The sequence below is a fragment of the Citrobacter sp. Cf118 genome (assembly GCF_030334095.1).
Lineage (GTDB): Bacteria > Pseudomonadota > Gammaproteobacteria > Enterobacterales > Enterobacteriaceae > Citrobacter > Citrobacter freundii.
This window is the reverse complement of the sequence record NZ_JAOWES010000087.1, coordinates 749512-862792: the sequence shown is the minus strand read 5'-3', so window position 1 is coordinate 862792 and position 113281 is coordinate 749512. Positions and strand designations below refer to the sequence as shown.

At 50.5% G+C, this 113281-nt stretch carries 118 protein-coding genes, 2 tRNA genes and 1 riboswitch (2 of these 121 running past the window's edge); of the genes, 64 read left to right on the top strand and 56 right to left on the bottom strand.

The window, feature by feature from the left end:
- The 3 genes in view from ssuD to ssuE are tightly spaced (each overlapping or abutting the next) and all read right to left on the bottom strand, a layout consistent with a single transcriptional unit that may run on beyond the window.
- Positions 1–961, bottom strand: the 5' portion of a protein-coding gene (ssuD, locus tag OGX67_RS19505; RefSeq protein ID WP_257651868.1) for an FMNH2-dependent alkanesulfonate monooxygenase. 185 nt of this gene lie to the left of the window's left edge; 961 of the gene's 1146 nt are visible here — the first part of the coding sequence; it begins with the start codon at positions 959–961; the stop codon falls past the left edge of the window.
- On the bottom strand, positions 958–1932 hold the full coding sequence (locus OGX67_RS19500; protein WP_257651869.1) for a sulfonate ABC transporter substrate-binding protein: 975 nt from the start codon (positions 1930–1932) through the stop codon (positions 958–960). Before OGX67_RS19500 ends, ssuD begins: the two co-directional genes overlap by 4 nt.
- Entirely contained in the window at positions 1925–2500 is a 576-nt protein-coding gene (gene ssuE, locus OGX67_RS19495) for an NADPH-dependent FMN reductase (protein ID WP_257651870.1), read from the bottom strand. Before ssuE ends, OGX67_RS19500 begins: the two co-directional genes overlap by 8 nt.
- Positions 2501–2743: 243 nt before the next feature.
- Here ssuE and pyrD point away from each other — a divergent pair, with 243 nt between their 5' ends.
- Both pyrD and zapC read left to right on the top strand, forming a co-directional pair.
- Entirely contained in the window at positions 2744–3754 is a 1011-nt protein-coding gene (pyrD, locus tag OGX67_RS19490) for a quinone-dependent dihydroorotate dehydrogenase (protein WP_003035851.1), read from the top strand.
- Between the two features lie 165 nt (positions 3755–3919).
- The gene (zapC, locus tag OGX67_RS19485; protein WP_003035852.1) at positions 3920–4462 is read left to right on the top strand and encodes a cell division protein ZapC; all 543 of its coding nucleotides are present in this window, start codon (positions 3920–3922) and stop codon (positions 4460–4462) included.
- Here zapC and OGX67_RS19480 read toward each other — a convergent pair.
- The gene (locus tag OGX67_RS19480; RefSeq protein WP_086503916.1) at positions 4459–5565 is read right to left on the bottom strand and encodes a YcbX family protein; all 1107 of its coding nucleotides are present in this window, start codon (positions 5563–5565) and stop codon (positions 4459–4461) included. The genes zapC and OGX67_RS19480 overlap by 4 nt on opposite strands.
- 98 nt (positions 5566–5663) lie before the next feature.
- Here OGX67_RS19480 and rlmKL point away from each other — a divergent pair, with 98 nt between their 5' ends.
- The 6 genes from rlmKL (at position 5664) to rmf (ending at position 13588) form a co-directional block, all read left to right on the top strand.
- The gene (gene rlmKL / locus OGX67_RS19475; protein ID WP_286527021.1) at positions 5664–7772 is read left to right on the top strand and encodes a bifunctional 23S rRNA (guanine(2069)-N(7))-methyltransferase RlmK/23S rRNA (guanine(2445)-N(2))-methyltransferase RlmL; all 2109 of its coding nucleotides are present in this window, start codon (positions 5664–5666) and stop codon (positions 7770–7772) included.
- A 12-nt stretch (positions 7773–7784) separates the two neighbouring features.
- Positions 7785–9692, top strand: coding sequence for an ABC transporter ATP-binding protein (locus OGX67_RS19470; RefSeq protein ID WP_003846957.1), 1908 nt, complete (start codon positions 7785–7787; stop codon positions 9690–9692).
- Between the two features lie 14 nt (positions 9693–9706).
- Positions 9707–10960, top strand: coding sequence for a membrane integrity-associated transporter subunit PqiA (pqiA, locus tag OGX67_RS19465; protein ID WP_003035862.1), 1254 nt, complete (start codon positions 9707–9709; stop codon positions 10958–10960).
- Between the two features lie 4 nt (positions 10961–10964).
- A complete protein-coding gene (gene pqiB / locus OGX67_RS19460; protein WP_003836843.1) occupies positions 10965–12605 on the top strand; it encodes an intermembrane transport protein PqiB in 1641 nt (546 codons plus the stop codon).
- The gene (gene pqiC / locus OGX67_RS19455; RefSeq protein WP_003035868.1) at positions 12602–13165 is read left to right on the top strand and encodes a membrane integrity-associated transporter subunit PqiC; all 564 of its coding nucleotides are present in this window, start codon (positions 12602–12604) and stop codon (positions 13163–13165) included. Before pqiB ends, pqiC begins: the two co-directional genes overlap by 4 nt.
- Before the next feature lie 255 nt (positions 13166–13420).
- The gene (gene rmf / locus OGX67_RS19450) at positions 13421–13588 is read left to right on the top strand and encodes a ribosome modulation factor (RefSeq protein WP_003035871.1); all 168 of its coding nucleotides are present in this window, start codon (positions 13421–13423) and stop codon (positions 13586–13588) included.
- 107 nt (positions 13589–13695) lie between these two features.
- Here rmf and fabA read toward each other — a convergent pair whose 3' ends face one another.
- The gene (fabA, locus tag OGX67_RS19445; protein WP_003035875.1) at positions 13696–14214 is read right to left on the bottom strand and encodes a bifunctional 3-hydroxydecanoyl-ACP dehydratase/trans-2-decenoyl-ACP isomerase; all 519 of its coding nucleotides are present in this window, start codon (positions 14212–14214) and stop codon (positions 13696–13698) included.
- 68 nt (positions 14215–14282) lie between these two features.
- Entirely contained in the window at positions 14283–16043 is a 1761-nt protein-coding gene (locus OGX67_RS19440) for an AAA family ATPase (protein WP_257651872.1), read from the bottom strand.
- Positions 16044–16228: 185 nt separating this feature from the next.
- Here OGX67_RS19440 and matP point away from each other — a divergent pair, with 185 nt between their 5' ends.
- The gene (gene matP / locus OGX67_RS19435) at positions 16229–16681 is read left to right on the top strand and encodes a macrodomain Ter protein MatP (RefSeq protein WP_003035881.1); all 453 of its coding nucleotides are present in this window, start codon (positions 16229–16231) and stop codon (positions 16679–16681) included.
- Between the two features lie 89 nt (positions 16682–16770).
- On the opposite strand, the gene ompA is transcribed toward matP, so the two are convergent.
- Both ompA and sulA read right to left on the bottom strand, forming a co-directional pair.
- Complete coding sequence (gene ompA / locus OGX67_RS19430) at positions 16771–17829, bottom strand: porin OmpA (RefSeq protein WP_003836839.1); 1059 nt, start codon at positions 17827–17829, stop codon at positions 16771–16773.
- 357 nt (positions 17830–18186) lie between these two features.
- Positions 18187–18696, bottom strand: a complete 510-nt coding sequence (sulA, locus tag OGX67_RS19425; protein ID WP_032936288.1) for an SOS-induced cell division inhibitor SulA — start codon at positions 18694–18696, stop codon at positions 18187–18189.
- A 217-nt stretch (positions 18697–18913) separates the two neighbouring features.
- On the opposite strand from sulA, the gene OGX67_RS19420 reads away from it, so the two are divergent.
- A complete protein-coding gene (locus OGX67_RS19420; RefSeq protein ID WP_003035889.1) occupies positions 18914–19528 on the top strand; it encodes a TfoX/Sxy family DNA transformation protein in 615 nt (204 codons plus the stop codon).
- On the opposite strand, the gene yccS is transcribed toward OGX67_RS19420, so the two are convergent.
- A complete protein-coding gene (gene yccS / locus OGX67_RS19415) occupies positions 19506–21659 on the bottom strand; it encodes a YccS family putative transporter (protein ID WP_286527018.1) in 2154 nt (717 codons plus the stop codon). The genes OGX67_RS19420 and yccS overlap by 23 nt on opposite strands.
- An 18-nt stretch (positions 21660–21677) precedes the next feature.
- Positions 21678–22124 carry a YccF domain-containing protein gene (locus tag OGX67_RS19410; protein ID WP_086503917.1) on the bottom strand — a complete coding sequence of 149 codons (447 nt, stop codon included), beginning with the start codon at positions 22122–22124 and terminating at the stop codon, positions 21678–21680.
- 125 nt (positions 22125–22249) lie between these two features.
- Here OGX67_RS19410 and helD point away from each other — a divergent pair, with 125 nt between their 5' ends.
- Positions 22250–24301, top strand: a complete 2052-nt coding sequence (helD, locus tag OGX67_RS19405; protein ID WP_286527016.1) for a DNA helicase IV — start codon at positions 22250–22252, stop codon at positions 24299–24301.
- Between the two features lie 32 nt (positions 24302–24333).
- Here the strand turns inward: helD and mgsA are convergent, their stop codons facing one another.
- Both mgsA and csgI read right to left on the bottom strand, forming a co-directional pair.
- Positions 24334–24792, bottom strand: a complete 459-nt coding sequence (gene mgsA / locus OGX67_RS19400) for a methylglyoxal synthase (RefSeq protein WP_003035897.1) — start codon at positions 24790–24792, stop codon at positions 24334–24336.
- A gap of 93 nt (positions 24793–24885) precedes the next feature.
- Entirely contained in the window at positions 24886–25548 is a 663-nt protein-coding gene (csgI, locus tag OGX67_RS19395; protein ID WP_003035900.1) for a curli synthesis inhibitor, read from the bottom strand.
- Between the two features lie 172 nt (positions 25549–25720).
- Between csgI and OGX67_RS19390 the strand changes: the two genes are divergently transcribed.
- Positions 25721–26134, top strand: coding sequence for a CoA-binding protein (locus OGX67_RS19390; RefSeq protein WP_003035903.1), 414 nt, complete (start codon positions 25721–25723; stop codon positions 26132–26134).
- Between the two features lie 61 nt (positions 26135–26195).
- Here OGX67_RS19390 and hspQ read toward each other — a convergent pair whose 3' ends face one another.
- Both hspQ and rlmI read right to left on the bottom strand, forming a co-directional pair.
- Positions 26196–26513 carry a heat shock protein HspQ gene (gene hspQ / locus OGX67_RS19385; protein WP_003035905.1) on the bottom strand — a complete coding sequence of 106 codons (318 nt, stop codon included), beginning with the start codon at positions 26511–26513 and terminating at the stop codon, positions 26196–26198.
- Between the two features lie 57 nt (positions 26514–26570).
- Positions 26571–27761: a 23S rRNA (cytosine(1962)-C(5))-methyltransferase RlmI gene (gene rlmI, locus OGX67_RS19380; protein ID WP_032936284.1), complete on the bottom strand. Its 1191-nt coding sequence runs from the start codon at positions 27759–27761 to the stop codon at positions 26571–26573.
- Positions 27762–27855: 94 nt separating this feature from the next.
- Between rlmI and yccX the strand changes: the two genes are divergently transcribed.
- A complete protein-coding gene (gene yccX, locus OGX67_RS19375) occupies positions 27856–28137 on the top strand; it encodes an acylphosphatase (RefSeq protein WP_003836833.1) in 282 nt (93 codons plus the stop codon).
- Here yccX and tusE read toward each other — a convergent pair.
- Positions 28134–28463: a sulfurtransferase TusE gene (gene tusE, locus OGX67_RS19370; protein ID WP_003035914.1), complete on the bottom strand. Its 330-nt coding sequence runs from the start codon at positions 28461–28463 to the stop codon at positions 28134–28136. The two genes, yccX and tusE, sit on opposite strands and share 4 nt — an antisense overlap.
- 88 nt (positions 28464–28551) lie before the next feature.
- Positions 28552–29211 (bottom strand): FtsH protease modulator YccA, encoded by a 660-nt coding sequence (yccA, locus tag OGX67_RS19365; RefSeq protein WP_003035917.1) that lies wholly within the window; start codon positions 29209–29211, stop codon positions 28552–28554.
- 270 nt (positions 29212–29481) lie between these two features.
- Here yccA and OGX67_RS19360 point away from each other — a divergent pair, with 270 nt between their 5' ends.
- Together OGX67_RS19360 and OGX67_RS19355 are read left to right on the top strand one after the other, a co-directional pair.
- Complete coding sequence (locus OGX67_RS19360; protein WP_032936281.1) at positions 29482–31110, top strand: ABC transporter substrate-binding protein; 1629 nt, start codon at positions 29482–29484, stop codon at positions 31108–31110.
- Between the two features lie 142 nt (positions 31111–31252).
- A tRNA-Ser gene (locus OGX67_RS19355) sits at positions 31253–31340 on the top strand.
- A 154-nt stretch (positions 31341–31494) separates the two neighbouring features.
- Here OGX67_RS19355 and OGX67_RS19350 read toward each other — a convergent pair.
- From OGX67_RS19350 to OGX67_RS19315, 8 genes are all read right to left on the bottom strand, one after another.
- Entirely contained in the window at positions 31495–32298 is an 804-nt protein-coding gene (locus OGX67_RS19350; protein ID WP_044700752.1) for a cytochrome c1, read from the bottom strand.
- A gap of 2 nt (positions 32299–32300) precedes the next feature.
- Positions 32301–33461 (bottom strand): cytochrome b, encoded by a 1161-nt coding sequence (locus OGX67_RS19345; RefSeq protein ID WP_061548787.1) that lies wholly within the window; start codon positions 33459–33461, stop codon positions 32301–32303.
- Position 33462: 1 nt separating this feature from the next.
- Complete coding sequence (gene petA, locus OGX67_RS19340; protein WP_050593499.1) at positions 33463–34014, bottom strand: ubiquinol-cytochrome c reductase iron-sulfur subunit; 552 nt, start codon at positions 34012–34014, stop codon at positions 33463–33465.
- Between the two features lie 27 nt (positions 34015–34041).
- Positions 34042–34482: a pseudoazurin gene (locus OGX67_RS19335; RefSeq protein WP_003035925.1), complete on the bottom strand. Its 441-nt coding sequence runs from the start codon at positions 34480–34482 to the stop codon at positions 34042–34044.
- 10 nt (positions 34483–34492) lie between these two features.
- On the bottom strand, positions 34493–35308 hold the full coding sequence (locus OGX67_RS19330; RefSeq protein ID WP_032948950.1) for an ABC transporter ATP-binding protein: 816 nt from the start codon (positions 35306–35308) through the stop codon (positions 34493–34495).
- Entirely contained in the window at positions 35305–36372 is a 1068-nt protein-coding gene (locus OGX67_RS19325; RefSeq protein ID WP_032948951.1) for a FecCD family ABC transporter permease, read from the bottom strand. Before OGX67_RS19325 ends, OGX67_RS19330 begins: the two co-directional genes overlap by 4 nt.
- A 66-nt stretch (positions 36373–36438) precedes the next feature.
- Complete coding sequence (locus tag OGX67_RS19320) at positions 36439–37491, bottom strand: ABC transporter substrate-binding protein (RefSeq protein WP_003035934.1); 1053 nt, start codon at positions 37489–37491, stop codon at positions 36439–36441.
- Between the two features lie 221 nt (positions 37492–37712).
- A riboswitch (cobalamin riboswitch) is annotated at positions 37713–37936 on the bottom strand.
- A gap of 242 nt (positions 37937–38178) precedes the next feature.
- Positions 38179–38688 carry a GNAT family N-acetyltransferase gene (locus tag OGX67_RS19315; RefSeq protein WP_008320248.1) on the bottom strand — a complete coding sequence of 170 codons (510 nt, stop codon included), beginning with the start codon at positions 38686–38688 and terminating at the stop codon, positions 38179–38181.
- A gap of 317 nt (positions 38689–39005) precedes the next feature.
- On the opposite strand from OGX67_RS19315, the gene deoD reads away from it, so the two are divergent.
- The 3 genes from deoD to OGX67_RS19300 all read left to right on the top strand — a co-directional run bounded on the left by deoD (position 39006) and on the right by OGX67_RS19300 (position 41835).
- The gene (gene deoD / locus OGX67_RS19310) at positions 39006–39713 is read left to right on the top strand and encodes a purine-nucleoside phosphorylase (protein WP_003035940.1); all 708 of its coding nucleotides are present in this window, start codon (positions 39006–39008) and stop codon (positions 39711–39713) included.
- A 38-nt stretch (positions 39714–39751) separates the two neighbouring features.
- On the top strand, positions 39752–40915 hold the full coding sequence (gene tsgA / locus OGX67_RS19305; protein WP_257651875.1) for an MFS transporter TsgA: 1164 nt from the start codon (positions 39752–39754) through the stop codon (positions 40913–40915).
- A gap of 86 nt (positions 40916–41001) precedes the next feature.
- Positions 41002–41835: an outer membrane protein OmpK gene (locus tag OGX67_RS19300; protein ID WP_257651876.1), complete on the top strand. Its 834-nt coding sequence runs from the start codon at positions 41002–41004 to the stop codon at positions 41833–41835.
- Positions 41836–41879: 44 nt separating this feature from the next.
- Here the strand turns inward: OGX67_RS19300 and OGX67_RS19295 are convergent, their stop codons facing one another.
- The 4 genes from OGX67_RS19295 to dsbA form a co-directional block, all read right to left on the bottom strand.
- Positions 41880–42566, bottom strand: a complete 687-nt coding sequence (locus tag OGX67_RS19295; protein ID WP_060854602.1) for a Crp/Fnr family transcriptional regulator — start codon at positions 42564–42566, stop codon at positions 41880–41882.
- 122 nt (positions 42567–42688) lie between these two features.
- A complete protein-coding gene (cbpM, locus tag OGX67_RS19290) occupies positions 42689–42982 on the bottom strand; it encodes a chaperone modulator CbpM (protein ID WP_003035954.1) in 294 nt (97 codons plus the stop codon).
- On the bottom strand, positions 42982–43902 hold the full coding sequence (gene cbpA, locus OGX67_RS19285) for a curved DNA-binding protein (protein ID WP_003035957.1): 921 nt from the start codon (positions 43900–43902) through the stop codon (positions 42982–42984). Before cbpA ends, cbpM begins: the two co-directional genes overlap by 1 nt.
- A 193-nt stretch (positions 43903–44095) precedes the next feature.
- Positions 44096–44719 (bottom strand): thiol:disulfide interchange protein DsbA, encoded by a 624-nt coding sequence (dsbA, locus tag OGX67_RS19280; RefSeq protein WP_003035960.1) that lies wholly within the window; start codon positions 44717–44719, stop codon positions 44096–44098.
- Between the two features lie 397 nt (positions 44720–45116).
- Here dsbA and OGX67_RS19275 point away from each other — a divergent pair, with 397 nt between their 5' ends.
- The 8 genes from OGX67_RS19275 to agp all read left to right on the top strand — a co-directional run bounded on the left by OGX67_RS19275 (position 45117) and on the right by agp (position 51995).
- A complete protein-coding gene (locus tag OGX67_RS19275; RefSeq protein ID WP_003035964.1) occupies positions 45117–45521 on the top strand; it encodes a VOC family protein in 405 nt (134 codons plus the stop codon).
- 70 nt (positions 45522–45591) lie between these two features.
- A complete protein-coding gene (locus tag OGX67_RS19270; RefSeq protein ID WP_003836824.1) occupies positions 45592–45954 on the top strand; it encodes a hypothetical protein in 363 nt (120 codons plus the stop codon).
- Positions 45955–46002: 48 nt separating this feature from the next.
- Positions 46003–47883 (top strand): protein-disulfide reductase DsbD family protein, encoded by a 1881-nt coding sequence (locus OGX67_RS19265; RefSeq protein WP_257651877.1) that lies wholly within the window; start codon positions 46003–46005, stop codon positions 47881–47883.
- Positions 47880–48503, top strand: a complete 624-nt coding sequence (locus tag OGX67_RS19260) for a DsbA family protein (RefSeq protein ID WP_003035975.1) — start codon at positions 47880–47882, stop codon at positions 48501–48503. The genes OGX67_RS19265 and OGX67_RS19260 overlap by 4 nt, the downstream gene beginning before the upstream one ends.
- Positions 48493–48999 (top strand): protein disulfide oxidoreductase, encoded by a 507-nt coding sequence (locus OGX67_RS19255; RefSeq protein WP_257651878.1) that lies wholly within the window; start codon positions 48493–48495, stop codon positions 48997–48999. Before OGX67_RS19260 ends, OGX67_RS19255 begins: the two co-directional genes overlap by 11 nt.
- A gap of 134 nt (positions 49000–49133) precedes the next feature.
- Positions 49134–49889, top strand: coding sequence for a sulfite exporter TauE/SafE family protein (locus OGX67_RS19250; protein ID WP_257651879.1), 756 nt, complete (start codon positions 49134–49136; stop codon positions 49887–49889).
- A 69-nt stretch (positions 49890–49958) separates the two neighbouring features.
- Positions 49959–50666: an ArsR/SmtB family transcription factor gene (locus tag OGX67_RS19245; protein WP_257651880.1), complete on the top strand. Its 708-nt coding sequence runs from the start codon at positions 49959–49961 to the stop codon at positions 50664–50666.
- 87 nt (positions 50667–50753) lie between these two features.
- Complete coding sequence (gene agp, locus OGX67_RS19240) at positions 50754–51995, top strand: bifunctional glucose-1-phosphatase/inositol phosphatase (protein ID WP_003836813.1); 1242 nt, start codon at positions 50754–50756, stop codon at positions 51993–51995.
- Between the two features lie 37 nt (positions 51996–52032).
- Here agp and OGX67_RS19235 read toward each other — a convergent pair whose 3' ends face one another.
- Both OGX67_RS19235 and wrbA read right to left on the bottom strand, forming a co-directional pair.
- Entirely contained in the window at positions 52033–52260 is a 228-nt protein-coding gene (locus OGX67_RS19235) for a YccJ family protein (protein ID WP_003036015.1), read from the bottom strand.
- 20 nt (positions 52261–52280) lie between these two features.
- Positions 52281–52877: an NAD(P)H:quinone oxidoreductase gene (gene wrbA, locus OGX67_RS19230; protein ID WP_257651881.1), complete on the bottom strand. Its 597-nt coding sequence runs from the start codon at positions 52875–52877 to the stop codon at positions 52281–52283.
- A gap of 386 nt (positions 52878–53263) precedes the next feature.
- Between wrbA and OGX67_RS19225 the strand changes: the two genes are divergently transcribed.
- The 3 genes from OGX67_RS19225 to rutR all read left to right on the top strand — a co-directional run bounded on the left by OGX67_RS19225 (position 53264) and on the right by rutR (position 55210).
- Entirely contained in the window at positions 53264–53437 is a 174-nt protein-coding gene (locus OGX67_RS19225; RefSeq protein ID WP_003036022.1) for a con-10 family general stress protein, read from the top strand.
- 161 nt (positions 53438–53598) lie between these two features.
- Positions 53599–54513: a DMT family transporter gene (locus tag OGX67_RS19220; protein ID WP_286527008.1), complete on the top strand. Its 915-nt coding sequence runs from the start codon at positions 53599–53601 to the stop codon at positions 54511–54513.
- A 58-nt stretch (positions 54514–54571) separates the two neighbouring features.
- A complete protein-coding gene (gene rutR / locus OGX67_RS19215; protein ID WP_003036026.1) occupies positions 54572–55210 on the top strand; it encodes an HTH-type transcriptional regulator RutR in 639 nt (212 codons plus the stop codon).
- On the opposite strand, the gene OGX67_RS19210 is transcribed toward rutR, so the two are convergent.
- Positions 55207–55602: a lysozyme inhibitor LprI family protein gene (locus OGX67_RS19210; RefSeq protein ID WP_003836811.1), complete on the bottom strand. Its 396-nt coding sequence runs from the start codon at positions 55600–55602 to the stop codon at positions 55207–55209. The genes rutR and OGX67_RS19210 overlap by 4 nt on opposite strands.
- Before the next feature lie 59 nt (positions 55603–55661).
- Positions 55662–59624, bottom strand: a complete 3963-nt coding sequence (putA, locus tag OGX67_RS19205; protein ID WP_286527007.1) for a trifunctional transcriptional regulator/proline dehydrogenase/L-glutamate gamma-semialdehyde dehydrogenase — start codon at positions 59622–59624, stop codon at positions 55662–55664.
- A 422-nt stretch (positions 59625–60046) separates the two neighbouring features.
- On the opposite strand from putA, the gene putP reads away from it, so the two are divergent.
- From putP to phoH, 6 genes are all read left to right on the top strand, one after another.
- A complete protein-coding gene (putP, locus tag OGX67_RS19200; protein WP_032942939.1) occupies positions 60047–61555 on the top strand; it encodes a sodium/proline symporter PutP in 1509 nt (502 codons plus the stop codon).
- Between the two features lie 212 nt (positions 61556–61767).
- Positions 61768–62601 carry an iron uptake transporter permease EfeU gene (gene efeU, locus OGX67_RS19195; protein ID WP_003036041.1) on the top strand — a complete coding sequence of 278 codons (834 nt, stop codon included), beginning with the start codon at positions 61768–61770 and terminating at the stop codon, positions 62599–62601.
- A gap of 58 nt (positions 62602–62659) precedes the next feature.
- Positions 62660–63787: an iron uptake system protein EfeO gene (efeO, locus tag OGX67_RS19190; RefSeq protein ID WP_286527004.1), complete on the top strand. Its 1128-nt coding sequence runs from the start codon at positions 62660–62662 to the stop codon at positions 63785–63787.
- A gap of 5 nt (positions 63788–63792) precedes the next feature.
- Positions 63793–65076, top strand: a complete 1284-nt coding sequence (efeB, locus tag OGX67_RS19185; RefSeq protein WP_071697327.1) for an iron uptake transporter deferrochelatase/peroxidase subunit — start codon at positions 63793–63795, stop codon at positions 65074–65076.
- Between the two features lie 247 nt (positions 65077–65323).
- On the top strand, positions 65324–65620 hold the full coding sequence (locus OGX67_RS19180) for a hypothetical protein (RefSeq protein ID WP_008320287.1): 297 nt from the start codon (positions 65324–65326) through the stop codon (positions 65618–65620).
- A complete protein-coding gene (gene phoH, locus OGX67_RS19175; protein ID WP_003036052.1) occupies positions 65599–66387 on the top strand; it encodes a phosphate starvation-inducible protein PhoH in 789 nt (262 codons plus the stop codon). Before OGX67_RS19180 ends, phoH begins: the two co-directional genes overlap by 22 nt.
- A 383-nt stretch (positions 66388–66770) precedes the next feature.
- Here phoH and OGX67_RS19170 read toward each other — a convergent pair whose 3' ends face one another.
- The 4 genes from OGX67_RS19170 to OGX67_RS19155 all read right to left on the bottom strand — a co-directional run bounded on the left by OGX67_RS19170 (position 66771) and on the right by OGX67_RS19155 (position 70993).
- Positions 66771–67685 (bottom strand): VirK/YbjX family protein, encoded by a 915-nt coding sequence (locus OGX67_RS19170; protein WP_008320289.1) that lies wholly within the window; start codon positions 67683–67685, stop codon positions 66771–66773.
- Between the two features lie 946 nt (positions 67686–68631).
- Complete coding sequence (gene rarD / locus OGX67_RS19165; RefSeq protein ID WP_171862320.1) at positions 68632–69546, bottom strand: EamA family transporter RarD; 915 nt, start codon at positions 69544–69546, stop codon at positions 68632–68634.
- Positions 69547–70113: 567 nt separating this feature from the next.
- Complete coding sequence (locus OGX67_RS26880) at positions 70114–70431, bottom strand: hypothetical protein (RefSeq protein WP_233597856.1); 318 nt, start codon at positions 70429–70431, stop codon at positions 70114–70116.
- A gap of 474 nt (positions 70432–70905) precedes the next feature.
- A tRNA-Ser gene (locus OGX67_RS19155) sits at positions 70906–70993 on the bottom strand.
- A 236-nt stretch (positions 70994–71229) separates the two neighbouring features.
- Between OGX67_RS19155 and ghrA the strand changes: the two genes are divergently transcribed.
- The 4 genes from ghrA (at position 71230) to OGX67_RS19135 (ending at position 74154) form a co-directional block, all read left to right on the top strand.
- On the top strand, positions 71230–72168 hold the full coding sequence (ghrA, locus tag OGX67_RS19150; RefSeq protein WP_032948969.1) for a glyoxylate/hydroxypyruvate reductase GhrA: 939 nt from the start codon (positions 71230–71232) through the stop codon (positions 72166–72168).
- Positions 72169–72254: 86 nt separating this feature from the next.
- Positions 72255–72992: a phosphatase gene (locus OGX67_RS19145; protein WP_003836800.1), complete on the top strand. Its 738-nt coding sequence runs from the start codon at positions 72255–72257 to the stop codon at positions 72990–72992.
- A 23-nt stretch (positions 72993–73015) separates the two neighbouring features.
- On the top strand, positions 73016–73570 hold the full coding sequence (locus OGX67_RS19140; protein WP_003836798.1) for a TorD/DmsD family molecular chaperone: 555 nt from the start codon (positions 73016–73018) through the stop codon (positions 73568–73570).
- A gap of 101 nt (positions 73571–73671) precedes the next feature.
- Positions 73672–74154: a DUF1097 domain-containing protein gene (locus OGX67_RS19135; protein ID WP_008320293.1), complete on the top strand. Its 483-nt coding sequence runs from the start codon at positions 73672–73674 to the stop codon at positions 74152–74154.
- A 46-nt stretch (positions 74155–74200) separates the two neighbouring features.
- Here the strand turns inward: OGX67_RS19135 and csgG are convergent, their stop codons facing one another.
- From csgG to csgD, 4 genes are read right to left on the bottom strand one after another with little or no spacing between them, the layout of a single operon-like run.
- Positions 74201–75034 (bottom strand): curli production assembly/transport protein CsgG, encoded by an 834-nt coding sequence (gene csgG, locus OGX67_RS19130; protein ID WP_003036082.1) that lies wholly within the window; start codon positions 75032–75034, stop codon positions 74201–74203.
- 25 nt (positions 75035–75059) lie between these two features.
- Positions 75060–75473: a curli production assembly/transport protein CsgF gene (gene csgF, locus OGX67_RS19125; protein ID WP_003036084.1), complete on the bottom strand. Its 414-nt coding sequence runs from the start codon at positions 75471–75473 to the stop codon at positions 75060–75062.
- Positions 75474–75498: 25 nt separating this feature from the next.
- A complete protein-coding gene (csgE, locus tag OGX67_RS19120; protein ID WP_003036087.1) occupies positions 75499–75891 on the bottom strand; it encodes a curli production assembly/transport protein CsgE in 393 nt (130 codons plus the stop codon).
- A 4-nt stretch (positions 75892–75895) separates the two neighbouring features.
- Positions 75896–76546: a biofilm master transcriptional regulator CsgD gene (gene csgD / locus OGX67_RS19115; RefSeq protein ID WP_057064869.1), complete on the bottom strand. Its 651-nt coding sequence runs from the start codon at positions 76544–76546 to the stop codon at positions 75896–75898.
- Between the two features lie 761 nt (positions 76547–77307).
- On the opposite strand from csgD, the gene csgB reads away from it, so the two are divergent.
- The 6 genes from csgB (at position 77308) to OGX67_RS19085 (ending at position 81188) form a co-directional block, all read left to right on the top strand.
- Positions 77308–77766 (top strand): curli minor subunit CsgB, encoded by a 459-nt coding sequence (gene csgB / locus OGX67_RS19110; protein WP_003036094.1) that lies wholly within the window; start codon positions 77308–77310, stop codon positions 77764–77766.
- A gap of 40 nt (positions 77767–77806) precedes the next feature.
- A complete protein-coding gene (gene csgA, locus OGX67_RS19105; RefSeq protein WP_003846828.1) occupies positions 77807–78256 on the top strand; it encodes a curli major subunit CsgA in 450 nt (149 codons plus the stop codon).
- 60 nt (positions 78257–78316) lie between these two features.
- Positions 78317–78649 carry a curli assembly chaperone CsgC gene (gene csgC / locus OGX67_RS19100; protein ID WP_032948973.1) on the top strand — a complete coding sequence of 111 codons (333 nt, stop codon included), beginning with the start codon at positions 78317–78319 and terminating at the stop codon, positions 78647–78649.
- A 152-nt stretch (positions 78650–78801) separates the two neighbouring features.
- Positions 78802–79122 (top strand): YmdA family protein, encoded by a 321-nt coding sequence (locus OGX67_RS19095; RefSeq protein ID WP_257651997.1) that lies wholly within the window; start codon positions 78802–78804, stop codon positions 79120–79122.
- 100 nt (positions 79123–79222) lie between these two features.
- A complete protein-coding gene (gene ymdB, locus OGX67_RS19090; protein ID WP_204583754.1) occupies positions 79223–79765 on the top strand; it encodes an O-acetyl-ADP-ribose deacetylase in 543 nt (180 codons plus the stop codon).
- Positions 79701–81188 (top strand): phospholipase D family protein, encoded by a 1488-nt coding sequence (locus OGX67_RS19085; protein ID WP_268043815.1) that lies wholly within the window; start codon positions 79701–79703, stop codon positions 81186–81188. Before ymdB ends, OGX67_RS19085 begins: the two co-directional genes overlap by 65 nt.
- A gap of 23 nt (positions 81189–81211) precedes the next feature.
- Here OGX67_RS19085 and mdoC read toward each other — a convergent pair whose 3' ends face one another.
- A complete protein-coding gene (gene mdoC / locus OGX67_RS19080; protein ID WP_204583752.1) occupies positions 81212–82372 on the bottom strand; it encodes a glucans biosynthesis protein MdoC in 1161 nt (386 codons plus the stop codon).
- 271 nt (positions 82373–82643) lie between these two features.
- Between mdoC and mdoG the strand changes: the two genes are divergently transcribed.
- The 3 genes from mdoG to OGX67_RS19065 all read left to right on the top strand — a co-directional run bounded on the left by mdoG (position 82644) and on the right by OGX67_RS19065 (position 87004).
- A complete protein-coding gene (gene mdoG, locus OGX67_RS19075) occupies positions 82644–84179 on the top strand; it encodes a glucans biosynthesis protein MdoG (protein ID WP_003836790.1) in 1536 nt (511 codons plus the stop codon).
- Positions 84172–86700 carry a glucans biosynthesis glucosyltransferase MdoH gene (gene mdoH, locus OGX67_RS19070; RefSeq protein WP_003036122.1) on the top strand — a complete coding sequence of 843 codons (2529 nt, stop codon included), beginning with the start codon at positions 84172–84174 and terminating at the stop codon, positions 86698–86700. Before mdoG ends, mdoH begins: the two co-directional genes overlap by 8 nt.
- A gap of 76 nt (positions 86701–86776) precedes the next feature.
- Positions 86777–87004 (top strand): YceK/YidQ family lipoprotein, encoded by a 228-nt coding sequence (locus tag OGX67_RS19065; RefSeq protein ID WP_003832117.1) that lies wholly within the window; start codon positions 86777–86779, stop codon positions 87002–87004.
- On the opposite strand, the gene OGX67_RS19060 is transcribed toward OGX67_RS19065, so the two are convergent.
- Complete coding sequence (locus OGX67_RS19060; protein WP_032936472.1) at positions 87005–87382, bottom strand: MysB family protein; 378 nt, start codon at positions 87380–87382, stop codon at positions 87005–87007. It abuts the gene before it with no gap.
- Between the two features lie 692 nt (positions 87383–88074).
- Between OGX67_RS19060 and OGX67_RS19055 the strand changes: the two genes are divergently transcribed.
- A complete protein-coding gene (locus OGX67_RS19055; RefSeq protein ID WP_175542012.1) occupies positions 88075–89406 on the top strand; it encodes a sensor domain-containing diguanylate cyclase in 1332 nt (443 codons plus the stop codon).
- Between the two features lie 63 nt (positions 89407–89469).
- Here OGX67_RS19055 and mdtG read toward each other — a convergent pair whose 3' ends face one another.
- Both mdtG and OGX67_RS19045 read right to left on the bottom strand, forming a co-directional pair.
- Entirely contained in the window at positions 89470–90690 is a 1221-nt protein-coding gene (mdtG, locus tag OGX67_RS19050; RefSeq protein WP_257651999.1) for a multidrug efflux MFS transporter MdtG, read from the bottom strand.
- A 155-nt stretch (positions 90691–90845) separates the two neighbouring features.
- Positions 90846–91766, bottom strand: coding sequence for a Kdo(2)-lipid IV(A) acyltransferase (locus OGX67_RS19045; RefSeq protein WP_003036136.1), 921 nt, complete (start codon positions 91764–91766; stop codon positions 90846–90848).
- A 220-nt stretch (positions 91767–91986) separates the two neighbouring features.
- On the opposite strand from OGX67_RS19045, the gene trhO reads away from it, so the two are divergent.
- Positions 91987–93039 carry an oxygen-dependent tRNA uridine(34) hydroxylase TrhO gene (trhO, locus tag OGX67_RS19040; protein WP_204583748.1) on the top strand — a complete coding sequence of 351 codons (1053 nt, stop codon included), beginning with the start codon at positions 91987–91989 and terminating at the stop codon, positions 93037–93039.
- A gap of 45 nt (positions 93040–93084) precedes the next feature.
- Here trhO and OGX67_RS19035 read toward each other — a convergent pair whose 3' ends face one another.
- The 9 genes from OGX67_RS19035 to mdtH form a co-directional block, all read right to left on the bottom strand.
- A complete protein-coding gene (locus OGX67_RS19035) occupies positions 93085–93660 on the bottom strand; it encodes a YceI family protein (protein WP_003832130.1) in 576 nt (191 codons plus the stop codon).
- Position 93661: 1 nt separating this feature from the next.
- Positions 93662–94228 (bottom strand): cytochrome b, encoded by a 567-nt coding sequence (locus tag OGX67_RS19030; RefSeq protein WP_061547850.1) that lies wholly within the window; start codon positions 94226–94228, stop codon positions 93662–93664.
- Positions 94229–94489: 261 nt separating this feature from the next.
- The gene (locus OGX67_RS19025) at positions 94490–94603 is read right to left on the bottom strand and encodes a YceO family protein (protein ID WP_003036148.1); all 114 of its coding nucleotides are present in this window, start codon (positions 94601–94603) and stop codon (positions 94490–94492) included.
- 55 nt (positions 94604–94658) lie between these two features.
- Positions 94659–95774: an N-methyl-L-tryptophan oxidase gene (solA, locus tag OGX67_RS19020; protein WP_003836779.1), complete on the bottom strand. Its 1116-nt coding sequence runs from the start codon at positions 95772–95774 to the stop codon at positions 94659–94661.
- 114 nt (positions 95775–95888) lie between these two features.
- A complete protein-coding gene (gene bssS / locus OGX67_RS19015) occupies positions 95889–96143 on the bottom strand; it encodes a biofilm formation regulator BssS (protein ID WP_003036154.1) in 255 nt (84 codons plus the stop codon).
- A 340-nt stretch (positions 96144–96483) separates the two neighbouring features.
- A complete protein-coding gene (gene dinI, locus OGX67_RS19010) occupies positions 96484–96729 on the bottom strand; it encodes a DNA damage-inducible protein I (RefSeq protein ID WP_003036157.1) in 246 nt (81 codons plus the stop codon).
- Positions 96730–96794: 65 nt separating this feature from the next.
- Positions 96795–97841, bottom strand: a complete 1047-nt coding sequence (pyrC, locus tag OGX67_RS19005; RefSeq protein ID WP_199998406.1) for a dihydroorotase — start codon at positions 97839–97841, stop codon at positions 96795–96797.
- Between the two features lie 105 nt (positions 97842–97946).
- Positions 97947–98507, bottom strand: a complete 561-nt coding sequence (locus tag OGX67_RS19000) for a lipoprotein (RefSeq protein ID WP_003036163.1) — start codon at positions 98505–98507, stop codon at positions 97947–97949.
- Positions 98508–98621: 114 nt separating this feature from the next.
- Positions 98622–99830 carry a multidrug efflux MFS transporter MdtH gene (gene mdtH, locus OGX67_RS18995; protein WP_003036166.1) on the bottom strand — a complete coding sequence of 403 codons (1209 nt, stop codon included), beginning with the start codon at positions 99828–99830 and terminating at the stop codon, positions 98622–98624.
- 259 nt (positions 99831–100089) lie between these two features.
- Here mdtH and rimJ point away from each other — a divergent pair, with 259 nt between their 5' ends.
- The 4 genes from rimJ to murJ all read left to right on the top strand — a co-directional run bounded on the left by rimJ (position 100090) and on the right by murJ (position 104039).
- Positions 100090–100674 (top strand): ribosomal protein S5-alanine N-acetyltransferase, encoded by a 585-nt coding sequence (rimJ, locus tag OGX67_RS18990; RefSeq protein WP_257652000.1) that lies wholly within the window; start codon positions 100090–100092, stop codon positions 100672–100674.
- Positions 100675–100708: 34 nt separating this feature from the next.
- Entirely contained in the window at positions 100709–101356 is a 648-nt protein-coding gene (locus tag OGX67_RS18985; RefSeq protein ID WP_032936214.1) for a YceH family protein, read from the top strand.
- Between the two features lies 1 nt (position 101357).
- Positions 101358–102281 carry a Gfo/Idh/MocA family protein gene (locus OGX67_RS18980; protein WP_204583746.1) on the top strand — a complete coding sequence of 308 codons (924 nt, stop codon included), beginning with the start codon at positions 101358–101360 and terminating at the stop codon, positions 102279–102281.
- A 222-nt stretch (positions 102282–102503) separates the two neighbouring features.
- Entirely contained in the window at positions 102504–104039 is a 1536-nt protein-coding gene (gene murJ, locus OGX67_RS18975; protein ID WP_268043832.1) for a murein biosynthesis integral membrane protein MurJ, read from the top strand.
- A gap of 85 nt (positions 104040–104124) precedes the next feature.
- Here the strand turns inward: murJ and flgN are convergent, their stop codons facing one another.
- The 3 genes from flgN to flgA all read right to left on the bottom strand — a co-directional run bounded on the left by flgN (position 104125) and on the right by flgA (position 105597).
- Positions 104125–104547 (bottom strand): flagella biosynthesis chaperone FlgN, encoded by a 423-nt coding sequence (gene flgN / locus OGX67_RS18970; protein ID WP_003036178.1) that lies wholly within the window; start codon positions 104545–104547, stop codon positions 104125–104127.
- Positions 104548–104550: 3 nt separating this feature from the next.
- A complete protein-coding gene (flgM, locus tag OGX67_RS18965; RefSeq protein ID WP_003036183.1) occupies positions 104551–104844 on the bottom strand; it encodes a flagellar biosynthesis anti-sigma factor FlgM in 294 nt (97 codons plus the stop codon).
- A gap of 93 nt (positions 104845–104937) precedes the next feature.
- Positions 104938–105597, bottom strand: coding sequence for a flagellar basal body P-ring formation chaperone FlgA (flgA, locus tag OGX67_RS18960; RefSeq protein WP_003036186.1), 660 nt, complete (start codon positions 105595–105597; stop codon positions 104938–104940).
- Between the two features lie 157 nt (positions 105598–105754).
- On the opposite strand from flgA, the gene flgB reads away from it, so the two are divergent.
- The 10 genes from flgB to flgK form a co-directional block, all read left to right on the top strand.
- Positions 105755–106171, top strand: a complete 417-nt coding sequence (flgB, locus tag OGX67_RS18955) for a flagellar basal body rod protein FlgB (RefSeq protein ID WP_003846806.1) — start codon at positions 105755–105757, stop codon at positions 106169–106171.
- A 3-nt stretch (positions 106172–106174) separates the two neighbouring features.
- Positions 106175–106579, top strand: coding sequence for a flagellar basal body rod protein FlgC (gene flgC / locus OGX67_RS18950; protein ID WP_003036191.1), 405 nt, complete (start codon positions 106175–106177; stop codon positions 106577–106579).
- An 11-nt stretch (positions 106580–106590) separates the two neighbouring features.
- Positions 106591–107289, top strand: coding sequence for a flagellar hook assembly protein FlgD (flgD, locus tag OGX67_RS18945; RefSeq protein ID WP_003836761.1), 699 nt, complete (start codon positions 106591–106593; stop codon positions 107287–107289).
- Positions 107290–107315: 26 nt separating this feature from the next.
- Positions 107316–108569, top strand: a complete 1254-nt coding sequence (gene flgE, locus OGX67_RS18940) for a flagellar hook protein FlgE (RefSeq protein ID WP_071697337.1) — start codon at positions 107316–107318, stop codon at positions 108567–108569.
- Positions 108570–108589: 20 nt separating this feature from the next.
- Positions 108590–109345: a flagellar basal body rod protein FlgF gene (locus OGX67_RS18935; RefSeq protein WP_003036200.1), complete on the top strand. Its 756-nt coding sequence runs from the start codon at positions 108590–108592 to the stop codon at positions 109343–109345.
- Positions 109346–109358: 13 nt separating this feature from the next.
- Entirely contained in the window at positions 109359–110141 is a 783-nt protein-coding gene (gene flgG, locus OGX67_RS18930; RefSeq protein ID WP_003036202.1) for a flagellar basal-body rod protein FlgG, read from the top strand.
- A gap of 57 nt (positions 110142–110198) precedes the next feature.
- Positions 110199–110897, top strand: coding sequence for a flagellar basal body L-ring protein FlgH (flgH, locus tag OGX67_RS18925; protein ID WP_003836756.1), 699 nt, complete (start codon positions 110199–110201; stop codon positions 110895–110897).
- Positions 110898–110930: 33 nt separating this feature from the next.
- Positions 110931–112007 carry a flagellar basal body P-ring protein FlgI gene (locus tag OGX67_RS18920; protein WP_057063917.1) on the top strand — a complete coding sequence of 359 codons (1077 nt, stop codon included), beginning with the start codon at positions 110931–110933 and terminating at the stop codon, positions 112005–112007.
- Positions 112007–112957 carry a flagellar assembly peptidoglycan hydrolase FlgJ gene (gene flgJ / locus OGX67_RS18915; RefSeq protein WP_003036212.1) on the top strand — a complete coding sequence of 317 codons (951 nt, stop codon included), beginning with the start codon at positions 112007–112009 and terminating at the stop codon, positions 112955–112957. The genes OGX67_RS18920 and flgJ overlap by 1 nt, the downstream gene beginning before the upstream one ends.
- Before the next feature lie 64 nt (positions 112958–113021).
- Positions 113022–113281, top strand: partial view of a flagellar hook-associated protein FlgK gene (flgK, locus tag OGX67_RS18910; protein WP_257652002.1) — the start only. It continues 1411 nt past the right edge of the window; only the first 260 of its 1671 coding nucleotides appear in the window; it begins with the start codon at positions 113022–113024; its stop codon lies beyond the right edge, outside the window.

Sequence of the window (113281 nt, the reverse complement as noted above, 5' to 3'; positions counted from 1 at the left end):
CGGCATACTCGTTAATACGTGCTGCGACCGTAGGACCATCTCCAACCAGTGCGGTCCCTGCGCCACCGCGTACCAGTCCTACCCCTGCCCACAGATTCGGGCTAATTTCCAGTTTGTCGCGTTTACCGTTGTGCAGTGCAGCCATTCGCTGCTGACCAACCGAATCCGTTTTTGAGAAGGCGGCCTGGGCTTTGGCGATGATGTCGTCATCCAGATGGGCTATCAGACGATCCGCTGCCTGCCATGCCTCGTGCGTTGTCTCTCGTACGATCACATGCAGACGAATACCGAAGCGAATCTTACGCCCGAGCGCCGCTGCTTTGGCCCGCACCTGTTCAATCTTCGCTTTCACCTGTTCGGGCGGCTCGCCCCAGGTCAGGTAGAGATCAACCTGTTCTGCAGCAAGATCTTGTGCGACATCAGACGAGCCGCCGAAATAAAGCGGTGGTCGGGGTTGTTGCACGGGAGGGAAAAACAGCTTCGCGCCGCGGACGTGAATATGTTTGCCGTTGAAATCCACCGTTTCACCTTGCAGCAAGCGCCGCCAGACCTGAGTAAATTCAGCAGAGGCTTCATAGCGCTCGGTGTGATCGAGGAACACGCCGTCGCCTGCCAGCTCCTGTGGATCGCTGCCAGTCACCAGGTTAAATAACGCCCGGCCATTTGAGAGTCTGTCGAGCGTTGCAGCCTGACGTGCGGCAACCGTTGGCGAGGTAACGCTTGGACGCAGCGCGACCAGAAACTTTAATCGCTGGGTGACCGGGATCATCGAGGCAGCGACCAGCCAGGCATCTTCGCAAGAGCGACCAGTTGGGATCAGAACGCCGGTAAACCCAAGACGATCGGCCGTTTGCGCGATTTGTTGCAGATAACTGTGATCGACAGGGCGCGAACCTTCTTCCGTTCCAAGATAATGACCGTCACCATGGGTGGGTAAAAACCAAAACATGTTCAGACTCATAATTTTTCTCCTGCCTGCTGAGTGGGTTGCCAGATACGCTGGCGAATATCGATTTTTTTCGGCACCAGACGGTTGTCATAAAACAGATCGGCGGTTTGTTGTTGCAGGGCTGCAACAGAGGCGTTGACTGGCACAATGGTGGTTGGCGGACGGTGATCCAGATAAGACGCAATCACCGGTTCTGGCAGTCCCATGGTTTTGGCCAGCAGGGTAATACTTTGCTGGCGCTGGCTGAGGGTTAACGCATCGGCCTGGCTAAAGGTATCCAGTACGCCAAGAACAAATGCGCCATTTTTCTCGGCATAGGGACGGGCGGCGAGATAAAACGAACCGGTTTGCTTGAGGTCTGAGCCGTCTTTTAGCACGCGTACATCACCTTGCAGTAACGCGGCGGAATAATAGGGGTCCCAGATAGCCCATGCATCAACGTTTCCTTGCTGAAAGGCTGCTCGCGCGTCGGCGGGAGTCAGATAGGTCGGTTGAATATCGGTAAATTTCAGTCCAGCCTGTTGCAGCGCCCGGAGTAGTAAATTGTGGGCGCTGGACCCTTTCTGGAAGGCGACTTTATGTCCTTTAAGCTGCGCGACGCTCTGGATCGGGCTATTTTTCGGCACCAGAATCACTTCGGCTTTCGGCTTGGGCGGCTCGACGCCCACGTAAACCAGATCGGCCCCGGCGGCCTGGGCAAAAATTGGCGGAATATCACCGGTGCTGCCGAGATCGATACTGCCGATGTTGAGCGCTTCCAGCATTTGCGGCCCAGCCGGGAATTCAATCCACGAGATTTTAGTCTGCGGATAGCGTTTCTCGAGTAGCTGATGGCTTTTGGCCAGTACCATACTGACGCTTCCTTTCTGGTAACCAATACGCAAGGCATCGGGGGCCGATTCTGCGGCATGCCCCAGAGTTGACAGCGACAACAACCCACTCAGTGCCAGCCATGACGTGTGACGCTTGAGAAGATTAAGCATGGGCGGCACCTCGCAGGGTGTTCAGTTGAGGAAGTTGGACATCGCGACGATGCAACGCCAGCCAGAAGGTATCAAGCGCACTGTCCAGACGCTGCTGAAGATTGGGCGTAAACTGAGGTTTATGTTGATAATCAATTACCTGTGAATCATCGGCAAACACACCGTGCAGGATCTCCTGGGCCTTTAATGCGCTCAGTACCGGTTTCAGCGCGTAATCGACGGCAAGCAAATGCGCCACGCTGCCGCCGGTAGCCAACGGCAAAACTACTTTTCCTTCCAGCGCTCGCTCGGGGAGCAGATCGAGCAGGGTTTTCAGGGCGCCAGAGTAAGCGGCTTTATAGACCGGCGTGGCGACAATCAGCCCGTCTGCATCCTGCAATTGTTCGCTAAATGTGTTCAGCGCCGGACTGTCGAAACGGGCATAGATCAGGTCTTCTGGGGCAAAGTTATGCAGGTTCCAGTGAAAGACTTCGACATCATGACCGTTTAGTTTTTCTCGGGCATATTCCAGTAACGCGCTGGAGCGAGAGGGAAAGCGTGGGCTTCCCGCCAGAGTAATGACGCGCATAATTTTAATCTCCACTTATAACTAATTGTTTGCTTTTAGTTAACATTGATAACAATTTATGCAGTCTGGCAGAGAGATTTTGTTTATCGAAATGATTTATACGGGATAGAAAAGTTGGAAATTGAATAAAAAGGCAGGGGCCAGGAAAACGATTGCTATTTATTGCCGCAGGTCAATTCCCTTTTTGCTCGCGATCGCACATAATACGCCCCCGGTTTGCACACCGGGAATCCAGGAGAGTTCATGTACTACCCCTTCGTTCGTAAAGCCCTTTTTCAGCTCGATCCAGAGCGCGCTCATGAATTGACATTCCAGCAATTACGTCGCATTACCGGCACACCGCTTGAAGCGCTTGTGCGCCAGAAAGTACCGGCAAAACCGGTTACCTGTATGGGGTTGACGTTTAAAAATCCGCTCGGGCTTGCTGCCGGACTGGATAAAGACGGGGAGTGCATTGATGCGCTCGGCGCGATGGGATTTGGTTCCATTGAGATTGGTACCGTGACGCCACGCCCTCAGCCGGGTAACGATAAACCGCGTCTGTTCCGTCTGGTCGATGCAGAAGGTTTGATCAACCGTATGGGGTTTAATAACCACGGGGTTGATAACCTGGTTGAGAACGTTAAAAAATCGCATTTTGACGGTATTCTGGGGATTAATATTGGTAAGAATAAAGATACCCCAGTAGAGAACGGCAAAGATGACTATCTGATTTGTATGGAAAAAGTCTATGCTTATGCGGGTTATATCGCGATTAATATCTCTTCACCGAATACGCCGGGATTACGTACGCTGCAATACGGCGAGGCGCTAGACGATCTCCTGACGGCAATTAAAAATAAGCAAAATGATCTGCAAACGATCCACCATAAATATGTTCCAGTGGCGGTTAAGATCGCGCCGGATCTTTCTGTGGAAGAACTGATCCAGGTTGCTGACAGTTTAGTTCGTCATAATATTGATGGCGTAATTGCGACTAACACTACGCTCGATCGTTCTCTCGTTCAAGGAATGAAAAATTGCGATCAAATGGGTGGCCTGAGCGGTCGACCGTTACAATTAAAAAGTACAGAAATTATTCGTCAGTTGTCTCAGGAATTAAAAGGCCAGCTGCCGATTATTGGTGTTGGTGGTATCGACTCGGTGATTGCTGCACGTGAGAAAATAGCTGCTGGTGCCACCCTCGTACAGATTTATTCGGGCTTTATTTTTAAAGGTCCGCCGTTGATAAAAGAAATCGTCAGCAATATCTGAATGCTACCTTAATCACAAACCAGGGCTTTATTTCTAGCCCTGGTTGTTTTATATTCCTTTACTGTTGCTTATTTAAACATTCTGAGCTTTTATTATTAGGGCAATAAACGAAGCGGCAAAAGGATACTGTCGTAACGGTGATGATTAAGGAAAGGAGAGAAACTGATGCGAATTAAACCCGACGATAACTGGCGCTGGTATTATGATGAAGAGCACGATCGTATGATGCTCGATTTAGCCAATGGCATGTTATTCCGTTCGCGTTTTGCTCGTAAAATGCTCACTCCTGATGCATTTTCTCCGTCAGGTTTTTGTGTTGATGACGCCGCGCTATATTTTTCCTTTGAAGAAAAATGTCGCTACCTGGATTTAGCCAAAGAACAAAAAGCGGAACTGGTGCTCAATGCGCTGGTGGCGATTCGTTATCTCAAACCGCAGATGCCGAAAAGCTGGCACTTTGTTGCACACGGTATTAACTGGTCACCGGTCGTGGGTGACGCTGCCTGTGTTGATTTAAGCGATACCGATGAACAGGTAAACCTGTTAGTGGTTGAGCCGGGTGAAAACGCCGCGCTTTGTCTGCTTGCGCAACCTGGTGTGGTTATCGCCGGGCGTACGATGCAGCTTGGCGATGCGATTAAAATAATGAATGACAGACTGAAACCGCAGGCCGTTGTTGACAGTTTCAGCCTTGAGCAGGCGGTTTAGCTCTCCAGCCTGATTGCCGTTTTGGGAACACAACTGCAGCACAGAATCGTTCCGTCGTCCCCTATCGCTGATTTCTTCAACGGGCTAACTTCGCCATCTACCAGTCGAATTCGACAGCATCCGCAAATGCCTGCCCGGCATGAATAGGGAACCCGGATACCCTGGTTTTCCAACTGCTCAAGCAATACCTGCTGATTATTTCCGCGAAAGGTTTGTCCCTGCCAGTCAATAAGCACCGTGGCATCAGGTTGTTGTTCGTGGGCAGTGTCGTCTGATTCCGCCGCGCCGTACGCTCTGGCGAGGCCGGTTGCCAAAATTTCTACCTCATCGCCGACGCGAATAACGCCACTGTTGCGTGCGATAAGATTCTGGCCGAAATCGACATCGCCATTATCTACCGCAGTACGGAAGGTTTGCAGTGTTGCGAGCGGTTCGCCGGATGGATGTTTCTGGCCTTTTTCCGGGCTAACGGTAGTGAAAATACAGCGGCTACAGGGTTTTGCAACATCAAAAATGACGTCGCCAATACGAATCACTTTCCAGGTATCTTCTTCCCAGGCGCCAGCTCCCGAAACCACCAGATTGGGGCGGAACTGTTCCATTTTGACGCTTGCCGGACAGCGCTGTTGCACATCGCGCAGGGATGCTTCGTTGGCCAGCAGATAGGGATAACCATCAGCGAAGGATAAAGGAACATCAACATGTCGTTTTACACGGCGCGTCAGCTGCGGACCGACCCAGCGTAGCTGCACGTCACGGGAGAAAAAACTGCTAAGCCACTGGTTAATAGCCACTGGCGCAATGCGCGCGGTAAAATGATTTCCCCATACTTCAGTTGGCGCATCCTGGGTGGCGAAGTCGGCAAACCGTACGAGCGCACTGCTGCCGTCTGGAGCCGTAAGATGCAGCCCATCGTGGAATGGGGAAGGCGTAAAACGGACCATTTGTGGGAACTGGCGGGCGGTTATGAACGTTCCATCAGGTTCAGTGATCATAAATATGCGATCAAAGGCGAGACCGCTAATATCTGCCAGGGCATGCGTAAGCCCAATGCCGCGCATTGATTTAACCGGATGAATAAAAAGTCGGGTTAACGTGACCACTGTACAGCCCCTCGAATGAAAATAAGCCTTCAACTTTATGACATACAGCCCATATTAGCTATAATGCGCAGCAATTTTCTCGGAGTAAAAGTGACATTATGAATTCTCTGTTTGCCAGTACGGCCCGCGGGCTGGAAGAGCTGTTAAAAACTGAACTGGAAAACCTCGGCGCGCTGGAGTGTCAGGTCGTTCAGGGTGGGGTCCATTTTAAGGGCGACACGCGGCTTGTTTACCAGAGCCTGATGTGGAGTCGCCTGGCCTCGCGCATTATCCTGCCGATGGGAGAGTGCAAGGTCTACAGCGATCTTGATCTGTACCTCGGCGTTCAGGCAATCGACTGGACAGAGATATTTAACCCTGGTGCTACGTTTGCCGTTCATTTTAGCGGCCTGAACGAAACCATTCGTAACAGCCAGTACGGCGCGCTAAAGGTCAAGGATGCGATTGTCGATGCATTTACCCGTAAAAATATGCCGCGTCCGAATGTGGATCGTGAATCTCCGGATCTGCGCATCAACGTCTGGTTGAACAAAGATACCGCCAGCATTGCGCTCGATCTGAGCGGTGATGGTTTGCACCAGCGTGGCTATCGCGATCGCGCGGGTCAGGCACCGATTAAAGAAACGCTGGCCGCCGCTATTGTTATGCGTTCTGGCTGGCAACCGGGAACCCCGTTACTCGATCCGATGTGTGGTTCCGGCACACTGCTGATTGAAGCGGCGATGTGGGCAACCGATCGTGCGCCGGGCCTGCACCGCGGGTACTGGGGCTTCAGCGGTTGGGCGCAGCACGACGAAGCCGTCTGGCAAGAAGTTAAAGCCGAAGCGCAGGTGCGTGCGCGTAAGGGACTGGCTGACTATACCTCGCATTTTTATGGATCCGACAGCGATGCGCGAGTGATTGAAAAAGCGCGCAGTAACGCTCGCCGCGCCGGTATCGCCGATCTGATGACGTTTGACGTTAAAGATGTCGCCAAACTGAGCAATCCGTTGCCGAAAGGACCGTATGGGACAGTTATCAGTAACCCGCCTTACGGCGAACGTCTGGATAGCGAACCGGCGCTGATTGCCCTGCACAGCCTGCTGGGCCGTACGATGAAAAACCAGTTTGGCGGCTGGAATTTGTCGCTGTTCAGCGCCTCTCCGGATCTGCTCAGCAGCCTGCAATTACGTGCAGACAAACAATTCAAGGCGAAAAACGGCCCGCTGGATTGTGTACAGAAAAACTATCACGTTGCAGAGACCACCGCGGACAGCAAGCCAGCCACGGTAGCGGAAGATTATGCTAACCGCCTGCGCAAGAACATCAAGAAACTGGAAAAATGGGCGCGTCAGGAAGGCATTGAATGTTATCGCCTGTATGACGCTGATCTGCCGGAATACAACGTTGCTGTGGATCGTTACGGTGAGTGGGTCGTGGTTCAGGAATATGCTCCACCGAAGACCGTTGATGCGCAAAAAGCGCGCCAACGCCTGTTTGACATTATTGCCGCAACGCTGTCAGTACTGGAAATCGCGCCCAATAAACTGGTGCTGAAAACCCGTGAACGCCAGAAAGGCAAGAATCAGTATCAGAAGATGAATGAGAAGGGTGAATTCATTGAGGTAAGCGAGTACAACGCGCGCCTGTGGGTGAACCTGACTGACTACCTTGATACGGGTTTATTCCTCGATCACCGTATTGCGCGCCATATGCTGGGGCAGATGAGTAAAGGTAAGGACTTCCTTAACCTGTTCTCCTACACCGGCAGCGCCAGCGTACATGCAGGATTGGGCGGTGCGCGTAGCACCACGACGGTTGATATGTCGCGTACCTATCTGGAATGGGCGGAACGCAACCTGCGTCTGAACGGCCTGAGCGGTCGCGCTCACCGTTTGATTCAGGCCGATTGCCTGGGCTGGTTGCGTGATGCCAATGAACAGTTTGATCTGATTTTCATCGATCCACCGACGTTCTCTAACTCAAAACGTATGGAAGACTCGTTTGATGTGCAGCGCGATCATCTGGCGCTGATGAAAGATCTGAAACGTCTGCTGCGTAAAGACGGCACGATCATGTTCTCCAACAACAAACGTGGGTTCCGTATGGATCTCGACGGTTTGGCTGAACTGGGATTGAAAGCACAAGAAATCACCCAAAAAACGCTTTCCCAGGACTTTGCCCGTAACCGTCAGATCCACAATTGCTGGCTGATTACCGCAGCCTGAAAGGAAAATTAAATGTCATTAATCAGTATGCATGGTGCATGGCTGTCGTTCAGCGATGCGCCGCTTCTTGATAATGCTGAACTGCATATCGAAGATAACGAGCGGGTCTGTCTGGTTGGCCGTAATGGCGCGGGTAAATCGACGCTGATGAAGATCCTGAACCGTGAACAGGGTCTTGACGATGGGCGTATTATTTATGAGCAGGATCTGGTTGTGGCGCGTCTGCAGCAGGATCCGCCGCGCAACGTGCAGGGTAGCGTCTACGATTTTGTCGCCGAAGGGATTGCAGAACAGGCGGTTTACCTCAAGCGTTATCACGATATCTCGCATCTGGTGATCGCCGATCCGAGTGATAAAAATCTCCAGGAACTGGCGAAGGTTCAGGAACAGCTGGATCACCACAATCTGTGGCAGCTGGAAAACCGTATTAATGAAGTACTGGAACAGCTTGGCCTGGAAGCAGACATGGAGCTGGCATCGCTTTCCGGCGGCTGGCTACGTAAGGCGGCGCTGGGCCGCGCGTTAGTGAGCAACCCGCGCGTGCTGCTGCTGGATGAACCGACGAACCACCTGGATATTGAAACCATCGACTGGCTGGAAGGGTTCCTGAAAACCTTCAATGGGACAATTATTTTCATTTCCCATGACCGTTCATTTATCCGCAATATGGCGACGCGTATTGTCGATCTTGACCGCGGCAAGCTGGTGACCTATCCGGGGAGTTACGATCAGTATCTGCTGGATAAAGAAGAAGCGTTGCGCGTAGAAGAGTTACAAAACGCGGAATTTGACCGCAAGTTGGCGCAGGAAGAAGTCTGGATCCGTCAGGGTATCAAAGCGCGTCGTACGCGTAACGAAGGTCGCGTGCGCGCACTGAAAGCCATGCGTCGCGAGCGTGGCGAACGTCGCGAAGTGATGGGCACAGCGAAGATGCAGGTCGAAGAGGCTAGCCGTTCAGGCAAGATTGTTTTCGAAATGGAGAATGTGGATTACCAGGTTGACGGAAAGCAGCTGGTGAAAGATTTCTCCGCGCAGGTGCAGCGTAGCGACAAGATCGCGCTAATCGGACCTAACGGCTGCGGCAAAACAACGCTGCTGAAGTTGATGTTAGGTCAGCTTCAGGCTGACAGCGGACGCATTCACGTCGGTACCAAACTGGAAGTGGCCTATTTCGATCAGCACCGCGCCGAACTGGATCCCGATAAAACCGTGATGGACAACCTGGCTGAAGGTAAGCAAGAGGTGATGGTTAACGGTAAACCTCGCCATGTGTTGGGTTACCTGCAGGACTTCCTGTTCCATCCGAAACGTGCGATGACGCCAGTACGTGCGCTCTCTGGCGGGGAACGTAATCGCCTGTTATTGGCGCGTTTGTTCCTGAAACCCAGCAATCTGTTGATTCTCGATGAACCAACGAACGATCTTGACGTCGAAACGCTGGAACTGCTCGAAGAGTTGATTGATAGCTACCAGGGCACCGTGCTGCTGGTGAGCCACGACCGTCAGTTTGTCGATAATACCGTGACCGAATGCTGGATCTTCGAAGGCGGCGGTAAAATTGGTCGTTATGTCGGCGGTTATCATGATGCGCGCAGTCAACAATCGCAGTATGTGGCGTTTAAGCAGCCAGTTGCGAAAAAAACAGAGGAGCCAGCCGCTCCTAAAGCAGAAATTGTCAAACGCGGCACCAGCAAACTAAGCTATAAACTGCAGCGCGAACTGGAGCAGCTCCCCGTGTTGCTTGAAGAACTGGAAGCTAAGCTGGAAGCCTTACAGGCTCAGGTTGCTGACGCCGCGTTTTTCAGTCAGCCTCACGAGCAAACGCAACAGGTGTTAGCTAATTTGAACGAAGCGGAACAAGAACTTGAGCAAGCCTTTGAGCGCTGGGAGTATCTTGAGTCTTTGAAGAATGGCGCATAATTAAAGGAGCACCTATGTGCGAACATCACCATGCCGCGAAGCATATTTTGTGCTCGCAGTGTGACATGCTGGTGGCGTTACCTCGCCTTGAGCATGGTCAGAAAGCGGCATGTCCACGATGTGGCACTACGTTAACCGTTGAGTGGGACGCGCCCCGGCAGCGTCCCACTGCCTATGTTTTAGCCGCACTATTTATGCTGCTGCTGTCAAACCTCTTTCCCTTTGTGAATATGAACGTCGCAGGGGTGAGTAGTGAAGTGACGTTGCTGCAAATTCCCAGCGTGCTCTTTTCTGAAGATTACGCCAGTCTCGGCACCTTCTTTATCTTATTCGTTCAGCTAGTTCCGGCCTTTTGCCTGCTGACGATCCTGCTACTGGTAAACCGGGTTCAGATGCCCGAGCGGCTTAAAGCATGGCTGGCGCGCATTTTGTTTCAGTTAAAAAGCTGGGGAATGGCAGAAATCTTCCTCGCCGGCGTGCTGGTGAGTTTTGTTAAGCTGATGGCCTACGGCGATATCGGCGTGGGCAGCAGCTTTATTCCGTGGTGCTTCTTTTGCGTTTTACAGTTGCGTGCATTTCAGTGCGTTGACCGTCGCTGGCTATGGGATGATATTGCGCCAATGCCTGTCATAAAGCAGGCCTTAAAACCTGGCGTGCCTGGTATTCGACAGGGACTGCGTTCCTGCTCTTGCTGCACTGCAATACTTCCCGCTGATGAACGGGTGTGCCCACGCTGTCAGACGAAAGGCTATGTGCGGCGTAAAAACAGTCTGCAATGGACGTTGGCATTACTGTTTACGTCGATCATGCTTTATCTTCCTGCCAATATTCTGCCGATTATGATTACCGATTTGCTCGGGTCAAAGCTGCCGTCAACGATACTTGAGGGGGTGGTTTTAATCTGGAGCGAAGGCTCGTATCCGGTGGCTGCGGTTATCTTTATCGCCAGTATTATGGTGCCGACGTTGAAAATGATCGCCATTGCCTGGCTATGCTGGGACGCCAAAGGGCACGGCAAACGCGACAGTGAACGTATGCACCTGATTTATGAAGTTGTGGAATTTGTCGGTCGCTGGTCAATGATCGACGTCTTTGTGATTGCGGTACTCTCTGCGCTGGTGCGCATGGGAGGGTTAATGAACATTTATCCTGCAATGGGTGCTTTGATGTTTGCTTTAGTCGTCATTATGACAATGTTTTCTGCGATGACATTTGATCCGCGTCTGTCGTGGGATCGTGAACCAGAACCAGGCCATGAGGAGTCCTGACAGCATGGAATCTAAAAGTGGGGAAGCCAAAGTGCAAAAGGTAAAAAACTGGTCGCCCGTGTGGATATTTCCTATCGTCACTGCACTCATTGGCGCGTGGGTTCTGTTTTATCACTACAGTCATCAGGGGCCACAGGTCACGCTTATTACCACCAATGCCGAAGGTATTGAAGGGGGCAAAACGACGATTAAGAGCCGCAGTGTAGACGTCGGCATCGTTGAGAGCGCAACCCTGACGGATGATCTGACCCATGTGGAGATTAAAGCGCGTCTTAACTCCGGAATGGAAAAGCTGCTGCATAAAGATTCTGTCTTTTGGGTGGTGAAGCCGCAGGTTGGACGTGAAGGTATCAGTGGGCTCGGCACGCTATTGTCCGGGGCTTATATTGAACTGCAGCCTGGCAATAAAGGCAGTAAGCTGGAAAATTACCAACTGCTGGATTCACCGCCACTGGCCCCGCCAGATGCAAAAGGGATCCGTGTGATTCTGGACAGCAAAAAAGCCGGTCAGTTGAGTCCGGGCGATCCGGTGCTTTTTCGCGGCTATCGTGTAGGTTCGGTTGAAACCAGCACATTTGATGCGCAAAAGCGTACGATCAGCTATCAGCTTTTCATTAATGCGCCTAACGATCGTCTGGTGACCAGTAATGTGCGTTTCTGGAAAGACAGCGGGATCGCCGTAGATCTTACCTCAGCAGGTATGCGCGTAGAAATGGGTTCGCTCTCCACGCTGTTTGGCGGTGGTGTAAGTTTTGATGTGCCAGAAGGTTTAGAGCAGGGCGAGCCGGTCGCACAACAGTCAGCGTTTAATCTTTATGACGATCAAAAAAGTATTCAGGATTCACTGTATACCGATCATATCGATTATCTGATGTTCTTTAAAGATTCGATTCGTGGCCTGCAGCCTGGTGCGCCGCTGGAATTCCGTGGCATCCGCTTGGGTACGGTGAGTAAAGTACCTTTCTTCTCACCGAATATGCGCCAGGTGTTCAACAATGATTACCGCATTCCGGTGCTGGTACGCATCGAACCAGAACGTCTGAAGGCGCAGCTGGGCGAAGATACTGATGTTGGTGCTCATCTGGCGGAATTGCTTAAACGCGGATTACGGGCATCGCTCAAAACCGGGAACCTGGTGACCGGCGCGCTGTATGTCGATCTCGACTTCTACCCGAAAGAGCCGCCGATTACTGGTGTGCGTGAATTTAATGGTTATCAAATTATTCCGACCGTGAGCGGTGGTCTGGCGCAGATCCAACAGCGTCTGATGGAAGCGTTGGATAAGATTAATAATCTGCCGCTGAACCCGATGATTGAGCAGGCAACCAATACGCTGTCGGAAAGCCAGCGCACGATGAAGCATCTGCAAACCACGCTGGATAACATGAACAAGATCACGTCCAGCCAGTCGATGCAGGATCTTCCGGCGGATATGCAGAACACGCTGCGTGAACTAAATCGTAGCATGCAGGGCTTCCAGCCTGGTTCCGCGGCCTACAACAAGATGGTGGCAGATATGCAGCGTCTTGATCAGGTGCTACGTGAACTGCAACCGGTACTGAAAACGCTGAACGATAAGAGTAATGCGCTGGTATTTGAAGCGAAGGACAAAAAAGATCCAGAGCCGAAGAGGGCGAAACAATGAAAAAGTGGCTAGTGGTGATGATGGCGGTCTGGCTGACGTCATGCAGCTCCAGCGGAGAGAATAAAAGCTATTACCAGCTCCCTATCGCACAAGGCGGTGTGCAGAGCTCCGCCAATCAGGGAAACCGTCTGCTGTGGGTTGAACAGATTGCGGTACCTGATTATCTGGCCGGTAATGGGGTGGTTTACCAGACCAGCGATGTGCAATATGTTATAGCCAATAATAATCTCTGGGCCAGCCCATTAGATCAGCAATTGCGCAATACGCTGGTTGCTAACCTCAGCATGCAGTTGCCTGGCTGGGTTGTTGCTTCGCAGCCGCTGGGAAGCACCCAGGACACGCTGAACGTCACCGTAACCGGCTTCCACGGTCGTTACGATGGTAAGGTTATCGTGAGTGGTGAATGGTTGCTGAATCATCAGGGACAACTGATCAAACGTCCATTCCACATCGAAGCTGTACAGACTAAAGACGGCTACGATGAGATGGTGAAGGTTCTTGCCAACGCCTGGAGTCAGGAAGCGACAGCTATTGCTCAAGAGCTGAAACGCATCCCATAAGCTTAAATAATTGTAAATTATGCCGCCCCTGGCTCACCGCCCGGGGCGGTTTTTTTATTTTTTTAGCCGTGGAGATAGCTGTTCTGACTGACTATTTTTGTACAAATGATTTAGAGGCTAGCTCACAAATATGACACTGGCGTGAATTTTGCGCATTGACGAGCCTAATGTTTAGGGGTATTCGTTTAGTGTGATTGCACACTTAGTAATCACTGTTTTCTTTTCCACCAGACCAAAAAATGAGGGAAACGAGGCATGAAGAGACAAAAACGAGATCGCCTGGAACGGGCACATCAACGTGGATATCAGGCCGGCATTGCCGGACGCTCAAAAGAAATGTGTCCCTATCAGACGCTGAATCAGAGGTCATACTGGCTGGGAGGCTGGCGAGAAGCCATGGGGGATAGGGTTTTAATGGCCTGATTCTGTCTCTTTAGATAAAAGAAACCTCCGCAGAGCGGAGGTTTCGCCTTTTTGCACACCAGATAAAACGGAGAAACGTTAATGTCTGGCTGCTACGCCGTCCTGGATTAGAACGCGGAAGTGTCCTGGAACAGACCCACTTTCAGATCGTTTGCGGTGTAGATCAGACGACCATCAACCAGCACTTCACCATCAGCCAGGCCCATGATCAGGCGACGGTTAACGATACGTTTGAAGTGAATGCGGTAAGTGACTTTCTTCGCAGTCGGCAGAACCTGGCCGGTGAATTTAACTTCACCTACGCCCAGCGCACGGCCTTTACCTTCGCCGCCCAGCCAGCCGAGATAGAATCCAACCAGCTGCCACATGGCGTCGAGACCCAGGCAGCCCGGCATCACCGGATCGCCGATAAAGTGACAACCGAAGAACCACAGGTCTGGGTTGATATCCAGTTCAGCTTCAACATAACCTTTGTCAAAGTTGCCACCGGTTTCGGTCATCTTGATGACACGGTCCATCATCAGCATGCTTGGTGCTGGCAGTTGTGGCCCTTTTGCGCCAAACAGTTCACCGCGACCAGAGGCAAGAAGGTCTTCTTTCGTATAGGATTCGCGTTTATCTACCATGTTCTCTGTAAGCCTTATTTTATTGAAGCACGCAGGATAGCTAACACGTGTACGCTGAACAAGTCCGATCAGTTCGGAATAATCCAGTTCAGCCAACGTAGCGGCCATGGAAAACGGTGACGACCTTCCTGTTGCGTAGCCGTGGCAATACGCTCCTGAATGGTTTGCATCAGCGTTGTCTGGCCTTCGCCATCCCACACCAGATTTAACAACAGTGGCAGCGCATCAGTTACGTCGTCCACCGCCCAGATAGTGAATTTTTCTTCTTCTATGGCCTGTAGCAGCGCGGGATGCAGGCTGAGGTGTCTGACGTTAGCCGAAGGAATGATAACGCCCTGCGTGCCCGTCAGCTCACGCTGCTGGCAGATGGCGAAGAAACCTTCAATTTTCTCATTCAGACCACCGACAGGTTGCGCCCGACCAAACTGATCGACAGAACCGGTAATGGCGATACTTTGATTAACAGGCACGTCGGCGAGGGCGCTGATCAATGCGCACAGTTCTGCCATAGACGCGCTGTCACCGTCCACTTCGCTGTAAGATTGCTCAAAGGTCAGCGAGGCAGAGAAGGGGATTTGCTGCTCAAGCTGGAGTTCCGACATCAGGAACGCCTGCATAATCATCATACCCTTGGCATGAATATTTCCGCCGAGCTCGGCTTTGCGCTCAATGTCCGTAAACTCGCCGTCGCCAATATGAACGACGCAACTGATACGAGAAGGTTCGCCAAATGCGCGTGGGTGGCCTGGAAACTCAATCACCGACAAGGCGTTGATCTGGCCAATACGCTCGCCTTCTGTCTCGATAAGGATCTGCTCTTGCAGAATTTCATCCTGCATGCGTTCAGCCAGGAATCCCTCACGCCATTCGCGCTGAGCCAGCATCAGGCTGAACTGCTCAGCGTTGCAGGTTTCGCTCTCGCATAACGGGGCCACCTCTTTGAACTGTCTGGTGATCCACAGCGGGTTAAGCGGCAATGTATCCTGTTCACCGGTATAGCGAACGGCTTCACGGATCAAAACCTGCCAGGCATCAGGAGCGGGGTAAGGCAAATTATTGCGCATTGCAGTATGCGTGACCCACTGACACCACTGCGTCATGGTTTCGGCATCCACGATCTGCAGATTATCTTCAAACTCGCTGTAAATGGCCTGTTCAGCCAACTCTGGTTCCATGTCCTGGAAATCCGCCAGCGATTCACGCTCTCCCACCAAAATCACTTTCAGTTTAAGCGGCATAGGCGGAACAGAGACAGGCAGCGGGCGAGACTCATCAAAAGCCACCCAATCAAAACGCTCGTGGCTGACAATGGCTTTCAGACGCATCCACAACAGCGGTTGGGCCAACAGCGTGCGTAACGAGATAACCAGCACACCCCCATTGGCCTGATGTACCAGACCTGGCTGCAGCGTAATTTCGCCATTGAACTGACGTAGACAGCCAAACAGTTGTTCAGCTTCGGCCCAGTCAGCGCTGACCACCTGCGTCAACGTCGCAAAATTGTCTTCCGCTTTTCCAGCTGTACGATAACGAATAGTGTGACCGGAGATGTCGTAATGACCGCCAGTCAGGCTTCCTGCATCCGTGTGCAAGGGACGTGCAGCTTTTGCAATAAGGTTGAGATACTCAAGCTCCTCCGGTGCTTTCACCAACATGAACGAGGATGTTGTCCAGTGCTGAAGAAGCTGCTCTAGCGCGAATTGTAAACGTGGCTGAGTATCACTAAGTAAGGTGTCGGTGTCGTCAGTGACGTGCGGCTGTGCAAATACTTCCTGATAACTGTCGGTATCAGGAACCAGATCACGCCATGCAAGTTTCGTAATGGTCAAAGTTGATGTTTTTTAGTCTGTTGTAAAAAACGAGATTATACCGTAACCCTCACCACTAAACACCTGGAAAGCGGCGCGAAACGGTTGTGATGACGCGCGGCAGTTCACAGGCTGGATATTCTTTTCTTCAGATGCCGAAAAAGCTGATATTCTGATAAGAGTTACACGGTAACATTGAGATCGCAATGAAATATCAACAACTTGAAAATCTTGAAAGCGGATGGAAATGGAAGTACCTGGTGAAGAAGCATCGCGAGGGGGAGTTGATTACCCGCTATGTGGAAGCCAGCGCTGCCAAAGAAGCCGTTGATTTGTTGCTAACCCTCGAAAATGAACCGGTTCGGGTCAACGCCTGGATTGAAGAATACATGAACCCTGCACTGCTCAATCGTATGAAGCAAACGATCCGGGCGAGGCGTAAGCGGCACTTTAATGCAGAACATCAACATACGCGTAAGAAATCTATCGATCTGGAGTTTATGGTCTGGCAGCGTCTGGCAGGTCTTGCGCAGCGGCGCGGAAAAACACTTTCTGAAACTATAGTGCAGCTGATTGAAGACGCAGAGCATAAAGAGAAGTACGCGAACAAAATGTCGACATTGAAGCAGGATTTACAGGCGTTGCTGGGAAAAGACTAGCGGTTGGCTGGTGTAACAAGAGGCTTGTTTTGAGTGGAAACAGATGAAAAAAAACCCCGCATAGCGGGGTTTTTTTATAAGACGATAACTTAAGCCTGAGGCTGAGTTACAACGTCTTTGATGCCTTTAACTTCGATCTCAACACGACGATCCGGAGCCAGGCAGTCGATCAGTGCAGCGCGAGCTTTCACGTTGTCACAGGTGTTGCCAGTAACTGGGTTGGATTCACCCATGCCACGTGCAGAGATTTTGTCAGAAGGAATACCTTTAGAGATCAGGTAATCAACAACGGACTGAGCACGTTTCTCGGACAGACCCTGGTTGTAAGCGTCAGAACCGATGCGGTCAGTGAAGCCCAGAACCACTACGGAACCGTCTTTCGGATCCAGGTTGCTCAGCTGGCTGTACATCTGGTCCAGAGCCTGCTGGCCTTCTGGTTTCAGAGTTGCTTTGTTGAAGTTGAACAGAACGTCAGACTTCAGAGTGAAGTGCTTGGTCTGTACTTCTGGAGCCGGAGCCGGAGCAACAACTACTGGAGCTGCTTCTTCCTGCTGGCCGAAACGGTAAGAAACACCAACGCTCAACAGGCCGTTATCCGGACGACCACCAACGGTGTTCGCGTCACCGATGTTGTTGGTCCACTGGTATTCCAGACGGGTAGCGATTTCAGGAGTAATTGCATACTCTACGCCACCAGCGAATACTGGGGATACACCAGTGTCGTGGTCTTTGAAGCCTTCGTTGTTTTTAGCGTCTGCACGCCAAACCATACCACCCAGACGGGTATAAACGTCCAGATCGTCAGTGATTGGGTAACCCAGTTTAGCGGTCAGCTGAACGCCCTGAGCTTTGAAAGCGCCGTTTTGATGAGTCTGGTCGGTGTAGCCTTTGTACGGCATACGGCCTAACCAGTCGTAACCCATTTCAAAACCAACGTACGGGTTAACCTGATAACCACCGAACGCACCGGCACCCAGTTGGCTTTCGTGGGTCGGACCGGCGTTGTTGATCTGGTTGTTGCCAATATCATGGTACTGAGACCAGCCCATTTTAGCACCAGCGTACCAGGTGTTATCTTTCGGAGCGGCCTGCGCCACGGTAGCGAAACCAGCCAGTGCCACTGCAATTGCGATAGCTGTCTTTTTCATTTTTTGCGCCTCGTTATCATCCAAAATTCGCCATGAATATCTCCGAAGAGAGATAACACGGTTAAATCCTTCACCCGGGGACCAGTTCAATAGTTACTCTACCGATATCTGCGGCTTACGCCGAGCACCCCTGGCGATGTAAAGTCTACAACGTAGTTGAAAACTTACAAGTGTGAAGTCCGTCAGGCATATGAAAAAAAAAAGCTTGTATACATAATATTTAACATTTATTGATGACTAAATGCACTGAGGATTTCCTGAAAACCGCTTGAGACAGGCGTTCGGACGAAAAACGCGTTAAAGCTCAAAGGCAAATTAAAGCATGAAAAAAAATTCCAGGATAAATCCTAATTTTACTCAATGATACAAATTCGAGTGAATTTTTAGCCCGGAATGCTGTCTCCCCGCAAGTGACTGTGCGCAAACAGGACGCATGATAAAACCCATCGCATTTCCTTCATCAGCCGCTTTTACCAGCTCGGCATGTTCATCTTCCGTTAATTCTTCTGCCAGCCAGCCGATAACGACACTGTAATTACCTGTGCGCAGCGCACGGATCATCGATTCCAGCGTATTGCAGGGGGAGAGTTGGCTAATCTGCATTACTTTTGTCAATGGAAGTCCGGCTGACTGCACCCACTCCCGGCTTAATTTTTGCTGAGGCGTCAGCCACAGCTGCCAGCGTGATTGCTGCCCTAACTGTTGCAGCAGAGGAAGCAGCAGTAGTTGCGTCATCATGGGCTGGTCCTCGCGATAGACTACTTCACTGATAAGCCCAGCGGTTGCGTTCTCTGATGAAACGCGCGCAATGCTGCTTGATGCGGAAGAGAACGACGAAGAACGATTTGCATAGCCTGAAGTGTACATAATCAATCCAGCCCTGTGAGTTACTGTATGAATATACAGTAACCCTGCTATCAACAAAGATCAACCTTATTTTCGGAAACAGGTTCGCAATTTTTAGTCATCGTCACGGGAAAAATAAAATTCATCTTGCCCCATACGCATAAGTTGCCTATTTTCGTCATTAACGGATCCGCTATTGAAAATCATTTGCTTACGTTATGATTTAAAAAGGATTTTTATGAAAGAGCTTTCTTATGCACGGATCTATAAATCGCAGGAATATCTGGCTTCTCTGGGGACAATTCACTATCGCTCACTGTTTGGTGGCTACAGTCTGACGGTTGGCGATACGGTCTTTGCCATGGTCGCCAATGGTGAGTTGTATCTTCGCGCCTGTGAACAGAGCGCCCAGTATTGTGTACAAAATTCTCCTGTCTGGCTGACATTTATTAAGCGGGGACGTCCTCTTGTACTTAATTATTACCAGGTGAACGATGCCCTGTGGCAAAACCAGCAGCAACTGGTGTCGTTATCGCGATATTCGTTGGATGCAGCGGTTAAGGAAAAACAGAGTCGCTTTACCCAGCATCGTCTGCGGGAATTGCCAAATATGACGTTTCATCTGGAGACTCTGCTGAATGAAGTTGGCATTAAAGATGAGGGGACTATGCGGTCGTTGGGAGCACAAATGTGCTGGCTGAAACTTCGGCAAAATAACCCGGCTCTGACGGTAAAAGTACTCTATGCCCTTGAAGGCGCGGTAGGGGGGATACATGAAGCCGCGCTCCCGGCGACGCGTCGCCAGGAGCTGGTGGAGTGGGTAAGTTCTCTTACGCCGGAACCGGGGTATTAGAAGGTAGTACGGCAATTTGCTGCTGTAATCGCCGGATTTCCGGGAGCAGAGCGATCAATAACCCAACTTGCTGAACGACCAGAGGCTCTTTACTGTCCGGGCGTGGTTCCAGGTGCTGAATTCGCTGCTTCAGCCCTTCTAACGCCTGGTATACGCGTTGCTCGTCAGCGGGTTGATGGTGAAGGGCATCATCAACATAGCAAACAGCGTCATCCAGCAATGCCAGAACGTCTGGATTGGTCAACTGTTCGCGATGTGCGCCAAGCGCAGAAATATAGCTGGTAAACGTATGGTTGAGACACAGTAAACGGAACGCCGTTTCGCGGGTTTGGGCCGTCACATCCGGCTCGCTCGACATGTTTGACACCACGGAGGCGAGTTCAGCATCACGGTTATGCGCGTCACGGCGAGCGATACGGTAGGCCAGACGATTATCACGACCCTGATGATATTGTTCGAGAATTGCATCAAGGTAGCGGCAGTTAGCGTCAGTCGCCCGCTCAATTACCCGTGGTAGATTACGAAAACGCCAGTCTGGCCAGATGAAACTGACAGCCGCCCAGGCGATAGCACAGCCAATTAGCGTATCGATGACACGCGGCAGCGCAACCTCAAAGCCTTCGCCGAGCAGGTTAAAGCACAGTAATACCAGCAGCGTGATAAACATGGTGGCATGCGCATACTGGACGTTGCGAAAGGCAAAAAACAGTACACCAGTGATCACTAAAAGTATTAGCTGCCCTTCTAAAGAGGGCACAAACCACAGGATCGGTAAACCGATGGCAATCCCAACCAACGTGCCGATAATCCTGAGCGCCAGGCGATGTCGGGTGGCATTGTAGTTTGGTTGACAGACAAACAGGCTGGTCAGCAAGATCCAGTATCCGTGATTCATGCCGGTTACCTGGATAATGGCATAACCAACACAGAGCACTAACGACATGCGGACGGCATGGCGAAACAGTGCGGACTCTGGGGTGAAATTACGGCTCAGGCGTAACCAGATATCGCTGAATCCATGGGGACTGTCATCAGCAAGCTGATTTTCAGACTCATTGCGCGAGAGTACCTGAGCCTGTTCAGACTCAATGGTGGTCAGTTGCGCATCGATAGCCCGCAGGTTCGATAGTAAGAATCCCAGCGTATTGAGCAGATCTGCAGGCTCACCACTGGCACGCATGCGCTCAAGTGCGGCATCTATATGGGTGAAGACGCGTTCAAAGTGCGGATCGTGCTGGTAAGGCGTGCGTAATAAAATACAACGAGACAATTGTGAACAGGCTTGTCCTTGCATCGACATCAACCGCTGGAAGCGGAACATCACATCGCTATGACGGAAATGATCGCGTAGCGTTTGATACTGAATATGTGAGGAGCTTGCGCGTTCATGAATATCCTGCGCCACAAAATAGTAATGTAGCGTGCGACGTGTTCCCCGTTGTCCACGGTCACCGCGCAGGCGAGTCAGCAGCGATACTTTGGTCTGGTTTAGCGTTGCCATCAGTTGCCCATTAGCGAGGGCTAAATCATACAACGGCGCCTGGCTTTCATCTTCTATGTCGGGATCAAAAAGACGCGACTTCAGTTCCAGGTAGTGCGCTAATTGTTCGTAGCTGCGGGCCAGATTGTCCTGTAAGGGGCGGATGGGGAACAGAAGATGTCCGGTGAGCGTCAGCAGGTTATACCAGATAGCGCCAGCGAGCAGCAGGATTGGTTGTTGATACCACTGATCGTAAAGCGAGGTGCCCAGCATCGTGTAAATGGCGATGAGCAACGCGCCAAAAGCGATGGTTGCATAGCGCTGGCCTAATCCCCCCAGCAGAATAAAACCGCTGGTGGAAAGCGTTAACCCAATAGCAAACAGCCAGGGCCATGGGAAGAGCAGTTCAACGGAGGCTGAGGCAATAAAAAAGCACACCAGCGTGATGATTAAATTGCGCAGTCGGCCCGCGAGACGATCGTCGAGATCGGTAAGTGCGGCAGCGACCATACCTAGCGTGAGGGGGATGGTCAGCTTGACGTCACCCAGCCACCAGGGCAGCGCCGTTGTACCGCATAGCGCAATAAAAATCCGTACGTAGTACAACCAGGTGCTGTTCCAGGTATAGCGTTTGAGCAGAGGACTTAACATAAAGGCCATTGGTCCTGATTATTCAAAGCGACGACGTGCATTGGCTTCACGCGCTGCACGGGCAACTTCTACTGAAACTACCCGGCGACCCACCGGCCAGAGCGCAATGGCAGCGATTTTAAAGTTCGCAATGCCAACCGGAATACCAATAATCGTTATGCACTGAGCAATACCAGAGACAATGTGCATCAGACACAACCACCAGCCGAAGAAAATCAGCCAGAAAATATTGAGCACGGTGCCGCCGGTATTCAACAGGACGCTTTTACCGGCCGGATTCAGTTCATCGACATGTATCGCTTCGTTGCCATAGGGAAACAGCGAAAGTCGGGTTATCTCCCAGCATGAACGGGTTAAGGGTAAAGTAAAAATAAGCACGACACTGACCAGCGTTGCCAGTAACCAGGCCAGGGTGGTGGCGAACCCCCCAAGCACAAAATTTAAAATATTCAGAACAGTACGCATAAACCCTCGGTTAACTCTGGTTTTCTGTGAATTCGGCAATTGTAACGTTTTTTTGGGCTGGAGCACGTTTTCTCTGGCGGTTACACTGATAAGCAAACCTCTTCGTGTGGATCCGCTTGAGTCTTATGGAACTGAAAGCTACTTCTCTTGGAAAACGTCTGGCACAACACCCTTACGATCGGGCCGTTATTCTCAATGCCGGGATTAAAGTTTCCGGCGATCGTCACGAGTATCTTATTCCCTTCAATCAGTTATTGGCTATTCATTGCAAACGTGGTCTGGTGTGGGGCGAGCTGGAGTTTGTACTCCCGGATGAGAAGGTGGTCCGTCTTCACGGTACAGAGTGGGCGGAAACCCAGCGCTTCCATCATCATTTGAATGCACTCTGGCAACAGTGGAGCCAGGAAATGAGTGACGTTGCTGCGGGGGTTTTACAGCAGCAGTTGGATGCGATAGCGGCGCGTACTAGTGAAAGTAAATGGCTGACGCGCGAACAAACATCAGGGCTGCAGCAGCAGATTCGCCGTGCCTTTGCTGCTTTACCGCTCCCGGTTAATCGGCTGGAAGAATTTGAAAATTGCCGGGAGGCGTTACGTCAATGCCAGGCGTGGTTGAAGGACATTGAAGCCTGCCGCTTACAGCACAATCAGGCGTACACCGAGGCAATGCTGGAAGAGTATGCTGAGTTTTTCCAGCATATTGAATCTTCGCCGTTGAATCCGGCTCAGGCGCGCGCGGTAGTGAACGGTGAGCAATCCTTATTGGTTCTTGCGGGGGCCGGAAGCGGCAAAACATCCGTATTGGTCGCCCGTGCGGGCTGGCTGCTTGCTCGAGGAGAGGCGGCGGCTGAACAGATCCTGTTGCTGGCGTTTGGACGCAAAGCAGCCCAGGAGATGGATGACCGCATTCGTGAGCGTCTGCATACGGACGAGGTCACTGCGCGGACGTTCCATTCACTGGCGTTGTACATTATTTCGCAAGGTAGCAAAAAAGTTCCAACAGTGAGCAAGCTGGAAAATGATGCCGCCGCTCGCAACAAACTATTTATAACGACCTGGCGTCAGCAGTGCAGTGAGAAAAAGGCTCAGGCTAAAGGCTGGCGACAATGGTTAGAAGAAATGCAGTGGTCTGTACCCGAAGGTAACTTCTGGGATGACGAAAAATTACAGCGCCGTCTGGCCTCCCGGTTGGATCGCTGGGTTAGTTTGATGCGGATGCATGGTGGAGCACAGGCGGAGATGATTGCTAATGCTCCGGAGGAGATCCGCGATCTGTTCAGTAAACGCATAAAGCTAATGGCGCCGCTGCTCAAGGCCTGGAAGAGTGCCCTGAAGGATGAGAATGCCGTCGATTTCTCCGGGTTGATCCATCAGGCTATTGTCATTCTGGAGAAGGGGCGGTTTATCAGTCCGTGGAAACATATTCTGGTCGATGAATTTCAGGATATTTCCCCTCAGCGCGCCGCCCTGTTAGCCGCCTTGCGAAAGCAAAACTCGCAGACCACACTGTTTGCCGTGGGAGATGACTGGCAGGCCATTTACCGGTTCAGCGGAGCACAGCTTTCTCTGACGACCGCATTCCAGCAAAATTTTGGTGAGGGCGATAGCTGTAATCTGGATACGACTTACCGTTTTAATAGCCGGATTGGCGAAGTCGCAAACCAGTTTATCCAGCAAAACCCACATCAGCTCACGAAACCGCTGAACAGTCTGACGATCGGTGATAAAAAAGCTGTCATGTTGCTCGATGAAAGTCAGTTAGATCTGTTGCTGGATAAGTTGTCGGGTTTTGTGAAAGCTGAAGAGAGAATTCTGGTGCTGGCGCGGTACCATCATCTGAAGCCAGCCAGCCTGGACAAAGCGGCCACCCGCTGGCCCAAGCTGCAGTTGGATTTTATGACTATTCATGCTAGCAAAGGGCAGCAGGCGGATTACGTTATTGTTATGGGGCTTCATGACGGGAATGACGGTTTTCCGGCTCCGGCTCGCGAGTCGATTATGGAAGAGGCGTTACTCCCGGCAGTTGAAGATTTTCCTGATGCTGAAGAGCGGCGGTTGCTGTATGTGGCGCTAACGCGTGCACGACATCGGGTATGGCTACTGTTTAGCAAAGACGCGCCATCATGTTTTGTTGATGAGCTTAAGCAATTAGACGTTCCGGTGACCCGGAAACCTTGAAAAGCAGGCGGCAGTTGCCGCCTGCTTAGCGTTTATTTGAGGCGTTCTGCAAGATAACGGGCGTAATCCGGGATCAAGATATCCGTTGCGTCGTTGAAGTTTGGCGACTGGATAATAAAATCAGCCGTTGACACGTTGGTGGCGACCGGAATGTTCCAGACTGTGGCCAGGCGTAGCAGGGCTTTGACATCAGGATCGTGGGGAACGGCGTTGAGCGGATCCCAGAAGAAAATCAGCACATCAATTTTCCCTTCTGAAATTAGCGCACCCACCTGCTGGTCACCCCCCATCGGGCCGCTCAGCATGGCGTTGACGTCCATTCCTGTCGCGCGTTGAATTAGATTTCCTGTTGTTCCTGTAGCATACAGAACGTGTTTTTCCAGTAATGGCTGGTGGCGTTCAACCCAGCTCATCAACATCTTTTTGCAGTGATCGTGTGCGACCAACGCAATATGTTTCTGCGCTGGTAATGTGCGAGTCGTTAATTCCATAGTACAGCTCCCAAGTTAACCTTGTTACAGAGTACTGGAAGCACTTGACGCTGCAAGAGAAAGACAAAAAAAATGCGTATACGAACATAAATGTCACGATGGGGGCTGTTTCTCAGCCCATTGTAAGAAGTTACTTCGCGTTTGTGCGTCAGCCTGTTGAAACCAATATTTTAAGCGTTGCTCAGTCAGCGTTTGCGACTGAGGCGGCACGCGGTCCAGTTCAGATACCCCGGAAAGCAGCGAACTGTCATCGGCCATCATCGTGGCAAATTGCGGTAAAGACGCATGCTTAGCCGCTTTGTTATAGCGCTCTGTTTCTATTTCATAATCTACGATTTTTGCGGTGGATGTGATTGACAGAATATCCAGCTTAACCGGTATAGGCATGGAATCCCCATCCAGCAGTTCTACGCGTGGGGCATCATCAAAATGCGTTGCATCTCGCTCGTTGCTCAGACGTGGCAGGTGAAAATTAACCTGACTGACGAGTTGGGTATCAAAGCTGATGACCAGCGGGGGCGAAATATACAGACGTTCTTCGTGGCTGGACAGGCGAATGGTTTTTTCTACGCGAAACACAAGCTGGTGCCGACCATTTTCCAGCTCAATACTTTCGGCACCACGCAGTAATGAGCTGGAGACTTTTTTTCCGTCCAGCACCAGAAGGTCAATATCATTAGACAGACGTAGAGAGGTAGCAAAAACGGTTACCGGCAAACACAGGGCAATTAAGGCTGTCACAATGCCGGCTTTCATAGGTTTCTCCTGTCCAGAAAAAATCTGTATAAGATGTATCTAAATTTTTCGATAATCATGTTTACTAACATATAGACATATTTTTGAGTTTAGCTCTCATGCGCCAGTATGGGATGAATGGTCGCAAAGTCCGGTTTGTCGTACACTTTGCTAAACAGCCTGGAGGAAAACGATGAAAGAGACCGATATTGCTGGCATTTTGACAACGACCCGCACGATTGCACTGGTGGGAGCAAGCGATAAACCCGATCGCCCAAGCTATCGGGTTATGAAATATTTACTCGATCAGGGCTATCACGTTATTCCTGTTTCACCGAAAGTTGCCGGAAAAACACTGCTGGGGCAGCAGGGCTATGCGACGCTGGCAGATGTACCAGAGAAAGTGGATATGGTAGATGTCTTCCGTAATTCCGAAGCGGCGTGGGGTGTTGCTCAGGAGGCAATTGCCATCGGCGCGAAGACCCTATGGATGCAGCTCGGCGTGATTAACGAGCAGGCAGCCGTACTGGCTCGTGATGCAGGGTTGACGGTGGTAATGGATCGTTGCCCGGCGATTGAGATCCCGCGGCTGGGACTGGCGAAGTAAGGTTGATCTGTAGCCGAACAAAACGCACAGACCCGATTAGCTAATCGGGTCTGTGTTTGCATCAATTGCGCAGGCGCGGGGCCTGAAGCTGTTTTCGAATTGTTCGCGCCAGTTCATCCATCGACGGTTGCTCCGGATGTTCTTCCTGTAGCTCGCTACTCAGTTGTGCTTCGGCCAGATACGTATGTACTGGCAGACCATTATCGTCTTCCATCACCACGTGATACCAGGGAGCGGCGCGAAGTTCGTCGTTAACCGCCAACTCATCGGCTGACGGTTGATCAAGCGAATATTCCGGGTCGATATCCACGACCACTCCGAGGTAACCTAACAGGGAATGGCGGACCTGCTGGCCGATACCGAATTTGCTGGCAATCATAGTCACCTCCCGGGAAATAGATACCCTCTATGTAAGGGTAATATTCCACTTTTCAAGTTACATGATGCGACAGGCAAACCCTTTCAGATACAGCCCTTCCGGGTAGGTAGCGATCACCGGGTGATCGGCGGCCTGACGGAACTGCTCTATAAATTGTACATCACGACCAGCATCTATTGCGGCATCAGCGATGATTTTCTGAAATAAATCGGTGGTCATAAGCCCAGAGCAGGAGAAAGTCAGCAGTACGCCGCCCGGATTGAGCAACTGAATAGCCAGCATATTGATGTCCTTATAGCCGCGGCAGGCGCCCATCAACTGGCTTTTGTTTTCGACAAATTTCGGCGGATCCATCACGATGACGTCGAATTTCTCACCACGATCGCGATAAGCTCGCAGAAGTTTGAACACATCATCACGCACGAACTCAGCTTTGCTCAGATCCAGCTTGTTCAGTTCCACGTTCTGGCGGGCAATATCGAGCGCTTCCTGAGAGGTGTCAACGCTGACGACCTGACGGCATCCACCCATTAATGCTGAAACCGCAAATCCACCGGTATAAGAGAAACAGTTCAGCACACGCTGATTTTCCACATAACGACGCGTGGCCAGGCGGCTATCGCGTTGATCGAGGTAGTAGCCGGTTTTGTGACCATGCTGAATATCAACCAGCAGCTTCATGCCGTGCTCTTCAATTGGCAGCAGTGCTGGCGGAAGCTCGCCCGTTACTGGCCCTTGAGTCAGCTCCATACCTTCTTTTTTACGCACCGCAACATCGCTACGGTCATAAATGGCGCAGTCCGGGAAAACAATTTGCAGAGCGCTAATCAGCGCGGCGCGTTGGTATTCAGCCCCCGCACTGAGCAACTGCAACACCAGGAAGTTGCCGAAGCGGTCAATGGTGACACCCGGCAGACCATCGGATTCGCCGGCGATCAGACGGTAGCTGTCCAGACCGTCTTTTTTCGCCAGCCAGTCACGCCATGTCTGCGCCTGCTGCAGACGACGGGTGAAGAAATCAATATCGATGGACTCAGACTTGTCAAATGTCCAGACGCGTGCACGGATCTGCGACGCGGGTGAGTACGCGCCGCGTGCTAACCATTTACCCTGATGGTCAACAATATCGATGGTTTCACCGAGGTTGGCTTTACCTTCCATACGTGCGACAGCACCGGAAAATACCCACGGATGGCGGCGCAGTAATGATTTTTCGCGCCCTTTGGCTAACACTAAACGTACACTCATAATTTACTATTCTGTCAATTCAAAGAAATGGGCGCCATTGTCCTGAGTTTTACGCATATTTGCAACGCGCGCTGTGATGATAAGGAGAACCGCAATGTCGAAAGTCTGCATAATCGCCTGGGTCTATGGCCGGGTTCAGGGAGTAGGATTTCGCTACACCACCCAGCATGAAGCACAACGGCTGGGATTGACCGGATACGCGAAGAATATGGATGACGGCAGCGTAGAGGTTGTCGCCTGCGGTGAAGGTGACCGGGTGGAACAACTGATGAAGTGGTTGAAAGCCGGGGGGCCGCGAAGCGCCAGGGTAGACAGAGTTCTCAGCGAACCCCATCGTCCTGGCGACGAGCTAAAGGGATTTAGTATCCGTTATTAAATACATTTCACCGGTTTCGGCAGGCCGGCAATTTTAGTCGCCTGCTTGGCGGGTCCTTTCGGGAACAGGCGGTAGAGATAACGGCTGTTGCCTTTTTCTTCGCCAAACTTGTTGGCCATCGCTTTTACCAGCATGCGAATAGCGGGGGAGGTATTAAATTCCAGATAAAAATCGCGGACAAAACGCACCACTTCCCAGTGTTCTGCGGAGAGCGTAATGCCTTCGTTTTCGGCGATTTTCTCCGCCAGCGGCTCGCTCCACAGCGTGGTATCTTTCAGATAGCCTTCGCTATCGGTACTGATTTCTTTACCTTCAAAGATCAACATAATTCGTCACTACGTTAGTCAAACTGGCGGCAGTTTACCAAAAAAGAAAGCCCCGCATAAGCGGGGCTGGATAGTGCGAGTTGACAACTTAGTCGCGGCTGGCGAAGCCCAGAATGCTCAGCAGGCTGACGAAGATGTTGTACAGCGAAACATACAGGCTGACCGTTGCACGGATGTAGTTGGTTTCACCGCCACGGATGATATTGCTGGTTTCAAACAGGATAGCGCCTGAAGAAATCAGAATAAACACCGCACTGATGGCCAGATGCAGAGCTGGCAGTTGCAGGAAGATATTCGCAACCATACCAATCAGCACCACCACGATACCTGCCATCAGCATACCGCCGAGGAAGGACATGTCTTTACGGGTGGTCAGCACATAGGCAGAACAGCTGAAGAAGACCAGAGCAGTGCCGCCCAGCGCCATACCGATAACATCACCCATGCCTGCAGACAGGTAGGTGTTCAGAATCGGTCCCAGAATGTAGCCCAGGAAGCCGGTGAATGCGAAAGCAGACAGAATTCCGACCGGCTTATCCGCAGTTTTATATGTCAGGAACATCAGACCATACATACCCACCAGCGTCAGGATTAGACCCGGGGATGGCAGCATCAGCACGGTGCTTGCCGTTGCGGTGATGGCAGAAAACGCCAGCGTCAGGCTGAGCAGAAAATAGGTATTGCGCAGCACTTTATGCGTGCTGAGTAGCGATGTACGGTCGCGCGAAGAACTAATAATACGATCCATGAGTCACTCTCTTATGACAGATGTAATTAATGATGGAGGATAATGAAATCAAGGGGAATGACACAGCGGTTTTACCCATCTTTACGCATTTTAACCCGCCAGACTTAAGCATATTATTTCAGCAAAAGTGCCTAAATTAGATGTTACCACTTATTGTTTGAAAATGTCAGATCGACATCTTATAGGTCACTGAAAAATATTGCGTTATTCCTGAATCTCTCTGACAGTGAAAGCGGTGTCTACATAAAACAGAACAATAAGGTGCAGGGAATGACTCAACACAAATCGAAGGTATTTACGTTTACGCTGTTGGCCGCCTGTATGATATCAATAAACGGCGCGGCATGGGCAGCTCATGTTCCCGCAGGAACAGCATTGGCTGAAAAGCAGGAACTGGTGAGAAATAACGGCAGTGAGCCGGCATCGCTGGATCCGCATAAAGTCGAAAGCAACGTTGAGTTTAATTTAATCAGCGATATGTTCGACGGTCTGGTTGCTGTCAAGCAGGATGGGTCTATCGAGCCCCGCCTTGCGGCATCCTGGGAGAATAAAGACAATACTATCTGGACCTTTCATTTACGTCCGGGCATTACCTGGTCTGATGGCTCTGCGATTACCGCACAGGATGTTGTCTGGAGTTGGCAGCGTCTGGTCTCGCCGCAAACGGCTTCACCTTATGCTTCGTATCTGGGCAATATGCATGTTGCGAACGCGGTTGATATTGCCCAAGGGAATAAAGATCCCGCTACACTAGGGGTCAAAGCCCTGGATGATACCACGCTGGAAATTACCCTGACGCAACCGACGGCGGCGTTTCTGGCGATGCTGGCGCATCCATCGCTGGTGCCGCTGGATAAAGTTCTGATTGGGCGTTTTGGCGACAAGTGGACCCGACCAGAACATTTTGTCAGCAGTGGGCCGTACAAACTATCGCAATGGGTGGTCAATGAGCGCATTGTTGCCGAGCGTAACCCACATTACTGGGACGATCGGCATACGGTTATTAATAAAGTTACTTATTTGCCCATCAGCTCAGAGTCGGCTGACGTAAACCGCTATAAGGCCGGTGAAATCGACATTGTTTATAGCGTACCGGTCAATCAGTTCGCCCAACTGAAAAAAACGATGGGCGATGAACTGCATGTCTCTCCCCAGCTTTCAACGTATTACTATCAGTTCAATACAACCCGCGCGCCGTTTAATGATCCGCGCGTGCGCCGGGCACTGAATATGGCGCTGGATAAAGACATCATTGCGCAAAAGGTGATGGGGCAGGGGCAGCGAGCAGCGTGGGTTATCAGCCAGCCGGAAATAGGTGGGGTGAAACTGCATGCTCCGGAGTATGCGTCATGGCCGCTCGAAAAACGTATTGCTGAAGCCAAAAAACTGCTTGCTGAAGCCGGTTTTGGTCCTGAGCATCCGCTTAGCTTGAATTTGCTCTACAACACCTTCGAAACGCACCAGCGTATTGCGATTGCCGCATCGTCGATGTGGAAGAAAAACCTTGGCGTCGAGGCGAAGCTGCAAAACCAGGAATGGAAAACCATGCTGGACACTATGCACACCGGTAATTTTGACGTCGTGCGCTATGCGTGGATAGCCGACTATGATGATGCTTCAAGTTTCCTCAATATTTTCCGTACCGGTGATAGCGAGAATACTACCAAGTACAGCAATCCCGCCTTTGATGAAGCGATGCGTAATGCGGCGAAAGCAAATTCACTGGAAGAACGAGGCAAATACTATCAGCAGGCTGAAGATCTTTTAGGTGATGATGTCCCTGCGATTCCGGTTTACCACTATGTCCGCACGCATCTGGTGAAGCCGTGGGTGGGGGGATTTGCGCCGGATAACCGGGGCAATTACTACACCAAAGATATGTACATCAAAAAACATTAAGCGTTGTAGCCGGTATTTGTGCTGATTAAATGGTCAGTCTGTTGTTATTTCAATCGATTAACAACATTTTGGCTGTTTTTCAGGCAAACGAACACATTGGTGCTTTACAGGTCCGTTCGGGATGTTTATAGTGCGCCTCATTGGAAGCGTGGCCGAGCGGTTGAAGGCACCGGTCTTGAAAACCGGCGACCCGAAAGGGTTCTAGAGTTCGAATCTCTACGCTTCCGCCAAACATAAACCCCAAGCTATCAAATAGCTTGGGGTTTTTTCGTTTTGCTCGGTTTATATTTTGTCTTCCTTTACTCGTCTTAGTCGCGCAAGGGTAACAGTGCTGCTGACCGGTTGAATGCTGGTGAAATGAGTAATCACCCCGCCCCGCAAAAACTACATGAGCGAACGTCTCTTCATTCGTCGTAATATCCATAGCAGCCCCAGCATAATAGCCAGATAGCCCATAACGTAATTCCCTTGCTGTTTTCGTTCAGAGAGCGCCGGATCGGCTGCCCATGCCAGAAAGGCGGTAACATCTCTGGCGTATTGCTCCTCAGTTTCAGCTTTCTGCGACGCCGGACTCCATTGGATCTCTCCGCTATTCAGCGGTTTCGGCATGTTAATCACGCCGCCCGGAAAATAGCGGTTAGCCTTCAGTTCGGGATCGTCAGGCAGATAGCCGGTGAGTAGCGCGTAGACGTAATCAGCTCCCTGGTCCGTGTAGGGCAGAAAAGCATCTAACAGGAATTGCGGAAATCCACGATCGTATGAGCGGGCGCGGACGATATAGCTCAGGTCAACAGGTTCTGCGCCATTATTAAGGTATCGAGCTTCCCGCTCGTTTAAATATGGCGATATAAAGCTGTCATTTAGCGTCCCGTCCCGCTCACCCATCTGGCCGTCATCCTGAATCTCAGGAAACTGATAGCCGTTAGCGATACTTCTTGCTTCTTCTTCCGTGAGTTCCGGGCCGCCGGGTCTGGTCAAGGTTCGAAAGGTAAGGTGCTTCATGCCGTGACAAGCGCGACACTTCTCTTCATAAACCTGCAGACCACGCCGAAGCTGCTCTTTATCATACTGGCCATTGATGCCGCTGAAACTCCATTCCTGTCGTTCAGGCGTGGCTTCTTGCGCATAGGTGGAGCCCAGTCCCAACAGAGAAAAACACAGAACACTGAATTTCAATAGTCGTTTCATTATCAGTCCTGTTTTTCCAGAAAACGACGGCAAGGTAATACGATTAAAAACCAGGCAAACCAAATCAGCGTCGAAAGCTGGGACGCGGCACGTATCCAACCTTCTTCGTTACGAAAACCGTCAAGAAGGTCGGGGCCAACCAGCGCTTTCGATCCTAACCAGCCTAAAAAGCAGGCATTGATGACCCACAGCCAGAATCCGCATTTGACCAGTTTGCTGTAATGGCGAAAACGAGCCCGGGAGGTATCAAGCCAGGGAAGAAAATAGAAAATCAGTATCGAACCGCACATCGCGGCTAGTCCCACGAATTCATTCGGGAAGCAGCGCAAGATGGAGAAGAAGGGAAGGAAATACCATTCTGGCGCAACAATCGCTGGTGTAATCGTTGGGTCTGCGGGAATAAAGTTATCGGCGCTGCTCAGATAGTGCGGAGCAAAGAATAAAAACCAGGCGAAGAGCATCATAAAAAGGGTGATTTTGATGGCATCGAGATCGGTAATTTTGTAATCGAACAACAGGCTCCTGGACTCTTTCTCGCTGAACCTCTTTTTCATCGCCTGGGCAAACGCTGACTGTACGGTACGTATATGAAAAACCGTTGCCACGACAATCATAAAAGGAAGAATAAAGTGGATAACAAAAAAGCGGCCAAGCATCGGTGTTCCCGGCGTATGGCTACCGACTAAATATGCGTATAACGTATCACCCACTAGCGGAATGGCCTGGGCAAAGCGAGTAATGACCGTTGCCGCCCAGTAGCTTTTTTGCCCCCAGATAAGACTATAACCAAGAAATGCGGTTATCATCAGGAGGATATACAGCGTGACGCTAATCAACCACATTGTTGTCCAGGGCTTGCGGTACACGTTGTAGTACATACCGCGAAAAATATGCAGATAACAGGCAAAGAAAAAGAGCGATGCGCCAATAGCATGCATATTGCGTATCAGTTCTCCGTGGCGAACCGCACGCATAATATGAATAATGGAGTCAAATGCCAGCCCGGCTGTCGGCACGTAAAACATCGCCAGTACGATACCTGTCAGGATCTGCACGCCGAGCATAACCAGCAGGATTGCGCCGATAGCGAACAGCCAGAGTCCGGCAATCGAACGAGGAAAAGGAATTCGCCAGCGAAGCGAATAGACGCGCTCACTCATCATGTCAGGCTTCCTTAGTGCCGATACGCACGATCTGACCATCAGAATGAAAAGCGTAATCCGGGATTGCCAGGTTGGCCGTTGCGGGGCCGCGCGTCACGCGCCCGGAGGTATCAAATTCCGAGCCGTGGCACGGACAAATCCAGCCCAGCCCTCCCGGCTGGGCGTTGGGGACACATCCGGCATGTGGACAGTACCCTTGAACCACCAGCCATTGGGGATGAACCGCAGAGACCCTCTCGCTGTCAGACTGTGGGTCAATAAGCGTATGCAAGTCGGTATTTCTGGCGGCGACAATCTCTTCCTGCGTGCGGTGGTGAATAAGAATCAGCTTTCCCTGCCATATGCGCCTGATGGTTTGTCCAGCAGCAACACCCGCAAGAGAAACATCAATCGGTTCATTTTCCCCTAGCGTTTTCTCATCCGGGCTTAAGGCCGAAACCAGCGGCCACACGGCAGCCGCGACGCCCGCCGCGCCGACGAATTTCGTCAGTTTACACAGGCATTCCCGACGCTGTTCCTGGATTTCGCCATCTGCAAGTTTTTTATCTGCCACCTTGTATTTCTCCCAGAGTAATGCGGATTATTGTTTGTCGATACGCGCGTAAATTTCCTGAAAGCGCTTATCAGCAATACCCGGCGCTTTGAATGCCCGATAGCTATCCGGTAACGTGGTATCGCCAACCTTAATCATCATCACCATGCCCTGAGCGTAATGCGGTGAGCATTTGATGCCGTAAAATCCAGGGTTGTCATAAGTCACCTCGATCTCTTCATCTATTTTTCCCATGAAACCGGGATAGTCAGCTGGAGACAATTCAGCAATTGAAGCCGCGTTGTGGCTCTTATGCTTACGGATAAACTTCACCGTATCACCGGGTTGGATCTCCAGATAATCCGGCTCGTAGACCATCGGCCCCGCAGACCCACGATTCTTCATCAACACTTCGTGAGTTTGCGCGAAGGCTGAAGAGGCGAGGGCGAGTAAACACAAAACTTTCAGACTCTGTTTGAGGTATTTCATCGATTCTTCCTTAAAATTCATCAGGTCTTTGATAACGAATAAAACAGTTTTCACTACCCGCTTCATGTTCGACAATGGCGTCGATACCAAACCAGGCATGGAGATTTTCGCGGGTAAAAACGGTGCAAGGTTTACCCTGCATCGCCATATGTCCGGAGGTCATTACGATGATGCGATCGCAGAACATCGCGGCATGATTAAGGTCGTGCAGAGCAGCAATCACCGTGAGTTTTTCACGTTTAACCAGACTCAGCAGGCCAATCTGATGTTGAATGTCGAGATGGTTGGTGGGTTCATCCATCAGCAACAATTGCGGCTGCTGCGCCAGCGCCCGTGCGATATGCAGGCGCTGTTTTTCTCCCCCGGAAAAGGTATGCCAGCAGCGGTGCTGGAATTCACTGAGATCGACCTTCTCCAGCATCGTTTGTACGATATCGTCATCTTTGGCAGACCAGGGGGTGAGCAGGCTAAGCCAGGGGGTCCGTCCCAGAGAAACGGCTTGTAAAGCGGTAAGCCGCTCGCTGGTTTCAGCCTGTTGTTCGACCAGCGCCACCTGTTGCGCAAGATGACGCCGCGAATAGTGCTGGAGCGCTTTTTGCCGCAGAGTGATGTGCCCGGAAGTCGGCTTCAGCAAACCGGCCAGCAGTGAAATCAGTGACGTTTTGCCCGAGCCGTTGGGACCGATGATACCGACAAACTCGCCGGGAGTTACGCGAAGAGAAATATCATCAACAATCGTCTTACCCTTTACCTTCCAACGCAGATTGCAGGCTTCAATAACGGCTTGCGCAGAGGTAACAAGTGGCTGTACGAGGTTTACCGTCATTTGTTCTGGTTTCCTCTTATCAGAATGATTGAAAACGCAGGCGCGCCGACCAAAGCCGTGATCACCCCAATTGGCAGTACCTGACCGGGTAGTAACGTGCGGGAAATAACATCGGCGACAATGAGGAAAATGGCGCCGGTAAGCGCACTAACCGGCAGCAGTCGATGATGCTGGTTGCCGACCAGCAAACGAGCGGCATGAGGGATAACCAGACCGACAAAGCCGATCGCACCAACAATGGAGACCATAATCGCTGTCATACCGGTGACAGCAGCAATCAGTACTGCGCGGGTACGTTTGACCGGAATACCCAACGATGCCGCGGATTCAGCGCCAAAGGAGAACGCATCAAGGTGGCGGACATAACAGAAGCACAGCGCAATACCGACCAGAGCGGTAGGAATAGCTAAGACAACATCGGGCCAGCGTACACCGCTCAAATTGCCTAACAACCAGAACATAATACCGCGCGCTTGCTCGGCGTTTGCTGAGCGGGTGATGATAAGCGACGTAATCGCATTGAACAGTTGCGAACTGGCGATCCCGGCAAGAATGATTTGGGTTGTAATCCCGCCACCTTGTTTACCGCCAGCGGCCATCGCCAATAGTGCAACGAACAGAAATGCCGTCAGCGCACCAATGAACGCCCCTAAAGACATACTGATGATGCCAGCCCCCAGTCCCGTGAGCGCAATCAGCACCGCACCGGTAGATGCTCCGGCAGAAATCCCCAGTAGATAAGGTTCGGCGAGCGCATTGCGTAGCAACGACTGTAACACTACGCCGGAAACAGCCAGGCAGGCGCCGCAGCTGGCTGAGACCAGTGCTCGGGTCAAGCGGTAGTTCCAGACGATCCCGGCATCCAGTGCATCGACAGGATAGTGGGTATCGAAAAGATGATTTGCCAATGTGCTGAGTACGTGCTGCCAGGGGATAAACGTTTCGCCGATGGAAATCCCCGCCAGCAGTACGCAACACATCAGCGCACTGACCCAAACGGCATGACCACCGACTCTCACCGCAAGCTGACCAACAGCGCGACGCATCCTGCGAGAATCACTCATGATTATCTGCGTTCCTGAGTAACGGAGATGCGCTATACCGTGCCGTGATATAGCGCAAAATGTAGATTAATGAGCAGCCTGCGGATGCGCTAAGCCATATTCAACCAGAGCGTCAGCCAGTTTTTCCACTCCATCAATAGTTCTGATCCCGGCATTCATTGTCTGTACGTCAATGGCCGGCAGATGGTTTTCTTTGACGGCAGGAATCAGTTTGGTGACAGGATCGGACTGGAGGTATTCCATCTTGATCTTCCAGTCATCTGCCGGGAAGCGTCGGCGGCTCATCTCACCGAGCACAATGACAGAAGGGTTAGCTTTAGCGATGGTTTCCCAGCCCACCGTTGGCCACTCTTCAGCAGAATCAATGACATTTTTCACACCCAACGTTTGGGCTATCCATGCTGCTGGGCCAAACTTCCCGGCAACGTAAGGATCGAGCTGTAAATCGGCGCTTGAGAACCAGAACACGGCGGAAACATTCTTATCCATGCCGGTAATTTTATTTTTTGCTGCTGATTCACGTGCTTTAAGGCTGGCAATCAGCGCTTCGCCTTTATCCTGAACATCAAAAATTTTTGCCAGATCGGCGACTTCCTGATACACCATGGCAATATCAAACATGCCCTTACGAACACCATCACCCCCATCTTCGTTATCCTTAGCACAGTCAGCTGGTGCAGTGTAAACGGGCACCTTCAGTTCACTAAACTGTTCGTATGAGGCAACTGTGCCAGCAGGGCCGATTTGCCACTCAAATTGGCTGGCAACCAGATCTGGTTTTTTAGCCACAATTCCTTCAAAGCTGGGAATATTTTGCGCAATAACGGCAACTTTTTCATTTGCTGCTTTGTAAGCATCCAGTACTGGGCCAAACCACAACGAAGTACCCACGACACGATCGGCCAGTCCCAATGAATAGAGAATCTCGGTACTGTTCTGACCCACCGTTGCCACACGCGTTGGTGCCTGATTAAAGGTAATATCGCGGCCACAGTTTTTAATCGTCAGAGGATATTCGGTTTTTGCCGCGTTAGAAAAACCGGAAGTCAACAGTACAGTGGTTCCAACAATAGCCAGAAGCGTTTTTTTAGAAGAGAAAAATGTAGAATTAGCGTGCATTATCATCGTCCCGTTGATGCCAGAATCTTAAAGTCTGGTCATGGCTCATTTCATTCCATATATCGGGAGGAGACATGAAGATAGATGACATTGAATCGTGAATTTTAAGAATGAAGATATGCAACAAATGCAAATAAGCCTTACTTAGCCAAAATCTTATTCATAAATACACTACTGCTTGCGTCAAATAATTCATCCCATGGACCATCCCGTCCACTTAATGGTATACATCGTTGACAGCAGGTCTCCTGACTCACGGTAATCAGAATATCGGCCTTCCCATAAAGACGAGCTTTACAGTGACCTGTGGCTTATTAACCACACAAGGATATTCTGCATCCGCCTACAGTTGCGGGGGCAGTTATGGAATTGAATTGAATAATTCTCACCATATTCCTATTCATATACAAAAATGTAATGAAATGCTGTCAAAAGCGACTCTAACGGCAATTGTTAACGAGGTCAACCGTATGAATAAATAGGGAAAACCTCACACCTCTGGTAAAATTGTTATGTTTTACAGTTGGTTATGCTTAAATCCTTTATCTCGGATGTATACATGAAAATAACAATAAAAAGCTAAATGAGAATTGATTGATATTGATCAAGCTATAAACGCGGTTTTATTTTTTCAATTTAATCATATTGATCGTTATCAATAACGCAGTTAATTAGCGTTGGGTTAATTTAATAATGTGATCTCTGCATATGTACCAATTGCCATTCATCCTGCATATCCATAACGACGCTAAAATCTTTACGCAACCAAAAATGATACCCTCCAGGCAAGAAATGATGAGTATGAAGATATAAGGTTTTATATTTTTGCTGCTGGCAGAACATTTGAGCTAAAGCAAACAACCGGCTTCCGATTCCCTGTCTGCGGTAGCGCGCATCCACGTAGCAACGACAAATTTCTGCCGTTTCAGGCAAATTATAGTGCCCACGTAGCTCAGTGATACGATCATCATATTGACATACCGCAAGTGTAGCGATGAGCTCTTGTTTTTCACTCCATGCGCAAAGTAATAGATTTCTTTCTTGCAAAATATACTGCTGCCTGAGATCGAAGATATCTTCTTCAGCAGCAGGCATGACTCTCCCGGCATTGAAGAACAAATTAAGATGCTTAATAAGGAACGACTGAACAGCAGGTATATCGGCGTGAGTCATCTCACTAAACCTTAATCGGGTCATGGCAGGCATCCAAGCTTAGAGTGGAATACGATAATAACAATAAGACCACTTTCAAAACAATATTGACGCTGCTATGGCTACTCGCGCCAACGCGGTAGTCACCAGCGATTTGGGGGCTAATCTGTTCTTTTATTGTTCTGGGTCTTGCTTTTCCTAACTGTTGCCGGGGCATAGTTTTCCTCTGCATCCTAAGCCTGCAACTCTAACTCTCAGAAATGAGAGGCCGATCCTTTGAGCAGGACTTTTGTCCTCAATCCTCTGCAAACGTCTGGTTACAATCCCTGCATATCTCCAATACCCATAATTCAGGAATTGTTATGACTGCACATATTAATGCTAAAGCGGGTGATTTTGCGCCAACTGTGATTATGCCGGGCGATCCGCTGCGCGCAAAATTTATTGCCGAAAATTATCTTATGGATTACCGCGAAGTTACCAACGTGCGTAATATGCTGGGCTATACCGGTCTTTATTTTGGTCAACCTGTTTCGGTGATGGGACACGGTATGGGTATTCCGTCTATGACGCTATACGCCCATGAGCTGGTACATGATTTTAATGTGAAGAGAATTATTCGCGTCGGTAGCCTGGGGGCAACACAACCGCATGTCAAAATGCGCGACATTATTCTGGCTCTCGCTGCCGGAACGGACTCTGTCACAAATTTAAAACGTAGCGCGGGCTACACGATGGCGACATCCGCTCACTTCCCATTACTACAACAGGCGTGGATGCTGGCGCAGAAGGCCGGAATCGACATTAAGGTCGGTAATGTTTTCAGTGGCGATCTTTATTACGATCCTGACGAAAACCTCATTCCTGCACTGGAAAAGTTTGGTGTACTGGGTGTGGATATGGAGGTGGCCGGCTTATACGCCTTAGCACACCAATTTAATATTGAAGCACTGGCTATTTTAACGGTGTCCGATCATTGCCTGACTGGCGAAGAAACCACGGCAGAGGAACGACAATTAACTTTTAAAAATATGATTGAGCTGGCGCTAAATACAGCCGTTACGGCTTAGCATTGGCTTTTAATTGAACCAATCAGGGATGTCATTATATGAAGAATAAAATAGCACTTACACTGATTAGTTTTCTGGCAAATTTTATTATGGCGGGGTTTGCCAGTCAGTTTGGAATGCTGATTGAACCGATTGCGGTACGTTACAGTGCTGATGTGAATACCGTTGCCTCGATATTTTCGCTGCTTAACGGTGGGGCATTAGCCGGGACCATCGCCGCCTTTTTCCTGATAGAAAAAATTGGCGTCAAGCGAATGACGTTTATTATCTATTCGATAGTGTTCCTTTGTTCGCTGGCAATGCACTTAAGCCCCGGCTTATGGCCGGTGATGGTTGCCATGACTTTGGTGGGCTTTTGCGGTGGGATTGGCCTGTGTGTGGCAGGAACGATTGTCGTTTCGGTATGGCAGGATCGCATTCAAAGTACAATGTTGGTGGTACAAGACGCCACCTTTAACGTCGCAGGCGTGGTTTTCCCGCTGATCACCACCTACGCCCTGACGCACAATATGTCATGGAGTTACAGCTATCTAAGTGTTGGCATGGTAGCCTTACTTACGTTAGGTGTGGTGGCGCTCACTCGTTTTACTGCCTGTGAAACCGCGTCTGCGGAAGATCGGACAGACGCGGTGAAGTCTGAGTGGAACCCAGGGATTATTAGCGGAGGTATTGGTCTGTTCTTAGGTATGCTGGCGCTGTATACCTTCCTGACCTGGGCACCATTATTTGTGAAGAACAAATTTGGCATTCCATTTGAAGAAGCCGGTAATATTATTACGCAATACTGGGGAGCGGCGTTGGTTGGGGCGCTAGTATCAACTGTCATTGTTTCTCGAGTGAGGATACATTATTTCCTGTTGAGTATTATTTTTCTCGCTTGCGTTATTACGACCATTATTGTAACGAAAGACAACATCTCGGGGCTTGATTATCTGGCTTATAGTTACGGATTCGTCTGTGCGGCGCTGTATAACTCCTTTATTGCCTACGGAGTTTCATTTGTGAAGCACGCAAGTAGTCAGAATGTTTCATATATTTTAATTAGCGGTAGCGCCGGGGCTATGTTTAGTCCAGCGATCAGTGCGCTAATGGAAAAAACAATGGGCTTGCAGAAAATTATGTACGCAATACCAGTATTATATTTAATAATCTTTATCATGTTGATGGGTACATTAAAACTTAAACGTAACAAAGCACAGTAATAACACTTACCTCTCTAATTAGATAGTCAGTCGCCACACCATTTATTTGGTGGGGCGACACTCAACCTTGCTCAAAGGAATTGAAAATGATGAAGAATAAATCAATGATTAAAAAAACAGTTCTGGGCGCAATCGTTGCAATGAGCTGTACGCAAGCGCTTGCTGCTGATTATACCGATGGCAACGTCCGTAAAAATGATTTTAACTGGATGCAGATGAACTTAATGCAAAGTGTGGATGCGAAAGTGCCTTATGGTATTCGTAATGACACTTATCTGGAACTGGAGTTTGGGGCGCGTTCCGGAATTATCGATCTGTATGGTTATATCGATTTCTTTGATATTTTTGACCGCAAGCAGGATGACCGCCATGGTGGCGATAACTTTTTCGCCAAGATATCCCCACGGTTTTCCCTGGATGCTATTTTTAATAAAGATTTATCCGTTGGGCCATTTAACGAATTCTATATCGCAACGGTAAATAACATTGGCGACCGGGAATTATTTGAACATTATGTCGGTCTGGGCACAGATGTTAAGGTTCCGTGGTTTGGTCTGGTGGGAATGAACATCTATGCGCATTATGTGCGTGAAAACTACGGTGCGGATAACGAAGGCAAGTGGGATGGCTACATGTTCTCGACCAACTGGTCGACGCCGTTCTATACCTTTGCCAACGGCAGCTACCTGAACTATCAGGGTTACTTTGACTATCAGTTCGCCGCTAACAAGATTGCTAATCAACCGTTATACAGCAATAACGCGATTGAATGGTATAACGGTATCTACTGGCATTCAGAGCATTATGCGGTGGGTTATGGCCTGAAGTATTTCCGCAATATGGCATTGATGGAAAATCATGGCGGAGCAGGGCGCACCACCGGACTCGGTCACTACTTCAACCTTACCTATAAATTCTGATTGCGCTGAACTGACACACCAACCTTCTCTACGGGGATGGTGTGTCAGTCAATGATGTCATTGCCGAGGAATTTACGCAGCCCATCCAGATCCTTAATTTCCAGTCCTTGCTTCGTGCGTGTTACCAGTCCGGCATCCGTCAGGGCTTTAACCGCCCGCCGATAGACCCGATCGGTGGTGCCGAACCGTTCTGCTTCCTGGTATTTTTTATGGAAACCATCCATCGGCTGTTTGTTCTGATGCTGGCGATACAGATCATACGCCACGTTATGAACGATAGGGTAGAGCATCCGGTGCAGGAAGATTTCCAGCATATCCTGATAATCAATCGCCATCGCACTGGCAAAAAATATCGCCAGTCTCGGGTGCTGGTTTAGCGCTTCTTCCAGACGCTCACAGCTGCACACCGCCACGGTCAACGGCTCTTCGGCCACGATATCAAGCTGGCAGCGATACCCGGTAAAAAACTCCATTTCACCAAATAGTTGCTCATCACATTCCATTGCGCCCAACTGAAAACGGCGACCATTTTCCGCGCTGTAACGCAGGGAAATTCTGCCTGATTGCACCATGATAAGTCGATCGACTACCTGTCCCTGGCGATAGAGATACTCATCTTCGTGGATCATCTGCGTTTCAGAGAGCAGTTCCTGGAATATCTTCTCAATTAAGGCATCATCTTGCTGCCAGATATTGTGAAAACGACCTTTTGTGAGGGGCTTAAGCTGCATGGCTCAACGTCTTATTGTTTGAGATAATTCTTATCGCTGACTGTATGCCATCTACTGCTTAATGTCATTAAGAGCAGGTTTCGGGACAATAAAAGGGCCAGCACCATGCTGGCCCTGACGCACTAAGGATGGCTGATAAAACGGGACAGCCGCTGGCGCAGCAGGCGGTTTTCCTGACGCAGCTGCGCGTTCTCTTCCAGCAACGTCAATGCAACGGCAATCCCTGGCCAGTCAAGTTCCAGCTCCTGACGCAGGCGCACCGCGCGACGCATTACGGTCAGCGCATGATCGTCAAACGTCTCGTCTTCGTAGGGTTCTATCACCCCTAAGCCGACAACCTCATGCAGTTCTTCTTCTGACACACCGGTGTACAGACAAAATTCGGTAATGGTAAAAGTGACGGTAACGTTAGCCATTATGCTTTCCCCCACTCTTTGCGCGGATCAAAGGTCTTTTGTGCATCTGCCAGTTGTTGCCACAGGGCAGCACTGGTGTCGTCAGGTTTCGGTGGCATGACGATCTTGATCACCGCATACAAATCGCCGGTATGTTTTTTACTTACCAGCCCCTTGCCTTTAATGCGTAGCCGCTGACCGGCCTGGCTGCCTGCAGGAATGGTCAGCAGGATGCTCTCTTTCAGCGTCGGAACGGTTACTTTCGCACCCAGCGCAGCTTCCCACGGCGCCAGAGGAACGACAACTTCCAGATCCTGATTAACGATATCGAACAGCGGATGCGGCGCAATATGAATCACCAGCCACAAATCACCGTTCGGCCCACCGTTTTCGCCGGGCGTGCCCTGACCTTTCAGACGGATACGCTGACCGTTACCGACGCCAGCCGGAATTTTCACGTTCAGTGTTTTAGGAATTTCTCGTTCTACCATGCCAAACGCATTGTAGACTGGCAGGTTGTAACTGATAGTGCGGCTATGCTCAGTAAGCGTTTCTTCGAGGAAGACGGCAACTTCTATTTCGATGTCGTGCCCGCGGCTGGCAGGGCGCTGGCGCGACTGGTGCGCACGCTGACCAAAAATGGAGGAGAAGATATCGTCGAAATCTTCGGCGCTGTAGCTTTGCCCCTCTCCTTGCTGGAATTGACGGCTGAACTGAGGGTCGTTGCGATGCTGCCACAGTTGGTCGTACTCGGCTCGTCGCTGTTCATCACTCAGGACTTCCCAGGCTTCAGCAACCTCTTTAAAACGGGCCTCAGCGTCAGTCTCTTTGCTGACATCAGGATGGTATTTACGGGCGAGTCGACGATAGGCGGTCTTGATTGTCTTGAGATCGTCTGTCGGTTTCACGCCCATAATGGCGTAATAATCCTTTAATTCCATAGCGTTCTCTCGTGTAAATCAACACTTGAAGAAGGTGTACCCCGACAACAGGTAACACCGCTAAGTTTAGGGTAATCCTGATAACGGCGAATGCCAACCGGGAAGAAAGGATATTGGTCTAAATGATGTGATTGCGCACCACCAACAGCGCTTTTGACTGTTGTGTGGTGCGAAAAGTGAGATTAGCGAAACGTCAGGATTTGGTGATCAGATAGCGAACCGTATCCGCGTAGCTCTTCACAAAAGAGTTTAGGTCGTCAGATTTCAGTCCTTTTGGATTGATCATATATTTACCGTTGATGAAAATGGCGGGCACACCGGTTAAATCTACCGCTTTAGCCATTTCTTGTTGTTTCGCGGTCAGGGATTTCACGGCAAAACTGTTCCAGGCGGCATCATAATCACTGGCGCTGACGCCCGCGCTGATAAATACGTTACGAATATCATCCGCTGTTTTAACGGTTTGTTTTTTCTGAACGGCATCAAAAAGCAACGGTTTAACTTTATCTTGTACGTTTAACAGCATGGCGACGGACCAGGCGTGCGTCATGTCTTGCCCCAGCGGACCTAAAAAGTCGACGTGGTATTCGGTGAGTTTGACATCAGCAGGCAGTACTTTTTTCACGTTATCCGTGATTTCAAAAACTTCATCGTACTGATAACAGGAAGGACAGTAAAATGAGAAAAACTTCAGCGCAGCTGGGGCGGAAGCGACGGGTTTTTCCAGGGTGATATACTCTTTACCGTCGGTAAATGATGCTGCCTGAGCGCTAACTGTAAAAAGTAACCCAATCAGGGGTAATAAATATTTTTTCATTTCCATATACTCTAAATAACATTTGATAAACAAATTATCTGCTAATGAATACGTTATTCATTGCGTATGGATATAATAAGGAAATCCCCTGAAAATGCGCTGACCCTTACTTTCATTTACGCATCAGTACGTAGCGTGCATTATTTGTGTGCTGACATTGAAATATTCTCTGGCATTCTTCGTTAATAGTGAATGATAACTTCCGTGATATTTTCGGGGGTGTTTTTAGCAATGTTATAGTGTAATAAACAAAGACGGAAATATGATTGATTATCATTTCGCTTTTAAAGCGTGAATGGCAAGGTATTGCGCTAAGTATTTGCAAATACCCCTGTAGATTGTCTTTTTCTTGTCGCGCGTGAATGAATAGGGTAAGTGTCAGAGATGAGCAATCCAAATGGATATCACTATGATCGACCACCTGGATCACCTGGTACTAACCACCAATCATGAAGAGGCTTGCGTTCGTTTTTATGTCGAGCTTTTAGGCATGAGGTTGGAAACTTTCGCACAAGGTCGGAAAGCCTTCGTCTTTGGCAATCAGAAAATCAATCTCCATATTCGGGGAAAAGAGTTTGAACCTAAAGCCTACGCGCCAACGCCGGGGGCGCTGGATTTGTGTTTTATCACCACGCGTACACTGGAAGAGGTGACAGAGACGTTTCAAACCCACGGAGTCGAGATTATTGAAGGGCCCGTTGCACGAACCGGTGCGACAGGACCGATTCGCTCGGTTTATGTCAGGGATCCCGATCTCAATCTGATTGAAATCGCGGTATATCCAGCAGATGCCAGGACATAACTTTACAGCGCAAAGGTTGCCAAAAACCGGCGAGTGGTTAAGATAACTCGCATCAATGAGTGAGGGTATAATGGCGAAACGTCAACGGATGGGATGGTGGTTCCTCTGTCTGGCATGTGTTGTGGTGATGGTTTGCACCGCACAACGCATGGCGGGTCTGCACGCGTTGCAGATGGATACCGCCGTTACAAGCGTTGTCGCCAGCGCACAAGTGCAGGCCGATGAGGCCTCACCCGTTACCCCTTGTGAACTGAGCGCGAAGTCATTACTGGCTGCGCCACCCGTACTGTTTGAAGGTGCTATTCTGGTGCTGTGCCTGCTGCTGTCGTTGCTGGCGCCAGTGCGGGCGTTTCGTCTACCTTTTTTCCCACCGCGAGCCATCTCGCCGCCCACTCTCCGGGTGCATCTCCGATTTTGCGTCTTCCGTGAATGACAGAACAGCCGTTGCTGACTGTTAGATAATTATTCACGGAGAAAAACTATGATGACTGTTTTCAGGCAGACACTGCTCTGTCTGTTATTGCTATGGCTGCCCGTATCCTGGGCGGCTGAACCCGGCTGGCTGCGTTCACCCGATAACGATCACGCCAGCGTGCGGTTACGCGCTGATACGTCCGCTGGCGGTGAAACCCGTCTGTTGTTGGATGTCAAACTGGAGGACGGCTGGAAAACCTACTGGCGTTCTCCGGGCGAGGGGGGCGTTGCGCCTGCTATCGCCTGGAAAGAGGAAATGCCTGCGGTCGACTGGTTCTGGCCAACCCCAGCTCGTTTTGAGGTCGCTAATATCACTACCCAAGGGTATCACGATAAGGTGACGTTCCCGATGGTGGTGCGCGGTAGAGCGTCCGCCACGCTCAGCGGCGTTTTGACGCTATCCACCTGTAGCAACGTTTGCCTGTTGACGGATTTTCCTTTTTCCGTAACGCCCACAGCCCAGGACCCGACTTTTGCACATGACTATGCTCAGGCGATGGGACAGATCCCACTTGCCAGCGGCCTGACCGATGCTCTGAGCGCCAGCGCGCGGGCGGGAGAGTTAGTCGTCGAGGCTCACCGTGCGGGAGGCTGGACTGCACCAGGGCTGTATCTGGATGCTGTTGATGATGCGGATTTTGGCATGCCGCAAATCCATGTTGAGGGGGAGACATTACGCGCCACGGTACCTGTACATGACGGTTGGGGAGAAGGCGCGCCGGATCTGCGTGGTAAGTCAGTCACCCTGGTGCTGGCAGATAACGGTGTTGCCCAGGAAAGTCGTCTTGCGATTGGCGAAGCCCCGGTTGTTGAGAACGCCTCACTCCCACTGTGGCAAGTGGTGCTAATGGCGCTGCTGGGCGGTTTGATCCTCAATCTGATGCCCTGTGTGTTACCGGTTCTGGGCATGAAGCTGGGCTCGATTTTGCTGGTCGAGGAAAAAAGTCGTCGCCAGGTCCGTCGTCAGTTCCTCGCATCGGTAGCCGGAATACTTGTCTCATTTATGGCTCTGGCTCTATTGATGACGGTGTTGCGTTTAACCAATCAGGCGCTTGGCTGGGGGATCCAGTTTCAGAATCCATGGTTCATTGGCGTGATGGTATTGGTGATGCTGACGTTCAGCGCCAGCCTGTTCGGGTGGTTTGAATTCCGACTCCCTTCTGCGATGACTACCACGCTGGCGACTCACGGCGGCAACGGTCTGTCGGGACATTTCTGGCAAGGTGCATTTGCGACGCTGCTTGCTACGCCGTGTAGTGCCCCGTTCCTTGGAACGGCGGTGGCGGTGGCATTGACCGCTTCGCTGCCGACATTGTGGGGATTGTTTATCGCACTTGGTCTGGGAATGAGCTCACCGTGGCTGCTGGTGGCTCTGCGTCCCGGTCTGGCGCTGCGTTTGCCGCGGCCAGGACGCTGGATGAATATTTTGCGGCGTCTGCTCGGCGTGATGATGCTGGGTTCCGCTATCTGGCTTGCGACGTTGCTGCTCCCGCATTTCGGGTTCGTAGGGCAAAGCACCGGCAAAGAGAGCGTGAACTGGCAACCGCTAAGCGAGCAAGCTATTGAGGATGCGCTGGCGCAACATAAGCGCGTGTTCATTGACGTCACGGCAGACTGGTGCATCACCTGTAAGGTAAACAAGTTCAACGTCTTGCATAAAGATGACGTACAGGCCGCATTGCAACAGCCGGATGTGGTGGCGCTGCGCGGCGACTGGACACTCCCTTCTGAAGCCATTACCGAATTTCTAAAAAAACGCGGCCAGGTTGCTGTGCCGTATAACCAAATTTATGGCCCCGGTCTGTCGGAAGGCCAGGCATTACCCACGTTGTTAACCCGTGATGCGGTACTGCAAACGTTGAATGATGCCAAAGGAGTTACCCCATGAAGATGATGATTGTTCTACTGTTAACCCTGTTTTCTGCCGTCAGTATCGCGAAAGAGCCTGCGCCGTTTACCCCGGAACAGGAAAAGCAAATTGAAGCATTAATTCAGGAAGCCCTGTTTAACGATCCCAACAGCCCGCGGATTGGCGCGAAGCAGGCGAAACTGACCCTGATAAACTTCACCGATTACAACTGCCCATACTGCAAGCAGTTGGATCCAATGCTGGAAAAAATTGTGCAGAAATATCCTGACGTGGCGGTAGTGATCAAACCGTTGCCGTTTAAAGGTGAAAGCTCGGAACTGGCGGCGCGGACCGTGTTGACCACCTGGCATCAGCATCCGCAGCAGTTTCTGGCGCTACATGAAAAACTGATGCAGAAGAAGGGCTACCATACCGATGTCAGTATCAAACAGGCGCAGGAAAAAGCGGGGGCCAGTCCGGTGACGCTGGACGCCCAAAGTGCTGAAACGCTGAGCACTAACCTGCAACTGGCGCGACTGGTGGGTGTACAGGGAACCCCCGCAACGATCATTGGCGATGAACTTATTCCCGGTGCGGTGCCGTGGGAAACCCTTGAGGAAGTGGTAAAAGAAAAACTGGCGGCGGCCAATGCTCAGTAAACTGCGCCGCTGGTTGCGCGAAGGGCTGATCTTACTGGCACTGTTGGCGGGGGCGATGCTGCTGATGGATGCCTGGCGCGCGCCGCAGCTCCCTGCCTCTTTTGACAGCACGCCTTTACAAACGCTGGATGGTGAAACCGTCACGCTGGCGGCGCTCAGCAAAGACCAGCCAGTGTTGCTTTATTTCTGGGCGAGCTGGTGCGGCGTATGCCGCTTCACGACGCCGGAAGTCGACAGGCTGCGTTCGGAAGGGGAAAATGTGATGACCATTGCGTTACGCTCCGGAAATGAAGCTGAGGTATCTCGCTGGCTGTTGCGTAAAGGCGTGGAATTTCCGGTCATCAATGATGCGAACGGGGTTATTTCCCGCAGTTGGGCAATCAGCGTCACGCCCACGCTGGTGGTGATGTCAGAAGGTCGGGTGGTGTCAACCACCAGCGGCTGGACCAGCTACTGGGGCATGAAGCTTCGGCTGTGGTGGGCGAAAATATTCTGATATTTGTGCCGGGGGAACCCGGCATTTTTTTATGGTGTCCCCTCCTCTGGAAGGCATATTTCGTTGCCTGACGAAGCAAGCACAGTGATTAACGTCCAGAATCAGTCATCTTCTCTTTTCCAGGAAAGTGCAACATGACGAGTTCTTTAGCGTTTGGACCCGCTCTGGTGGTGATGATTGCCGCCACATTTGTCCTCGCCGGGATGGTGAAAGGCGTTACGGGTATGGGGTTACCCACCGTGGCAATGGGGATCCTCGGATCGCTTATTTCACCGGTTGCGGCGGCGGCCATGCTGCTGTTGCCTTCGCTGATCAGTAATCTGTTTCAGTTTGGCGGTGGTGGAAATACACGCCAATTACTCAAACGACTGTGGCCAATGCTGCTGACAGTGGTAGTGGCGACTCTGCTTGCCAGCGCCTGGATTACCGGGGGCGACACCACCCGAACTCAGTTTGCGCTCGGCGTGGCGCTGGTGGCCTACGCTATCTGGACGCTGGCGGGAAAGAAAATCACGGCGGCCCCGCAGCGTGAAAAACCGTACTCCCTCGTTATTGGATTTGTGACTGGCTTATTGACCGGCGGAACCGGGGTGTTTGTGATGCCCGCCGTACCCTGGATCCAGTCCCTGGGCTTTGAGAAAGATGAACTGGTACAGGCGCTCGGGATCTCTTTTACCTTTTCGACCCTGGCATTGGCGCTGGGTCTGTGGTGGCATAACGCGCTGCCCGTACAATCCCTAAGCTTGTCGGCTTTGGCCATTGTTCCTGCACTTATTGGCCAGTGGATAGGAACCCGTGTGCGAAGGGTTATTTCTCCGCTCGTGTTTAAACGCTGTTTTCTGTTTTGTCTGGTCGGGTTGGGTACAGAGATGATGCTGCGTGCTATGTGACCGGTTCGGTGACTTTGCGCGACTTTCATGGCATCGTTAATTCAGAGATTCAGGGGCAATGAGGTCGTTATGGCATCCGTGATGTTACATGAAGAAGAGGGCGATCTGGAGTCGAGAATGGCGCTTACTGCGGCGGCAATGGCCGATAAGTCGCGCTCGCGTATGCTGTGCGCCCTGATGGATGGCCGTGCCTGGACCGCGACCGAGCTCAGCGCTGTGGCGGATGTGTCTGCGTCGACCGCCAGCGCGCATCTGGCGCGTCTGTGCGAACAACGCTTTGTTGTGGCGCTTGCGCAGGGCAGACATCGTTATTTTCGCCTTGCAGGTTCCGATATCGCTGAACTGCTGGAACGCCTGATGGGCGTTGCGTGGGCGACATCAACGCCCCGGAGAATCACAACGCCGCCAGGTTTGCGGCATGCCCGCACCTGCTACGACCATCTCGCCGGAGAGGTCGCGGTGAGGTTGTTTGATACGTTGGTTTCCCGTCAGTGGTTAACGCCGGATGGTGAAACGCTGACTCCTCCTGGCCAGGAAAAGCTGGCCCAGATGGGGATTGTCCTGGCGGCGGGTTCATCCCGGCGGAAGTTAACCTGCGGTTGTCTGGACTGGAGCGAGCGACGTTATCATCCTGGTGGTGTGCTTGGCGCAACGCTGCTGCGCTGGTTCAGTGAACAGCGATGGATAAAAACCGAACAGGGCAGCCGCCACGTCATCTTCACACCTCTTGGCATTCGTAAACTCGAAACCGAGTTTGGTGTTAAAACGACACGCTAGATGGTCTGTTTTGCGAAAGCGTTCCCGGAAATATGTCATATTTCTGTCACACTCTGTTGTGATTGATAACAACAAGAGGTCGTAGGGATGAATAAATCGTTAATCGCCGCAGCCGTGGCAGGGGCTGTATTATTGTCAACCGCCGCGCAGGCGCAGACCGCGCCGGAAGGGTATCAGCTTCAACAAGTATTGATGATGAGTCGGCATAACTTACGTGCACCTTTAGCCAATAATGGCAGCGTTCTTGAACAGTCCACCCCCAAGCAATGGCCAGAGTGGGATGTCCCCGGCGGACAACTCACCACCAAAGGCGGTGTGCTGGAAATCTATATGGGTCACTACATGCGAGAGTGGCTGGCAGAGCAGGGGATGGTGAAATCGGGCGAATGTCCGGCACCGGATACGGTTTATACCTATGCTAACAGCCTGCAGCGCACTGTTGCTACGGCGCAGTTCTTTGTCACCGGCGCTTTCCCTGGTTGCGATGTTCCGGTCCATCATCAGGAAAAAATGGGCACCATGGATCCCACCTTTAATCCGGTGATCACCGATGATTCCGCCACCTTCAGCCAGCAGGCCGTTCAGGCCATGGAGAAAGAGCGTAGTAAAATGCAGCTCAACGATAGCTATCAGTTGCTTGAGCAAATGACCGACTACAAAGACTCTCCATCCTGTAAAGAAAAACAGCAGTGTTCCCTGACCGATGCCAAAGATACGTTCAGCGCGAAATACCAACAGGAGCCAGGCGTATCGGGGCCGCTGAAGGTGGGGAATTCGCTGGTCGATGCCTTCACGCTGCAGTATTACGAAGGCTTCCCGATGGACAAGGTTGCCTGGGGCGAGATTAAATCGGATCAGCAGTGGAAGGTTCTGTCGAAGCTGAAAAATGGCTATCAGGACAGCCTGTTCACCTCCCCGGAAGTGGCGCAGAACGTCGCCAAACCTCTGGTGAAATATATTGATAATGCGCTGGTTACTGAACGCGCGAAAGCACCGAAAATAACTGTGCTGGTGGGACATGACTCAAACATCGCTTCGCTGCTCACCGCGCTGGATTTCAAACCATACCAGCTTCACGATCAGAACGAGCGTACACCGATTGGCGGGAAGATTGTCTTCCAGCGCTGGCATGACAGCAACGCAAATCGTGATCTGATGAAAATCGAGTATGTGTATCAGAGCTCGCTGCAGTTGCGTAATGCAGACGTTCTGACGCTGAAATCCCCAGCGCAGCGCGTAACGCTTGAGCTGAAAGGATGTCCGATAGATGCGGATGGTTTTTGCCCGATAGATAAGTTCGACAGCGTGCTGAATGAGGCGGCTAAATAAAAGAAAACTCCCCCGTGTTCGCGGGGGAGTCTGAGCGCTAGACGTTTTTACGTTCGATAGTCTGTTCACCCCAAAAGAGCGAATCTTTGTCTGTTTTTTCAAAGGCTTTGATGAGTACCTCATCGCTACCTTCTTCCCAAATTTTTTCCGCCAGTTTCTCGTCATAATGTGCGACTTCAAAAATGGCTTCGGCTATTTCCGGCGATGTATTGCGCAGACTTGCCCATTCGCCGACGCGATGGGCTTTCGCTTCTTGAGTTGGCATTCGAATCCTCCTGTTGAAGATTAGCCGTTGAGTTTTACTGCCAGACCTGCGACATATTCACCCTGATAGCGGGCGATAGATAATTCTTCCTGACTTGGCTGGCGGGAGCCGTCGCCTCCGGCAATGGTGGTTGCACCGTAAGGGGTACCGCCGCGAACTTGAGAGACATCAAACAGCTCTTGCGCCGCGTAACCGATAGGCACAATCACCATCCCATGGTGGGCAAGCGTAGTCCAGGTTGAGGTAATGGTTTGTTCCTGACCGCCGCCGGTTCCCGTTGAGCTGAATACACTGGCGAGTTTGCCGTACAGACCACCAGAGGCCCACAGCCCGCCAGTCTGGTCGAGGAAGGTACGCATCTGACCGGACATATTGCCAAAGCGCGTGGGGGTACCAAAAATGATGGCGTCGTAATCAGCCAGTTCTTGCGGGGTTGCGACTGGTGCGTTTTGTGTTTTGCCGCCAGCCTTAAGGAAAATCTCAGGCTGGATGGTCTCTGGTACGCGCTTAATAATCACTTCCGCGCCATCTACCTTATTTGCGCCTTCTGCGACTGCATGGGCCATAGTTTCAATGTGTCCGTACATGGAATAATAAAGCACCAGAACTTTTGCCATTTTACACTACTCCTCGAGTTAACCGTGTCCGTAGCGACTCGCTACCTACCTTTAAAGATATGACGTACTGTCAGGAGTGCAAATTTCACAATCACTTCTTTGATTTATAACAATTTTTATAACAACCTGCTTTGTAGCAAAATGATACATATTTAACTGGGTTGAATTCGGTAGTCATAAGAAAGACTTATTGATTTCTTAGGGTGATTATTTCTTTGGCACTCCTGATCCTGTTGCAGGATATTACAGTTAGCGTCTGCCCAGTCCACGCTTCACTATGCTTAATCCCACGCAGTTATTTTCAGGGCCTCGCCCGTAACGCTGCGTGAGGTATCACTCCTCAGTACCTATGCAATATGATGTCTAATCAATGACGGAGGTCAGTAATGGCAAACCATCGGGGCGGTTCCGGCAACTTTGCGGAAGACCGCGAAAGAGCATCAGAAGCAGGTCGAAAAGGTGGCCAGCACAGCGGGGGCAACTTTAAGAATGACCCGCAACGCGCTTCAGAGGCAGGCAAAAAAGGGGGCAAAAATAGCCACGGCAACAACAAATCGTAATTGTCGGGCTATCTGTCAGATATGTCGTGACGCCTGAGCGTCAGAGACAGACGTTACGTAGCCACCGCCGCCGGATCCTTCCGGCGGTTTTTTTTGTCTGCAAGGTTGAACTGTAACAAAACGCAACGCAGACTAATGACATTCAGTTAATCGGGTGTCTCATGTCATTACTCTCTCGTTATTCCTTTTCTGTTAAACCTCAGGAAGCGATCCTCATTGTGATCACCATGTTCTGGGGTGGCACGTTTCTGGCGGTGCAATATGCCGTTACCCTGAGCGGGCCTTTTTTCTTTGTCGGTGTGCGTTTTGCCACTGCCGCGCTGGCGGTCGCGATTTTGTCGTTATACACACTGCATAAGCTGACATGGCTGGAAGTCAAAGCAGGGGTGGCAATCGGTATCGCCATTGCGCTGGGCTATAGCCTGCAAACCTGGGGGCTACAGTTTATTCCCAGCAGTAAATCGGCGTTTATTACCGCGATGTACGTTCCGTTGGTACCGCTTTTACAATGGCTGTGTCTGGGGCGCATGCCTGGACTGATGCCGTGCGTCGGTATTGTACTGGCCTTTATCGGATTGATTTTTCTTGCCGGACCGGGAGGCAATTTACTGGCTTTAGGCGAAGGCGAGTGGATCACGCTCGCCGGTGCGGTGGCGATTGCGGCAGAAATTATCCTGATTAGCGCGTGGGCGGGAAAAGTGGATGTACGGCGGGTAACGGTAGTGCAACTGGCAACGGCTTCGATAGTGGCGTTTATTGCGATGGGACCAGCCGGAGAGACCGTGCCGCCAATGTCTACCGGATTGCTGGTGGTGGCGCTGGGGCTGGGGATTTTCAGCGCGATTATTCAGGTCACCATGAACTGGGCGCAGCGTAGTGTTTCGCCGACGCGCGCGACGGTTATTTATACCGGTGAGCCGGTGTGGGCGGGGATCTTTGGCCGTCTGGCGGGTGAACGCTTACCGCTACTTGCATTGCTTGGCGCGGCATTCATTATTGTTGGCGTGCTGGTCAGCGAGCTGAAGTTCAAAAAGAAAAAAGCGCAGCCGCAAGAGGCGCCTCCGGAATCGCTTTAATTTAACCATTCACCGCGTGATTTGGTATGCTGATGCCCTCACAAGAAGGAGAGGGCGCATGGTCCAACGCGCAGAGAAAAAAACAGGTAAGCGTTCGCAGGCCGTCAGTGCAAAACGCCAGGCCATATTAACCGCGGCATTAAATATCTTCTCCCAATATGGGATCCACGGCACGCGCCTGGAGCAGGTGGCAGAGCAGGCGGGCGTGTCAAAAACCAATTTACTTTATTACTACCCGTCAAAAGAGGTGCTTTATATCGCCGTTTTACGGCAGATCCTCGACATCTGGCTGGCTCCATTGAAAGCTTTTCGCGAAGACTTTGCGCCGCTGGTGGCCATTAAAGAATACATTCGCCTTAAGCTGGAAGTGTCGCGCGATTACCCTCAGGCATCACGGCTGTTTTGTATGGAGATGCTGGCCGGAGCGCCTTTATTGATGGCTGAATTGGAGGGGGATCTTAAAACGCTAATTGATGAGAAATCCGCGCTGATTGCCGGTTGGATCAAAAGCGGAAAACTGGCTCCGGTCGATCCGCATCATCTGATTTTTATGATTTGGGCTTCAACTCAGCACTACGCCGACTTTGCCCCACAGGTAGAGGCGGTGACGGGCGCAACGCTGCGTGATGAAGCCTTTTTTAACCAAACGGTCGAGAGCGTACAGCGGATGATTATTGAAGGGATCCGCGTGCGTTAACTGGCCGGTGGTAGTGGGCAGCTTAAATCGCCTTCTTCACACTGCAAGAGCGAGGCGAGAAACGCTTCGCGCTCGTTGGTCTTATCTGTCAGGCACTGGCTGGTAATCATCGCCTGAACGCTACCGCCTTCGGTGCCAGAACTGAGTAATGCACAGTCCGCATCGCGCAAAGTTATCCAGGATATTTGCGCTTTTTTCAGTAAATCGCGCTGGGTTGGAGCGGCGCGCTTCAGCGCATTCTGATAAGTTTCATTAAGTTTGGCGTCGGCCGCCTTATACTGCTCTGCCGCACAGGTGTTCATCTCAATCTGCGTGTTCGCGTTGGCGCAGTCATCCGCCAGCGCCTGGCCGCTCAGCAGCAGCGCTGCACATGTCAGTACGATTCGTTTCATGCTTCCCTCTGGCTTCATAAAAAAAGGCCCCGTTACCGGAGCCTTAATTAACCACAACCTTAGCCGATTGTCATCAGGCTGGCGTTCCCGCCGGCTGCGGCGGTATTGACGCTCAGAGAGCGTTCAATGTACAGCCTCTCCAGCAGAATATTGCTCTCGCCACGGGCAAAGCCCTGGACCGACACAATCGCCCCTTCGCGGGCCGCCACTGCTTCACACAGTGCGCGAAGCTGATCGGAATCGCCGTGGAAAATAACGGCATCAAACGGCTGCGTGGCGATGTTGTCCGCTTTGGCAAATTGAATGCGCCCGGAGACCGCGGCTGGCAGGTGTTTTGCCAGGTCGCGATGGAACGTATCATCTGGCCACAGGATTAAGCTACCAACGGAAGTTACAGCGGCAACCTGTACCAGTGCGTCCTGTTCATCATCGGCGATACATAGAACGCGTTCGCGCGGCAACAGCGTCCAGGTATTGCGCTCGCCGGTGGGGCCTGGCAGCAGGCGTTGCGTTCCGGCCTGCGCCAGTTCGCCAAACTGCTGGCAGAGCGCACGCAGTGCTGGACGGTCGGTTGCCCATTCGCTGAGCGCTTCCAGCGGTTGAACGAGTGCGGCTTTAAGCTGCGCATCGACCGGGTAGTCTGCATCCTGGCGGGCAAGGGTAATGCCTAACGCATTTTCCGGACGGTTTGCCAGCAGGCGGTACAGATACAGCGGCCCACCCGCTTTTGGCCCGGTTCCTGACAAGCCTTCACCACCGAATGGCTGCACGCCGACGACGGCGCCGACCATATTGCGGTTAACATACAGGTTCCCCACATGTGCTGAGCCCGTGACCTGGGCGATGGTTTCATCGATACGGGTGTGTACGCCCAGCGTCAGACCGTAGCCGGAGGCATTAATTTGCTCAATCAGGCTGCCCAGATTATTACGGGTGTAACGCACGACGTGCAGTACCGGACCAAACACCTCTTTTTGTAATTCATCGAAGCTTTCCAGCTCAATAAGCGTCGGGGCGATAAAGGTACCGGTTTGCCATTCCCGCGCATCGTCGCTATTTTCGCGCACGGCCTGGAACACCGGACGCCCTTTGGCGCGCATGGCCTGAATATGGCGCTCAATATTGGCTTTGGCTTCTTCATCGATAACCGGTCCAATATCGGTGGTCAGGCGGCCCGGGTTACCCATGCGGCATTCCGCCATCGCGCCGCGCAGCATTTTCAGCGTATGGTCGGCTACATCGTCCTGCAGACACAGGACGCGAAGCGCGGAGCAGCGCTGCCCGGCGCTGTCAAAGGCAGAAGCCAGAACGTCGACCACCACCTGTTCCGTCAGCGCGGAGGAGTCGACGATCATGGCGTTCATCCCACCGGTTTCGGCGATAAGCGGGATTGGACGTCCCTGAGCATCCAGGCGGGTCGCGATATTGCGTTGCAACAGCGTGGCAACTTCCGTTGAGCCAGTAAACATGACGCCGCGTACGCGCTCATCGGAAGTGAGCTGCGCCCCGACCGTTTCGCCCTGACCAGGCAACAGTTGCACCACGCCTGGCGGTACACCTGCTTCGAGTAAAATGGCAATACCCTGGGCGGCAATCAGCGGGGTTTGTTCCGCGGGTTTTGCCAGCACGCTGTTGCCCGCCGCCAGCGCGGCGGCAATCTGCCCTGAGAAAATAGCCAGCGGGAAGTTCCAGGGGCTGATACAGACTACCGGCCCTAACGGACGATGGGTTTCATTATCGAAGTCATCGCGGACCTGACCGGCATAATAGTGCAGGAAATCTACCGCTTCGCGCACTTCAGCAATGGCGTTACTGAAGGTTTTACCTGCTTCGCGCACCAGAATGCCAATCAATTGCTGCATCTGGCCTTCCATTAGAACGGCGGCGCGATGCAAAATAGCGGCGCGCTCTTGTGGCGGTGTGGCGAACCATATCGGCGCGTTATTTACCGCATTCTGCAATGCCTGTTCCACTTCGCTGTGAGTCGCTTCTCGCACGTAACCGACAATGTCTTTCGGTTCGGCCGGGTTGACGACTGGCGTCATTTCACCGTCAGCAACCGGATGTTCGAGTATTGGCTTAGCGTGCCATTTTTGCAGCGCACTGTTGAGCAGGGCGGAGGAAAGTGAGGCCAGACGATGTTCGTTAGCTAAATCCAGCCCGCCTGAGTTTTCGCGGCCTTTACCGTACAGGTCACGCGGCAGGGCAATCTTCGGATGTGGCAGACCAGCCTGGCCTTCCTGCTGCGCCAGTTTTTCAACGGCTTCGACCGGGCAGGCTACCAGTTCATCCAGCGGCAGGGTAGTGTCTGCAATGCGGTTGACGAATGAAGTGTTGGCGCCGTTTTCCAGCAGACGACGCACCAGATACGCAAGCAGCGTTTCATGCGTGCCTACCGGTGCATAAATGCGGCATGGACGGTTCAGTTTGCCATCGGCAACTTTACCGGTGACCTGCTCATATAGCGGTTCGCCCATACCGTGCAGGCACTGGAACTCGTACTGACCCGGATAGTAGTTTTGACCGGCTAACTGATAAATCGCCGCCAACGTATGGGCGTTGTGGGTGGCGAACTGCGGGTAGATCAGATTCGGTACCGCAAGCAGTTTTTTCGCACAGGCCAGATAGGAAACGTCGGTGTACACCTTACGGGTATAGACCGGATAACCTTCCAGACCGTCCATTTGCGCACGTTTGATTTCGCTATCCCAGTAGGCGCCCTTAACCAGGCGGATCATCAGGCGACGGCGGCTGCGCGTCGCGAGGTCAATTAGGTAGTCGATAACATACGGGCAGCGCTTCTGGTAGCCTTGAATAACAAAGCCGATACCGTTCCAGCCCGCCAGTTCAGGTTCAAAACACAGTTTTTCCAGCAGATCGAGGGAGATCTCCAGTCGGTCTGCCTCTTCAGCATCGATATTGATACCGATGTCGTACTGGCGGGCCAGCAGAGTAAGCGACTTCAGACGCGGATAGAGTTCATCCATCACGCGGTCATACTGCGCGCGGCTATAACGCGGATGCAACGCCGACAGCTTGATAGAAATGCCCGGCCCTTCATAGATGCCGCGACCATTTGAGGCTTTACCAATGGCGTGGATTGCCTGTTGGTACGAAACCATATAAGCCTGGGCATCAGCGGCGGTTAGAGCCGCTTCACCCAGCATGTCATAAGAGTAGCGGAAACCTTTTTCTTCCAGTTTACGCGCGTTAGCCAGCGCTTCGGCGATAGTCTCTCCGGTGACGAACTGCTCGCCCATCAAGCGCATTGCCATGTCGACGCCTTTACGCACCAGTGGTTCACCGCTCTTGCCGATAATACGGTTGAGTGAGCGTGAAAGGCTGGCTTCATTATGCGTAGAAACCAGACGACCGGTAAACAACAGCCCCCAGGTCGCCGCGTTGACGAAAAGTGACGGACTGCGTCCAATGTGCGACTGCCAGTTGCCGTTGCTGATTTTGTCGCGGATTAACGCATCGCGGGTTGCCTTATCAGGAATACGCAGCAAGGCTTCCGCCAGACACATCAGTGCGACGCCTTCCTGTGAAGAAAGGGAGAATTCCTGCAATAAACCTTGTACCATCCCGGCGCGGCCGCTAGCGGTCTTCTGGTTACGCAGTTTGTCGGCCAGGCTGTACGCCAGCTTGTGCGCTTGCTCAGCGATGGGTTGCGGCAGACGAGCCTGCTCCATCAGCATCGGCACTGCGTCGGTTTCGGCGCGGCGGTACGCGGCGGTGATTGCTGCGCGGGAAACTGACTGCGGCAGGATCTGTTCGGCAAATTCCAGGAAAGGCTGATGCGCTTCATTCTGCGGCGTGGTTGACTCCTCACCCTCATTCGCGGCACCCGCCAGCAGGGCCGGTAGTTCAGGAAGCGCGTCGTCATTTTCCAGTCTTTCGAGATAATTAAAGATGGCTTGTTTGATCAGCCAATGTGGCGTGCGATCGATTCGTGATGCTGCTGTTTTAATACGCTCGCGAGTGGCGTCATCCAGCTTAACCCCCATCGTGGTGGTTCCCATGCCGTTTACTCCTGTTGTACTGAAATACGGGTCTGATAGTTACCGAGAAATATCCACTATGTTGCAACTTTGTGCAACCGTGTTAAATGTGACTTGGTTTGCAAGCTTGGAAATGAATGAGATGTTAATAAATATGAGTCTTGTGATGTGGGCTGTAAAAATTACAGAATCTTTTTCTCTGCGGTAGTTAACACTTTTAAAAGGTGCAACCGAAAAAAATGTGAGAGAGTGCAACCTACAGAAAAATGCTATCTACTCTGGATCAAATTTGATGTAAATGGTGTGTTAAATCGATTGTGAATAACCATCGCTTCCGGCAGGATACGGTCGCCCTGGTCAACATAGATATCTTTGCCACGTTCCGGCAGGGTAATAAAACGGCAAGCCACGGCATTGCTGATACATAATTTTGGAGAGTTTTGATGGCTATTAGCACACCGATGTTAGTGACATTCTGTGTCTATATTTTCGGCATGATATTGATAGGGTTTATTGCATGGCGTTCAACCAAAAACTTTGACGATTACATTCTGGGGGGACGCAGTCTGGGTCCGTTCGTGACCGCGTTATCCGCTGGGGCATCTGACATGAGCGGCTGGTTGCTGATGGGTCTGCCTGGCGCAATTTTTCTGTCGGGCATTTCAGAAAGCTGGATCGCCATCGGCCTTATCTTGGGCGCCTGGATCAACTGGAAGCTGGTGGCCGGACGTTTACGCGTACACACCGAATACAATAACAATGCGCTGACGTTACCGGATTACTTTACCGGTCGCTTTGAAGATAAAAGCCGAATTCTACGTATTATCTCCGCGCTGGTTATTCTGCTGTTTTTCACCATCTATTGTGCATCAGGGATTGTGGCAGGGGCGCGTCTGTTTGAAAGCACCTTTGGCATGAGCTACGAAACAGCACTGTGGGCGGGCGCGGCCGCGACGATCATCTATACCTTTATTGGTGGTTTCCTGGCTGTTAGCTGGACCGATACCGTCCAGGCCAGCCTGATGATCTTTGCTCTGATCCTGACACCGGTGATGGTAGTCATTGGCGTGGGTGGATTCGACGATTCGCTGGAAGTGATTAAACAAAAGAGCATTGAGAACGTGGACATGTTCAAAGGGCTGAATTTTGTTGCCATCATTTCGCTGATGGGCTGGGGTCTGGGCTACTTTGGTCAGCCGCATATTCTGGCGCGCTTTATGGCTGCAGATTCCCACCATAGCATCGTTCATGCTCGCCGCATTAGCATGGCCTGGATGATCCTGTGTCTGGCAGGTGCCGTGGCTGTGGGCTTCTTTGGTATTGCTTACTTTAACAACAACCCACAGCTTGCCGGTGCCGTTAACCAGAACGCCGAGCGTGTGTTTATTGAACTGGCGCAAATCCTGTTTAACCCGTGGATTGCCGGTATTCTGCTGTCTGCGATCCTCGCTGCGGTTATGTCGACCCTGAGCTGCCAGCTGCTGGTGTGCTCCAGCGCAATCACCGAAGATTTGTACAAAGCGTTCCTGCGTAAAAATGCCAGCCAGAAAGAGCTGGTATGGATTGGCCGCATCATGGTGCTGGTCGTGGCGCTGGTGTCTATCGCGCTGGCGGCGAACCCGGAGAACCGCGTGCTGGGTCTGGTAAGCTACGCCTGGGCGGGCTTCGGCGCGGCGTTTGGCCCGGTGGTTCTGTTCTCGGTAATGTGGTCGCGTATGACCCGCAACGGCGCGCTGGCAGGGATGATCATCGGTGCGGTGACGGTAATCGTCTGGAAGCAGTTCGCCTGGCTGGGTCTGTATGAAATCATCCCGGGCTTTGTTTTCGGCAGCATCGGTATTGTGGTCTTCAGCCTGTTGGGGAAAGCACCTTCAACTGCTATGCAGCAACGTTTTGCCGAGGCTGACGCGCATTATCACTCAGCTCCGCCATCGCGTTTACAGGCAGAATAATTTATCTCCTGTCCCTGAAGCCCGCCGTGCGCGGGCTTTTTATTGCGCCCCCGCAAACCTGCATAACCATTACCCGCCTAACTGTTTACATTAAGTCATCATTCTCAAAACATTCTGCTTGAGTTTTTCTTTGCTGTAATGATAATCACTATCACTGTAATTTACTTTTCTTTTCATCAATTGACCGAGAATAACGTTTAAGGGTTCTTCGCATGTTTGTTCCATTTCTAATTATGTTGCGCGAAGGGTTAGAGGCCGCGCTGATTGTCAGCCTGATTGCCAGCTACCTGAAACGGACTCAGCGCGGTCGATGGATTGGTGTGATGTGGATTGGTGTTCTGCTGGCGGCGGCGTTATGCCTGGCGTTAGGGATTTTCATCAACGAAACCACCGGTGAATTTCCGCAAAAAGAACAGGAGCTGTTTGAAGGTATCGTGGCGGTTATTGCCGTGGTGATCCTCACCTGGATGGTGTTCTGGATGCGTAAAGTTTCCCGCAACGTCAAAGTTCAGCTTGAACAGGCTGTCGATAACGCGTTGCAACGCGGTAATCATCACGGCTGGGCGCTGGTGATGATGGTCTTTTTTGCTGTTGCGCGAGAAGGGCTGGAATCGGTGTTCTTCCTGCTGGCGGCATTCCAGCAGGATGTAGGCATCTGGCCGCCGTTAGGCGCGATGCTGGGACTGGCTACCGCAGTGGTACTGGGATACCTGATTTACCTCGGCGGCATTCGCCTCAACCTCGGGGCATTCTTTAAATGGACCAGCCTGTTCATTTTGCTGGTAGCTGCCGGTCTTGCCGCTGGGGCGATCCGCGCTTTCCACGAAGCTGGGTTGTGGAATCATTTTCAGGATGTGGCGTTTGACCTGAGCAGTGTGCTGTCGACGCATTCGCTGTTTGGCACATTGATGGAAGGTATTTTCGGCTATCAGGAAGCGCCAAGCGTTAGTGAAGTCGCTGTCTGGTTTATCTACCTGATTCCGGCGTTGATTATGTTTGCGCTACCGCCGCGTTCAGGCACTACGGCATCGCGTACCGCACCTTGATAAAAACGCGATGCAGAATACTTTTTAGTTACAACATACTTATTTATAGGGATAGGTTATGACGTTTAATTTTCGCCGTAGTGCGCTGCAGTTGGGTATTGCCGCGCTGTTTGCATCCGCTTTTTCTGCACAAGCCGCCGATATTCCGCAGGTGAAAGTCACGGTTAACGACAAACAGTGTGAACCGATGACGATCACGGTTAACGCCGGGAAAACGCAGTTCATCATCCAGAACCACAGCCAGAAAGCGCTGGAGTGGGAAATTCTTAAAGGCGTTATGGTGGTTGAAGAGCGCGAAAACATTGCACCAGGTTTTAGCCAGAAAATGACCGCTAACCTGCAGCCTGGCGAATATGATATGACCTGCGGTCTGTTGACTAACCCGAAAGGCAAACTGATCGTAAAAGGTAGCGCAACGACGGATGCCGCACAGAGCGATGCTCTGCTGAGTCTGAGCGGCGCGATTACCGAATATAAAGCTTATGTGACAGCTGAAACCGCGCAGTTGGTTGCGGGCACTAAAGCCTTCACTGATGCGATTAAAGCAGGCGATCTGGAAAAAGCGAAATCGCTGTATGCGCCAACCCGTCAGCATTATGAGCGTATTGAACCGATTGCTGAACTGTTCTCCGATCTCGACGGCAGCATCGATGCGCGTGAAGATGATTATGAGCAAAAAGCCGCCGATCCTAAATTCACCGGCTTCCACCGCCTGGAGAAAGCGCTGTTTGGCGACAATACCACCAAAGGTATGGAAAAGTACGCCGACCAATTAAATAGCGATGTTCTTGACCTGCAAACGCGTATTAGCGAGCTGGCTTTCCCACCGTCAAAAGTTGTTGGCGGGGCAGCAGGACTGATTGAAGAAGTTGCTGCCAGCAAAATCAGTGGGGAAGAAGATCGCTACAGCCATACCGATCTGTGGGATTTCCAGGCCAACGTAGATGGCGCGCAGAAAATTGTCGATCTCCTGCGTCCTCAGTTGCAAAAATCCAATGCTGAGCTGCTGGCGAAGGTGGATGCGAACTTCAAAAAGGTTGATACCATTCTGAGCAAGTACCGTACCAAAGACGGTTTTGAAACCTATGACAAACTGACTGATGCCGATCGTAATGCGCTGAAAGGGCCAATCACGACGCTGGCGGAAGACTTGTCGCAATTACGCGGTGTTCTGGGTCTGGATTAAGCACTATGCAGCAAGATAATGAAAACGGCGTGAGCGAACCGTCACGCCGACGTTTACTGAAAGGGATGGGCGCCCTGGGTGGGGCGCTGGCGCTGGCGGGTGGGTGTCCGGTTGCCCACGCGCAAAAACCACAAAGCGCGCCGGGTACGCTGTCTCCGGATGCGCGTAGTGAAACGCAGCCGTTTTATGGTCAGCATCAGGCGGGGATCCTGACGCCGCAGCAGGCATCAATGATGCTGGTGGCATTCGATGTTCTCGCCAGCGATAAGGCCGATCTTGAGCGTTTATTTCGGTTGTTGACTAGCCGATTTGCGTTTCTGACCACCGGTGGACCGGCACCGGATACGCCCAATCCGCGTCTCCCTCCTATGGATTCAGGTATCCTCGGCGCATACATTGCGCCAGACAACCTGACGATGACGTTGTCGGTTGGTTCATCGGTGTTCGATGAACGTTATGGTCTGAAACCGCAGATGCCGAAAAAGCTGCAAAAAATGACCCGCTTCCCGAATGATTCGCTGGATGCGGCGCTGTGCCATGGCGATTTGCTGCTGCAGATTTGTGCCAACACCCAGGACACGGTCATCCACGCGTTGCGCGATATCATTAAACATACGCCCGATCTCCTCAGCGTGCGCTGGAAACGTGAAGGGTTTATTTCTGACCACGCCGCGCGCAGCAATGGCAAAGAGACCCCGGTCAACCTGCTTGGCTTTAAAGACGGCACCGCGAATCCGGACGCTACAGATGCGAAGTTGATGCAAGACGTGGTGTGGGTGACGGATGGGCAGGGCGAACCTGCCTGGGCGCAAGGTGGCAGTTATCAGGCCGTCAGGCTCATTCAGTTCCGCGTTGAGTTCTGGGATCGTACGCCGCTGAAAGAGCAGCAAACGATTTTTGGTCGTGATAAACACACCGGCGCGCCGCTGGGTATGCAGCATGAGCATGATGTGCCTGACTATGCCAGTGATCCTGAAGGTGAGGTGATTGCGCTCGACAGTCATATCCGCCTGGCAAACCCGCGCACGAAAGAGACCGACTCGAGCCTGATGATGCGTCGTGGCTACAGTTATTCGCTCGGTGTGACCAATTCCGGTCAACTGGATATGGGGCTGTTGTTTGTTTGCTATCAACACGATCTGGAAAAAGGATTTTTGGCGGTGCAGAAACGTCTGAATGGTGAAGCGCTCGAAGAGTATGTCAAACCGATTGGCGGGGGATATTTCTTTGCTTTGCCGGGCGTTAAAACTGCAGACAATTATCTGGGACAGTCTCTGCTCGAAGCCTGATGATGATGCCCCGCAGTACAGCGGGGTTTTTCCTGACATCTTGATGAAGGAACAAACTATTTTTTATGATCGGTATGCGACTGAAATAATTCTGTCATCTCTCTGCAAGAGACTGTCTCTGGTGATAAGATAGAATTTAAGTTAACAATAAGTAAAAGCATTGTTGCATTAGCGAAAGGTTATGATGTAATTATAAGTAATAGCGGTAGTTCCCGGCGGTGATAGTCATTCACTATGGAGATCGCGAATGGAAAAGTCCTGTACTGGACATGTTTTTCACAGTAACAGCAGTACCTTACGCGGACGTTTCTCTTCCGGTAGCCACCTCGTCACCGCTAAATCTCTCTCTCATTCACTTCTTATCCTTGTTACTGACGCCCTGTACGGTGCGCGTAGCCGTGTGTGGCGTCTTATCCGAAAGCAAGCAATGGCTTACAAGGAAGCCAACCCTCAGATGTTCGTGCGCATAATCGTGCCGCCAACGGCACGTGTGATGTATACCTACAACTCAAGGTGCTATCCATGGGAAGACAAAAAGCAGTGATCAAAGCTCGTCGTGAAGCAAAACGTGTGCTGAGGCGGGATTCGCGTAGCCATAAGCAACGTGAAGATGAATCGGTCACCTCGCTTGTGCAGATGGGCGGCGTAGAAGCGATCGGTATGGCGCGTGACAGTCGCGACGCCACGCCAATCACGGCGCGGAATGAAGCTCAGGCGCACTACCTGAATGCTATCGAGAGTAAACAGCTGATCTTCGCCACCGGTGAAGCCGGGTGTGGTAAAACCTGGATCAGCGCGGCAAAAGCTGCAGAGGCTCTGATCCACAAAGACGTGGACCGGATCATTGTAACCCGTCCAGTTCTGCAAGCTGATGAAGACCTCGGCTTCTTACCTGGAGATGTTTCCGAGAAGTTCGCTCCTTATTTTCGCCCCGTGTATGACGTGCTGGTGAAACGGCTGGGAGCCTCCTTCATGCAATATTGCCTGCGACCTGAGATTGGTAAGGTGGAAATCGCGCCGTTCGCCTATATGCGTGGACGTACATTTGAAAATGCAGTGGTCATTCTTGACGAGGCTCAGAACGTCACTGCTGCGCAAATGAAGATGTTTTTGACCCGCCTCGGGGAGAATGTGACGGTGATTGTGAATGGGGATGTGACCCAGTGCGATCTTCCAGCTCACGTTCGCTCAGGGCTTAGCGATGCGCTGGCCCGTTTCGAAGAAGATGATATGGTTGGGATTGTTCGTTTCAATAAAGACGATTGCGTCCGCTCTGCGCTCTGTCAGCGGACGCTCAACGCTTACAACTGATAAGTACTCCGTCTTCAAGGCCCGGGAAACCGGGCTTTGTTATTTGTGTGTTATTAAGTAAATTTTAGAAATTGAAATAGTATGCTCTGATGAAATAGAACATCGAAAACGAGTAGAAACCAGGATATCTGAAGTCGAGGGGGAACCTTGCCTGACTTGAGATATGTCAAAAGCTTGATTTATGAACTGTGGAATAGAGAACACCTTATTTTAGACTCATGCGTTTATCCAGTGATGAATGCGTCTCGCGGATCAGCGACCCGTTGAGCTCACAGCACTCAGCGGACGTTCGTGTAATGATTCGCCAACGCGGAACGATAACTACGCTTTTATCGAGATGTCGCATTCATCAGCCAGTTTCTGAGCTAAGTTACGACATTATGTTACATCTGATTTTGCAGAAGAATCATGATTTCCTCATTAATATGATCCAACAGGTCATACCGTCTCCGGTATTCCGCGCGTTTTTTACTGGCAAGCTCATTAAATGACTTACGCTCTACATAAATTGGCAACTTATACCAATTACCGTATGGACGACCAGCAACTGATTCCCAAAAATCACTGTACAGGGCAACAAAGTATTTACGTTTCTTGTACCGGTATCGCCATTGCCTGAAAACATGGCTCTGTTCACTAACTGCTAAAATATTAGTGATATCACAGCAACGCATCAATGAACAAAGAACCTCAAAAACGATCCGCTTAGGGAATAGTCCATAGCAGGCTTTAGTAGCGTCACGAATAATGTCTGGGCCAATATTTTTTGGTGCCCCCTGCAGACCGCCAATAAATGCACAATGTCCTTTTTTTGACGGGATAACCGAGAAGGACAATCGGGCCACCGGGGTGTTGTTAAAACTCAGAGATAACATCAGTTCTCCTTCACGATCAAAACCGCCTGAAGAACAGTGAATATCAAAATCCTCACCATTTTTTCCGGTGAAATGGACCAATAGCACATCTCTGTCGGGTAATAATAACGCCTGGTGTTTCACTGGTAAACTCTGGACAAAACGGTAGTGACCAATAATGTTTTTCCTTCGATTCCATGCCAGCCCTCCTTTATGTAAATAGGGACGATGAATTTTGGCTGGTAACGTAGGTTGCATCTCTAAAATCTTATCAATTGATTTAAGGGAATGTAATTCTTGATAATACCGAATACTGGAGACAGGACTTATCATAGATCGTAAAAGATACATGAGTCGAAATTTTTTGTTCTTCCATTTGCTATGCAAAGGTCCACGTGCCAATAGAATTTGGTTAAAGAAACTTAGATATGATGTATTTTTCATAAGTATTCATTATTAATTCAGGGTGTTTAAATTTATTTACGTGCAAGGTGTAAATACTGGAATCTCTGACGCTGTTTTGTTAATGCGAAACATTTTGAAAATAAATTTATATCTGACATGCCAGTTTTGTTGATAATCATTAGGCGCTCTCTCTTCCGCATATCCTGATGAAAACAAATTTTTTTCATTCTACAGAGAAGAACATATATATTTGTTAAACAAAGTATACTTTACAAACATACCGATGTTCATTGAGTAAACTGGTAGGTTGACTTGTCAACCACATAACGAAGTAAATCATGTGATTCAGCGAGCCATGGGTGTTTGGAAAACGCACGACTTTGAACGTCAGGACAAATTTTGAACGATGACAGCTATCACAATTGGCTGTATTCCCGCGCAATACGCCGGTTTTCGTGGATTATTGTCAAATTGAATAACTTAAATTGGGATATACACATTCCTGACTTTCTTTCCGGATATAATGCCCAGTATATTTTTGGTAACCTTTTGTACTGAAAAGGAGTTTGCATTGTATGGTTATGAAACAGGCCCGCAAAACAATACCAAGGGGAACCTGATTCGCTGGCTGACGCACGAATAGGGTACTGCCGTTAAGAATATTTCCGGATACAGAGACTTTACCGATCGGCCGCAACATTCTCTGGTCACTCACGTTCTCAGAGAAATGCACTAGCTCGATGCCTGGTTGCAGTGCGGCAGTGTTCCGGGGGATTCACCGGTGATGAACAGTGCCAATCTGTATAAAGGTATCGGAAAAATTTTTTTGTCCGGCTTTAACCATGAACATGCAGTCAACTGTCCTATGTACCTAAATGACGTGGTAATCTTGAATAAACAAACTCGAATTGTTTACTCATTCATACCTGAGCGCGTGTTCCAGGGAAACGAATAAGCGTACTGAGTTTTATATTCTGCATGTACATCACCGTAAAGTGCCTGCAGGATGATTACTTTCAGACCGTGGAGGATTACGTCGGTAATGATAGTAAAGACTCTCAAATATACATAGCAACAATCCAAACCATACCGCTGAAAAACAAAATAGCTCGGAGTAATTAATAACTTCTCCAAATATAAGTATGGCAATGAGAAATTGCAAGGATGGTTCTATATACTGAGCAAGACCTGTCACAATAAGAGATGTACGATTTAGCGCTACTGCAAATAACACTAACGGAATTACTGTAACGGGAGCGGTTAATATATAAAGGAACAGAGAGATGTCAGATGATGTAGTTATACTCGAGCCAGTATAGATAAAGATGAAAAGAGCAACAGGTAGAGCCCAGAATGTTTCAAGCGTGATTGAGGTTATTGCATCGTAATGGATAAATTTTCGCGCCAGTCCGTACAATGCAAATGAAAACCCCATGATTAACGCTAGTGAAGGAAAACTGTTTGCGGAAATAATCTGATAGCCAAGACCACATACGCCGGATATTACTGCTATAAGTTGAAATAATGATGGTTTTTCTTTAAGAAAAATACAGCCAAGGCAAATGACAATAAGTGGGTTGATAAAATATCCCAGACTGGCGTCGAGTACCTTATGATTTGTTAATGCATAAATAAAAGCTGACCACGAAATTACCATTAGCAAGCCTGCTATCATGCAGGATATGAAGGAGGTTTTATCTTTCAGTAAATCGCGAAAAAACGTTCTCTTACGAAATAATAATCTTATTGGCAGTAATAGAGGTATAGACCAGAAAACTCTGTACATCAAAATTTCAGCGAGGGTTCCGCCAGATAGATATTGATAAAACAATGGGATCAGGCCCCATAATATAAATGCCAGAACAACAACTGCGGGTCCATTTCGCAGAAACTTTACCATTTATGTGTATCCTTGCTTGCCATACCGACATGTTCTTCTGAAGAGCATTGTCAACCCTTCACTCTGGCATGTACCTGCTCTTAAGAGAAACGTGTGCTGTTACAGTACTCAATCTCATTTACAGTCAGGGTGATATAAAAAACAAGGTGAAATTTATCATAATCGTATCTATAAAATGATGATAAAAATCAAGGGGAAGACTTCCGATTTGTATTGCGGGCTGGATCATCTTTCAGACGTCTGACGGGGAGTATTTGCCTTTCCCTGATTTCCTCGTCAATATCAAATAAGCACTCGTCGCAGAATTCTGTATCGAGTGAGAGCCACTGTTCAAAGACGCTCCTTTTCTTATTACACCGTGCGCATCTCTTCATCACATCATCCTTTATGCTATTTCCCTGCCGAGCTTCCAGGACAAAAGGTGTTCGCTCCTAAATAAGACAGGAATTAGATTTATAAACAATCAGTTAAATTCGTTTTAGAGATTGTGGCACAGGGACAATCATGCGGGATAATTCATTTTGCAGATCAATTTTTACGTAATCGATCGACGAAATCGATCGATGCTTACACCCCTGTATTACACACCATTCGTGATGCTGCCGGACTCACAACACCTGGCCAGCATTCCTTGCTTAAGCGCATCATTACCGGGTGCAATGCCGCGCTGGAATAAATTAAAGCAATGCTCCACCAGCTTGCTGATATCTCAGCACAACCGAGAGTATTGGCGGGCAAACTGCGCAGGACTAGGCAATGGGTGATGGCTTCCGCTGCTGGTTGCTTGAGAAAGAGTAAACCGCTATGAAGGTCATTACCTGCAATCTGGACCGGAGGATCTGGCGTGATTTGATGAAGAAATCCGGCATGATAAGTCTCATGCATGCCGCTACCAGCGATAAGTAGAGCAGAAACCTTGAGCGGGGCGATATCCCCGCCATGCTGTGCAACATACGAAAAAAAAGCCCGTACTTGCGTACGAGCTCTTCTTTAAATATGGCGGTGAGGCGGGGATTGATTCGCTTCGCTCGCCCTGCGGGCAGCCTGTTCGCTGTGCTCACAGTCTGTCCAACTGGCTGCGCCAGTAGTCGAACCCCGGTCCGGGCTTCTCATACCCGCCATGCTGTGCAACATACGAAAAAAAAGCCCGTACTTGCGTACGAGCTCTTCTTAAGATATGGCGGTGAGGCGGGGATTGATTCGCTTCGCTCGCTCTGCGGGCAGCCTGTTCGCTGTGCTCTCAGTCTGTCCAACTGGCTGCGCCAGTAGTCGAACCCCGGTCCGGGCTTCTCATACCCGCCATGCTGTGCAACATACGAAAAAAAAGCCCGTACTTGCGTACGAGCTCTTCTTTAAATATGGCGGTGAGGCGGGGATTCGAACCCCGGATACGTTGCCGTATACACACTTTCCAGGCGTGCTCCTTCAGCCACTCGGACACCTCACCATATTGTTGTTCCTGTGCTACCGGAACGGGCGCTAATGTAGGGGAAACACCGCCCCGTCGTCAATCAACTTTTTGAAAAAAATGTGCATTTACACAAACTTCAAGCAACATGGAGCATAAATAAGCGGGAATTGTTTTTTTTGCCAGCATCCTAAAATTTGCTACTCTGATGTTCCCTCGGAAAATAATGATAATAAGTGCGAGAAAGTTCCGCACAACAATGTTCAGGAGACAATGTGGATATAATTTTCTATCACCCAACATTCGATACGACCTGGTGGATTAATGCGTTGGCAAAGGCAATACCTGGTGCAAACGTTCGTGAGTGGAAAGCGGGTGATAATGCACATGCTGACTATGCGCTGGTCTGGCATCCGCCGGTTGAAATGCTCGCAGGACGAAAATTAAAAGCCGTATTTGCGCTGGGCGCGGGCGTCGATTCTATTCTCAGTAAACTCAATGCTCATCCGGAAATGTTGGATGCGTCGATCCCGCTTTTCCGTCTGGAAGATACGGGTATGGGCCTGCAAATGCAGGAATATGCGGTCAGTCAGGTGCTGCACTGGTTTCGTCGCTTTGATGATTATCAGGCATTGAAAAATCAGGCGAAATGGCAACCGTTGCCAGAGTATACTCGTGAGGAGTTTACCGTCGGGATCATGGGAGCAGGGGTATTGGGCGCAAAAGTTGCCGAAAGCCTGCAAGCATGGGGATTCCCACTGCGCTGCTGGAGCCGTTCGCGTAAATCCTGGTCTGGCGTGGAAAGTTTCGCCGGTACTGAGGAACTGGGCGCGTTTTTGAGCCAAACTCGTGTGCTTATCAACCTCCTGCCTAATACGGCAGAAACCATAGGTATTATTAACGCTGATTTACTTAGCCAATTGCTGGATGGCGCCTACGTACTGAACCTGGCGCGTGGTGTTCATCTCAATGAAGACGATCTTCTGGCATCGCTGGACAGCGGCAAGGTGAAAGGTGCCATGCTGGATGTCTATAGCCGTGAACCGCTGCCGGAAACCAGTCCTCTGTGGAAACATCCGCGTGTGGCAATGACGCCGCATATTGCCGCGGTAACGCGCCCGGCGGAGGCGGTGGACTATATCTCCCGCACGATTTTGGATCTTGAGAGCGGGAAATCCGTTACGGGTCAGGTCGATCGCGTACGGGGATACTAATGCTAACCCGGCGGATGCCGGGTTTCAGCTAATAAATAGCGGCGATACCTGCTATCCTTGACGAAAAATGACTACAGGAGAGAGTTATGTATCCCGTTGACCTGCATATGCATACCGTCGCCAGCACCCACGCCTACAGCACCTTAAGTGATTACATCGCTGAAGCCCGTCGCAAAGGCATCAAGCTGTTTGCTATTACCGATCATGGACCGGACATGGCGGACGCGCCTCACCACTGGCACTTTATCAATATGCGTATTTGGCCACGTGTTGTAGATGGCGTAGGGATCCTGCGCGGAATTGAGGCGAATATTAAGAATATTGAAGGCGAAATTGACTGTTCAGGTCCGATGTTTACCTCTCTGGACCTCATTATTGCGGGCTTCCATGAGCCAGTTTTTGCACCTCACGATAAAGAAACCAATACCCAGGCAATGATAGCCACGATGGCCAGCGGAAATGTGCACATCATTAGCCATCCGGGAAATCCCAAGTACCCGGTTGATATTACTGCAATTGCCCAGGCGGCGGCAAAGTACCAGGTTGCACTGGAAATCAATAACTCTTCGTTTTTGCATTCGCGTAAGGGCAGTGAGGATAATTGTCGTGCGGTTGCTGCGGCTGTGCGCGATGCTGGCGGTTGGGTGGCGTTAGGGTCGGATTCACATACTGCTTTCACGCTGGGAGAATTTGGCGAATGCCGTAAAATCCTGGATGATGTTAATTTCCCTGAAGACAGAATTTTAAACGTCACACCTAAACGCCTGTTGGCGTTTCTGGAATCGCGAGGCATGGAGCCGATCGCGGAATTTGCTGAACTGTAATTGTTACTAACTGGAATATATCAATGAACGAGTTTTCTATCCTGTGTCGTGTACTGGGCTCGCTGTTTTATCGCCAACCGCAGGACCCTTTACTGGTTCCCCTGTTTACCTTAATCAGTGAAGGTAAACTGTCCGCCAACTGGCCGCTGGAACAGGACGAACTGCTCACTCGTCTGCAGAAGAGCTGCGATATGCCCCAACTGGCTGCAGATTACAACGCGCTGTTTGTCGGTGAAGAGTGTGCTGTGCCGCCTTATCGTAGCGCCTGGGTAGAAGGGGCGAAAGAATCGGATGTTCGTGCATTTCTTTCTGCCCGCGGCATGCCGCTGGCAGATACGCCGGCAGATCACATTGGTACGCTGTTGCTGGCGGCTTCATGGCTTGAAGACCAGTCTGCGGAAGATGAAAGTGAGGCGCTTGAAACCTTGTTTGTAGACTACCTGCTGCCCTGGTGTGGTACGTTCCTTGGCAAAGTTGAGGCGCACGCAAACACGCCGTTCTGGCGTACCATGGCGCCGCTAACACGTGATGCTATTAGTGCAATGTGGGACGAATTGCAGGAAGATACTGACGAATAAATGTGATTTAAATCACTTTAAACTGCAACGCAAATTACATGCTTGCATAAATTGTGTGCACGATCTCATTCCTATGTCGTTTTTCTGCTAAGATACGCGGCATGAACATACTTCTCTCAATTGCAATCACAACGGGCATTCTCTCTGGGATCTGGGGATGGGTGGCCGTTTCTCTTGGCTTACTCAGTTGGGCTGGCTTTCTGGGTTGCACGGCCTATTTCGCCTGCCCGCAAGGTGGGCTAAAAGGACTGTGGATCTCGGCGTGTACGCTGCTAAGCGGTGTGGTGTGGGCGTTGGTGATTATTAACGGTAGCGCGCTTGCCCCGCATATGGACATTATTGGTTATGTCATGACGGGAATTGTCGCTTTTCTGATGTGTATCCAGGCAAAGCAATGGTTGCTTTCATTTGTACCGGGCACGTTTATTGGCGCATGTGCAACATTTGCAGGGCAGGGCGACTGGCGACTGGTTGTACCGTCACTGGTACTGGGCCTGGTATTCGGCTATGCGATGAAAAACAGTGGTCTGTGGCTGGCATCTCGCCGTGAAAATCGAATATCGCCGACGCTGACCAGTAAATAAAAAAGCGTGAGGGTTTTCCTCACGCTTTTTATGCAGTAAAGATCCATCAGGATTCTGGCGGTACCGACATATGGCGGTATTTAACCAGAATGTCATTATCAACTTGTTTCTTATCCTGCAAATCCCACAATCCGCGATCGATGCCGTCATTAATTAAGAAGATAACGCCTGTTTCAATCGCTGACATCAGACAAAGCATAACCGGTTCGTTAGAGGTGTAGCCAATTTCACCTTCCAACAGACGCTGGTAGTCAATAAAGCGGAACACTCCAGCCTGTACTTCATAAGACAAAATGGTTTTACTGGTGTTCACTGACGACAGGATCTCACCGGTGCTGACGTTAACTACGCGCAGGTTTACCGCTATCTGGTCGAGCTGGTATTGCGTATCGGCGCCAATACCGAAATAACGCGCACCGACACCACCCGATTTAACGTTGCTTTCATAACCGATAATTGACCCTTCCACCATGACGTTTGCCGCGGTCAGGGACTGTAGCGGGATCCGGTTATTAATCGCAACCGTACCGTTTTCCTGAGCCGCACGAATGATTTTACGTTCGTTCAGCAAGTTCTGTAGCCCCTGACGTTCCAGAGGGACGAACCAACGAGAATCTTTCAATGCGGTGACAAGCATAGCCGTGGCGCTTTGCGGGACGGCGGTAGAGAAGTTACTTGCCGGGTAAGGTTTAAATTGGCCAGTCTCATCCTGAATGTTGTATACCGACACAAAGATCTTACCTGTAGGCATAGGCAGATGCGTCAAATCTTTATAGCTTTGGGCCCGGGGCATTAATGTCGGCTTAGCGGCTTCTTGAGGCGGAGCTGTTAAACATCCGCTGAGTAAAATTACTGCCACCATGATAAGTAAGCGCTGCATGATTTTTTCCTTTCGTGGCTATAATTTAGAAATCGGTCGACTGATTTTGTAAACCCGACACTTCAATAGTCGACGTTCTCCCCGTTTTCCTGTCCGTGACATTCAGTTGCAGTTGCCCATCCCGGTTGGCGATATCAACGATAAAATCGCTGGTTACCATCCTCCCCGGTTTACCGGTATTGATATTGGTGAGCAAGCCACCGAGTATTTGCGACTGTATTGCCTGGGTAAAGTTATCCAGTGCTGATGGGGTTTCAATCCCGTAATCGCCAGCACTCGGATCCTTATACGAGTTTTGCGCCTGAGCGCTGTTCAGTAAAAAAGAGCCGTTATTTGGGTTGCCACCAAAGTTAGGGTTGCGGAACTGGAACGTCATATTTCCGGCCCAACTTAATGGTGAAATCAGCATGAGCAAAACCACTGCATGTTTGACACGCATGAAAGCCTCCGGACAAAATCATGTTTTAGAATTCATCGCGCGCTAAATCGCTCGTACTTAATAGCGTTTGATCTATTTGCCGACGATTTAATGCTTCCTCAGTTTCTGCCAATGCGAAGACCACAATTTTGTCGAAGTCTCTTTTCGTCGGGAATAAAAAAGTCTGGAAGATAACGTCCTGATTGACAGTTATGGTGATCCAACTTCCCCAACGTGCACTGGGCCTTTCATTAATGGTTAAGTTTCCTGTGTACTTACTTTCCCACTTGTCACTAAAGGCACGATAAAAATCATGGCCAATGGAAGAGACAGTGTGGTCAGTCAACAGTCCGGGAACCTCCACCTCTACAGCAGCGTGTAGATTCCCGGCAGCAAGGAACAAATTTGCTGCCACAATCCAGGACAAATAGCTTTTCATGGCTTTATCGCCTGAGGTTATCATTGGCCCACGAGACCGCCTGCGTACGATTTTTGACAGCTATCTTTTTGAAAAGATTATAAAGATGTGTTTTAACCGTATTTTCACTAATAAATAGTGAACGCGCGATTTCAATATTTGAGGCGCCAATACGCAGTTTATTAAGGATTTCTTTTTCACGGTGCGTAAGTAATGCCGACTCCGTGCTGTTATAGCGGTAGTTCCCGGAATGCGTGATCAGGTAGCTGGCGAGTTTTTGTGAAAAGTAGCATTCGCCACGCAACACACCTTGCAATCCGCTGACGACACGCTGCTCATCTTCCGTTGCGTAGAATACGCCATTGATATGCGGCCAGTTTTCAATATCCCGATAAGGATAATCATCTGGGGTATTCAACAATAACGTCTTTATATTGTTGTTTTTTCTGCTCAAATTATCTTGCCAGTAATGGATCAGTTTTTTGTCTGCCTCCATCATGTCCAGTAGAACAATGCAGCTGGAGGAAATATCATCCAGAGAACGTTGAATATTATGTAGTTTTCCGGTTAACGCCAGCGATTGTTTTAAATGCTGTAATAACGCAGTTGCCTGCAGGGATGGTTTAGTGATCAACAATAATGTATGACTATGAATACTATGGACTTCATTAAACATGATGAAACTCCACTTTTTTAGTCGCACACCTGACAGCTGTCTCTACTAAAATAGAGGCACCAGAAGTACTGACAGATGTTGCACTGCTGTGTAGAAATAAAATATCGACCCAACGGGGTGAAAATATTAAAACAAATGGACTTCAACTGATTTCAATCTAGCTATTACAAATCTTAAAGCAAGTGTTAAACATGTTACATAATGTAAATTTATATATTAAAATGTGATTTTTGGGTTTTTTAGAAGTTTAGATTTGATAGTAAAGTTGTACATTTTGGCGATACTGCATAGATTTAAAAAATCATACAAATTATAATATAGTATTGATTTTAAAGGATTAAATTTATGCTTAGATGGTTTTTGATTTCTAATAAATTCCGATCTTTTCGTCTTACTTTAAGTTGGACAATTTTAGATAGAAAAAAATGACGCTTGTCACGACTTGTACTGCTAACTATCGAAGTACCTCGCTACGAGGCCCAGAAAACGCGGAAAACGCGTTTTTTTTGTTACTGCATAGAAATTCATTCACCGGGTTAAAAAAGAAATGAAATCCAGAGCTGTAACGGTATTGTTCGCTGTTAATTAGTACTTTGGGGTGAATCTGAATATAAAAATACAACTGGCGGGTGAGTTATTTAAAATGTTTCCGCAGACATACTCTTCATCGTAACGTGGCGTTAACAAATGTAAGTCATGTTAACAACAATTTGAGTGGTAATTAATTTAACTTCATGTACGACCAGGTCCAGGGTGACAACATGAAAAACAAGTTGTTATTTATGATGTTTACAATGCTGGGTGTGCCTGGGATTGCAGCCGCGACTACAAGTTATGATTTAGCTAATTCAGAATATAACTTTGCGGTAAATGAATTAAGTAAGTCTTCATTTAATCAGGCAGCCATTATTGGTCAGGTTGGCACTGCGAACAGTGCAAATACCCGCCAGGGGGGCTCGAAGTTATTGTCAGTCATTTCGCAAGAAGGTTCTGGTAATCGAGCGAAAACAGACCAGACGGGATCATATAACTTTGCATATATTGATCAAACGGGTAGTTCCAATGATGCGAGTATTAAACAAGGTTCATACGGTAATACGGCGGTAATTATCCAGAAAGGCTCTGGTAATAAAGCCAATATTACCCAGTACGGTACACAAAAAACAGCAGTTGTGGTGCAGAGACAGTCGCAAATGGCAATTCGCGTGACTCAACGCTAATCCATTAACGACGTTTAAATCAATCCGATGGGGGTTTACCATGAAACTTTTAAAAGTGGCAGCATTCGCAGCAATCGTAGTTTCTGGCAGTGCTCTGGCTGGTGTTGTTCCGCAATGGGGCGGCAATCATCATGGTGGTGGCAGTAATTATGGCCCAGACTCTTCACTGAGTATCTACCAATATGGGTCAAACAACTCTGCAAGTGCTCTGCAAAGTGATGCGCGTAAATCAGATGTCACCATCACACAACACGGGCGTGGCAACGGAGCTGTTGTTGGTCAGGGTGCTGATGACAGTACCATTAGCCTGAAACAGACCGGCTTCCAGAACAGTGCCACTATCGATCAGTGGAATGCAAAAAATGCTGACATTAGCGTGACCCAGTTCGGTGGCCGTAACGGTGCGTTGGTTAATCAGACAGCCTCTGACTCCAATGTGCTGATTCAGCAGGTTGGCTTTGGTAACAACGCTACAGCTAACCAACACTAATTCAGTTTTCTGACTGATAATAAACAGGGCGTGAGCCCTGTTTTTTTTCGGGAGAATATGATGCATACGCTATTACTCATTGCCGCGCTGGCAAATCAAATAACATTCAATACAACTCAGCAAGGTGATATGTACACCATTATTCCTCAGGTGACGTTAACTCAACCGTGCGTATGTGAGGTACAAGTCCTTGCCATACGTAAAGGGTCCGGGGGACAAAGCCAATCGCAGCAGAAAACAAGCCTTTCGGTCCCCGCTAATCGGCCGATTGAATTAACTAAACTGAGTTTTAATATTTCACCTGAGGATTCGGTCAAAATTATCGTTACCGTTTCGGATGGGCAGTCTCTGCATCTGTCTCAGCAATGGCCAGATTCAAACGGTCACCCGTGATTTTTTTGATGTATTTGCATTAAGGGTGTGGCTGGGAATGCACTGCTGTTCTATGAATATAGAGACGTTTGAACGTTTTAATTTGATCGTTAATCACAGCGGCGAAGGATCATTTCGATCCCTCAAGGATGGCTAATCATTGAGGAACCCTTATGTGTACATTATTAAAGCGTTTTTTTAGTATCAGCTTGTGCAGCATTTCTCTTTTTACCCTCCCCGCAATGGCGCAACAAATCTCAACCGGCGGGGTTATTCATTTTCGCGGTGCAATAGTTGAATCACCTTGCGATGTTAACGCTCGGCAGCAGCAAATTGAATTGTCATGTATGCGCGACGGCACCATCCGTAATAGTCTCTACAGTCAGCAACAGGTCGCGACTGCCCCTCAAAATGTGCAGCAAATTGCCACAGTCAAAATGCACTATCTCAATGAACAGAAAAACATGGCAATTCTTAACATTGAATATAAATGAATCATTCCGGCGTACATATGCACACGTTTGGTTAAAAAGTGAGATTTCCGGGAAAACCCTGCTGTACACTTAACAAATAGTGTTTGGTCAGGGGAAACTTATGCAATCACGTGTTCATGTGTTACATGGCGATATTACGACGATCGCTGTTGATGTGATTGTCAACGCGGCGAATCCATCGCTATTGGGCGGAGGTGGCGTCGATGGAGCGATTCATCGCGCTGCAGGGCCTGCGTTGCTGGCGGCCTGCAAACAGGTTATCCAGCAACAGGGCGAATGCCCAACCGGTCATGCGGTTATCACCCTGGCGGGAAACTTGCCCGCCAGGGCGGTGATCCACAGCGTGGGGCCCGTATGGCAGGGTGGCGATCATCATGAAGCTGAACGCCTCGAAGAGGCTTACTTTAATAGCTTGCAACTGGCCTTAGCCAATGGCTATCAGTCCATTGCTTTTCCGGCGATTAGCACCGGGGCTTATGGTTATCCCCGCGCTGCAGCGGCAGAGATCGCGGTTAAAACGGTGTTGAAATTTATCACCCGACGTGCGCTTCCCGATCAAATATACTTCGTGTGCTTTGATGAAGAAAACGCTCGGCTATACAAGAGATTACTTACCCAGCAAGGCGATGAACGCACGGACTGATATGACGCGACTTGAGCGTGCCATCACGCCACTTTGTGAAAACCACCCGGGAGAATGCGGCATTTTGACGTTGGATGACAGCCTGGATGCATTTGCTGCTCGCTATCGGTTGACGGAAATGGCGGAACGTACCCTGGATGTTCAGTATTACATCTGGGAAAGCGACATGTCCGGGCTATTACTATTTTCCGTTTTGCTGGCCGCGGCGAAGCGGGGCGTCCGGGTGCGTTTGTTGCTGGATGATAACAACACGCCAGGTCTGGATGACACGCTGCGTTTGCTGGACAATCACCCTAATATAGAAATCCGTCTGTTTAATCCCTTTTCCTTTCGTATCCTGCGTGCACTAGGCTATTTAACCGATTTTGCCCGGTTGAATCGACGTATGCACAATAAAAGTTATACCGCTGACGGCGTCGTAACTCTCGTGGGCGGGCGAAATATCGGCGATGCCTATTTTGGCACAGGCGAACAACCGCTGTTTTCCGATCTGGATGTTATGGCTATCGGGCCGGTGGTCCAGGATGTTGCTGACGACTTTGAGCGTTACTGGCACTGCCGCTCGGTTTCAACATTGCAAAATGTACTTGAGGTGGCTGAGCCAGCTTCAACGCAAAAAATCGAACTTCCAGAATCCTGGTATAACGATGACGTCACGCGTCGCTATCTACATAAGCTGGAAACCAGCCAGTTTATGACCCACCTCGATCAGAGATCACTACCGCTGATTTGGGCGAGAACTCGCTTGCTGAGTGATGATCCCGCAAAAGGAGAGGGGAAAGCGCCGCGCCACTCACTATTACCGCAGCGTTTGTTTGACGTGATGGGATCTCCCACCGAGCGTATTGATATTATTTCCGCCTACTTTGTACCAACTCGCGCCGGTGTGGCGCAGCTCCTGAGACTGGTGAGAAAAGGCGTTAAGATCGCGATTTTAACTAATTCTCTGGCGGCGAATGATGTCGCAGTAGTTCACGCAGGCTATGCACGCTGGCGAAAAAAGCTCTTGCGCTACGGTGTGGAGTTATACGAGCTCAAACCAACCCGCGATCGCGTTTCAGCAGTACATGACCGGGGATTAACCGGTAATTCAGGCTCCAGCCTGCATGCGAAAACCTTCAGTATTGACGGTCGTAAAGTGTTTATCGGCTCGCTTAATTTTGATCCCCGTTCAACGCTGCTCAATACGGAAATGGGGTTTGTGATTGAGAGTGAAGTACTGGCCGAGTTGATTCATAAACGTTTTATGCAAAGCCAGCGTGAAATGGCCTGGCAACTACGTCTTGATCGGTGGGGAAGAATCAATTGGGTCGACAGACTTTCTGGCAGTGAACAGGTACTGAAAAAAGAACCCGCCACAGGATTCTGGAAGCGGGTTCTGGTAAAGCTGGCGTCCGTGTTACCCATTGAGTGGTTGCTCTGAACCACACAATGATTGACGGAAAACTAACCGGCCACGGCCTTGTTTTTATCCTGCCTGACGGGTGGTTTACCCGAAAAGAGAAACTTCAGCACCGGGATCCGTAAATGGATTTCGTACAGTATTACCGCAATCCCGACTACAAACAGTAGACCGCAGAGAAAACCCAGCAAATTCGACTTGATATGCGGTGTGATGTAAGCGCCAAAAAACAGCGTTAACGGATGATGCACCAGATAGATAAACAGAGATGCGTTGACAAAATAGGTTACGCGGGCTGACTGGAAATTCAGCAAACGGTGACCAAGTGAAAAGACGACGTTCACCATCCACAGGCCCATGACCATGGTAATAACATATTCGGTTTCATACATCCAGGCATCGCCGTTGCCGTAACGTTGATTGAGCAGGTATGCGACAAATGCGCATGCGGCGCCCAGCGTGCAGCCGCGCGATGGCGTGGTAAACAGCGCTTTCAGATTAGGATTGATAAACGCCAGCGCACCGAGCATAAAGAAAGGCACATAAAACAACGTTTGCATAACGATAAAATTAAACATGCCATCGCTGAGAATCGAAGGGTAGAGGATGAAAATCGTTCTTCTGACGGCGGCATAACCGAAACCCAGCACTGCAAAAATCAGCGTTAACTTCGTCATTGACACCGCAGGCGCGCTGCCGACGTCTCTTTGCGTCAATCTGTGTTTCATCTGGGTAAACACCCACATGCTCAGGGTCGTTAACACCACGAGAACCAGTAAAAACCACAGATGGGAAATCAGCTCCCAGGCCAGCGCGTTGTATTTATCGTAGCCGCTGAGGGTATGCCAGCTGTCTGCTTTCCCTTTCACGTATTGCAGCATGATAAATTGCGGCAGCGTAAGCAGTGGAATCGCGGTCAGCATAGGGATCCCCACGCGTTCTACACGCACTTTCCACCAGCGCTTTAACGGATAGCGTAGAAATAGCATGTAGGAAAAATAACCCGAAATGACAAAGAAGACTTGCATGCGAAAAGCATGGATAAAGTCATTGAACAAGGTCAACCACCACGATGGTTCTGCGCTGTTCACGTGCCATGTGTGGGTGGAGTAGATCAATGAAATATGAAACGGGATCCCTAACAACATTAGCCAGGCACGGATGGAGTCAAGAAAATATTCGCGTGGTGGTGATACAGAGCTCATAGACAGTTATGTATTCTCAGACTTTTCGTCTTATCCCTAAGACGAATAATGGTTACATTCGAGGGCAACCCTACACGAAGTCTAACAACCTGTCTCCAGGATAAGCACGCAAAGTGAAAACAGGCAGACGAACCTGCTTAAACCATGAGCCAGCGCGCGAACAATACAGGGATTCAGTTGTCGGAATACCCGATTATCCATTAAAATGGATCGGATCAATATAAGCACACAAAGGGGGAAGTGCTTACTAATTATGAAACATAAACTACAAATGATGAAAATGCGTTGGTTGGGTGCAGCAGTCATGTTAACGCTGTACACATCATCAAGCTGGGCATTCAGCATTGATGATGTTGCAAAACAAGCTCAATCCTTAGCCGATAAAGGCTATGAGGCGCCAAAAAGTAACTTGCCCTCCGTTTTCCGCGACATGAAATATGCGGATTATCAGCAGATCCAGTTTAATCGCGATAAAGCCTACTGGAGCAATCTCAAGACCCCATTTAAGCTCGAGTTCTACCACCAGGGTATGTACTTCGACACGCCGGTCAAAATCAACGAAGTGACCGCTACTGCGGTGAAAAGAATCAAATACAGCCCGGATTACTTTAATTTCGGCGATGTTCAGCATGATAAAGACACGGTAAAAGATCTCGGTTTCGCCGGGTTCAAAGTGCTGTATCCGATCAACAGCAAAGATAAAAACGACGAAATCGTCAGCATGCTCGGTGCCAGCTATTTCCGTGTTCTGGGTGCAGGCCAGGTCTACGGCCTTTCTGCGCGCGGTCTCGCGATTGATACCGCTCTGCCTTCTGGTGAAGAATTTCCCCGCTTTCGTGAGTTTTGGATCGAGCGTCCGAAACCAACTGATAAACGTTTAACCATTTATGCCTTACTGGATTCTCCGCGTGCTACCGGAGCGTATCGCTTTGTCATCATTCCTGGTCGTGACACGGTAGTCGATGTTCAGTCCAAAGTTTATCTGCGCGACAAAGTGGGCAAACTTGGCGTGGCACCGTTAACCAGTATGTTCCTGTATGGACCTAACCAGCCTTCTCCGACGACTAACTATCGTCCAGAACTGCATGACTCTAACGGTTTGTCCATCCACGCTGGCAACGGCGAATGGATTTGGCGTCCGCTGAATAACCCGAAACATCTCGCGGTGAGCAGCTTTGCTATGGAAAATCCGCAAGGTTTCGGTCTGTTGCAGCGTGGCCGTCAGTTCTCGCGTTTTGAAGACATCGACGATCGTTACGATCTGCGCCCGAGCGCCTGGATCACGCCAAAAGGCGATTGGGGCAAAGGTAAGATTGAGTTAGTTGAAATTCCAACTAACGATGAAACGAACGATAACATCGTTGCGTACTGGACCCCGGATCAACTGCCTGAAGCCGGTAAAGAAATGAACTTTAAATATACCCTGACATTCACGCGTGATGAAGACAAGCTTCATGCGCCTGATAACGCCTGGGTACAGCAGACACGTCGTTCTACCGGTGATGTTAAACAGTCCAATCTCATTCGTCAGCCTGACGGTACCATCGCGTTTGTGGTGGACTTTTCCGGCACCGATATGAAAAAGCTGCCGCAGGATACGCCGGTTACCGCGCAAACCAGTATTGGTGACAACGGTGAAATCGTTGAAAACACCGTGCGCTACAACCCGGTCACTAAAGGTTGGCGTTTGGTATTGCGCGTGAAAGTGAAAGACGTGAAGAAAACCACTGAAATGCGTGCTGCCCTGGTCAATGCCGATCAGACGCTGAGTGAAACCTGGAGCTACCAGTTACCTGCCAATGAATAAGACAACTGAGTATATTGACGCAATGCCGCTTTCGGATATCGAAAAAGCGGCACTGCCGAAAACTGACATCCGCGCTGTTCATCAGGCGCTGGATGCTGAGCATCGTACGTACTCGCGCGAAGATGATTCACCGCAGGGTTCTGTAAAAGCTCGTCTTGAGCAAGCATGGCCGGATTCTCTGGCTAAAGAGCAGTTGGTTAAGGACGATGAGGGGCGCGATCAGCTACAGGCGATGCCAAAAGCAACGCGTACCTCTATGTTCCCCGATCCCTGGCGTACCAACCCGGTTGGCCGTTTTTGGGATCGTCTGCGTGGGCGCGATGTGACTCCGCGTTATCTTTCGCGTTTGACCAAAGAAGAACAAGAGAGCGAGCAAAAATGGCGTACCGTAGGCACCATCCGCCGCTATACGTTGTTGATCTTAACGCTGGCGCAAACGGTCGTTGCAACCTGGTATATGAAGACGATCCTTCCTTATCAGGGGTGGGCATTCATTAATCCTGCAGACATGATGGGGCAGGATTTGTGGGTCTCCTTTATGCAACTGCTGCCCTACATGCTCCAGACCGGCATTCTTATTTTGTTTGCCGTACTTTTCTGTTGGGTATCAGCGGGGTTCTGGACCGCGCTGATGGGCTTCCTGCAATTGCTGATTGGACGGGATAAGTACAGTATCTCGGCCTCAACGGTCGGGGATGAACCGTTGAATCCTGAACACCGTACGGCGTTGATTATGCCTATCTGTAACGAGGACGTTGATCGCGTATTCGCGGGACTTCGCGCCACGTGGGAGTCGGTCAAAGCAACGGGCAACGCTGAGCATTTCGATGTTTATATTCTGAGCGACAGCTACAATCCAGATATCTGCGTGGCAGAACAAAAAGCGTGGATGGAGCTGATTGCCGAAGTGCAGGGCGAAGGACAGATTTTCTACCGCCGTCGTCGTCGTCGCGTGAAGCGTAAAAGCGGCAACATTGATGACTTCTGCCGTCGCTGGGGAAATCAGTACAGCTACATGGTTGTGCTGGATGCGGACTCAGTGATGAGCGGTGACTGTCTGAGCGGCCTGGTGCGCCTGATGGAAGCGAATCCGAATGCCGGGATTATCCAGTCTTCACCGAAGGCTTCCGGTATGGATACGCTGTATGCGCGCTGCCAACAGTTTGCGACCCGTGTTTATGGGCCGCTGTTTACCGCCGGGCTTCACTTCTGGCAGTTAGGCGAATCGCACTACTGGGGCCACAACGCAATTATCCGCGTGAAGCCGTTTATCGAGCACTGTGCGCTCGCGCCGTTACCGGGCGAAGGTTCGTTTGCGGGATCGATTCTCTCCCATGACTTCGTGGAAGCGGCCTTGATGCGTCGCGCTGGCTGGGGCGTGTGGATTGCCTACGATCTACCGGGCTCTTATGAAGAGCTACCGCCGAACCTGCTGGATGAACTCAAGCGTGACCGTCGCTGGTGCCACGGCAACTTGATGAACTTCCGTCTGTTCCTGGTTAAGGGGATGCACCCGGTTCACCGTGCGGTGTTCCTGACTGGTGTGATGTCCTATCTGTCCGCGCCGCTGTGGTTTATGTTCCTCGCGCTCTCTACCGCATTGCAGGTGGTGCATGCGTTGACGGAACCGCAGTACTTCCTGCAACCGCGTCAGCTATTCCCGGTATGGCCGCAATGGCGACCTGAACTGGCGATCGCGCTGTTTGCTTCAACGATGGTGCTGTTGTTCCTGCCGAAGTTGCTGAGTATTTTGCTCATCTGGTGTAAAGGGACGAAAGAGTACGGCGGGTTTATCCGCGTTACGCTATCGCTGCTGCTGGAGGTTCTGTTCTCCGTGCTGCTGGCACCGGTGCGCATGCTGTTCCATACCGTCTTCGTCGTGAGCGCTTTCCTCGGTTGGGAAGTGGTGTGGAATTCGCCGCAGCGCGATGACGATTCCACCCCGTGGGGTGAAGCATTTATGCGTCACGGTTCTCAGTTACTGTTGGGGCTGGTGTGGGCTGTGGGTATGGCCTGGCTGGATCTGCGTTTCCTGTTCTGGCTGGCACCGATTGTCTTCTCGCTGATCCTGTCGCCGTTTGTTTCAGTGATTTCCAGCCGTTCCACGGTGGGGTTACGTACCAAGCGCTGGAAGCTGTTCCTGATCCCGGAAGAGTATTCCCCGCCGCAGGTGCTGGTGGATACCGATACTTATCTGGTGATGAACCGTAAACGTACGCTGGACGATGGCTTTATGCATGCGGTGTTTAACCCGTCGTTTAACGCACTGGCCACGGCCATGGCGACTGCACGCCACCGCGCCAGCAACGTGCTGGAGATTGCACGCGATCGTCATGTGGAACAGGCGCTGAACGAAACGCCGGAGAAACTGAATCGCGATCGCCGCCTTGTATTGTTGAGCGATCCGGTGACCATGGCACGTTTACATTATCGCGTCTGGAATTCACCTGATAAGTATTCTTCGTGGGTGAACTACTATCAGGGGTTGACTCTGAACCCGTTGGCGCTCAGGAAAAAATAAGCGTTCTGTAACGTGAAAATACCGGCCTGGTGCCGGTATTTTTTTATATTGAATAGAATGAGTCGTGAGGTAGCAGGTGCGAATATTGGCTGTAGGAATAATGATCTTCTTCCTGAGCGGATGCGGCAGCATTATTAGTCGTACCATCCCAGGGCAAGGACACGGAAATCAATACTATCCTGGCGTGCAATGGGATGTTCGGGACTCCGCATGGCGCTACGTCACTATCCTCGATCTGCCTTTTTCGCTGGTGTTTGATACGTTGCTGCTACCGCTCGACATACATCATGGACCTTACGAGTAATTATCGCTCATCCCATTCATCGGCTGCGGTCTGCCCCTCTTCGGTATCAAGGGGAGGTTCCAGCTGGAATTCACCTTCATCCCATTCGTGAAGCGTATTTTCTTCCTGCCACTCCTGGCGGATTTCAATTTCATCATAGTCGCCATCAAAAACGCTCTGAGCCGCTTCTCCGCTCAGCATTGGTAGACATTCACCATCTACATCATCCTCGTCAGCAAAGAATTCCGCCTGCCACATAATGTCGCCATCCTGTAGCACGTATTTTTGGATGCTTAGCTGTTGAACGCTGGCGTCGTCTGACTCGAGGTCAGGGTTATCAGCCAGAAACACTTCACGAGCCGCATCAATAGCCTCTTCCAACGTGGCATAAAAATTCATGTCATTCTTTGCCATATTTCTTCTCCTAAGGCGAACAATAAAGGGGGATGATTCAATCTATAGACGGCGATCCGCAGAGCGTCAAACCCGTTAGCTTCGTGGTTAACTCAATCAGATGATTACTGCCTGCAATGCCAATGAGAGCAGGTGAAAGTAACCTCGGTAGTTTATGAAAAAATTTACATTGGCAGATACTGAAGCCGACGTAATATCAGGAAAAAAATTCAAGAAAAAAGAGTAATGTATGTGGTTTGCAATGCAGTAATGAAAATCAAATAAATAAAAGTTGGCGTTATATTAGAAAATCTTCAGTTTTAAACACCAATTTTTATGTGTTTTAGAGGGGGACTGCGAACGTTTATGAATTAATATTGCATAACTCAATCAAAATAAAGGAGAAAATTAATGCCCAATACGGAAGTGTTGCAGAGGTAATCAATGAAAGTGGCTAAACTTAGTGGTGTCTCTGGAAGTGACAAAGTGTCTTTTGCGTATAGGAGTTGTGAATGGTGCGAGTGATACTGGAATAGTATACATAATAAAAGATTATTAATGACAAAGGTTATAAATCTATAAGAAACCATTAAATAAGAAATGAATTAATGTTATTGAAATTGTGCGGGTATAATAGTTTGCAAAATCTTATGCTTTATTATATAAAATGCAAAATTAAGAATTACCTTAAGGTTGTTATGGATAACTATAATTCAAATAATGGAAGGTTAATGGCTTTCTATATAATCTGTTTGGCTAGCTATGTTCTTGGCGGTTTGTGTCTTACACAATTTAAATTAACGATGCAAAGTGTCCCGCAAACAGTATATCTGATTATAATTGTAGGGTTGTTCTTTTTATATGGAATAATTTTCCTGTTTATGTTATTTCAGTATCTTTGTAGAAAAGATCTCACCTGCCTCATGATATTAGGCATGGCGTTTCTTGGCAATAACATATTTTTCGTCGAGACTATCTACATCGTTCAGGACTTGATTAATGATCATGCATCAATCGAAAAAAGAACTAACGATATAGCTATATTTTATTACTTTCGGCAGATTAGTTTCATCGCTCTGCTATTTGTTTCATTGAAATCTTATAAAATATCCTCGACAGTTATTGAAACCAAAGAAAGAGAACCTTGCTATATCGTTCTGTCTTTTTTAATCATGCTTGTTATCGCGGTGATGGCGCACACTCTGGCCAGTTACAACCCTAATTTTACACTCGAGATAACAAGCCTGAAGCCTGATAATGTCACGGTGCACTGGCATATTGGGTACATTTATTCGCTTATTATATCCTGGGGGCTGGTCCTGTTGTATTTAATCATAAAAACCAGAACGCACAACATCTTGTGGAAAAGTATAGGGCTACTGTGTTGCTCAGCAATATTGACCAATGTACTACTTCTGAGCCTGGATGAATATAGCATGTATATTTGGTATGTTAGCCGGGGAATTGAGGTGATAAGTGCCCTGTGTATAATCTCAATACTGATGTACAACACCTTCATCATCTTAAAAAAAGAAACGGATTCAGCTATTAAAGACGCAATGACTAAAATATATAATCGTAAACTATTCTATAAGTCATTAAAAGCATCATTAGCAAAAGGTGCAGTGTGTGTAATGGTTCTGGATATTGATAAATTCAAACGGATTAACGATACCTACGGTCATCAGGAAGGTGACAGAGTAATAATCAGCATTGTCGATATTATCAATAAATCAATCAGAGATACGGATATTTTTGCCAGAGTCGGTGGCGAAGAATTTGCGATCCTTCTTAAGTGTAACGATCAAGATGAGGCAATTGTTGTTGCAGAACGAATTAGGCGAAATGTCGAGAATGGTACGACAATACCAAATTCATATGAGTTAAAAGAAAAAATGACGATAAGTATCGGAGTATATTGCAGTAAAATTGATGATGAATCAGCGGATAAAGTTGTTTCATATGCTGATGCCGCTTTGTATGAAGCCAAAAATTCTGGCAGAAATAAAGTGTGTTACTATTATCATTAAGACTGAAATATATGTCATGTGAGATAAATTTTTATTCTGAAGCTGCGAATATAAATATATAAATCATCCCACGACCTTTGTACTCCGACGACGGCGCAGGCTATTCCACGAGTACAGGGCGTTGAACAGTACGACTCCTGCGGTCACACAGAATACAGCACGAAAACCGTAGTTGGCGGATATCGCTGCCCCCATTAGAGGTCCTGTTACGTTACCAATGTCGCGAAATGACTGGTTATAACTGAAAATACGTCCAGCTATTTGATTAGTCGAGTTATAGACCAGCAGCGTTTGTACCGCCGGGAGCAGAGCGCCGTCGGCCGCCCCCAATAAAAAGCGCAGAATACCAAGCTGCCAGGGCGTCTGGACAAATGACATTGGAATTAGCAGTAACACGGAAACGATCAGCGCGACGATCAGGATCTTCTCCGGGCCAATCCTATCGCCTAATTTGCCAAGTTTAGGGGCACTGATTAATGCCGCAACGCCAGGGACAGAGGCTATCATCCCACTGATGAACGCAATATTGCTGACGTTGCCAGCCAACTCTCGAACGTACAGTGTCAGTATTGGCGCGATAGAACCGGTGGCTACCTGAATGATCAAAGTGGTGACAAACAGGCTCAGCACCAGTTTGGGGTTCTTTAAAGAGGCCACGACTTCACGAATGTGCAGCATTTCCTTCTTGCTCACCGGCTGGAAACGCTCGCGGATAAAAAATAGCGTCAGGATGAAGCAGACCAACAGCACGCTGGCGGTAATGAAAAATACGGGGCGCAGTCCGTACTGATCCGCGAGGAGGCCGCCCGCTAGCGGCCCGAGCAGTGCGCCACTAACGCCACCGGTGGAAAGCGTTCCCAGTGCCCAGCCGCTTTTATTGCGTGGAACCTGGGTGGCGATCAGTGCATTCGCATTGGGGATGAATCCACCAAGCAGCCCCAACAAGGCGCGCAGGATCAAGAACTGCCAGATATTTTGCGCCAGTCCCATCAGCAGCATCACAACAGCCATACCCAACGCAGAGCGTAGCAGCATGATTTTTCGCCCCTTGCGATCGGCAAGGCCACCCCAGAAAGGAGAGGCGATGGCGGAAAAAAGAAAGGTGATGCTGAAGACCAGGCCTGACCACATATTCAGTGCGCTATGTCCCGTGACGCCGAGACTCTCGACGTAAAGTGGCAAAAAGGGCATGACCAGGCTAAATGCTGCGCCGGTTAAAAAACAACCTAACCAGGCAACAGTGAGGTTGCGTTTCCAGTTTATGGGAGCATCTGAGGGTGACATAGCGTTCCGCAGTGTGGCGCGCTGTTTGCGCTATCGATTGAATATAAGTAAGCAGGCTAATTATGCGCCTGGTAGATAGTTGCTGCAATGCGGATAGCAGTTAAACCTAAAGCAGGCAGGGAAGGTGTTGCAGCCCACAGGGCTGCAACAGTGTTTTAGTACAGGGAAGGAGAACCTTCAGGGCGCGTCTTGAAGCGACGATGCAGCCACATATACTGCTCTGGCGCCATCATGATGCATTGCTCAACAATTTTGTTCATCCACGCGGCAGTGGTCTCTGCGTCGTCCAAAGGCGGTGAACACTCCGGAGGCAGCATAATCAATTGATACCCTTTACCGTCAGGTTTGCGGCGAGGAACGAACGGTACCAGGCAGGCATTGGACATGCGCGAAAGCATCCAGGTCCCAGAGGTTGTTGCGGCTTGTTCAACGGCAAAAAGTGGTACAAACACACTGGCACGAGGGCCGTAATCGTGATCCGGCGCGTACCAGACCACTTCGCCCTTTTTCAACGCTTTAATCATCCCTTTCAGGTCTTTACGATCGAGCATTGATTTATTCGAGCGCATACGGCCCCAGGTTTGTAGCCAGTCGAGAAGCGGGTTGTCGTTAGGGCGATACACACCAATACCCGGTTCCTGCAAACCAAACTGACGCGCACCCAGTTCCAGAGTCAGAAAGTGCAGACCCACTAACAAGATCCCGCGTTTTTGCGCCTGAACGTCACGGATATGTTCCATCCCGATCACTTCAGTCCAGCGTGAAATACGCTTATCGGACCAAAACCAGGCCATTCCGGTTTCCATTACGCCCATGCCCACGGATTCGAAGTTCTTGACGACCATCTGCTGGCGTTCCTGCTCACTCATCTGCGGGAAGCACAGTTCCAGATTTCGGGAAACAATTTTTGCCCGACGTTTCATCAAACGTAGCGCCAGTCGACCTAATGCACAGCCCAACTTAAAGAGGATGGGGTAGGGTAACTGCACGATTAACCAAAGGATGCCAATACCCAGCCAGGTTAACCAATAACGTGGATGCAGTAACGCAGCCGAAAACTTGGGTAAATTCGTCATGTCTATCCTGTTTTCAAACGACCAATTCCCTGTATTGTCGCATTTTTTCGCGCGTATCAAAAATTTGTGACGGGAGAACGGTGATTAATTCCGCAATTGTTGTTGCAACTTTATAGTGAAGTATGAAATGTAGCGTAAAATGTGTGGATGTAAATTGGCGATGTTTGCTTTATTATGCCGCCGATTTTCATTTATTCCCTATTTGCAGGATACGTACACCATGCCAGTGTTACACAACCGCATTTCGAACGACGCCCTCAAAGCCAAAATGCTGGCCGAGACCGAGCCGCGTACGACGATCTCATTCTATAAATATTTCACCATTGCCAATCCTCAGCACACGCGTGATGCACTGTACCAGATGTTCACCGCATTGAACGTCTTCGGGCGAGTATATCTTGCCCATGAAGGAATTAATGCGCAAATCAGCGTACCGCAAAGCAACGTCGAGGCATTTCGCCAGCAACTCTATGTGTTTGATCCTGCATTGAACGATTTACGTCTGAATATTGCGCTGGATGATGACGGTAAATCGTTCTGGGTACTGCGTATGAAAGTCCGTGAACGTATCGTGGCGGATGGTATCGACGATCCAGACTTTGACGCCAGCAATGTGGGGGATTATCTCAAGGCAGCAGAGGTGAATGCCATGCTTGACGATCCTGAAGCGGTATTCATTGATATGCGCAACCATTATGAATATGAGGTGGGTCACTTCGAGAATGCGCTGGAGATCCCGGCAGACACATTCCGCGATCAGCTGCCGAAAGCGGTTGAAATGATGCAGGCGCATAAAGATAAAAAAATCGTGATGTACTGCACGGGTGGGATCCGCTGTGAGAAAGCTAGCGCCTGGATGAAACACAATGGATTTAGCAAAGTCTGGCACATTGAGGGCGGTATTATTGAGTATGCCCGCAAGGCGCGTGAGCAGGGACTTCCGGTGCGTTTTGTCGGTAAGAACTTTGTCTTTGATGAGCGCATGGGCGAAAGGATCTCTGAAGATATTATCGCACATTGTCATCAGTGCGGCACGGCGTGCGATAGCCATACTAATTGCAAAAATGATGGCTGCCATCTGTTGTTTATTCAGTGCCCGGCTTGTGCGCAGAAATATAAAGGCTGCTGTAGCGAGCTGTGTAGCGAAGAGAGTGAGTTGCCGGAAGAGGAACAACGGCGTCGTCGCGCTGGGCGTGAAAATGGCAATAAAATCTTTAATAAATCACGTGGTCAACTGAATACCAAACTGGGTATTCCAGACCCTGCGCAATAACATGATTCCGGATGAGGGGCAGAACCTCATCCGGCAATTCATGCGTTACTTCTGTTGAACACCTTCCACTGAGATGATTAAATCGACTTCCTGCGACGCCGGACCGAGATCGGTGGTGATGTTGAAATCCTTCAGCTTAATCTTACCTTGCGCTTCAAAACCAGCGCGCGTACCGCCCCAAGGATCGCCGCCCTGACCGATGAGCTTCGCATCCAGCGTAACCGGTTTGGTAACGCCGTTCAGGGTCAAATTACCGGTGATATCCAGGTCATTACCTTCTTTCTTCACGCTGGTGGAGCTGAAGGTCGCCTGCGGGAATTTCGCTACGTTAAGGAAATCTGCGCTGCGCAGATGCTTGTCACGTTCTGCGTGATTAGTGTCAACGCTGTTGGTGTTGATGGTTACGTTAACCTTATCGGCTGCGGGATTTTTCTCATCAAAGGTAAACGTACCGTCGAAATCTTTAAATGTGCCATACAGCCAGCTGTAACCCAGATGCTGAATACGGAAATTAACAAAGGCATGCTGTCCTTCCTTGTCAATTTTGTAATCTGCCGCCACGGCCGACCCGGTGGTGAATAACAGAGAGGCGAGTGTAAGTCCCAGCAGGTTTTTTTTCATTTTAAGCTCCATAGTCAGATGACGATTTTCCCAACATGCGATTGAGGGTATCGTCGTTATCAATAAAGTGATGTTTCAGGGCCATCAGTCCGTGCAGTAGGGATAAAATCACCACGGTCCACGCAAGCCACAGGTGCAAGCTACCGGCGAGGTCGGCCTGAGCACCTGCGTTGGCAACGGTGGCTGGAATGTCGAACCAACCAAAGACGCTTATCGCTTTGCCATCTGCGGTGGAAATTAGATATCCGCTAATGGCAATCGAAAAGAGCAGCAAATAAAGTGCGAGGTGACCCATTGCCGCTGCGATGCGGGTTAAACGGGAGTAGCTTGCCAACGCAGCAGGCGGAGGGGAGAACAACCGCCAGATAACGCGGATAACCAGTCCCATCATGAGTAGGATGCCGATGCTTTTATGCAGTTCAGGGGCCTGGTGATACCAGCCGTCATAGTAGCTAAGCGTGACCATCCATAAGCCCAAGGCGAACATGCCATATACAGCAATTGCAACCAGCCAATGTAATGTGGCTGACACTACGCCATAGCGCTGTGGACTATTTTTGAATTGCATAAGCACACCGATTTATATTTCAGAAGTGAATGAAAATGGCGTGTAAAAGACATTAATGCAACTAATAAATAACAATGATGATGATATTTGTTTTTTGTTCAGTAAAGTTGACTGATTATTGAATTAATCATCAAGGGATTAGTGTGAAAATAGGTGGGAGTGCTTGGTTTATGGGTGGTTATGATTTTTATTATTATTCAGTTTATTGCAATGAAATTAAGCTAATTTAAATTTTTGTCAATTATTGTCAGCGCACAGGAATCAGAAAAACATAATATATATTACATCCATAATGGCCAGCAGCGACCATAAAATAATGTAGAGCATAAGATGCTCGCGAATATTATTAACCAGATAGTGAAAGATACGGCGCATTGACGTTATTCCTGTCATTAAAAATGGCCTCACCGTCGAGGCCATTCATTTATTATCACTTAAAACGGCTTAGCCTGAAGGGGGTCAGGTCAAAGTCAGACGGTTTGTCCTGAGCGAAGTTTGCCGCAATCTCTCCCAGAACAGAGGCAAACTTAAAGCCATGTCCGCTCAGCCCGGTAATGATTAGCGTGTTGTCGTGCGCTGGCAGAGTATCGATAATAAAGTCTTCATCCGGTGAATTATCGTAAGTGCAGGACGCGCCGTGCAGGCAGCAGCCAACGCCCGGCAGAATTGTGCGCAGGAATGGGAAGGCTTCAGAACCATCGCTGGCTACAGCGGCAAATGGCTTACGCTCATCAGCAGAGTGAATGACTTGTCCGCCGTTGTGCTTACCAATTTTCAGCTCGTCGTTTTCTGCCGGGAAACCGTAGTATTGATCACCATTTGGCAGCTCGCCGGTGAAGGCTGGGAAGTTATTTTTAACGCTGTAGCGCCCATCGGCCTGATACCAGGCGAACACTTTGCGCACCGGTTGTATCGGTAGTTCAGGGACTAAAGCCTGCACCCAGGTACCGGCGCTGATCACTGCTTTTTTCGCGTGGTAGTCACCGTCAGCCGTTTCTACCGTGATGCCATCATCACCGTGATGAATTGCGCTGACCGGGCATTTAAACAGTTGCGCACAGCCTGCTTCTTCCGCCAGACGGATCCAGGTTTTAATTGCTAACTCACTGCGTAAAAAACCGGACTCCGCTTCAAACAGACCGATATAGTTGTCAGGTACACGAATCTCTGGCCAGCGCGCCATGATGGCTGCCGCATCCAGTTGTTCAACGTTGAGTTGCCACTGTTTGGCGCTTTGCGCTGCAGTCGCTAAGAAGGTGGACTCTGCCGGACCGAGGTTGATAACACCGGAGCGAACAAAAATCGGTTCTTCATTATGGGTGGATAGTTCATCCCACAATGTTTGCGCACGTAGCACTAGCGGAACGTATTTTTCACCTTCGCCATAAGCATGACGAATTAATCGAGTGTCGCCGTGGTGGCTGCCCTGCTGATGCGGAGGCATATGTGCATCGATCATCAGAACCTTCAGACCGGCACGAGTGGCATAGTATCCAGCTGCGGCGCCTACTGAACCGCTGCCAATAATGATTAAGTCGTATTTCATCCGCTTCTCTCTGCAATCGCGATAGTAGCAGGTTAAATAACTGACCCGGAATATTCAACCTGGAAATAAGAAAGGCACCGTTAAGGTGCCTTTTGATGGTTGGATGTATCAGGTTCAATGTCGCTGATACTCATTTACCTGGTAATCGCCAGATTCAATTTTGGCGATTCCTGCTTCTAATATCGAAATAAATTGCCTGGCAACATCAGTGGTTAACCAGAGCGTTTGACCAACTTCAGTCCCATCCGGGTCAGGGCGATTCGGGGTCTGGTAGTGCAAACGCAGCATCAGCGCATCGTAGCTATCAACAGTGCTGATGTCCCACCCTACAAGCGGATGAGTCTGAATGACTTCATTATTCTTTTCCATCATGCCCCCTAATTCGTGTTACTAGACAACGGTTTTCGAGGTTCAATGCGTTTTTTTCTGAAGCAACTTCAGTATATCAATAAATAAGGGTATTCATTGAAAATTTAAAGAGGGAAGGGCATAAATTTTTTGTTTTCAGCGTTATCTGACTAAGAAACCAACATGTTATTCATTTTTTTTTAGTATGTTGCACAATTATTTTGTTGTTTTGGTTAAAATATAATCGGTGGGTTAATATTAAATTAAATACTCGTCAGAAGAAATGCGCGATTGATTACAGGATAGTGTGTATAAAAAAGCCGGGGCGACCCGGCAAACAAACATCACTGCATATCATTATTTATTCGTTGATGAACCAGTCATCCGCGCTTTCCCAGGTTTCCTGTAGGATCTCGCTGATGCGTTCTTTGTCCTCTTTAGTCGCGCCAATAACCGACAAATTGTTTGCGCCGGCATAACGGACGGTAACGTTACCTTCGTTATCCGGAAAATGGTGCTGAATACGGCGGGAGAGTTCACCTGCCAGTGCGTCAATTGCACCGGCAGGTAAAGGTGAAGTTTTGGCAATAGTGACTTCAATACGCATAGTAGCCCCCTGTGGAATATACTGTTTATTTATACAGTTATTCGCATCGATTGGCTACACTTTTTTTAGCTTTTTACTGACCAGCGTACCGTTTCGCCACCCAGGAAAGGCACCAGCGTATCGTCTTCCAGTGCAATGCTCTCAGGAACCAGGTGCTCCATGCGTTCCAGCTCAATAAAGGTCTCATTTACCGGCAAGCCATAGAACTGTGGGCCGTTGAGTGAGCAGAAGGCTTCGAAATGGTCCAGCGCATTCATCTCTTCAAACACGGTGGCATAGCTGCCCAGCGCGGTCGGTGCATTAAAACAGCCCGCACAGCCACAGCTTGACTCTTTGCGATGACGCGCGTGCGGCGCTGAGTCGGTACCGAGGAATGCGCGCTTAAACCCGCTGGCAACCAGTTCACGCAGCGCCTGTTGGTGGACGTTACGTTTGAGGATTGGCAGGCAATACAGGTGAGGGCGAATCCCGCCAACCAGCATGTGGTTGCGGTTAAACATCAGGTGCTGTGGCGTAATGGTCGCAGCCAAAAGTTCGTTACCATCACGCACGTATTCGGCAGCATCTTTGGTGGTGATATGCTCGAACACCACTTTCAGCGAGGTCAAACGCTGACGCAGAGGTTCCATCACCGTTTCAATAAAGCGCGCTTCGCGATCGAAAATATCGATATCTGCATGCGTGACTTCGCCGTGCACCAGCAGTGGCATACCCAATTTTTCCATCCGCTCCAGCACCGGCATGATGGCGTCAATAGAGGTTACGCCATGCGTCGAGTTGGTGGTGGCATTGGCTGGATAGAGTTTTGCCGCGGTGAATACGCCTTCGTTGAATCCACGTTCCAGCTCGTTGGGATCCAGCGTATCCGTTAAGTAGCAGGTCATTAATGGCGTGAAGTCGTGTCCGGCAGGTACCGCGTCAAGAATGCGCTGGCGATAAGCGATAGCCGCGTCAACCGTGGTGACGGGCGGTGCCAGGTTCGGCATGACAATGGCGCGGCCATAAACTTCACTGGTATAGGGCACGACAGTTTTTAACATGTCGCCATCGCGAAAGTGAAGATGCCAGTCGTCTGGGCGGCGGATCTTTAAAACCTGGGATGGTGCAGTCATCAATATGCTCCGGCTGAGGATAGTCTTTTTTGCCGGAAACAAAGGATAAGCGGAAACGTTTTCGTTTGCACGAAAAAAAAGGGCGCATCAGCGCCCTCAGTTTTATTAGTCGGTGAACGGGATGATGATTTCACCCGGTTTCACCTCAATACCTTTCGCCAGTTTTTTCGCCAGCGCTTCACCCTGGCTGCTGTCATCCTTCAGAATGTACGCTGGTTGCTGGTTGAAATAATTACGCAGCGATTGATTTAAATACGGCATCAGCGTTTGCAGTACTGACTGCATTTTTTCTGGCGTGACGGTGGCGTCGACGACTTCCATCTCTTGCAGATAAATCGCGCCTTTTTCTTTATTGAAAACCGGTAAGGCTTTCAGCTTCAGCTTCATGGTCGCTTTCTGACTGCCAAACAGGGAGTTCATGTCCAGGTTGGCATCGCCGGTCAGGGTTACTTTGTTTGGCTCTTCACGACCAATCTGGCTGGCGAGATTATTCAGTACGATATGTGCTTCAGCAACGCCGGGCAAACCGATGTCTTTTGAAAAGTTATTATGCTTTGCCAGGGCTTGATTAATTTCTTGCTCGCTAACCGTGTATTGCGTGAGTTGATTACAACCAACCAACAGGCCGCTGACAATCAGTGCAGCGGCAAAAAAAAACTTTTTCATGGGGTTCCTCAACATGATGCATGTGGTGTAATCGTGACACAAAGCATCATCGAGTACCAGCGCCCCGGACGCCAGCAGAAAAAACTGAAAAGTGCCCGGACGCAGGTTCGGCTATCAGGCGTCTGGCTCCAGCATACCTCGCGTTGGGCGTTTGAGACTGAATTGCCAGCCCAGCGCCAGGAAGGTGATGAAGCCAATAATACCGAGCATCATCCAGGGCAGCTCAGGCTGTGCCAGGGCCTTGCCCATGTCAAACAGCCAGCCGCCGCCGACATAGCCAATTGCGCCGCCGATGGCGAGTCCCAGTCGGCTGAAGCCCATATAGCTTCCTCTGGCCCGCGCATTCGCCAGCGAGGCGCTCAGAGTTTCACGCGCCGGTTCGGCGATGATCGAGCCAATATAGAACGTGCAGATCAGGGTGAACAACTGCTGTAAATTCCCGACCAGGCCAATGGGCATCATACTTAGAGACATCACCAGCAGGCCCGCCATCAGACGATGTTCAAGGCGAAAGCGTTTTTCACTCCAGCGGGCAATCGGGTACAGCAGCGTTAAAGAGAGACATGCCTCAATGGCATACATCCATTTCACGGCGGCTGGTGAGCCAGCGATGTCGTTCACCATGATGGGCAGCATCAGCATCACCTGTACCGCCAGCATGTAATAGCCCGCCAGCGTCAGCACATAGGTGACAAAGCGCTTGTCATGCATCACGTGGCTCATCCCTTCGCGCACCGGAATTTTCACCGTCGACAGCTTCCATGCCGGGAGCAGCCAGGCGTTAAACGCCGCGCACAGAACGAACAAAATTGCGCCGGTGGCACATACCAGACGGAAATCGTATTGCAATAACCAACTGCCGAGTAACGCGCCGACCACGGCCCCGGCGCTATCCTGCATCATCAGAATAGAGAAAAAACGCCCGCGCTTTTCCGGGCGGATCAGCTTGACTACCAGCGCCGAACGGGGAGGGTCGAACAGCGTGCCACCCAGCCCGGAAAGAAAGCAGGAAAACCACAGCAGCCACGGTTCATGCGCAATGCCCATGGTGGCGAACCCGGCTGCGCGCATCAGCATGCCGGTGACGATCATCGGTTTGGCGCCGAAACGGTCAGCAATAGCACCGCCGAAAATACCCAACCCCTGCTGAATAAATTGACGTAATCCAAGCGCGATACCGACCATCACGGCGGCCCAGCCCATTTGGTCGACGAAACGAATTGAGATCAGCGGGAAAACGACGAAGAAACCCAGCACGACCAGCATATTATCGATGAGAAGGAAGTATTTACCCAGGTTCCTTGCCTGCGAGACTTGCGACATTTCCCCTCCAGGGAAAAACTCGTCACTCTGGATAGAGTTTAAAAGATAAGCACCTCCTATTCTGCGGTGTCGTCATCGCTTTTCCCACCCTTCGCGGGACAATATTTTTTTATCAAAAGTCCGTCTTGATAGAGAGTTTTCATCAAAATGTGTGAATAATTCAAAAAATGGCATTTTGCTCTTTTCACAGGGTGTATTCGCACAGGTATAGTAATGCGAATAGCGTATTGAAGACGTTACGGGAAGGAGTAGGTATAGAATGTTTGGCTATCGCAGTAACGTGCCAAAAGTGCGCTTAACCACGGACCGCCTGGTCGTGCGTTTAGTGCATGAGCGTGATGCCTGGCGTCTGGCAGATTATTACGCAGAAAATCGTCATTTCTTAAAACCCTGGGAACCTATTCGCGATGAAAGCCACTGCTATCCGTCCGGCTGGCAGGCGCGTCTCGGCATGATCTCTGAGTTTCATAAACAGGGCACCGCTTATTATTTTGCGCTGCTCGATCCGGACGAAAAAGAGATTATCGGCGTTGCGAACTTCTCAAACGTAGTGCGGGGATCCTTCCATGCCTGTTATCTCGGCTACTCCATTGCGCAGAAATGGCAGGGGCAGGGGCTAATGTATGAAGCCTTAACTTCGGCCATCCGTTATATGCAGCGCACGCAGCATATTCACCGCATTATGGCTAACTACATGCCACATAATAAGCGCAGCGGTGACCTGTTGGCGCGACTGGGTTTTGAAAAAGAAGGGTATGCCAAAGACTACCTGCTGATTGACGGGCAGTGGCGCGATCACGTGCTGACGGCGTTGACCACATCAGAATGGATCCCCGGCCGCTAAGTTTAAGATGCAGCCATGATTAATGGAGAAGACGATGAAATACGAATTAACCGCCACCGAAGCACGAGTGATTGGCTGTTTATTAGAAAAACAAGTGACAACGCCGGAACAGTACCCACTCTCCGTTAATGGAGTCGTAACAGCCTGCAATCAAAAAACAAATCGTGAACCGGTGATGAACCTGTCGGAATCGGACGTGCAGGAGCAGTTGGATAACCTGGTTAAGCGACATTTTCTGCGCACGGTGAGCGGCTTTGGCAATCGTGTCACGAAATATGAGCAGCGTTTCTGCAACTCTGAATTTGGCAATCTGAAGCTTAGTGCCGCAGAGGTGGCCGTAATCACTACACTGCTGCTGAGGGGCGCTCAGACGCCTGGTGAATTGCGTAGTCGCGCATCCCGTATGTACGAATTCAGCGATATGGCCGAAGTGGAATCGACACTGGAAAATCTGGCAACCCGGGAAGATGGGCCTTATGTGATCCGCCTGGCGCGCGAGCCGGGCAAACGTGAAAGTCGCTATATGCACCTGTTTTGCGGTGAGGTTGATGGAGCCATTGCCGCGGCAGATCAACTCCCTGCAGCCTCGGGTGATCTGCAGGCTCGCGTGGAAATGCTGGAAACGGAGGTCGCAGAACTTAAGCAGCGACTTGATTCATTGCTGGCGCACCTGGGAGACTAACGTGAATAAATTACGTATCGGCGTTGTCGGCCTTGGCGGTATTGCACAAAAGGCCTGGCTACCCGTGCTGGGCACCTCCGCGGACTGGACGCTGCAAGGCGCCTTTTCACCTTCGCGCGATAAAGCACAGCGTATCTGTGATACCTGGCGGATACCCTACGTGGATTCACTGATGAATCTGGCGCAAACCTGCGACGCGGTTTTCGTCCATTCCAGCACCGCGACGCACTATGCGGTCGTCAGTGAATTGCTGAATGCCGGAGTTCACGTGTGTGTGGATAAGCCGCTGGCGGAAAACCTGCGTGAGGCTGAGCAACTGGTGGAACTGGCCGCGCGGAAAAAACTCACGCTGATGGTCGGGTTTAACCGCCGGTTTGCACCGCTGTACCAGGATCTCAAAACCCAGTTGAGCACCGCAGCGTCTGTACGTATGGATAAGCACCGTACGGATAGCGTTGGGCCGCACGATCTGCGTTTCACTTTGCTGGACGACTATCTGCACGTAGTCGATACCGCATTGTGGCTGGCGGGAGGGCAGGCGCAGTTAAATAACGGCACGCTTCTGACCAATGAATCTGGTGCGATGCTTTACGCCGAGCACCATTTTTCTACCGGTCAAATGCAGATAACGACCAGTATGCATCGCCGTGCCGGTAGCCAGCGTGAGAGCGTGCAGGCGGTGACGGACGGTGGCCTGATTGACGTAATTGATATGCGGGAATGGCGGGAAGAGCGTGGGCAAGGTGTTGTTCATAAGCCGATAGCGGGCTGGCAAACGACCTTAGAACAGCGTGGTTTTGCCGGATGTGCGCGTCATTTCATTGAGTGCGTGCAAAATCAGACGGTTCCCCAGACGGCAGGCGAGCAGGCGCTACTGGCCCAGCGTGTTGTTGAAAAGCTGTGGCGGGAGGCGATGGCTGAATAACCCCCTGTAACATCTGGCGGTAGTAATTCATTGTAATCCAGGTACTATATGCCCACTCAAAATAACACCTCTTTTCAACCATAGGCTGATTTGTCGGCCTGATAAGGCGCTACGGTGTCGCCATCAGGCACAGCAAAAGTGTCGGATGGCGGCGAAAATGCCTTATCCGACCTACGGGCAGGTTTGTCGGGGTTTTGCCTCAGAGTCTGGAATACAACATAGATGAATTTATTAAAGTCGCTGGCAGCCGTCAGCTCGATGACGATGTTTTCACGAGTGCTGGGTTTTGCGCGTGATGCGATTGTCGCCAGAATCTTTGGTGCAGGGATGGCGACAGATGCCTTTTTTGTGGCATTCAAACTTCCTAACCTGCTACGCCGAATTTTTGCCGAAGGCGCATTTTCGCAGGCGTTTGTGCCGATTCTTGCTGAGTACAAAAGCAAGCAGGGGGAAGATGCTACCCGCGTGTTTGTTGCCTACGTTTCCGGACTGTTGACGCTGGCGCTGGCTGTGGTGACGGTAGCCGGGATGTTGGCTGCGCCATGGGTGATTTTAGTTACCGCGCCGGGGTTTGCCGACACAGCGGATAAATTTGCGCTGACCACTCAACTGCTGCGGATCACTTTTCCCTATATTCTACTGATTTCACTGGCCTCACTGGTTGGCGCGATCCTTAACACCTGGAACCGCTTTTCTATTCCTGCGTTTGCCCCGACTTTTCTGAATATCAGCATGATCGGTTTCGCGCTGTTTGCGGCCCCTTATTTTCATCCGCCAGTGCTGGCGCTGGCGTGGGCCGTTACCGTGGGTGGCGTGCTACAGCTGATTTACCAGCTTCCGCATCTGAAGAAAATTGGCATGCTGGTACTGCCGCGTGTGAACTTCCGCGATGCGGGGGCGATGCGCGTCGTCAAGCAGATGGGCCCGGCGATCCTTGGGGTATCAGTCAGCCAGATTTCACTGATCATCAATACGATTTTCGCCTCGTTTCTGGCCTCTGGCTCAGTTTCGTGGATGTACTATGCCGACCGTCTGATGGAGTTTCCGTCCGGTGTGCTTGGCGTAGCGCTGGGGACTATCCTGCTGCCATCGCTGTCAAAAAGCTTTTCCAGCGGTAATCATGATGAGTATTGTCGCCTGATGGACTGGGGCCTGCGCTTGTGTTTCCTGTTGGCATTACCGAGTGCCGTAGCGTTGGGTATTCTGGCCAAACCGCTGACGGTGTCTCTGTTCCAGTACGGTAAATTTACTGCCTTTGATGCTGCGATGACCCAGCGTGCGCTGGTGGCGTATTCGGTAGGTTTGATTGGCTTGATCGTGGTGAAAGTGTTGGCTCCGGGCTTTTACTCGCGCCAGGATATAAAAACGCCAGTGAAGATTGCCATTGTGACGCTGATTATGACCCAGGTGATGAACCTGGCCTTTATCGGGCCGTTAAAGCATGCCGGGCTGTCGCTGTCGATTGGTCTTGCCGCGTGTCTGAACGCTTCACTGCTGTACTGGCAGTTGCGTAAGCAGAAAATCTTCACCCCGCAACCGGGCTGGACCTGGTTCCTGGCGCGACTGGTGATTTCCGTGTTGGTGATGTCGGCGGTGCTGGTTGGGATGCTCTACATCATGCCAGATTGGTCACAGGGAACGATGTTGTGGCGCCTACTGCGTCTGATCGCTGTCGTGGTGGCAGGTATTGCTGCTTACTTCGCAGCACTCGCTGTACTGGGCTTTAAAGTAAAAGAGTTTGTGCGTCGGACGGCGTAAAGAATCAATGCCGGATGGCGGCATAACGCCGTATCCGGCCTACAAAAAGCGTAGGCCTGATAAGCAAAACGTTATCAGGCTTGCATCAGATAGAGAATTTTTTCCCGCCGCGGTGCGCAGCAGAAGTTTGACCGTTTGCGCCATACAACGCCGGTTCCTGGTGCGGTTTCAGCACTTGTATTGCTTGTTGATTACGCTCGATCTGCCCTTCCAGCAGCCAACCGTTGTGCTGGTTGAGGTCGCGTAAGTGCTGCGTTTTCTTGGTGATAGTCTGCCAGCGTTCAGCAATCTCATCATTGGCGCTGCGCGTGGCGTCATGCTCCAGGCGGCGCTGTTGCTCAAGATAATCAAGGGTTGCCAGCAGCGAGCTTTTTTCTTCTGTAATACGCTGTAGCTGGCTGCCATTGATATGCCCTGCGGAAAGCTGCTGCTGTTCAGCATCCATTACCGTTTTCAGGTCATTGAGGACAGTCGTCATCTGGTCAAGTATTTCTGACAAACGAGTCATACTTTATTTACTCTGTAGGTAGCTCTGCGCCTCGCGAATCAGCGAGTCGGCAATTTTTCCGGTATCCATTTTCAATTCACCGTTACGGATTGCGGTTTTCAGTGCTTCCACGCGTTCCATATTGATGTCATTGGTGCCGGGCTGCATCAGTTTGGCCTGGGCGTCGCTCAGCATGACGCTGGTGCTGGTGGTCGCGGTGGTTTTTTCCTTCTGCGCTTTTTGTACCGGCGCATCGCTGGTTTCACGCGGCTGAACGGTGCTTACTGGCTTCAATGGTGAGGTACGATCAATGCTCATTTTATTTTTCCTCATCGAGGGGTTACGCTATAGCGGCCCGCTGTAATCATTGGTTGTTTATCTATCGGCACACGCTAAAAAATCTTTAACCTATTATAGGTTAATAAGAATATTCCCATCAGAATCGACGACGCCGCTCACCACCTGGCCTGAAATCATCCGCACTCGCGCATTCTGTGCGACAGCGGCGTTGTTCAGCGCTTTACCTTCGGCGTTAACCCGAAAGCCATCTCCGTTGGCAATAACCAGCACGCGCTGACCGGCCTTGATCCGCCATGCCTGGCGCAACATCGAAAGCTGTATCGGTTGGCCCGGGACCAGATCGCGCAGGCTCACAGCATCCTGCACCTGACTCATATCCAGCACCGCGCGCGGCGGTAGTTGGTCCAGCCGACCACGTTTCAGCGTTACGCTGGCTGGGGTCAGGGTGCTACCTCGCGCTACAGGCGCGGCGGCTACTACGTAGTTTCCCGTCGCCTGCACGTTCACCTGCAGATAACGTTTTTCGTTGGCGCAGCGAGCCAGCACATTCACATTACCCCACAGTTTCGCGCTACCTGACACGCTTAATGCCGGTTGCTCACAGCTCGGCAATAAGTTTGGTGACGTTCGGATAGTGACCACCACCTCATCGCTAAATCCGGCCAGGCGCTGGGAAAACCATGCCGTTAGCTGCGAATTCAGGTCTTGCGCCAGCGTCATAGGGCTGAACAGCAGTGCTGCCACGACTATTCCACGTTTAAACGTTTGCATCAAAACCTCGCGTTTTTTCAGGTAGTGGCAGGATTTTACCTGTGTGACGCAGTCATCAACGCAACAAATAGCGACGCATTTTGCGTTTATTCCGGCGATAACGCGCGCGTAATGGGATTTAAGCTGTCGGCTGAATTTTGTCATTTGCGGAGGAGATATGCTCGATAAGCTCGACGCCGCCTTACGTTTTCAACAGGAAGCGCTGAATTTGCGCGCCCAACGCCAGGAAATATTGGCGGCCAACATTGCCAATGCCGACACGCCGGGGTACCAGGCGCGCGACCTGGATTTCGCCAGTGAATTAAAAAAAGTCATGGTGCGAGGACGGGAAGAAACCGGCGGCGTTTCGTTGACGCTGACCTCTGCACAACACATTCCGGCCCAGACCGTTTCTTCGCCGTCTACGGAGCTGCTCTACCGTATTCCTGACCAGCCATCTCTTGATGGCAACACGGTGGATATGGACCGGGAGCGCACGCAATTTGCAGACAACAGCCTCAAGTATCAAATGGGGCTGACCGCGCTGGGTGGGCAAATCAAAGGCATGATGAACGTGCTGCAAGGAGGGAACTAATTCGTGGCGCTGTTAAATATTTTTGATATCGCAGGTTCTGCGCTGACGGCTCAGTCTAAACGCCTGAACGTCGCGGCCAGTAACATGGCGAATGCGGATAGCGTCAGCGGGCCCGACGGTCAGCCGTATCGCGCGAAACAGGTTGTTTTTCAGGTAGATGCTGCGCCAGGTGCGGCAACTGGTGGCGTAAAAGTTGCTGACGTCATTGAAAGTCAGGCACCGGATAAGCTGGTTTATGAACCCGGTAATCCGCTGGCCGATGCGAATGGCTACGTAAAAATGCCGAATGTGGACGTCGTCGGCGAGATGGTCAACACCATGTCTGCCTCACGTAGCTACCAGGCAAACGTCGAAGTGCTCAACACCGTAAAAAGCTTGATGCTCAAAACGCTTACGTTAGGCCAGTAAAGGAGGCGCATATGTCTATTGCTGTAACCATGAATGACCCGAGCAATGCAGGCGTTAAAGCTGCCACCGGGAATAGCTCCCTGACGGGCAGCAATGCCGCTGACCTGCAAAGCAGTTTTCTGACGTTGCTGGTCGCACAACTGAAAAACCAGGACCCAACCAATCCGCTGCAAAACAATGAACTGACTACCCAACTGGCGCAAATCAGTACCGTGAGCGGGATTGAGAAACTGAACACCACGTTAGGGTCGATCTCCGGGCAGATCGACAACAGTCAGTCGCTGCAGGCCAGTACGCTGATTGGCCACGGGGTCATGATTCCGGGTACCACCATCCTGACCGGTAAGGGGACGGAAGAGGGTGCCAAAACCACGACAACACCATTTGGCGTTGAGCTGCAGCAACCGGCAGATAAGGTTACCGCAACCATTACCGATAAAGACGGCAAAGTGGTACGCACCATTGACATTGGCGGATTGAAAGCAGGCGTTCATACCTTTACCTGGGACGGCACCATGACCGATGGCACGGATGCACCAAGCGGTTCTTACAACGTGTCAATTGCTGCCAGCAATGGCGGAACGCAACTGGTGGCACAGCCGCTTCAGTTTGCGCTGGTGCAGGGCGTTATTCGCAGTAACGGCGGTAATACGCTGGATCTTGGCACCTATGGAACCACCACCCTCGACGAAGTACGGCAGATAATTTAAGCCTTCACACTTATCAGGAGTAAGTCATGGCCTTTTCTCAAGCGGTCAGCGGTCTGAACGCTGCAGCGACCAACCTCGATGTCATTGGTAACAACATCGCCAACTCCGCCACCTACGGTTTTAAATCCGGTACGGCATCTTTTGCCGATATGTTTGCCGGTTCGAAAGTCGGTTTGGGCGTTAAAGTTGCGGGTATTACTCAGGACTTTACCGACGGTACTACCACCAACACCGGACGTGGTCTGGATGTTGCTATCAGCCAGAACGGTTTTTTCCGTATGGTAGACAGCAACGGTTCCGTTTTCTACAGCCGTAACGGTCAGTTCAAGCTCGATGAAAATCGCAATATCGTTAACATGCAGGGGCTGCAGCTGACGGGCTATCCGGCTACCGGTACCCCACCGACAGTTCAGCAGGGTGCAAACCCGGCACCGATCACTATCCCGAATACGCTGATGGCGGCTAAATCCACCACTACTGCGTCAATGCAGGTCAACCTGAACTCCACTGACAAGGTCCCTACCAAAACCCCGTTTAACCCAAGCGATGCCGATTCCTACAACAAAAAAGGCAGTGTTACCGTTTTCGATAGCCAGGGTAACGCTCATGACATGAACATTTTTTATGTCAAAAATGCGCAGAGCAACACTTGGGAAGTTTTCACTCAAGATGCTTCTACTGGGGATGCTGAGAAATCGGCAGGGTTTATGCGTTTTGATAATAATGGTTTGTTTTTAGGTATTAGTGCCACGGCAGCCGAGTTACCACCGACGGCTCCAGCCGTCTGGCCAAAGGATATCAAAATTACAACCGGTACGATCAATGGCGCAGTTCCGGCGAACTTCTCTCTGAGCTTCCTGAACTCCATGCAGCAAAACACCGGCGCCAACAACATCGTCGCCACGAATCAGAACGGCTACAAGCCGGGCGATCTGGTGAGTTACCAGATTAACAATGACGGAACGGTGGTCGGTAACTACTCCAACGAACAGCAACAGGTTCTCGGGCAGATCGTGCTGGCAAACTTTGCCAATAACGAAGGTCTGGCATCTCAGGGCGATAACGTCTGGGCGGCGACTCAGGCTTCCGGCGTGGCGCTGCTGGGTACCGCAGGCGAAGGTAACTTTGGCAAACTGACCAACGGTGCGCTGGAAGCGTCAAACGTGGATTTGAGTAAAGAACTGGTGAATATGATTGTCGCCCAGCGTAACTATCAGTCGAACGCGCAGACTATCAAAACCCAGGATCAGATCCTCAACACGCTGGTCAACCTGCGCTAAGCGCCTGACGGGATGGCTTAATGGATCACGCAATTTATACCGCCATGGGCGCGGCCAGTCAGACGCTGAATCAACAGGCGGTGACGGCCAGCAACCTGGCAAACGCCTCCACGCCAGGGTTTCGTGCGCAGCTCAATGCACTGCGCGCGGTTCCTGTAGAAGGATTGTCTTTACCGACACGTACGCTGGTCGTGGCCTCCACGCCGGGGGCCGATATGACGCCGGGTCAGATGGACTATACCTCCCGCCCGCTGGATGTGGCGCTGCAACAGGATGGCTGGTTGGCTGTGCAGACCGCAGATGGTAGCGAAGGATATACCCGTAACGGCGCTATTCAGGTAAGCCCAACGGGTGAACTGACTATTCAGGGACACCCGGTAATTGGCGAAGCCGGACCGATAGCCGTACCAGAAGGTTCAGAAGTCACCATTGCGGCGGACGGGACAATTTCTGCACTTAACCCTGGCGATCCGGCTAATACGGTCGCGCCAGTGGGGCGGTTGAAGCTGGTGAAGGCAACAGGGATCGAAGTGCAACGTGGCGATGACGGTATGTTCCGTCTGACCCAGGCCGCACAGGCTACCCGTGGTGCGACGTTACAGGCCGACCCCAGCATCCGTGTGATGTCGGGCGTGCTGGAAGGCAGTAACGTTAAACCGGTTGCTGCGATGAGCGACATGATCGCCAACGCCCGCCGCTTTGAAATGCAGATGAAAATTATCAGTAGCGTGGATGATAACGCGGGCCGCGCCAACCAACTGCTGTCGATGAGTTAATACAGGACATTTTATGATCAGTTCATTATGGATCGCCAAAACCGGCCTGGATGCGCAGCAAACCAACATGGATGTGATTGCCAACAACCTGGCAAACGTCAGCACCAACGGATTTAAGCGCCAACGTGCCGTGTTTGAAGATCTGTTGTACCAGACGATTCGTCAGCCTGGCGCACAGTCTTCTGAGCAGACCACATTGCCGTCTGGTTTGCAGATTGGTACCGGCGTACGTCCGGTTGCGACCGAGCGTTTACACAGCCAGGGTAACCTGTCGCAGACCAACAACAGTAAAGATGTGGCGATTAAAGGCCAGGGCTTTTTCCAGGTCATGTTGCCCGATGGTACGTCCGCTTATACCCGCGACGGTTCTTTCCAGGTGGATCAGAACGGTCAGTTGGTGACGGCGGGTGGTTTTCAGGTTCAGCCTGCCATCACCATTCCGGCCAACTCGCTCAGTATCACCATAGGACGCGACGGGATTGTCAGCGTGACCCAACAGGGACAGGCGGCGCCTGTTCAGGTCGGGCAGCTTAACCTGACAACTTTCATGAACGATACCGGTCTGGAAAGCATTGGTGAGAATCTGTACACCGAAACGCAGTCATCCGGTGCGCCGAACGAGAGCACGCCGGGGCTGAACGGCGCGGGTCTGCTGTATCAGGGCTATGTTGAAACCTCTAACGTCAACGTGGCGGAAGAGCTGGTAAACATGATCCAGGTTCAGCGCGCTTACGAAATCAACAGTAAAGCGGTATCGACCACCGATCAGATGCTGCAAAAACTGACGCAACTCTAAAGTGGAGTCCGGTGGGGTGAAAACCTCACCGGCACACTGATTTTGAAGATGACCGCAATGCGAAAATACGCGCTTCACCCATACCCTATTTTAGCCCTGCTGGTGGTTTCACTAACAGGATGTGCCTGGATCCCGGCTACTCCCCTCGTGCAGGGCGCGACGACTGCCCAGCCCGTTCCAGGTCCAACGCCGGTGGCGAATGGCTCAATCTTCCAGTCGGCACAACCGATTAACTATGGTTATCAGCCACTCTTTGAAGACCGTCGTCCACGCAATATTGGCGATACGCTGACCATCGTATTGCAGGAAAACGTCAGCGCGAGCAAAAGCTCTTCGGCGAATGCCAGTCGCGACGGCAAGACAAACTTTGGCTTTGATACCGTACCGCGCTATCTGCAAGGTCTGTTCGGTAACGAACGTGCCGACGTAGAAGCCTCAGGCGGTAACTCCTTTAACGGTAAAGGCGGCGCGAACGCCAGAAATACCTTCAGCGGTACGCTGACCGTAACGGTCGATCAGGTACTGGTGAATGGCAACTTACATGTCGTGGGTGAAAAACAGATCGCCATAAATCAGGGCACTGAATTCATTCGCTTCTCCGGGGTCGTTAACCCGCGCACCATCAGTGGCAGCAACTCCGTACCGTCAACCCAGGTTGCGGATGCGCGTATTGAGTACGTCGGCAACGGCTACATCAATGAAGCGCAAAATATGGGCTGGTTGCAGCGTTTCTTCCTTAATTTGTCGCCGATGTAAGCGAGGTACCCCGTGTTTAAATTTTTTGTTGGAATGGCACTGGTGCTGGTAACCGCCTTCGCGCATGCCGACCGTATTCGTGACCTGACCAGCGTGCAGGGCGTGCGGGAAAACTCGCTGATTGGTTATGGGTTGGTGGTGGGTCTGGATGGTACAGGTGACCAGACCACCCAGACGCCGTTTACCACGCAAACGCTCAACAACATGCTGTCGCAGTTGGGGATCACCGTGCCCACCGGCACCAATATGCAGTTGAAAAACGTGGCAGCGGTAATGGTCACCGCGCAGTTCCCGGCCTTTGGTCGTCAGGGGCAAACTATTGACGTTGTGGTCTCTTCCATGGGTAATGCTAAAAGTCTGCGCGGCGGAACGCTGCTGATGACCCCGCTGAAAGGGGTCGATAGCCAGGTATATGCGTTGGCGCAGGGGAATATTCTGGTTGGCGGTGCGGGCGCGGCTGCGGGTGGCAGCAGCGTGCAGGTAAACCAGCTCAATGGCGGACGCATTACCAACGGCGCGACCATCGAACGTGAATTACCCAGCCAGTTCGGCGGCGGTAACACCATTAATCTGCAACTGAATAATGAAGATTTCACGATGGCGCAGCAGATTACCGACACCATTAACCGCTCGCGTGGCTTTGGCAGCGCAACGGCGTTGGATGCCCGCACTATTCAGGTGCGCGTGCCAAGCGGCAACAGCTCGCAGGTGCGTTTCCTTGCTGATATCCAGAATATGGAGGTGAACGTCACGCCGCAGGATGCGAAAGTGATTATCAACTCACGCACCGGATCTGTCGTCATGAACCGCGAAGTAACGCTGGATAGCTGTGCCGTGGCACAAGGCAACTTGTCGATCACGGTGAACCGCCAGGCGAACGTCAGCCAGCCGGACACACCGTTTGGCGGTGGACAAACCGTAGTGACGCCACAAACCCAGATTGACCTGCGCCAAAGCGGTGGTTCGCTGCAAAGCGTACGTTCCAGCGCCAACCTGAACAACGTTGTGCGTGCGCTGAATGCGCTGGGAGCGACGCCGATGGATCTGATGTCCATTCTGCAATCGATGCAGAGCGCGGGTTGCTTACGCGCCAAACTGGAAATCATCTAATGATTGGTGACAGCAAACTGCTGACCAGTGCCGCCTGGGATGCGCAATCTCTGAACGAACTGAAAGCGAAAGCGGGTCAGGACCCGGCGGCGAATATCCGCCCGGTCGCCCGTCAGGTTGAAGGGATGTTCGTGCAAATGATGTTGAAAAGCATGCGTGAAGCGCTGCCGAAAGATGGCATGTTTAGCAGCGATTCAACGCGCTTGTATACCAGCATGTATGACCAACAAATTGCACAGCAGATGACCGCAGGCAAAGGTCTGGGGCTGGCTGAAATGATGGTCAAGCAGATGACTGAAGGGCAAGCGCAACCTGCGGGTGACGCGCCGCAGGTGCCGATGAAGTTTTCACTGGAAACGGTGACTAGCTATCAAAATCAGGCACTGACGCAACTGGTCCGCAAAGCCATTCCCCGGGCGACAGAAAGCAATGATGAGCCGCTGTCAGGTGACAGCAAAGACTTCCTCGCCCAGCTGTCACTGCCGGCTAAGCTGGCCAGTCAGCAGAGCGGGGTCCCGCATCATCTGATTTTGGCGCAGGCGGCGCTGGAGTCCGGATGGGGGCAGCGACAAATTCGTCGCGAGAATGGCGAACCGAGTTTCAACATTTTTGGTGTGAAGGCTTCGGGAAGCTGGAAAGGTCCAACCACTGAAATCACCACCACTGAATATGAGAACGGTGAGGCGAAAAAGGTGAAAGCCAGATTCCGTGTCTATAGCTCTTACCTTGAGGCGTTGTCGGATTATGTCGGTCTGATATCCCGTAACCCGCGCTATGCGGCGGTGACCGCTGCCGCGACCGCCGAACAGGGGGCGCAGGCATTGCAAAATGCGGGTTACGCCACAGACCCTAACTATGCACGTAAATTAACCAGCATGATCCAGCAGTTGAAATCGATGAGCGAAAAGGTGAGTAAAACCTACAGCACGAATCTCGATAATCTCTTTTAAATAGCTCAAGTCTACCGACCTGCTGCCGATAATAACGAGTATTGAAGGATTACAAGGAACCTCCATGTCCAGCTTGATTAATAACGCGATGAGTGGACTCAGCGCAGCGCAGGCCGCGTTGAATACTGCCAGTAATAACATCTCCAGCTATAACGTTGCCGGATATACCCGACAAACAACAATTATGGCGCAAGCGAACAGCACGCTGGGTGCGGGGGGCTGGGTAGGCAATGGCGTCTATGTTTCTGGTGTACAGCGCGAGTATGACTCCTTTATCACTAACCAGTTGCGAGCAGCGCAGAACCAGAGCAGCGGTCTGACGAC

Excerpts from the sequence above, each read along its gene's own strand:
- OGX67_RS19300 (WP_257651876.1), top strand. The coding sequence starts at position 41,002 with ATGATGAAGAATAAATCAATGATTAAAAAAACAGTTCTGGGCGCAATC.
- trhO (WP_204583748.1), top strand. The coding sequence starts at position 91,987 with ATGCCAGTGTTACACAACCGCATTTCGAACGACGCCCTCAAAGCCAAA.
- OGX67_RS19325 (WP_032948951.1), bottom strand. The coding sequence starts at position 36,372 with ATGAGTGATTCTCGCAGGATGCGTCGCGCTGTTGGTCAGCTTGCGGTG.
- OGX67_RS19420 (WP_003035889.1), top strand. The coding sequence starts at position 18,914 with ATGAAAGAGCTTTCTTATGCACGGATCTATAAATCGCAGGAATATCTG.
- OGX67_RS18935 (WP_003036200.1), top strand. The coding sequence starts at position 108,590 with ATGGATCACGCAATTTATACCGCCATGGGCGCGGCCAGTCAGACGCTG.
- OGX67_RS19235 (WP_003036015.1), bottom strand. The coding sequence starts at position 52,260 with ATGCCAACTCAAGAAGCGAAAGCCCATCGCGTCGGCGAATGGGCAAGT.
- OGX67_RS19225 (WP_003036022.1), top strand. The coding sequence starts at position 53,264 with ATGGCAAACCATCGGGGCGGTTCCGGCAACTTTGCGGAAGACCGCGAA.
- solA (WP_003836779.1), bottom strand. The coding sequence starts at position 95,774 with ATGAAATACGACTTAATCATTATTGGCAGCGGTTCAGTAGGCGCCGCA.
- cbpM (WP_003035954.1), bottom strand. The coding sequence starts at position 42,982 with ATGGCTAACGTTACCGTCACTTTTACCATTACCGAATTTTGTCTGTAC.
- flgN (WP_003036178.1), bottom strand. The coding sequence starts at position 104,547 with ATGACTCGTTTGTCAGAAATACTTGACCAGATGACGACTGTCCTCAAT.
- sulA (WP_032936288.1), bottom strand. The coding sequence starts at position 18,696 with ATGTACACTTCAGGCTATGCAAATCGTTCTTCGTCGTTCTCTTCCGCA.
- csgB (WP_003036094.1), top strand. The coding sequence starts at position 77,308 with ATGAAAAACAAGTTGTTATTTATGATGTTTACAATGCTGGGTGTGCCT.
- csgG (WP_003036082.1), bottom strand. The coding sequence starts at position 75,034 with ATGCAGCGCTTACTTATCATGGTGGCAGTAATTTTACTCAGCGGATGT.
- flgJ (WP_003036212.1), top strand. The coding sequence starts at position 112,007 with ATGATTGGTGACAGCAAACTGCTGACCAGTGCCGCCTGGGATGCGCAA.
- yccS (WP_286527018.1), bottom strand. The coding sequence starts at position 21,659 with ATGTTAAGTCCTCTGCTCAAACGCTATACCTGGAACAGCACCTGGTTG.
- OGX67_RS19180 (WP_008320287.1), top strand. The coding sequence starts at position 65,324 with ATGGAAAAGTCCTGTACTGGACATGTTTTTCACAGTAACAGCAGTACC.
- phoH (WP_003036052.1), top strand. The coding sequence starts at position 65,599 with ATGGGAAGACAAAAAGCAGTGATCAAAGCTCGTCGTGAAGCAAAACGT.
- OGX67_RS19055 (WP_175542012.1), top strand. The coding sequence starts at position 88,075 with ATGGATAACTATAATTCAAATAATGGAAGGTTAATGGCTTTCTATATA.
- efeB (WP_071697327.1), top strand. The coding sequence starts at position 63,793 with ATGCAGCAAGATAATGAAAACGGCGTGAGCGAACCGTCACGCCGACGT.
- OGX67_RS19390 (WP_003035903.1), top strand. The coding sequence starts at position 25,721 with ATGAAAGAGACCGATATTGCTGGCATTTTGACAACGACCCGCACGATT.
- matP (WP_003035881.1), top strand. The coding sequence starts at position 16,229 with ATGAAATATCAACAACTTGAAAATCTTGAAAGCGGATGGAAATGGAAG.
- csgD (WP_057064869.1), bottom strand. The coding sequence starts at position 76,546 with ATGTTTAATGAAGTCCATAGTATTCATAGTCATACATTATTGTTGATC.
- wrbA (WP_257651881.1), bottom strand. The coding sequence starts at position 52,877 with ATGGCAAAAGTTCTGGTGCTTTATTATTCCATGTACGGACACATTGAA.
- OGX67_RS19295 (WP_060854602.1), bottom strand. The coding sequence starts at position 42,566 with ATGCAGCTTAAGCCCCTCACAAAAGGTCGTTTTCACAATATCTGGCAG.
- OGX67_RS19315 (WP_008320248.1), bottom strand. The coding sequence starts at position 38,688 with ATGACCCGATTAAGGTTTAGTGAGATGACTCACGCCGATATACCTGCT.
- ssuE (WP_257651870.1), bottom strand. The coding sequence starts at position 2,500 with ATGCGCGTCATTACTCTGGCGGGAAGCCCACGCTTTCCCTCTCGCTCC.
- tusE (WP_003035914.1), bottom strand. The coding sequence starts at position 28,463 with ATGTTGATCTTTGAAGGTAAAGAAATCAGTACCGATAGCGAAGGCTAT.
- OGX67_RS19260 (WP_003035975.1), top strand. The coding sequence starts at position 47,880 with ATGAAGATGATGATTGTTCTACTGTTAACCCTGTTTTCTGCCGTCAGT.
- OGX67_RS19145 (WP_003836800.1), top strand. The coding sequence starts at position 72,255 with ATGTATCCCGTTGACCTGCATATGCATACCGTCGCCAGCACCCACGCC.
- OGX67_RS19335 (WP_003035925.1), bottom strand. The coding sequence starts at position 34,482 with ATGAAATACCTCAAACAGAGTCTGAAAGTTTTGTGTTTACTCGCCCTC.
- mdoG (WP_003836790.1), top strand. The coding sequence starts at position 82,644 with ATGATGAAAATGCGTTGGTTGGGTGCAGCAGTCATGTTAACGCTGTAC.
- csgF (WP_003036084.1), bottom strand. The coding sequence starts at position 75,473 with ATGCGTGTCAAACATGCAGTGGTTTTGCTCATGCTGATTTCACCATTA.
- OGX67_RS19275 (WP_003035964.1), top strand. The coding sequence starts at position 45,117 with ATGGATATCACTATGATCGACCACCTGGATCACCTGGTACTAACCACC.
- mgsA (WP_003035897.1), bottom strand. The coding sequence starts at position 24,792 with ATGGAATTAACGACTCGCACATTACCAGCGCAGAAACATATTGCGTTG.
- rimJ (WP_257652000.1), top strand. The coding sequence starts at position 100,090 with ATGTTTGGCTATCGCAGTAACGTGCCAAAAGTGCGCTTAACCACGGAC.
- hspQ (WP_003035905.1), bottom strand. The coding sequence starts at position 26,513 with ATGATTGCCAGCAAATTCGGTATCGGCCAGCAGGTCCGCCATTCCCTG.
- OGX67_RS19265 (WP_257651877.1), top strand. The coding sequence starts at position 46,003 with ATGATGACTGTTTTCAGGCAGACACTGCTCTGTCTGTTATTGCTATGG.
- efeO (WP_286527004.1), top strand. The coding sequence starts at position 62,660 with ATGACGTTTAATTTTCGCCGTAGTGCGCTGCAGTTGGGTATTGCCGCG.
- putP (WP_032942939.1), top strand. The coding sequence starts at position 60,047 with ATGGCTATTAGCACACCGATGTTAGTGACATTCTGTGTCTATATTTTC.
- OGX67_RS19345 (WP_061548787.1), bottom strand. The coding sequence starts at position 33,461 with ATGATGAGTGAGCGCGTCTATTCGCTTCGCTGGCGAATTCCTTTTCCT.
- rlmI (WP_032936284.1), bottom strand. The coding sequence starts at position 27,761 with ATGAGTGTACGTTTAGTGTTAGCCAAAGGGCGCGAAAAATCATTACTG.
- flgA (WP_003036186.1), bottom strand. The coding sequence starts at position 105,597 with ATGCAAACGTTTAAACGTGGAATAGTCGTGGCAGCACTGCTGTTCAGC.
- csgA (WP_003846828.1), top strand. The coding sequence starts at position 77,807 with ATGAAACTTTTAAAAGTGGCAGCATTCGCAGCAATCGTAGTTTCTGGC.
- OGX67_RS19085 (WP_268043815.1), top strand. The coding sequence starts at position 79,701 with ATGAAGAAAACGCTCGGCTATACAAGAGATTACTTACCCAGCAAGGCG.
- putA (WP_286527007.1), bottom strand. The coding sequence starts at position 59,624 with ATGGGAACCACCACGATGGGGGTTAAGCTGGATGACGCCACTCGCGAG.
- pqiC (WP_003035868.1), top strand. The coding sequence starts at position 12,602 with ATGAAAAAGTGGCTAGTGGTGATGATGGCGGTCTGGCTGACGTCATGC.
- yccA (WP_003035917.1), bottom strand. The coding sequence starts at position 29,211 with ATGGATCGTATTATTAGTTCTTCGCGCGACCGTACATCGCTACTCAGC.
- flgM (WP_003036183.1), bottom strand. The coding sequence starts at position 104,844 with ATGAGCATTGATCGTACCTCACCATTGAAGCCAGTAAGCACCGTTCAG.
- mdtH (WP_003036166.1), bottom strand. The coding sequence starts at position 99,830 with ATGTCGCAAGTCTCGCAGGCAAGGAACCTGGGTAAATACTTCCTTCTC.
- OGX67_RS19210 (WP_003836811.1), bottom strand. The coding sequence starts at position 55,602 with ATGAAACGAATCGTACTGACATGTGCAGCGCTGCTGCTGAGCGGCCAG.
- OGX67_RS19500 (WP_257651869.1), bottom strand. The coding sequence starts at position 1,932 with ATGCTTAATCTTCTCAAGCGTCACACGTCATGGCTGGCACTGAGTGGG.
- OGX67_RS19060 (WP_032936472.1), bottom strand. The coding sequence starts at position 87,382 with ATGAATTTTTATGCCACGTTGGAAGAGGCTATTGATGCGGCTCGTGAA.
- csgE (WP_003036087.1), bottom strand. The coding sequence starts at position 75,891 with ATGAAAAGCTATTTGTCCTGGATTGTGGCAGCAAATTTGTTCCTTGCT.
- OGX67_RS19025 (WP_003036148.1), bottom strand. The coding sequence starts at position 94,603 with ATGCGCCGTATCTTTCACTATCTGGTTAATAATATTCGCGAGCATCTT.
- fabA (WP_003035875.1), bottom strand. The coding sequence starts at position 14,214 with ATGGTAGATAAACGCGAATCCTATACGAAAGAAGACCTTCTTGCCTCT.
- pyrC (WP_199998406.1), bottom strand. The coding sequence starts at position 97,841 with ATGACTGCACCATCCCAGGTTTTAAAGATCCGCCGCCCAGACGACTGG.
- flgB (WP_003846806.1), top strand. The coding sequence starts at position 105,755 with ATGCTCGATAAGCTCGACGCCGCCTTACGTTTTCAACAGGAAGCGCTG.
- flgD (WP_003836761.1), top strand. The coding sequence starts at position 106,591 with ATGTCTATTGCTGTAACCATGAATGACCCGAGCAATGCAGGCGTTAAA.
- OGX67_RS19360 (WP_032936281.1), top strand. The coding sequence starts at position 29,482 with ATGACTCAACACAAATCGAAGGTATTTACGTTTACGCTGTTGGCCGCC.
- OGX67_RS19350 (WP_044700752.1), bottom strand. The coding sequence starts at position 32,298 with ATGAAACGACTATTGAAATTCAGTGTTCTGTGTTTTTCTCTGTTGGGA.
- OGX67_RS19470 (WP_003846957.1), top strand. The coding sequence starts at position 7,785 with ATGTCATTAATCAGTATGCATGGTGCATGGCTGTCGTTCAGCGATGCG.
- OGX67_RS19255 (WP_257651878.1), top strand. The coding sequence starts at position 48,493 with ATGCTCAGTAAACTGCGCCGCTGGTTGCGCGAAGGGCTGATCTTACTG.
- ymdB (WP_204583754.1), top strand. The coding sequence starts at position 79,223 with ATGCAATCACGTGTTCATGTGTTACATGGCGATATTACGACGATCGCT.
- OGX67_RS19220 (WP_286527008.1), top strand. The coding sequence starts at position 53,599 with ATGTCATTACTCTCTCGTTATTCCTTTTCTGTTAAACCTCAGGAAGCG.
- OGX67_RS19030 (WP_061547850.1), bottom strand. The coding sequence starts at position 94,228 with ATGCAATTCAAAAATAGTCCACAGCGCTATGGCGTAGTGTCAGCCACA.
- murJ (WP_268043832.1), top strand. The coding sequence starts at position 102,504 with ATGAATTTATTAAAGTCGCTGGCAGCCGTCAGCTCGATGACGATGTTT.
- dsbA (WP_003035960.1), bottom strand. The coding sequence starts at position 44,719 with ATGAAAAAATATTTATTACCCCTGATTGGGTTACTTTTTACAGTTAGC.
- flgG (WP_003036202.1), top strand. The coding sequence starts at position 109,359 with ATGATCAGTTCATTATGGATCGCCAAAACCGGCCTGGATGCGCAGCAA.
- OGX67_RS19330 (WP_032948950.1), bottom strand. The coding sequence starts at position 35,308 with ATGACGGTAAACCTCGTACAGCCACTTGTTACCTCTGCGCAAGCCGTT.
- OGX67_RS19045 (WP_003036136.1), bottom strand. The coding sequence starts at position 91,766 with ATGACGAATTTACCCAAGTTTTCGGCTGCGTTACTGCATCCACGTTAT.
- OGX67_RS19410 (WP_086503917.1), bottom strand. The coding sequence starts at position 22,124 with ATGCGTACTGTTCTGAATATTTTAAATTTTGTGCTTGGGGGGTTCGCC.
- tsgA (WP_257651875.1), top strand. The coding sequence starts at position 39,752 with ATGAAGAATAAAATAGCACTTACACTGATTAGTTTTCTGGCAAATTTT.
- zapC (WP_003035852.1), top strand. The coding sequence starts at position 3,920 with ATGCGAATTAAACCCGACGATAACTGGCGCTGGTATTATGATGAAGAG.
- pqiB (WP_003836843.1), top strand. The coding sequence starts at position 10,965 with ATGGAATCTAAAAGTGGGGAAGCCAAAGTGCAAAAGGTAAAAAACTGG.
- OGX67_RS19170 (WP_008320289.1), bottom strand. The coding sequence starts at position 67,685 with ATGAAAAATACATCATATCTAAGTTTCTTTAACCAAATTCTATTGGCA.
- cbpA (WP_003035957.1), bottom strand. The coding sequence starts at position 43,902 with ATGGAATTAAAGGATTATTACGCCATTATGGGCGTGAAACCGACAGAC.
- csgI (WP_003035900.1), bottom strand. The coding sequence starts at position 25,548 with ATGAAAGCCGGCATTGTGACAGCCTTAATTGCCCTGTGTTTGCCGGTA.
- helD (WP_286527016.1), top strand. The coding sequence starts at position 22,250 with ATGGAACTGAAAGCTACTTCTCTTGGAAAACGTCTGGCACAACACCCT.
- pyrD (WP_003035851.1), top strand. The coding sequence starts at position 2,744 with ATGTACTACCCCTTCGTTCGTAAAGCCCTTTTTCAGCTCGATCCAGAG.
- rmf (WP_003035871.1), top strand. The coding sequence starts at position 13,421 with ATGAAGAGACAAAAACGAGATCGCCTGGAACGGGCACATCAACGTGGA.
- yccX (WP_003836833.1), top strand. The coding sequence starts at position 27,856 with ATGTCGAAAGTCTGCATAATCGCCTGGGTCTATGGCCGGGTTCAGGGA.
- rutR (WP_003036026.1), top strand. The coding sequence starts at position 54,572 with ATGGTCCAACGCGCAGAGAAAAAAACAGGTAAGCGTTCGCAGGCCGTC.
- OGX67_RS19095 (WP_257651997.1), top strand. The coding sequence starts at position 78,802 with ATGTGTACATTATTAAAGCGTTTTTTTAGTATCAGCTTGTGCAGCATT.
- OGX67_RS19135 (WP_008320293.1), top strand. The coding sequence starts at position 73,672 with ATGAACATACTTCTCTCAATTGCAATCACAACGGGCATTCTCTCTGGG.
- csgC (WP_032948973.1), top strand. The coding sequence starts at position 78,317 with ATGCATACGCTATTACTCATTGCCGCGCTGGCAAATCAAATAACATTC.
- flgE (WP_071697337.1), top strand. The coding sequence starts at position 107,316 with ATGGCCTTTTCTCAAGCGGTCAGCGGTCTGAACGCTGCAGCGACCAAC.
- OGX67_RS19250 (WP_257651879.1), top strand. The coding sequence starts at position 49,134 with ATGACGAGTTCTTTAGCGTTTGGACCCGCTCTGGTGGTGATGATTGCC.
- OGX67_RS19245 (WP_257651880.1), top strand. The coding sequence starts at position 49,959 with ATGGCATCCGTGATGTTACATGAAGAAGAGGGCGATCTGGAGTCGAGA.
- flgH (WP_003836756.1), top strand. The coding sequence starts at position 110,199 with ATGCGAAAATACGCGCTTCACCCATACCCTATTTTAGCCCTGCTGGTG.
- ompA (WP_003836839.1), bottom strand. The coding sequence starts at position 17,829 with ATGAAAAAGACAGCTATCGCAATTGCAGTGGCACTGGCTGGTTTCGCT.
- OGX67_RS19035 (WP_003832130.1), bottom strand. The coding sequence starts at position 93,660 with ATGAAAAAAAACCTGCTGGGACTTACACTCGCCTCTCTGTTATTCACC.
- OGX67_RS18985 (WP_032936214.1), top strand. The coding sequence starts at position 100,709 with ATGAAATACGAATTAACCGCCACCGAAGCACGAGTGATTGGCTGTTTA.
- OGX67_RS19140 (WP_003836798.1), top strand. The coding sequence starts at position 73,016 with ATGAACGAGTTTTCTATCCTGTGTCGTGTACTGGGCTCGCTGTTTTAT.
- dinI (WP_003036157.1), bottom strand. The coding sequence starts at position 96,729 with ATGCGTATTGAAGTCACTATTGCCAAAACTTCACCTTTACCTGCCGGT.
- pqiA (WP_003035862.1), top strand. The coding sequence starts at position 9,707 with ATGTGCGAACATCACCATGCCGCGAAGCATATTTTGTGCTCGCAGTGT.
- mdoH (WP_003036122.1), top strand. The coding sequence starts at position 84,172 with ATGAATAAGACAACTGAGTATATTGACGCAATGCCGCTTTCGGATATC.
- deoD (WP_003035940.1), top strand. The coding sequence starts at position 39,006 with ATGACTGCACATATTAATGCTAAAGCGGGTGATTTTGCGCCAACTGTG.
- OGX67_RS26880 (WP_233597856.1), bottom strand. The coding sequence starts at position 70,431 with ATGCATGAGACTTATCATGCCGGATTTCTTCATCAAATCACGCCAGAT.
- bssS (WP_003036154.1), bottom strand. The coding sequence starts at position 96,143 with ATGGAAAAGAATAATGAAGTCATTCAGACTCATCCGCTTGTAGGGTGG.
- OGX67_RS19000 (WP_003036163.1), bottom strand. The coding sequence starts at position 98,507 with ATGAAAAAGTTTTTTTTTGCCGCTGCACTGATTGTCAGCGGCCTGTTG.
- OGX67_RS18920 (WP_057063917.1), top strand. The coding sequence starts at position 110,931 with ATGGCACTGGTGCTGGTAACCGCCTTCGCGCATGCCGACCGTATTCGT.
- rarD (WP_171862320.1), bottom strand. The coding sequence starts at position 69,546 with ATGGTAAAGTTTCTGCGAAATGGACCCGCAGTTGTTGTTCTGGCATTT.
- OGX67_RS19270 (WP_003836824.1), top strand. The coding sequence starts at position 45,592 with ATGGCGAAACGTCAACGGATGGGATGGTGGTTCCTCTGTCTGGCATGT.
- rlmKL (WP_286527021.1), top strand. The coding sequence starts at position 5,664 with ATGAATTCTCTGTTTGCCAGTACGGCCCGCGGGCTGGAAGAGCTGTTA.
- mdoC (WP_204583752.1), bottom strand. The coding sequence starts at position 82,372 with ATGAGCTCTGTATCACCACCACGCGAATATTTTCTTGACTCCATCCGT.
- mdtG (WP_257651999.1), bottom strand. The coding sequence starts at position 90,690 with ATGTCACCCTCAGATGCTCCCATAAACTGGAAACGCAACCTCACTGTT.
- agp (WP_003836813.1), top strand. The coding sequence starts at position 50,754 with ATGAATAAATCGTTAATCGCCGCAGCCGTGGCAGGGGCTGTATTATTG.
- efeU (WP_003036041.1), top strand. The coding sequence starts at position 61,768 with ATGTTTGTTCCATTTCTAATTATGTTGCGCGAAGGGTTAGAGGCCGCG.
- OGX67_RS19320 (WP_003035934.1), bottom strand. The coding sequence starts at position 37,491 with ATGCACGCTAATTCTACATTTTTCTCTTCTAAAAAAACGCTTCTGGCT.